The sequence below is a fragment of the Paenibacillus sp. HB172176 genome (assembly GCF_011947265.1).
Lineage (GTDB): Bacteria > Bacillota > Bacilli > Paenibacillales > Paenibacillaceae > Pristimantibacillus.
This window is the reverse complement of record NZ_JAATHD010000026.1, coordinates 1-86,171: the sequence shown is the minus strand read 5'-3', so window position 1 is coordinate 86,171 and position 86,171 is coordinate 1. Positions and strand designations below refer to the sequence as shown.

Below are 86,171 nucleotides of genomic sequence, written 5' to 3'. Positions count from 1 at the left end.
CCTTGCTGCGATTCAGAGTCTGTGCAATCTCCGTGACAAGCTTCCCTTTGAGATGTAAGTACACGGTTTGATAACGTTCATACATGCGGCGTTTTTTTTCTTGCTTCATGGCTTGTGTAACTTCTTCTAACGATTTGTTCTGTTCCATCTGTATCCCAACCTGTCCGAATAAGTTTCCTTACTTATTCGACAAGCAGGTCGCAATTTCCTTACCATAGTTTTCTAATACTTTAGTTCAACTTATATAGTTATGTGCCGATCTTTTTCATTACGACTTCGGTTATTGTTCTAATTGCTTTCATGGCCATTAGCGAAATGAATCGGGAAGCAGTCGTGAGGTCCAATGAAGTATCCGTGCAACAAGCAGCAGCTACCATCGATAACGCTCTTAGAGCAATTGATTTTTATATCATTAAGGAGATTCAGAGCTCCCCGGAAATTTCCAATTTTTTCGACAGAAGTCAGCGTGACAACACGTATAAATCAGTTTTCGAGCCTTCAGAATTCATTCGAGACCTGGGACAGAATGAATCATTAATTGATTCGATTTATTTCTATCGAGCAGATGACGGAATGATTTTAACGCTAAAAGGCATGTTTACGATTGACGATTTTGGCGATAAAGCATTTATTGAGGATATGCTTGCCAGGCCTGGCTAAGGAGCTTGAAGGAAAGTTAAAGGATTCGATTAAAAGTACAAATGTCGCCATCTTATAATATAGAGCCTGATCAACTCTATAAAAGCTTGTGTTGCTGATTATATCACATTATTTCCTCTTAATGATCGAGCCCCCATCCTTCTGGAAGGGGGCTTCTTTAATTTTTAGTAAGCTGGCTTTCACATTAAAAATAAAAATTGAAAAATCGTGTAAATAGGACAATGAGACCACTGAACAAATATTTTTCTCGTTCCGACATAGTTCGACATACCTATTTCGACATTTGTGCTAACATAGCAAATGACAATTTGAATAGGGGGAATGTTGAGATGCTAAGAAATTTAAGTGTGACTTTCTATGTTGCTTCTGCAGTACTAGTAGTAACAGGTTTTATTGTAATGTTTACTTATGGAGATTATGATCCAGATGATATTTTTAATGATGGGAGCACTTTTGGTCATGTAGTAGGTGGAGATGCCTATAATTATATTATTATTGGAGTGCGAGGATTAGGATTTATAATGACAGGAGTAATAAGTTCAATTATCGCATCTTCATTATTGATTTACTCTAAAATTAATGTAAATTTTAAAGTTGAGCAGGTGGAGTCATGAGCAAAAAATCATCTATTTTAATTTTGATACTTATTTTCTCTCTAATATTAAATGCTTGTGGTGAGAAAGATAAATTGGTTGAATTAAATTCTAAAATTGATCAATTAGGTGATAAGCAAGATGCGAAATATTTAAAGGAACTTGTCCAAAATATAAATTATTACGACAAGCTAATACTTCAAGGAATAGATAGCCGTAAAGTGGAACTTGATAGTGATGTCTCTGCACAGGCAAAAGTCGAATTGGCTTTACTTACATTTGGATTCCTGGTTCTGGATAGAGATATAGCAAAAGCTAAATTATCCTTATTAAAAAATGAAATTAATGAGAAAGAATTCAAAGGGAAAATGGAAACAATTAAAACAGAGTATAAAAAAGATAGGGTAAAATATATGACAATGATCGAAGACTATATTAGTAAATTAAATGAATGAGATTAATTTCAATTAACTTCACAACCGCCATCAACGGCGGTTTTTCTTTACCCAATTCAGCGGAGTGACTGCAGAATAGAATCGATTAGCTTGAACGAAAGATGAGGCAGCTACCTTCCTCGGATGGAAGACACTAAAGGTAAGCGTCTAACAAGAAAGTGTATTTCAAAGCAGTTTGACAGTGCTGCAAATATTGTTTTATCTGAATATTGGCAACTTCCTAAACGTTTAGAATTTCCTGTGAAACGCAAAACTGGTGGAGTTCAGCAATTGTTCGTGTATATCTATGAATAGTGTGTTTAGACAGATTGCCCAATTTTCGATGATCCATCAACATTTTAATGCTCCATTTCAACAACAAAAAGACCACTCCTCACATGAAGGTTAGTTCCATGTGTGTAAGGGTCTCGCTCAATGAAAAAGTTTCCAGCATAGACTCTAAAACTTTTTATCAGTTCAAAAGCGCCGTAAAACTAACTTTGATAAGAAAAATCGGAGTAACTGGATTCGAACCAGCGACCTCACCCACCCCAAGGGTGCGCGCTACCAGGCTGCGCCATACCCCGACATTCATCAAGCAAATGTTTCCTAGAAAGCGTTTCCTCATTTCTTAAAAAGAATTATACTATAGACGTGTGTATTCTCGCAATAGATGTCGGGAGCAAGTCAAAGAAAAGACAAGGGAGAGAAGGCTATTGAAGATTGCAAGCTTTGAGACCTTTATCGTGCCGCCTCGTTGGTTGTTCTTGAAAATTGTAACGGATGAAGGCATTGTCGGATGGGGTGAGCCCGTCGTGGAGGGAAAAGCCGAGACGGTGAGAACCGCTGTTTCGGAGTTGATGGATAACTTGATCGGCAAGGATCCGTTGCGCATCGAGGATCATTGGCAAGTCATGTACAGGGCCAGCTTCTATCGCGGAGGCCCCATCTTGATGAGCGCCATCTCGGGCATCGATCAAGCGTTGTGGGATATTAAAGGCAAATATTATAACGCGCCAATCTATCAATTACTTGGAGGAGCTTGCCGGGATTCGATGAAGATCTATTCCTGGGTAGGCGGCGATCGACCGAGCGATGTCGGCATGGATGCGCTTAGCAAGAAGGAAGCGGGATTTGCCGCTGTCAAGATGAACGCGACCGAGGAATTGCAATATATCGATTCCTACGAAAAAATCGACAGCGTGCTCGAGCGTGTCGCAGCGGTTCGCGAAGCTTGCGGCTCCCATTTCGGGATCGGCATCGACTTCCACGGACGGGTCCATAAGCCAATGGCGAAGGTACTGGCCAAGGAGCTTGAGCCCTACCGTCTGATGTTTATCGAGGAGCCGGTGCTGTCGGAGCATATTGAGGCGCTTAGGGATATTGCGGCGCATACCGCAACGCCGATCGCGATGGGTGAGCGGATGTTCTCGCGCTGGGATTTCAAGACGCTGCTGCAGGAGGGCTATGCGGATATTATCCAACCGGATCTCTCGCATGCGGGCGGCATCACGGAATGCAAGAAAATCGCTTCCATGGCGGAGGCCTACGACGTGGCGCTGGCTCCGCATTGCCCGCTAGGTCCGATCGCTCTGGCAGCCTGTCTGCAAGTGGACGCAACGTCGTATAATGCCGTTATACAAGAGCAAAGCCTCGGCATTCATTATAATCAAGGCAATGACTTGCTTGACTATATTGTGGATGCTTCCGTATTCGCTTATCGGGACGGCCATGTAACGATTCCGCAAGGTCCCGGTCTCGGCATTGAGATCAATGAGGAGTACGTCAGGAAGATGGCTGAGACAGGTCACCGCTGGAGAAATCCGATCTGGCGTCATTCGGACGGCTCCGTGGCGGAGTGGTAAGACAGAGACAAGTCATCCAACAAGCTTGAGCTAAGCGCAAGGAACGAATGAACAAGGCTCTCCGAAAGGTCATTGGCGGCCTCCCGGAGAGCCTTGTTCACATTTACTATCCTGTTCTCAAGCTCAGTTACTCTTCGAACACTCTGAATTCCAAGGCACTGGCCCAGCCTCCGGTATAATTGTATGCCCCCGTCACCGTCAGCCGTACATATCTCGCATTGACTGCTGCGAAGCTGTCCGACAATAACGACCCGCCGGTCGTATTCGAAGTGCGATCCACGATTGTCGTATAGCTTGAGCCATTCGTCGACACCTCGATTTTATATTGGTACGCGCGATCCATATAAGGCACCAGCTCCGTTTTGTCGATGGCATAGGTCTGGCCCAGATCGATTCGAACCCACTGCGGGTAATTCTGCGCGGACCACCTGGTTGAAGTTGATCCATCCACGATATGCGACGCCTCGTTGCCGGATTGCTGAGAGGAGTAGGTCACAGCTTTGTTCAAGGCGACATTCGTCTGGACGGTTTGATCGGTCGTTATCTGGAATTCCTGATTATACGACCAATCCGGCGAGCTCTGGACGACGATGGCGTCGCTGCTGGTGGAGGCACTTTCTATTTCCAGCATTTTGCGGCTGTTGCGATTCTCGATGGAGAAATAGCCGTTGCCGTTGTCAATCATATTCCATTCCTGATTCTGCCCTCCGGTCGACGTCCACTGAATGTCATGCGCTTCGTCGGCGGTTGATTCCCCGGATATATCCATATATTTGCCGCTGTCAGCATTGATGATGCTGTAATAGCCGTTGCCCTTGTTCACAAGGCTCCAGCGCTGATAGTCCTGACCGGAATCCGTCTCCTGCACGATGGAAGCGCCGCTTGCCGATTTATCCGTTCCTCCAACCGCCAGAGACTTGCCGCTGTTGCGATTGGTTAGTTCATAATCGGCGCCGGAGGCGAATGCATGATTGGAGCCGGTCACGACGCCTGTCGAGGTATCGATCGACACCTTGTCGTAATAGCTCATGGACAAGGAGGTGCTTGAAGGGAAGGAGAGCGGCAGCCAAATGTATCTCGAATCATTCACCGGTCCGCCCCATGCGCCAGCCCAGCGGTCTCCCATATACAAGTAGGAGGTCGTCGAGGAGCCCTCGATGGGGATGACATACGTGGATTGCGAGTCATAGGTCGTTCCATTGCCGAAATTGCTAAGACCGGACCAGGTGCCTTCAATATCGGTTGCCGTCGCATATTTGGCTTGATTCGGATCCCAGCCGGTCGCGCCGGAGGTGACCAGGAAGTAGACGCTGCCCCGCTTGAACATGGCGGGAGCTTCCCTGTAGGAGCCTGCCCATAACGTCGTTACAAGCGAATCGACACTGAGAAAGTCGGAGCTGAGCTTATAAATATTCATATCGGCGTTCACGCTTGTCGCCGAGATGAGATAGGCCGTGCCGTTGTCGTTGTACACCGTCATGTCGCGGGAATCATAGCCAAGCGGCCGGAAGCTTCCGTGATACGTATAGTTGCCATCGACGGTGCTTGAGGAGGCGACCATGACCTCGGCGTCTCCATAATCGACGCCATTCTCCTTATGCGCCCACAGCACATATTTCCCCGTTGAGCTGTTATAGATAATTTTCGGACGTTCGATATTGGACACATTCAGGTCCGAGTCTGAGCTGCTTGTCAGTACGTCGTTCACGAATTCCCAGTTTTTGAGATCGGTGGAGCGGTACATGGACACCGCCTTGAAGGTCCAATCGGGATTCCGATTCTCTCCATACATATAGTAGTAGCTTCCAACCTTGATCATACCCGCTCCATGTGCTTGAATCAGGTCATCCGAGCTGTCGAACAGCTGCACCCCGGTTGGAATGGTTACGCTTGCTGCATGGGCGATTCTTGGCGATGACAGGAGTGAGAAGAGGAGCGTGAACAACAGCAAAACGATGTAAGCTTGGCGATTGCGCCAAATTGATAACGCTTCCATGATTATTTTCCTCCTTCGTTTTTTTGGAGCTGCGTTTGACTTGGCTACTGCCTCCTTCTTGTATAAATTGTAATCGTACAACCTTATCTTAAAAGGGATGAAGCAGGAAATGTAGTGAACAATGCCCGCATTGCTGCACTAATCCCATCTCGCGAATTGTCTTATTCGCAACTTTGTGAAAGATCGGCGCATATTTGAAAAGAATTCAGAATGATTCTAATGCCGGCCTGGGAGAGAGTCGACGCGGGGAAGGAGGCAAGTTGTTGAATACGGCAATCCTGTGCGATAATAGAAGCTGATCAATGAACAGACGAGGAGGTATCCTATGCAGCCGATTCATATTAAGGAAACGCAAGATAGATTGGACAGCTTCAAGAATGAGGAGTTATACATTCATCTGGAAATGACGACGGGAGCGTACGCGGCCCATCACGACAGCACGAAGCATCCCGCGGCGACATTCATTACGAATGCGAGGATTCGCTATTCCGAAGGCTCGATCGCCGGGAACGGTCCATTCAGAGTTGGCCTCAAGATGGAGCAGGGCTGGGTCTATTGCGAAGGTCTGACTCATATGGAAGAGACGGAGCAGGAGAGAATCATAATGGCGGGACATGATCGGGACGGCAAGCTTGTGGTTGCTCTGCAGCTCAGCAAGCTGCCATTCTAAACGCCAGAACGAAGGGAATGAGCATGTAATGGATCAGAAAATATTAGTCATACTGCCTCATCCGGACGATGAAGCATTCGGCATTTCAGGCATATTGGCCAAGTCTATCGCGGAAGGCGCGCATGTTACTTATGCCTGCCTGACCTTGGGCGAGATGGGGCGCAACATGGGCGTGCCGCCTTTTGCTAACCGCATCACCCTTCCTGAAATTCGGAAGAAAGAGCTGGAGGAATCTTGCAGAATTATCGGCATACAAGATCTTCGGCTGCTCGGCTTTCATGATAAAACAATCGAATTCGAGGATCAGGAGCTGCTGGACGAGAAAATTAATTCTTTGATCGAGGAAATTGAGCCAAGCCTGATTATTACCTTCTATCCTGGCTACAGCGTGCATCCCGACCATGATGCGACAGGAGAGGCGGTCGTTCGCACAGTAGGCAGACTGCCGAGGTCGAAGAGGCCTCCCGTACATTGCATCGCTTTTGCGAAGGATCATGAAGCGGCGATTGGGAAGCCGACAATCCTCTATGATGTAGCGGATTATTTGGAGCAGAAGATTGGCTCGATTCGCGCGCATCGCTCCCAGTTTCAGGTGCCTGGGTTGTCTGAAGCAGGCATTTCCAAGGAACTGAAGGAGCGTTTTGGAGTGGAACGGTTCTGGGTCTATCCCTTCTCATAAGCTTAATGCCATCACGGGCGCTCGCAATCGATGCGAGCCCCTTTTTTGTACACTGCGTTCCAGATCCCTCCGAATCTGGAGGGAGGAAGTCAATTGCTGGTATACGCGCAAGAATGACAGTCGGCTTTCGGCTTCAAGGGGAAGGAGGCGGATTCCATGAGTGTATGGAAGTATGAGCGTATAATTTGACTTGATTTCTCCCGGAGCGCTTCGCCTCGTATAGAGCCGCATCGGCATGACGCAGCAAGCTCTCGAGCGTTTCCCCTTCGCTTGAGGCTGCCGCAACGCCGAAGCTGGCCGTTACAGTCAATGGGCCGTTCAGCGGAGACTGGAAAGGATTCGACGCCAAAGTACATCTTATGCGTTCGGCGAGCTTAGCCGCCTCTGACAAAGTCGCGGTCTCCAGCGCAATAATGAATTCTTCGCCGCCGTAACGGGCGAACAGCATAGATTCCTCCAGTATGGACTGACAGAGCTTGACCGCATGCAGCAGCACGGCGTCCCCGGTCTCATGTCCATAGGTATCGTTGAATTGCTTGAAATGATCGATGTCGAACAGCGCGGCCGCTATCGTGCTGTTTTTTGGGTTATATTTCGATTTCTCTAGCATCGCCTTGCATCGAATGATGAATTGAGCGCGATTCAAGATGCCGGTCAGGCCATCGTAATAGGCCATTCGGGTAAGCTGCTCCTGCAGCCTCTTCTGCTCGGTTACATCGATGAACATAAGCAAGTCGCCGGCGTGCTCGCCTCTTCTTCCGCGAACCTTCGAAAGTCTAAGCTGGTAGACGGATTTCTTCATGCCGTGTCCGTAATAGATCTCGACCGGACTGTCTTCCGTCAGCAGCAAATCGGGTATTGCGCTGCCGGTAAGCTCCTTCCATACCCCGCCGATTTCCCTTCCAAACAGCGTTTTTCTAAGCGTGGGAAGCATGGCTTTGGCCGCGCGGTTATAGTCAATCAGCTTCTGCGTCGAGTCCAGCACAATAACGCCTTCCCGCATGCTCTCGAAGATACTGTCCTTCGCGATTGGCGCGACAATAAGCATATGCGTGGAGCGAATGGCCCACAGATACAAGGCAGAGGTGATGCAAAGCAGGAATGGAACGGGATCCATCCCCTTCGGAGTGGCGCCCATCAAATAGACGAAAGCCCCAATCATCGGCAGGCATTGTCCGATAAACAGCGTGAAGAGCTGAACGCGATATTCCCTCCGAGTGCCATTCCACTGGGTGAGGAGCAGGATCGCGCTGGCCAGCAGACAGCCGAATGTATAGGCTCCGTGTACAATATACCATTGGCCGATCACGACATCGGCGAGCGGCGTATTGCTGTCATCTCTCAGATAGACAGATTTGTAGAAGAGATGATGATGATCATTCGTCGCGACAAGGACTACGGTGATGCAAGGAATAAGGAACATTGCTCGAGAAAGGAAGGATGAAACAGACCTTCCGATATAACGAAGCACGAGCTTCAGACCGAATACAGGAGCGAAGGCAATGCCGATGTATTCGACGACAGTCCATCTCTTGATCTCATCGAGCGAGCTGCTGGCAAGCTCTAGGGCAAAGGCGAATATATAGACCGATTGCACGGCGGTCAATAAGACAAGAATACGGGATTCCGGAAATTCCCGTCGGCGATAATAAGCATATAGACATAGAAAGATATTTACAACGCCGGAAGTGGCTAGCAACGAAAGGTAGGCAGTTAAATTGGTTTGCAAAATGCAGCACTCCCTGATCAATAGCAATTCCCGATGTCGGGTTTTGCATGATAATGTCGCAGAACTATCGTATCATAGTTAAAACGCGAAGAGCATGCATAAGTTGTGCCCTTCTTCAGCGTTCTTTATTGAGCTCGCGCTATGAGCCTGATTTCATATTCGTAGAAGTGGAAAAAGTTGAAAATACTATTGCGAAATTTCAGGAACAAGTGGCATCTCTTGCCTATTAAAGGGGCTTTTTCTGCAAAAAAGTCTGTTTTTCTTCCTTTTTCCGCAGATTAATGTTGAACGTTATAGCGTACTACAGTAGAATAGAAGGTGAATATAAGGTTTGAAAACTCGTCAGCTAGAACGACTACCTGTGAATAGTCTCTTTTGCTGGCTTTTTTTGATTTTATATGCGGATGAATTGCCAGAAATGAGGGGCATAATGAACAACGAAATGTGGATTCATGAATCGAAAGCCAGATGTGAAACAATGGGGATTGATCCGAGCGCAGTCCCGAGCTTTTCTACGGTGTTCTCCGAGGAAGAACTGAAGAAGAAACGATCTGAATACGAAGAGATTATTTCGGTCATCGATTTCTTCGTTCACCGCATGCTTGAATTGATGAAAGGGCTGCCGCTGCTCATTCTGATCTCGGATGAGAAGGGCTGCATACTCAAGATGGCGGGTGACGAAGCCATTAAGAATATCGTCAGTCAATCCGGCATTCAGGTTGGCCTGGTATTTATGGAAGAAGAAGCGGGAACGAACAGCATTAATCTGGCGCTTGAACATAGAGAGCCATTCCAGCTAATCGGCAAGGATCATTATTATCGATTTCTCGAGATGAGCGCTTGTTACTCTGTGCCATTCCAATATACAGACATCAACAATTTGCTGGGTACAATAACAATTATGACTACCATTGATCAGCATAATCCATTTCTGCTTGCGATGCTGTGCACCGTTGTCGATTCGATTGAGAGAGAGCTTCTGCTGAAGAAGCAGAATAGAAGATTGCATCTTCTGAATCAAGTCGTTATCGAAACAACGCGTAACGGCATCATTATTACGGACAAGGATGGAAAAATTACGGAATACAACCAATTTGCGGAATACATTACGGATTTGAAGAAGCAGGAAGTACTGCACAAATCGATAGCCGAGCTGAAGGTCAGCCATTATATCAACGAAGTGCTTCATCATGGCATTGTGTACGAGGATATGGAGCTAAGCATCAAGCAGCAAAACCAGGATGAGAAGCTCGTGTGTTTGTTCGACGCCTTCCCCATCTATGACGAGAATAAAGTCATTATGGGCGCGTTCGCGCAATTCAGGGACATTACGGAACGATCGAAGGCGGAGAAGCAAATTAATCACTTGGCCTATCATGACGATCTCACCGGTCTGCCGAATCGTCGATTCTTCACACAGCACTTGGCTAAATTGCTGGAGGTTCCGGGAACGGAGCAGAATCCATTCGCCATGATGTTTCTTGATCTCGACAGCTTCAAGAAAATCAATGATAACCTGGGCCATAATAACGGGGATACGCTCTTAAAGCTGGTAGCAAGCCGGCTCAAAAATTGCTGCCGTTCATCGAAGCAAATCGTATCCCGCATGGGAGGAGACGAATTCACGATCCTATTGAAGGAGATCGCTTCGCAAAGCGAGGTATTGCATGTAGCGGAGGAGGTTATTAAAGCGTTCGAAGTACCATTTGAGGTTGATGACTATGAATTCTACATCACCGCAAGCATAGGGATTGCGTTCTATCCTCATGACGGAACGGATGCAGAGACATTGATGAAGCATGCGGATATTGCCATGTATCTCGCCAAGGATTCCGGCAAGAACAATTACGCGATATACAAGGCAGCCAAATCCAGTATCGGCCTGGAGCAGCTGACACTGGAGAGCTCCATCCGCAAAGGCCTGCAAAACAACGAATTTGTTCTTCATTACCAGCCGCAGATTGATGTGGAGACTGGCAATATTATTGGAACAGAGGCGTTAATTCGTTGGAATCATCCTACTCTCGGCATCATCCCGCCCTCAAAGTTCATTCCCATCGCTGAAGAAACCGGCCTCATTGTGCCGATCGGGGAGTGGGTACTGCGAACCGCATGCAAGCAAAACCAGAAATGGATCGAAGAGGGGCATAAGCCTATGAAGATCTCCGTCAATCTCTCAACGAGACAGTTTCTTAAACGTGATTTGGCAGAAATTGTACATTCGATACTCATTGAAACCGGACATGATCCGCGCTTGCTTGAACTGGAGATTACAGAATCCATGACGATGGATGTTGATTTCGCGGTTGAAGTCCTGGGAGCATTGAAAAATCTGGGGATCAAAATTTGCATTGATGATTTCGGAACAGGCTACAGCAATCTCTACTACATGAAGCTCTTCTCAATTGATCGCTTGAAGATCGACCAATCCTTCATACGGGATATTATGACGGATGTCATCGACGCAGATATCGTTTCGACGATTATCGCGATGGCTTACAACCTGGGTATTGACGTCATTGCAGAGGGTGTTGAGACGGAAGATCAGCTCAATTATTTGAAGCGCCTGAAATGTCGCGAGGTGCAAGGTTATTTCTATCACAAGCCCATGCCTGCGGATCAGTTGGATCAATTACTTTTGGACCATTAGTTGAAATCAAAGATCATGATGAGGAGATATGATGAGAAAAAAAGTATATTCCATAATTGTAGAGCATTTACGAAATTGGGGCGTCACTCATGTATTCGGAATACCAGGCAAATCGATATCGCCATTGATGCTGGAGCTTGAAACGCAAGAGATTGAATATGTGCTGGGCAGACATGAGAACGGCTGCGGCTTCGAGGCAACCGGTTATGCGCTTGGCAGCAAGACGCTCGGAGTGGCGATCGGAACCTCGGGCCCGGGCGGCACCAACATGATTACGGCAGCAGGACAGGCAAGGGAGTTTCAATTGCCAGTGCTGTTCATCACCGGACAGCCTTCCATGGTGGACACGGGCAGAGCGTTGAGTCAGGATTCAAGTCAATTCGGGACGGATCTTGTGAAGATGTTCGAGCCGGTTACTCTGTTCAGCGCCAGGGTTGAGCGCGGGGAATTGCTTCCCTTATATTTGCGGCATGCGATTGAAAAAGCGTATACGGGGGAGAAGGGCCCGGTTCATCTCTGCCTGCCATTCGATGTGCTCATGGAAGAGATTGAAGAATTTCATATTCCATTGCCGACCTATGCAACCAAGCTTGTGAGCGAAGACGTCTCCCATGCGGTCAAGCTTCTGGATGAAGCGAAGCGTCCGGTATTCTTCCTGGGGAAAGGCGCGATCATGAATGAGACCTATGAGGAGCTGCGAGTGATTGCCGAGCATTGGCGAATTCCGATCGTCACGGCGCCCGGGGGCAAGGGAGCCTTCCCGACGAATCATCCGCTTAATCTGGGCGGTTACGGGCTTGGAAGCTCCAAGCATGCCATGGAGTACATACGATCGGGCGTTGATCTCATGATTGTTGTCGGAAGCAAGCTGTGCGATATGTCCTTGTCGGGCTTTACGGACGAGATGAAGCCGAAGGCGATGCTGCAATTCGAATATGATCTTACGTTTGCGGGGAAATCGGTGCAGGTGCCGACTTCCATTGTTCTGGGCGATATGAAAGCCAATTTGAAGCGCGTCATCGAAGCGGCCGGCGCAAAGCCAAGAGAGCAGGAGTATGAGCTGCTTCCCATCCCGGGATTCGAAGCGACTGCGGATTCGGAGCAACCGCTCAGTGCGGGCGATGCGTTCAAAGCGTTGCGCTCGGCATTGCCGGATAATGCGTGGTTCTTCGGAGATGCGGGAAGCCATTCCTTCCATGCCGTTCAGAATCTCGATATTGTGGAGGCGGAGAGCTTCTATTTCGACGAAGTGTTCATTGCGATGGGGGCTGCGATAGGTTGCTCGATTGGAGCGAAGATTGCCTGTCCGGATCGACCGATTGTATGCATTACGGGCGATGGCTGCATGCTGATGCATGGCACGGAGATCTCGACAGCCGTGAACCATGGCGCGCCGGTTATCTTCTTCGTACTGAATAATGGAAGATTGGATATGGTGGACAAAGGCATGTCCTATAATACGGGGCGTTCGGTTGGAGCCGTGTATGAATATCCGCTGAATGTCAGTCAATTCGCCGGCTCTATGGGAGCGGCAGCGCATCGATGCCATCATACCTTGGATATTATTAACGCCGTACAAACCGCACTTCAATCGAAGGTGGCGACTGTGATTGAGGTCATGGTCGATCCTGAAGAAATACCGCCGATTCTAACCCGATTATTAAGCATGGACTAATTGGATAGATAATAACTGATTCGCATCAAGGAGGTCATACATATGGATTCTAAGGCTTACGAGAAAGGCATAGAAACGCTTAACAAGATGGTGAGTCCGGATATTCTGGAGCAGACGGTTGAAGGCGTGAAGAAATTCAATCCGGATCTGGCCAAGCTTATTGTCGAATTCCCATTTGGTTCGATCTACTCACGTCCGGGATTGAATCTCAAGCAGCGTTCGCTCATGACCATTGCATCGTTGGTGACGCAGGGAGCGGAGGGGCAACTGGACTTCCACATTCATGCCGCTCTGAACGCGGGACTTACTCCGAACGAGGTTGTTGAAGCGATTATGCATTGCTTGCCGTACGCGGGCTTCCCCAAGGCGCTTGGCGCGCTTGGCGTCGTAAGGCGAGTATTCGAGGAACGCAGTATTTCGGTATAGTGTTTTCACAGGAAGGAGCCGTGGCGGCATGCTGCTTAGGCTCCTTCTTCTATATCGCATAAAGAACAAGTGAAGAGAACGGATTATTCTGGAGAAGCGATAACGATTTCTGGCAGATTGGCATAGAAGAGTTGACAGCAAATTTGCCAATATGGTATATAAAAAGAAGTATTAGCACTCAGACATAATGAGTGCTAAAATAAAGTGAGTGAAACATCGCATTTCAATTTGAGAGGAGATTTTTTATTCATGGCAAAAAAGCAATTTAAAGCGGAATCGAAACGTTTGCTGGAGATGATGATCAACTCCATCTATACGCAGAAGGAAATTTTCCTGAGAGAGCTGATCTCGAACGCTAGCGACGCGATCGACAAGATTTATTACAAGGCATTGTCGGATGATTCTCTCGTATTCAACAAAGAGGATTATTATATTAAAGTAACCGCGGATAAAGCGAATCGTGTCTTGACCATTGCCGACACCGGTATCGGCATGTCGCAGGAAGAGCTTGAGAACAATCTCGGCGTTATCGCGAAGAGCGGCTCACTCGCGTTCAAGAAGGACAATGAAGCGAAGGACGGCCATAATATTATCGGTCAATTCGGCGTCGGCTTCTATTCCGCGTTCATGGTGGCGGATGAAGTGACGGTAACGACGCGCGCGCTGGGCAGCGAAGAGGCTTATCGTTGGGTATCCGAAGGCGCGGACGGATATTCGATTACGACGGCGGAGAAGGAAACCGTCGGTACGGAAATCGTGCTCAAGATCAAGGAGAATACGGAAGACGAGCAATACGACGAGTTCCTGGAGGAATATCGTCTGAAGGCGCTCGTGAAGAAATATTCCGATTTCATCCGTTATCCGATCAAGATGGATATGAAGAGCCAGCGTCCGGTTGAAGGCAGCGAGGACGAGCTCGAGGATGTCGTGGAGGAACAAACGGTCAACTCGATGGTGCCGATCTGGCGCCGCAACAAGAACGAGCTGACGGAGGAGGATTATAACGCCTTCTATATGGACAAGCGTTACGGCTTCGACAAGCCGCTCAAGCATGTTCATATTAGCGCAGACGGCGCCGTCGTCTACAACGCGATTCTGTTCATTCCGGAGAATACGCCGTTCGATTATTATACGAAGGAATACGAGAAGGGGCTGGAGCTCTATTCCAACGGCGTGCTGATCATGGAAAAATGCGGCGACCTGCTGCCGGATTACTTCAGCTTCGTGAAAGGCATGGTCGATTCGGAGGATCTGTCTCTGAATATCTCCAGAGAGCTGTTGCAGCATGACCGGCAGCTCAAGCTGATTGCGAAGAATATCAAGAATAAGATCAAGAGCTTGCTGCAAGGCATGATGAAGGACGAGCGCGAGCAATATGAGAAGTTCTATGGGGCGTTCGGCCGCCAGCTGAAATTCGGCGTCTATAATGAATACGGCATGCACAAGGGAGATCTGCAGGACCTGTTGCTCTTCACCTCCTCCAAGGAGAAGAAGCAAGTCAGCCTGGACGAATATGTATCCCGTATGCCTGAGGATCAGAAGTTCATCTATTATGCAACAGGCAGCTCGGTGGAGCGCATTGAGCGGTTGCCGCAGATCGAGCTCGTATCCGATAAAGGCTACGAAATTCTGTATCTGACCGACGATATCGACGAGTTTGCTATCAAGATGATCGCGAATTACAAGGAGAAGGAATTTAAATCCGTTTCCAGCGGCGATCTTGGCATCGAAGAGGATGAGAAGGATAAGCCGACCGAAGCGGAAGAGAACGAGAACAAGGAGCTGCTCGAGGGCATGGGCGCGCTGCTTGAGGGCAAGGTGAAGGCGGTCAAGGCATCGAAGCGTCTGAAGAGCCACCCTGTATGTCTGTCCGCGGAAGGCGAGCTTTCCATCGAGATGGAGAAGATTCTCGCGATGATGCCGGACAATAACAACGTGAAGGCCGACAAGGTGCTGGAGATCAACGTTAACCACGATGTGTTCCAATCCTTGAAGGCGGCATTCGGCTCGGACAAGGAGAAGTTCAATCTCTATACGCAGCTGCTGTACAACCAAGCGTTGCTGATTGAAGGCCTGACGATCCAGGATCCGGTTGAATTCACGAATGATATTTGCAAGGTTATGGTGTAGGGAAGCAGCGAGAAACCGAGAAAGGGATAAGGCTCAGCGTCTGAGTTCTCGTTCGTTGCAATAAGCAGAAAGTCTGGCTGTCCGCTATCGCAGCATGTGTGCGAGGCGGACAGCTTTTTTGTTTGTTACAGGCTGCCTGCAACCTGTCAACGAACCAACGAACCAACGAACGAGCCACCAACGAGCCACCAACGAGCCAACCAACGAACCAACCAACGAAATAATCAACGAACCAAAACGAGCCAACCAACGAGCCAACCAACGAGCCAACCAACGAGCCAACCAACGAGCCAACCAACGAGCCAACCAACGAGCCAACCAACGAAACAACCTACTTGCCTAGCTGCCTTATTTCGTTTCGCTTATGCCGCTGCATCTATTGGAATTTCTCCATCATATTACGAAAGAAATGCCTTGATAGTGAGATATGATGGAAAAACTCCCGCTTATTTCATGTATGAGTGACCCTGGACGGGATTACGGCAGAATAAGCAGGAGGATTTCCAGTACATTATTGAATTTCGTCGTTTTTTGTGAAATGAACTGGAGTTTTTCCAGCATAAGCGCAGCAAGATGCAGTGCAAGTTGTGTAAAGTCGCGCAGAGTGCAAGAAGCCGTGCAAGTTGTGTTAGGTCGCGCGGGAATGCACTTGCGTGTCGTACTGCTGCGTTTACAGCTTCGTAATCACTTTATCTATTACGCCGTAAGCGAGCGCTTCCTCGGCCGACATATAATAGTCGCGATCCATGTCCTTCTCAACGCGCTCAAGCGGTTGTCCGGTGCGGTCGGCCGTAATTTGATTCAGTTTCGCTCTCGATTTGAGAATTTGCTGCGCGTTGATCGCGATGTCGCTTGCCTGCCCTCTTACGCCGCCATGGGGCTGATGAATCATAATTTCGCTGTTCGGCAACGCGTAGCGTTTGCCCTTCTCGCCGGCGAGCAATAATATGGCACCGAAGGAGGCGGCGAAGCCCGTGCAAATCGTCGTAATTTGCGGATTGACATATTGCATGGTGTCATAGATGGCGAGTCCCGCAGTGACAGATCCTCCAGGACTGTTAATATACATATGAATATCCTTCTCCGAATCGTCCGCAGTCAGAAACAAGAGCTGGGCGATAACGCTGTTCGCGACGACGTCATTGATCTCCGAGCCAATGAAGACGATGCGATCCTTCAATAATCGCGAATAAATGTCATACGATCTTTCGCCGCGATTGGTTTGCTCGACAACATAAGGAACTGGAATGTTCATTGGAAATCCCTCCATAAAGGTTTGATTTGTGTTACGCTAGGTAAACGAAGTCGATGCGTCTGAGGATACGCGAATAGAGCAATTGAAAAATAGTTTGAAGCGCGTATCTTTCTGGGGGAGCTATTCGTTTCCTTTATTAAGGGGGTGTTGCGAATTGAATGAATGGATGTTGAAGGAGAGCATGCTGGACTTGAGAAATCTGCAATTGTCATTGCTGCGCTATTGCCTGAGTTTAACGGGCTCTAATTGGGATGCGGAGGACTTGGCGCAAGAAGCTTGGGCCAAGGGGCTTCGTAAGCTTGGGGTGCAGGGGCATGCGAATCCGGAGGCCTTCTTGCTTCGCATCGCGAAGAATAGCTGGATCGACACTTGCCGAAAAAATGTTGCGCAAAGGCTAAGAAATCATAATCTGCCGATAGCCGATTCCACGACGGAGAGCAGCAGTCTGGAGCTTGACGCTGTATTCGAATTGCTGCTGAAGCATCTCACTCCGCCGCAATGCGCGGTATTCGTCCTTCGCGACGCCATGGGATATACGATTCTGGAAACGGCAGCGCTGCTTGCCGCGAGCGAGGGAGCGGTGAAAGCGGCTCACCACCGGGCGCGAAAAGCGATTCTCAAGGTGCGCGAGGAGTTGTCGTCGAATCAGGGGGCAGCGGAGGCTGCGGTAGACGGGGAGGCGCTTCGGGCAAGTGAAGCATCCACTACTGCATTCGAGAAGGAGCACCGCATGCTGCGAGAGCTCGCTCAGGCTTATGAGGATGGAGATGCGGAGCGATTTGTCGCATTAATGCAGCTTAATCAAGCTTCCGCTATGGCAGTCCGCGCAATTGGCGGCTTTGCAAACCGTACGGTATTCCGTGAAGGCACGGTATTCAACAGCATGACAGGAACGATGAGGATGTCGGCATAGCCTGTGAGAAGGAAGGTTCTTCGCGCATCATCATCGTCATCATCAAATCACTATACAGAACAGGATTTGTGCGAAATGAAACAAGCGATTTTTTTTGATATGGATGACACGTTGTACGATCATTTGCTTCCTTTCCGGAGGGCGATCCAAGCATGGACTGCCGGAATCGGCGATTTTCCCTACCAAGAAGCGTATCATCGCATGCGTTATTACAGCGATAAGCTCTCAGAGGAGCTTGGAGGAGCCGGCGCGATGGGGCAAGGAGCGGCGGCGGAAGCGATGAGATGGAGAAGATTTCAGCTCACGCTTGCGGATTTCGGAATCAAACTGAAAGAAGACGCTGCCAAAGCTGCGCAAGCGTCCTACCTGGCTTGCCAATTCGATATTGCGATGTTCGACGGCATGAAGGAATTGATTCTGAAGCTTCAGCATGAAGGGCATATCACAGGTTTGATCACAAATGGAGAGTCCTCGCATCAACGCATGAAAATCGCCGCGATGCAGCTCGAAGCGTTCATGGGGAAGGAGCTTCTGTTCATCTCAGGCGAAGCCGGCTGGGATAAGCCGGACCCCCGCTTCTTCAGAGCGGTTAACGAAGCAACGGGTACAAGCGCCGAAAATTGTCTCTATATCGGTGATTCATGGCGTAATGATGTAATTGGAGGCTTGAATGCAGGCTGGTCGGTCATATGGTTCAATCATCGGGAGGCGGCTCCTGGCACTGGACATGCGCCGCATTACGAGGCGACGAATGTCGCACAGCTGGCGAAGCATGTGGATCGGCATTTGGCTCGCGCAAGAACGAGCGCAGGTTCAGGGAAATGACGATTGCGGAACATGTATGGGAATAGCCGATCAGTCTGGAAGCGTGAGAGGCCGGTTGGCACAAAAAAGAGCTGCTGCAGGGATGATTATTGCTGCAGCAGCTTCATTTCCTGGGCAATGAGCAAGGCTTGCGTTCGGGAAGTGACTTGAAGCTTGTTATACAGCCTTGAGAGATAAACCTTGACGGTACCTTCCGATAAGGTGAGAGCCTGCGCAATTTGTCTGTTCGAGGCTCCCCGCCTAAGCTGCCGCAGCAGCTCCAGTTCGCTTTGGTTCAGCGGCTCGGGCAAAGCTTTCGGATTCTTGGCGGGAGCGTCCTGATGCAGGACGGGAAAGGCTGCAAGCAGCTTTTTCACATATTGGGATTTGTCGTTGTCAACGGAAGACCCAAGCTGATTCTCCCTTGTCAGATAGAGCGACAATAAATCATGCATAGCTTCTCCTTCGTCGACGAAGGAACGAATATATTGAAATGACTCTCCGACAGCGAGCGCCTCCTGCAAGCTGCGGAATGACAGCTCCGTATGGCCTTGCTGATGCTCCAGCAAGGCTTGCAGCATGGCGATTTCCATAATGCTTGACAGCATTCCCTCCCGCTGGGCGAGCGGCTTCATATGAGCCAGCAATTGAAGCGCGTCCTTCTGCTTCCGCTGCTTGCCGAGGAGACGAATATAGGAGAGAAAGACATATTCCCTATTAAATACCGGCTTGTCTTTGCTTCCGACTGGCAAAAGTTCCCCCTCCAGCTTCGCCTCGCTTATTCTGCCCTCACGAAGCAGCAATCGAAGCCTGAATGCGCGGATTTGATTCTGCCAGTTGGCATCAGCGAGCTCGCGAACGTGAACGAAAGCTTCTTCGGCATAGTGATGCGCGAGTGTGTAATCGCTGGTTGCCGCATGTCGGAGCGCTTTGCACAGCAGATGCGGGACAAGCAGGCCGGGAACCTTCCGTTCTGTGATGGCCGCCGCGGTTTCGTTCAGAATTTCGACGCTGTCGCTAAGCCTGTTCCATTCGTAATAGCCTTCCGCAAGCGATTGCTTGACGTAGAGATTGATTAGCGAATGCTCCCAGCCATGCGACTGAAGAACGCCGGTGAACAGCTTCGCAATCTGCTCCGTATGGGAGGACAGCACGCCTTTCATGCCCATGGAGGTGCGGCGCACGAACAGCTCGCTCTGATTGTAATTGAAATTATAGAAGAGCGCGTTCTTAGGCAAAATCCGATCAAGGAAGAAATCGCTGAAAGCCACCCATTTCTCGAACTCCCCGCTTTTGAAAACGAGATTGGAGCGCACGAACAGCAGTCCGCTCTGAATTTCCCGATTCCGCTCCTGGGGCTGTATGGAGGGCAACGCCGCCTCTACTTGCTGCACGATCGTCTCCGCTTTCACGGTCTGATCCTTCAGCAGAAGGATGAACACATGAATAATGGCGAGCTCGGGCGAGACCGTATAGGCTTCCGGAAAATAATCAAACCATCGAAGCAGCAGAGCCAGCTCGCCTTCCTGGAGAGAAATATACACCTGCTGCTCCAGCATTTGTTCCAACTGCGGAAAATTTCCCGCTGCCGCGGCATGCTCGATCGCCTCGGGCAGCTGTCCCCTCGCGCTTAGACAATTAACGGCCTTCTGATGTAGCTCCAGCCATCTGGGGAGATTCTCTCTCTTCAGCTCCGCCGACATATATTCGCCGAACAGCTTATGATATCGATACGAATGATTCTGTTCGTCGAGAGGCAGAAGGAACAGATTTAACTGCTTAATCGTGTTCAGCATTGCGGCGCTGTCTTCGCGTCCCAGCAATTCATTGCACAGAGTCGCATCCATCCGGCTCAGAATCGATGTCTGCATGAGAAAGCTGCGCGTATTCTCCTGCAGCTTCGTTAATACCTCATGGAACAAATAATCGGCGACATGCCGATGATCTCCCGTAAAGCTCGGCAGAAGCTGAGAGAAGCTATGGCCGGCTTGCAGACTGAGCATGGCGAGCTGAAGACCCGTAATCCAGCCTTCCGTTCGTACAAGCAACTGCTCGGTTTGCTCGATGGATGGAGGAGGGTCAATTGAATTCTCGAAGAAGCGAAGAGCCTCCTCCGTTGTGAACATGAGCTTCTCTGCCTCCAGCTCTATCGCTTCCGCCTTCAGCCTCCACTTCAATGTCGAGAAGGGCAGAGCGGAACGGCTGGCGATGATGAGATGCAGCTTTTCCGGCAAATAATCAATGAAATACATAAGCTGCTCATGCAGATTTTCGTTATAAATGAGATGGAAATCATCAAGAATGAGAATGGTTTCCTCTTCGATTTGATAAAGTTCGTTTAAGAGAGCATCGATAAAGGTAAAGATTGAAACCGAAGACATGCTTTGAATAAGAGCGTTCACGGCTTCGTGTGCCGGAGGGTTAAGCGCTCTGGCGCTGCAGTGCGCCATGTAGCGCCAAAACCGGGATTCGTCGTTGTCGATCGAATCCAGCGTCAGCGTACAGCACGGCTTGTCCGTGGCAGCAATCCATTCGGCTATAAGAGTTGTTTTGCCATATCCCGGAGGAGCGCATATCCCCGTCATTTTCCCTTGAACCGCATCGGTCAAGACATTCATTAATCTTGGCCGCGGCACATGCTGCGGCTTGTTGATCGGGTTCAACATTTTGGCCTTGGCAATGCTTGATTCTGTCATGAGCAAGTTCAAGCAGCTCCTTTCTTGCATGTCCTTCTCATTATACGAAAAAAATGTCGAAATGTGGAGTCAAAAGGAGCTCTTTACAAATCTCGCGTATTATATATATAATACATGGAATGAGGACGGTGAGTATGATTTGCTTAGCTTCCATGAGTTGATGTTGAATAACAAAGAGCCCGTATACATTCAGATCGTGCACTTCGTGAAGCGACAAATTGTACTGGGGATTGCGGCGTCTGGAGAACGACTGCCGTCCCGTAGAGATATTGCCGCGCAGCTCGGCGTGAACCCGAATACGGTGCAGAAGGCATTCAAGCTAATGGAGGACGAGGGTTTCGTGCATACGAGCGGCAATCAAGGGAGTGTAATCTTCTTCGACGAAGCCGCAGTCGCCCGAATAGAGAAGGAATTGACCCACGGACTCGTCGTCGACTTTATTGCTTCGGCAAAGGATATGCATATGTCATTCAAGAAGGTTATGGATCTGATCAGCGAGCATTGGGAAAGACGGGAATGACTCGCCTTGAATGCGCTGACGGACTTGAACGAGAGGACTGATGCGGATGCGCAGTCGGTTGTCCGGCGGATTGACTATGACTGTTATGTATTAATGCACTAGTACAAGGAGGGAAGCGGATGAGAGCCTTTTACAAATTAATGAATGATGAATTTAGAAGAATGTCAAGAGGAGCGCTTGCGGTAAGCCTTGCCGCGGCGCTGATGCCGCTTATCTTTATTTCGATAGAAACAGGCCGGGGAGCGGCTAGGTATGAACGCTTTGAGAATCTATATGCATCGTCAGGAAGCGTGATGCTTAGCTGTGTGTTCATGATAGCGATGATTGGCGTTTTCTTGCTTCATCACTATGCCGCCTATTGGAACAACAAAGGCGTATACACGCTGCTCACGCTTCCCGTTCGAAGAGAGAGCCTCTACTTCAGCAGGCTTGCGGCCTTCATGCTATGCTTCTTGCTTCTGTGGGCAGGCGAGGGGCTTAGCATGTGGCTCGGCTACGAGTTGGCGGCATCGAAGGCGGCTTCGTTAAGCGATGGAGTCGGGGTTATGCATGAGGGCTGGTTTCTGGCTGTTGTCCGTTCCCCCTTCTTCCAAATCATTATTCCACTGACCTGGAAGGGGCTGATGTCGTCGCTAAGCCTGTTCATCTTTATTACGACGGGAATCTATTATGGCGTGTTATGTGAGCGCAGCAGGAAATATTGGGGGCTTGCGGTTTTGGCCGTTGCAGCCTTCTACATGATGCGGGTCGTGAAAGAGCGGTTGACCATTCCCGGCTGGTACGATTCAGGCTTTGATTGGTATCGGAGCAGTTTTATACTGCTCGCGATTTCAGCTTATTTTATCTGGTACGGCGTTCGATTGATGAAACGCGGCTCGATTGCGTAAGGAAGGGGAGTTTCACCGATGTTCATTCGATTTGCGAGAAAGCATGCCATAATTCCATTTGCGATATTTGGTGCGACGATTATTGCGCTGTTATCCCACTCGATTCATGCCGCGAAGGACGACATTCGCATCTCCTTGCGCGATATGGAAGGCGACCGCTCTGCTTTGCAGGATGTGGTCTTGGAAGGCATCCTTGGCGACGGCTTTCATGAGACGGCTTTCGAGATTAGCGGGGGCAAGTTGTCGAGCCGGACGAAAATTTACGAGGATGCGAAGCCTGTACGGAGCTATTATTTGCCGGGGAAACTGATTAGCAGCGGTTTTCCTATCGACAGCATTCAGGCTAGAGATTTTATCTATTCCGTGATTGATGAGCCTTTTTCCTTTAACCGAATCTCCATTGGCAAGTATGACTTGCAGCAAAGAATGATCGGATCATCGAAGTTAAAGCTGAATATCAGCTCCACAGCCGGAAATACGTATAGCAATACGCCAAACTACGGCCTAGCCGTTATCGGCGGGAAAGCCTATTTTACGCCGCTCGTTACCTTGGATTACAGCGGGACTAGCGGCATTTATGAAACATTAGGTTTTTTCAACGGAGGGGATGAGGAGCGGCCGGACGAGGAATCGAGGCTGCTGGCAAGCCTGGATCTTGAGGGGAACAACAGCTACAAGGGAACGGGACTGGAAGTACTGGGGCTGGAGGCAGTCGGGAATAAGCTTGCGCTGATAGCGGCAAGGAACGGGGAAGTAATCGTGCAGGGCTATGACAGTGAGAGCGGCGAGCTTCTGGGCGAGGCGGCTGTTGGGGAATATGTGCGTGGAGGCTCAAAGGATTCGGAAGCGGGATCTGCAATCGCAAGAGGAGTCAATGAACAATATCACGCCGATGTCGATATGGATTCGCAGATGATCAACCTATCCTTCCGAACTAGCGAATCCACGCAAGAAGAGTGGGTGCAGGCTGTAGCAAGCGTCTCTCTTGCAGATGGTGTCGAGCTGTTGAATAAGCAGGATGTGCGTATTAAAGGCAGATTCTCGTCCGATAGAGACTTTACCATGTATAGCTATCGAAATGGGAAATTATATTTGGCCATGTCGAAAGTTATTGATGAGGAAGCGGGAGATTTGGGGCATCCAACCTCAGGCTTAGCCGCGAGATCTCTGACCATTCGAGTTTATGAAGGGGGCAAGCAAATGTATATAGGTGAGCTGGCCACGGATATGAACGAAGACTTTATTGAAGATTATTTTATGGGACAGAATCAAATGAACATGCACAAAGGTCTATCAATGTATCGCTTGTGGAAGGGATTACGTTTTCGGGATGCGACAGACGCAAGTTCGTTAGAGTAGATTTCGAGTAGACAAGAGTGCCAGAGCAATTACAAGAGCGTGCGTTTGGGCTAAGCGAGACAGGGTGGTCTGTTGATTAAAGTAAGTAGTATGAGCTTGTAAAAAGGCAGGACGCAGGTGGAGGAGGTTGAATCTCATGCTGGAGCTGAATGGCGTGCATAAGCTTTACGGAAGAAAGGTTGGACTCTCGATCGACCGCTTGACTATCGAGGAAGGCGAGGTCGTCGGGGTGCTCGGCGCGAACGGCAGCGGCAAGACGACGATGTTGAAGGCGATAGCGGGACTCGGAGAGCTTGCGGAAGGCGAAATTAAATTGGGCGGCAGACGAGTTGTGGATCAATACGAGAATATCGCATTCATCACGGAGGAAGGAAGCTCCTTTTCTTTCATGACCCCAAGCGAGTTCGCCACCTTTCTGGGCGAGTACTTTCCTCGCTTTGACCGGGCTCGCTTCGAACAGTTGCTTGACTTCTTTGAGCTTGATCCGTACACGCGCATTCGGCGCATGTCGAAGGGAGAGCGCTCGAAGGTGGAGATTTGCGCAGGCTTTTCGAAAGGAGCTACGCTCATTCTGATGGATGAGCCGTTTCTCGGCAAAGATATGTTCGCCAGAAAGGACTTTCTCAAGCTGATGATTGCAAGCTTGAAGGGCGGGGAGACGCTGCTCATCACGACACATCTCATTGATGAAATCGAGCAGCTCATCGATCGAGCCATTATTCTGAAGCGGGGAGCCGTCGTCGCCAACAGGCAGATGGATGAGCTCAGAGAAAGCGGCGAGGCTCTGCAAGCCCTGATGGCAGAGCTCGATGGTTATAAGCCGGAGCGATATAAGGCTTTCATTCCTTAAGCTTCAGCGATGAATGCAGATGCGTACAGATGAGTGAAGATGCTCATGGAGTTGGTGCATTGGCCAACAGGCAGGTTTGACGCGAGCGGATGGAACAGCGATGCTGGAGTAGGACGGGAAGCGTGGAGCGGCACAGAGAGGACTGAAAGTCGAAGAAATCGACTTGGGGAGTGCGAAAGCGGCCGAGGGGGCTCTGTAAGTCGGGAAAGTCGACTTGGGGAGCGCGAAAGCGGCCAAGTGGGCGCTGCAAGTCGAAAAAGTCGACTTGGGGAGCGCGAAAGCGGCCGAGTGAGGACTGCAAGTCGAAAAAGTCGACTTGGGGCGTGCGGAAGCGGCCGAGTGAGAGCTGCAAGTCGAAAAAGTCGACTTGGGGCGTGCGGAAGCGGCGGAGTGAGAGCCGCAAGTCGAAGAAATCGACTTGGAGAGTGCGAAAGCCGCCGTGGGGGTGCTGCAAGTCGAAAAAGTCGACTTGGAGAGCGCGAAAGTGGCCGTAGGGTCGCTGCAAGTCGAAGAAATCGACTTGGGGAGCGCAGAATCGGCCGAGCGAGAGCTGCAAGTCGAAGAAATCGACTTGGAGAGCGCAGAAGCGGCCGAGGGGTCGCAGCAAGTCGAAAAAGTCGACTTGGGGAGCGCAGAAACGGCCGAGTGAGCGCAGCAAGTCGAAAAAGTCGACTTGGAGACCGCAGAAGCTGACCGAGCGGCCCCCCAGTCTCCAGCCCCCGCCCGCAACCACTACAGCGACAGGATCTCGCGCAGCTCCTCCTCGGTAAGCGAAGCTGCGGCGCCGCCGCTGCCCGAATCCAGCATCTCGTCGATCAGATTCTTCTTGCGCTCCTGCAGCGCAACCATCTTCTCCTCGACCGTACCCTTCGCGACTAAGCGAATGATCTGCACGACCTTCCGCTGCCCGATTCGATGCGCGCGGTCGGCCGCTTGCTGCTCGACAGCGGGGTTCCACCACAGATCATAGAGCACGACGGTGTCGGCTCCCGTCAAATTCAATCCGGTTCCGCCGGCTTTCAGAGACAGCAGGAACAAATCGTGCTCCCCGTCATTGAACCGATCGCACATGCGAACGCGCTCCTGGGAAGGCGTGCTGCCGTCAAGGTAGAAATGCGATATACCCAGATAACCAAGCTCGCGGCGAATAAGGCCCAGCATCTCCGTGAACTGCGAGAAGATCAGCATACGCTTGCCCGAGCTGCGGCACTCTTCAATCAGTTCCATCAGCTGCTCGAATTTGCCCGAGCTGCCCTTGTAGCCTTCAACGAATAATCCTGGATGGCAACAAAGCTGGCGGAGCCGCGTAATGCCGGCCAAAATTTTAATCCGCGACCTTCCAAGCTCGTCCTTGTCCAGATGCTTCAGCGTATCTTGCTGCAGTTTGGCTAGATAAGCTGCATACAGCTTCTTCTGCTCATGCACAAGCTCGGAGCTGTGCACGGTCTCGATTTTCTCCGGCAGCTCCTTCACGACATCCGACTTCAAGCGGCGGAGCATGAACGGCCTGATGTGCTTCGCGATCGTCTCTTTCGTGAGCTCCGCGAACTCCCTGCGGTCTGGTAGCAAATTTGGGAATACAGCGCGGAAAATAGACCAGAGCTCCTCCAGCCGGTTCTCAATCGGAGTGCCGGTCAGAGCGAATCGCTGCTTTGCTCGAAGCGAACGAACCGCGCGGGCGGTTTGCGTCTCCGCATTTTTGAAATATTGCGCCTCGTCCAGAATCAGCGTGTGGAACTGCCGAGCCGCGTATTGCTCTCCATCTCTGCGAAGCAGCGGATACGAGGTGATGATCACATCGGGCAGTCTCTGCAAGAGCGAGCCGTCGCTTAATTCCTTCAGGGACCAATCGAGCAGTTCTTCGCGCTCTTCCTTGCTGCCATCGGCGATTACAACCTCTAGCTCGGGCGCAAAGCGGGCAAACTCCCCCTTCCAGTTGTACATCAGGGAGGCGGGGGCTACAATCAGCGCGGGCATGCCAAGCTCGCGAATCGCCGGTTGAACGGACAACAGGAAGGCGATGCTTTGCAGCGTTTTGCCCAGTCCCATCTCATCGGCCAGAATGCCGCCGAAGCCGTAATGCGCCATCGTCTTCAGCCACTGGTAGCCTAGTCGTTGATAATCCCGGAGTACGCCACGCAGCCTCGCGGGAATCGGGAAATCCATGCTCTCCGGATTGCGCACGGCATCGAGCAAATCCTTCAGCCCACGATCCAGCTTGATGATGCCCGGCTTCAGCGGCGTATCCAGCAAGCCAAGAGCCCGGCCGAGCGGGAGCTTGACCGTATCGCCGTGCAAGGCGAGTTGGTGCAGCCCCATCCCGTTCATCACGCGAAGCACAGCCTGGAACGCATCCGTCTCCAGCGGCATCAGCGCGCCTGTTGCCAGCTTGTAGTACGGCTTTTTCTCCTCAATAGCTGCAATGACTGCCTTGATCTCCTTCTCGGGAATGCCGTTCAGCTCGAATTTGAACTCCAGCCAGTCCGTCCGCTCGTCCCACTTAATCGACACCTTAGGCGGGATGATGTCGTTCGCGATGCGCAGCTTCACCGCCGATGTCGCGTAGACCGTCAGAACCTCCTCGAGCTGAGGAACGATTTCCCGAAGAAATTCATATTCGTCGTCGTCCCCTTCAATAATATAGCCGCCCTCCGTCTTGGCGTAGCTGTCCCTCTCCATCAGCGACAGAATATACCGTTCGCCCTCTCCGTCCCTCATCAGAATGCGCTCGGTTCCTCGAGGCTTGTCTGTGCCTTCCAGCGGATTGATCATAATATCGCCGTACTGAAATTCCAGGCCTGCAAGCAGCTTGCCGCGGATGCGGTCGAGATAGAGCCGCGCTTTCAGCGGCTGGTACATAATCCGCTTCGACACTTCCTCCGAGATGCGGACATCCCCCAGTCTCATTAAGCCGGGAACGACATTTTCCATAAAAGATTCAATCTGCTCGGGAGCGATGCCAAGACGGCCCGCATCGCCGGATTCGCGCTCGTGGGACAATAGCAGCTCCTTCAGCTTGGCGAGCCGATGCAGCTCCGGACTGTTCATGCGATAGAAGCGCCCCGCTCGGAACGCCATGCCGTAGTCAGCCAGCACGATAACCTCGTGCATGCCTCCCGCGGACAACTCGCAGCCTTCGCCGTCCTCAGCCGATGCGAGAGAGAAATGCAGCGGAAGCAGCTCGCCGCTTCCCGCGAGCTCCGGCTTGCCAAAAGAAACGGCGTCGGCGGCCTTCATGCGCAGGCTATGAAACGCGTCAACCTTGACGGTCCGAGCGGCAAGGAGCTCATGCAGCAGCTGTTCCCAAGCATGGGGGGGAATAATGAGCATGCGCTCGTTCCCAAGCCTGCCTGGGGTTGTCGGCTTCTTGCCCGAAGCCGGCTCCTTATACAGCAAATCCTCCGAGCGAATCGCGGCCAGCCGCTGAATGACGGCATAATCCTCTGCCGAGAAGCGCTGCCGATCAGGCTGATAGACATACGTCTTCGTGAACGGAAATTCCTGTCCAAGCTGAACGGCATCCAGAAAATCAGGAAGATGATGCGCGATGCATAGACGATCGAGCCCTGTCTTCAGCGAAACACCAATCAAATGTCGGCCGTTCCCGAAGGGAAAGAGCTGGCAGGTAAATTCCGCAGAGAGCATATCCCTGCGGTCTCGAACGACGCCCGTGCCGCCTGATCTTTTTGGCGCATGACGGAATAAACCAAGAAGATCGTCGACGACCTCACGGTCGGAGAGACTGCTAAGATATATTTTGCCTGGGGAAGAAGTTGTCGGAGTCTTGGCCTTATCTGCCTGCTCATCCGATTGCATCTTCGCCAGCAGCGCGGCAGCCGTATGCTTGCAGTAGAGCTCGTCCGCATAGAACGCCAGACAGGAGCATTCCGCCTCCGCGCGGCCGTTATGTCCCAAATGCACGCGCACCTCGTAGGTTTGATTCTCGGTATGAACCCTTGCCCTGAAGAGAAGGGGCTCTTCGCTAAGCGGCTCCAATACAACGCTGCCCTGGTGCAGATATGCGGCCCCTCGACGCGCGTTATCCGAACCGCAGATTCGCTGCACTTGCGTCATTGTGATAGGAAGCGTTAAAAAGTGGATCATGTTGGTCTCCTTTTGGGAAAACTATAGCTGCAGCTATAAGTTGAACGGAAAAATGCAGCGACGCTCAGTAACCATTCGTTCAACCTATGCAGCGTAGATTCGTGTGGATACGTGTATTCATTGATTATAGTATAACGGAAAAAGCTAAGGAGGGCTCCTTATGGGCAAATTATACGAGTTCTGGAAATTGAGAGAGGAGACGATCGCGTTTCTTGAAGCTTTGGGCGAAGATCAGCTAGACGCGGTTGCGCCGATTACGGGAGAGAGCCTGCGATGGCTCGTCGGAAATTTGCTCGTCCGTTGGGATCATTCGTTCTTCCCGAAGCTCGGCTTCTCCTGGCGGCTGCCTGATTATTATCACACCATGTTCCCGAACGGCACCATGCAGAATCAGTGGAACGCTTCGCCGCCATCAAAGGAGGAACTGCTGCGGCAGCTGCGGTCGCAGCGGGAGCAGATTAGCGAGGATGCGGAGGGGCATCTGGAGTATCCCGTTCTGGAGCCGTTCCATGACATGCACACGATTAATGAGGTATTCATTTACATGATAGAAGCCGAGCGTCAGCAACTTGAGGTCATGAAGCAGTCGATTTCTTTTGAAGGAACAGAGAGGAGCGATTGACTGCCAGTTATTGACGATCTGCAGGGTACGATCTACAATGACTATGGCAACGTTATCATGAAGGAATGATGGAGGAGACACAACATGATGAAAGCACTTGTCATCGAAGCGCCATTCCAGGCTGTAGTCAAGGAGGTTGCTTATCCTTCTCCAGGATTTGGCGAAGTAACTGTTGAAGTTTGCCAGGTCGGAATTTGCGGCACGGACATTCATATTTACAAAGGGGAATTCATATCCCCGTATCCGATCATACCCGGGCATGAATTCTCCGGCGTTATCCATACGATTGGCGAAGGCGTAGCAGGACTGAATCCAGGCGACAGGGTTACTGTCGATCCTACATTAATTTGCGGACAATGCTTGTATTGCAAAACAGGTAAAGGGAATCAATGCACGAATTGGGGGGCGCTGGGCAATACGGTCGATGGCAGCATGGCGGAATATGTGCGAGTTCCGGCTTCCAATATTACAGTCATACCGGACAGCATGTCATTTGCGGCTGCGGCATTCATCGAGCCGGTGGCATGTGTCGTTCACGCCATGAATCGATTGCAAGTGAGAGCGGGAGACAGGGCTGTTCTGTTCGGCGCAGGCGCCATGGGTCAGCAGATCATTCAAACCTTGATTCACTCCGGAGTATCCGAACTTGTCGTTGTGGATATATCGGAGGAAAAGCTCGAGATGTCGAAGGCAAGAGGCGCCTCGCGAGGCGTGAGAAGCACGGAAGCAGACCTGTCGGAGGAGCGCGCACGCAATCCGCACGGCTTCGATATTGTCGTCGATTCGACTGGAATTCCATCCGTTATTGAAACCGCATTCACGTTCATGGGAAGAGGCGCGAAATATTTGCAATTCGGAGTGACGCCGAAGGACGCCGTTGTTACGATAGATCCGTTCCAGCTCTACAATAAGGACTGGACGCTGATTGGCTCGATGGCGATCAATCATTCTTTTGTGCCGGCTTTTCAGTGGGTGCAGTCAGGGAGAATCGACGTCGAATCGCTGGTATCCAGAGTGCTGACGCTAGAGGACATGCCGGCTTATTTGGAAGGAAAGCGCAATGCCGCGGATTTGAAGGTTCAGGTTAAAATCAAGTAGTTGGTGAAATGGCTGCAATTGGGTACTAATCGAAGGATCATAATGCGGAGGCAAGGACAACCTCAAGAGAGGCGGTTGTTTTTGCCTCTTTTTTTGTGAAAAACCATGGCTTTCTTATAGTATAAGCGTCCTATGTCAACTCCTTTTACCAAAGTTGCAGCCGCCAGCGGAGCAGTTTTCGACTCTGCAGCGTTGTTGACCGGCGTTGTAGTTGCCAGCGGAGCAACTTTCGACTCTGCAGCGTTGGTGAACAACGTTGTAGCCGCCAGCGGAGCAGCGTTCCGCGCGTTTGCGCTGATTACCTTTGACCAGGACGCCGTCAGTTGTTTTCCTAGACAATCGGAGTGAAGTTTGAAATTCAACAGGGTTAAACTGTATAATATATAATTACAGTAAGCAATAATGAAATGAAGGTGATATTATGACGGATTACGTTCAAAAGATGGATCAACGAACTGACGTTACAGCCCTGCAAGAAAAAGAGGCGAAGCCGCAGACCCAAGAGAAGCTTCTCCCGCAGAAGCAGCCGAACAAGCTTCATTCGGCATTCGACATTCCATTCTCTGTACTTGATGTTGCGCCGATCGTGCAGGGCGGAACGGTGGCCGATTCGCTTCGCAACACGCTGGATCTCGCCCGGCATGCGGAGAAATGGAAGTATAACCGCTACTGGCTGGCGGAGCATCATAACGCGCCAAGCATTGCCAGCTCGGCGACCTCCATTGTTATCGGACATGTAGCAGGAGGAACCTCGACCATTCGGGTCGGCTCCGGCGGCGTTATGCTGCCGAATCATGCGCCGCTCGTCATTGCCGAGCAGTTCGGAACGCTGGAGGCGCTCTATCCGGGACGCATCGATCTGGGCTTGGGCAGAGCTCCCGGAACGGATCAGCTTACCGCCTCGGCGCTAAGAGGCGTTCGCGGAACCAATGGCGGCAATTTTCCCGAGCAATTGGAGCAATTGCGAGCCTATATCGATCCGTCGCATGCGGAGTCGGCAATGCCCGTTCGGGCTATACCGGGCGAAGGCGCGGAGCTTCCGATCTGGCTGCTCGGCTCCAGCGATTTCAGCGCGAGGCTCGCGGGCGAGCTCGGCTTGCCGTTCGGCTTCGCGGGCCACTTCTCGCCTGCGTTCACGGTACCGGCAATGCGGCTGTATCGCGAGAGCTTCAAGCCATCGCATGTGCTGGATAAGCCTTATGGGCTCGTTGCGGTCAATGTGGTCGCAGCCGATACCGATGAGGAAGCCGCTTATCTGTCTACCTCCATGCAGCAGCTGTTCCTGAGCTTCATCCGGAACCAGAGGGCTCCGCTGCCGCCGCCGGTGAGCGACATGGATCAAATCTGGACGCCGCAGGAGAAGGTTGCGATGCAGCAGCAGCTCGGCTCGTCCATCGCGGGGAGTCCGGCGACGGTGAAGAAGGCGCTCGAGCAATATATCAATGCGACGGACGCGGATGAAATTATGGTTGCGGCTCATATTTACGAGCATAAAGCGCGTCTTCGTTCCTATGAAATCATCGCAGGATTATAAGCTTGCACAGACGGAAAAAGCCGTGGAAACGAATCCGCGGCTTTTAGCGTTTTAGCAAGCGCAGCTCTAATTCCTTGAGAAGGCGAAAGAGCTGATCGACCGAACGCAGCTTTAATCCTTGAGCAGGCGATAGAGATGATCGACTGAGCGCATCGCGTTCTCCTTGGCGAGTATAGAGCCGTTCTTCAGCACGACGAGGCTTGGTACGCTCGAAATTTGCCAAAGCACCCGGAAGTGCGGGGCGAAGTTGATATTGACTTTGTATAACGGATAATCGACCCCTGCGGCGCCTGCAACCTCCAGCATTCGCTCGGCCACCTTGCAGGTGCCGCAAAGAGGCGTTGTGAATAATAGGGCAGCCTTGCCGATATCGGCCTCGGCCAGTTGGCGAATTTGCGCCTCGCCAAGCTCGGGAAGCGGCATAAGAGTAGCTCCAATCTCCTGTCTGAGGAATGTACTCCCATCATCATAACAAAGACATTTTTTCGAATAAAGCTTATAATGAAAAAAAGATTCGGACAGGAATCGGAATCCTATCAACTCGAAAGGACTGGGGGGCGTCAGGAATGACGATTCATATCGGGCTTGCGGGATGGGGCGATCATGATTCGTTGTATCCCCGGGGGACGAAGGCTGGCGACAAGCTCAAGGTATACGCGGAGCATTTCAGAACGGTGGAGGTGGACAGCACATTCTACGCCATTCAGTCGCAGGAGCGCTTCGCCGCTTGGGTGGGGAGCACGCCGGACACGCTTCACTTTGTCGTAAAAGCCTATCAAGGCATGACCGGACATCAGCGAGGCGACGCGCCTGGCGATCAGGAGCTGGACGCGATGACGGCGGCGTTCTGCCGGATGCTGGAGCCGGCCAGGGAAGCGGGACGATTAACCGCAGCTTTGTTCCAATATCCGCCCTGGTTCGACTGCACTAGCGGGAATGTGTTGCTGCTTCGCGAGATGAAGCGGAGAATGAGCGGCTTTCCTTGCGCGCTCGAGTTCCGGCATCAAAGCTGGTTCGAAGGCGGCATGCGGGAGAAAACACTCGCCTTCATGCAGAAGGAGGGCTGGATTCACAGCATATGCGATGAGCCGCAAGCCGGCGTCGGCTCGGTGCCGACGGTGCTTGCGCCTACGGATAAGGAAGCGACAATCGTGCGCATGCATGGCCGCAACGAGAGCGGCTGGAATTCCGGCGGCAAGCCGAATTGGCGCGAGGTTCGTTATCTCTACCGCTATTCGGAGGACGAGCTTCGCGAGTGGGCGGACAAGCTGACGCAATTGGAGCGGCTGAGCGGCACGGTCAGCGTCATCTTCAACAATAATTCGGGCGGAGACGCCGCGGACAATGCGAAGCAATTGATGCGGCTGCTTGGGCTGAAGCGTCCGGACGGCGAAGAGCCGAAGGTCGGCCGTGCTGACGATGAGCCGCCGGATGTTGAGCAGCTCGAGCTGTTCTAGGCTGATTAGAAAATCCATATTCGATTTTCCGCGCAATCGGTGATAAAATGCATAGGAGAGCAATTCCATTCTCCATTATCGGCGAATGGCATGTAGGAGGTAGGGAAATGGAGTACATCAGTACAAGAGGGAAAATCGGCAAAATCGGATTTATCGACGCGTTTATGATGGGCCTTGCGGATGACGGAGGCTTGCTTGTGCCGAGTGAGATTCCGGCGCTTTCCAAAGAGACGCTTGACAATTGGCGGAATCTGGGCTATCAGGAGCTGGTCCTGGAGATTTTCGCGTATTTCACCAATGGAGAAATTCCCGAAGCCGAGCTGAAGGATATGGTGGCGGCAAGCTACTCCTCCTTCCGAGATCCTGAGGTTACGCCGGTTCGCAAGATTACGAATGAATTATATTTGCTGGAGCTGTTCCACGGACCGACGTTCGCGTTCAAGGATATCGCGCTGCAATTCATGGGGCAATTTTATTCTTACGTGGCGAAGAAGCAGCATAAGAAGATTCATATACTTGGGGCTACCTCGGGAGATACGGGAGCTTCAGCCATTCAGGGCGTAAGAGGCAAGGAAGGCATCAAGATCTGCATTCTGCATCCGAACGGCAAGGTTAGCAAGGTGCAGGAGCTGCAGATGACGACGGTCGAGGACGATAATGTGCTTAATTTGTCCGTTGAAGGCAATTTCGACGACTGTCAGCGCATGATCAAAGAGCTGTTCGCCGATTTGGATTACAAATCAAGCAATCATCTGGCCGCGATCAACTCGATTAATTTCGTGCGCATTCTGGCGCAAACGGTCTATTATTTCTATTCCTACTTTCAAGCGGCGAAGCAGCATGAGGGCGAGCTTGGCGCCGTGAATTTCAGCGTGCCGACGGGCAACTTCGGCGATATCTTCGCCGGCTATCTCGCGAAGCGCATGGGCTTGCCGGTGAATAAGCTCATTCTGGCTACGAACGAGAATAATATATTGGAGAAATTCATACACGACGGCGTCTATATGCCCGGCGAATTCAAAGCGACATACAGCCCGTCCATGGACATTCAGGTTGCAAGCAATTTCGAGCGATATTTGTATTATGTGCTGGATGAGAATTCGGAGCTGGTCGCAAGCTTGATGGAGCAGTTCAAGACGGAGGGCGAGATTGTCATTCCGCACGAGAAGCTCGAGCAGGTTCAGGCGGATTTTGCTTCGCATGGCGTAGACGGCCAGGAATGTCTCGACACCATCTCGGAATATCAGGCGAAATTCAACTATCTGCTTGATCCGCATTCCGCATGCGGTGTTGCGGCAACGGAGAAATGCAGCGGGGAAGGGGAAGTGACGATCTCCCTGGCGACGGCGCATCCCGCGAAATTCGATGAAGCGATCAAGCTTTGCGGAATCGATCAATCCTTTCCGGAGGAAATCGCCGCTCTCTTCGATAAGCCTCAGAGACAGACGCTTATTGACGGCAAGCTGTCCGAGGTCGTCAGAGAGCTGGACAAATTCTATAACGCGCAATAAATAGATAAGGGTTTGCCGAATAGATAGGCAATTACGGCCGCGGTCTCCTCAAGCTTGAGGGGGCCGTTTTCTTATGCTTCTTGAAGGTGCGGCTGAAATAATAGATGTCGCTGAAGCCGGTGGCGGCTGCAATCTCCGTCACGGTCAGCGGCGAATGAAGCAGCATAGCTTCCGCTTTATCCAGGCGCGTCGACGTAATATATTCGGTCACCGTCCTCCCGGTCAAGTCCTTGAACAGCCTGCTGAAATGGAAGCGGGACAGTCCGGCGATGTCCGCCAGCTTATCGACGGTAAGCGCGCTGCCGAAATTCGTATCGATATAGTGAAGCACGGGCTCGAAACGTTCGATATTCTTCATTCGCTCGTGATGCTCGTCATTGGAGAGCACGGTCGCTACATGACCTCTTAGCAGAAGCGTGAGCAGTCGATACAGCTCCGACTTCACGGCCATTTCGAAGCCGAAGGAACGCTCGGAGAGCTCCTTCACAAGGGACAGCACGCAGCTGCTGATCACTTCATCGTCGCGTATCAAATTGCGGAACAGCAGACGATTCTGCGTAATCGGCGCGATAAATTTGGTCTCCGCTGCGTCGGCGAACTGACTGTGAAGCAACGATGTGTCCGTTATCATCACATAGTATTGCAGCTCGGACGAGCAGTTGACGCCGTAATGCAGCTCGTTGCTGTTAATGACCACGAGGTCGCCGGGGGCTGCGCGGTAAGGCGTTGATCCGCATTCAATAATGGCCTCTCCGGAGGCAATATAGAGAAATTCGAGATGGGAATGCCAGTGATGCGGGAACAGCAACGATCTCGAAGAATCGAAGCGGGAAAGATTCGCTTTGATCGGAAATGAGGGATCGGGCATGTTCATGGGCTCGCGAAGCGATTCGAAATGAGTAGTCATAGCTGACTCCGTTTCCGCTCACAGCACGATTGTACAAATAAACCGCACGTGTTTGCATGGTTTTTGGCTCTGAATTCATTATAATACGAAAGTGTATAGAGTTTAAAGAACACCATTCTTCCAAATCTATGCTTGAGACATTGTGAACAGGACAAGGAGAGATAGACGATGAAATCCGTACAAATCGGCGTTATTGGTACCGGCTCGATTTCTGCTTCCCACTTGAATGCGTATAAAAGCAATGAAAATGCCGTCATCTACGCGGTATGCGACTTGAACGAGGAGCGCGCGAAGACGGTCGCCGAGAAATACGGCGCGGAGAAGGTCTATACGGATTACAAGGAGCTGCTCGCGGATCCGGCGATTGACGCGGTGAGCATCTGCACCTGGAACAACACCCACGCGGAAATCAGTATCGCGGCTGTGCAGGCAGGCAAGCATGTGCTGGTCGAGAAGCCGCTGTGCCGCACGGTGGAGGAAGCGCTCGAAGTGCAGAAGGCGGTCGAGGCTTCGGGCAAAATTCTTCAGGTCGGCTTCGTGCGCCGGTATGATCCGAATGCGCAGTGGTTCCGTACGCTTATCGCCGATGGCGAGCTTGGCGATATTTATTATGCGAAAGCAACAACGATCAGACGGCTTGGCAATCCCGGCGGCTGGTTTTCCGATATCGAACGTTCAGGCGGCGGACCGCTGATTGATATCGGCGTTCATGTCATCGACCTCTGCTGGTATATGATGGGACGTCCGAAGCCGGTATCCGTCAGCGCCAATACGTATCGCAAGCTGGGCAACCGCTCCAATATCGAAAATTTGACGTTCTATCGGGCGGCGGATTATGACGCTTCCAAGAACACGGTGGAGGATATGGCGAACGCGATGATTCGCTTCGAGAACGGGGCATCCTTGCTGGTTGACGTCAGCTTCACGCTTCATGCGAAGAAGGAGGAGAACTTCGTTCGCTTGTACGGTGAGAAGGGCGGACTCGAGATCGATCCGGAGGCGGTGCTGGTTACGGAGAAGAACAATACGATTGTCAATTCCTTCCCTCAGACAAATCATGCAGGCTTCGACTTCGTCAGCGCGTTCCAGAATGAGATTGACCACTTTGTTGCGAATGTGCAAAATGGCACAAAACCGCTTAGTCCGGTTGAGGACGGCCTGGAGATTATGAAGATGCTCTGCGGCATTTACGAATCAGCGGCAAGCGGCAAGGAGGTGCTGCTATGAAGCTTGGCATCAGCACATACAGTCTGCATCAAGCCTTCAGCGCCGGCGAAATGACCGTGCCGGATGTGATCGATTTCATCGCAAGCATCGGAGCCGAGCATGCGGAGATTGTGCCGCTGGGCTTTAATTTTGACGACACTCCGTCACTTATTGAGGAGATCAAGGAACATGCCGCCTCGGGCGGCATTGCACTGTCCAACTACGCGATTGGCGCGAACTTCGCCGGTTTGGATGATACGGCAATGGCTCAGGAAATCAAGAGAGTGAAGCGCGAGGTGGATCATTGCGCGGCCCTCGGCATTAAGAGAATGCGCCATGATGTCGCGTCCTCCAAGGATCTGTCGATTACGAATTTCTTGAATGAGCTGCCGCGTCTTGTGGAAGCCTGCAGAAGCGTGGCGGATTACGCTGCGGAGAAGGGTATTATAACAAGCGTGGAGAATCACGGCTTCTTCCTGCAGCACAGCGATCGGGTTCAAGCGCTTGTCAAGGCAGTTGACCGCGAGAACTTCCGCACGACGCTCGATGTCGGCAATTTCCTGTGCGCGGACGAAAATCCGGTGTCGGCGGTGGTGAACAACATCCCCCTCGCGTCGATGGTGCATGTGAAGGACTTCTATGTCCGTCCGTCGTACCGCAATCCCGGCGAAGGCTGGTTCCGGTCAACCGGAGGGAACTTTCTGCGCGGTGCCATCGTCGGACAAGGCGATATCGATATGCCGCAGGTGTTGAAGCTTGTGAAGGAAAGCGGCTATGATGGGTATATCTCGATCGAATTCGAAGGTATGGAGGAATGCCGCAAGGGCACGACCTTCGGCTTCAACTACGTGAAGAAGCTTTGGGATGAACTGGGCTGATAAGGATGGCCAATGAATAATGCGAGGAGTGTTGAATTTGACCAAACCAATCGTGACGAACAAGATCGGCGTCATCGTGGACAGCTATAAGGTCGGCGTTCGCGAAGGCCTCAAGAAGGCGAAGCAAGCCGGCGCAGACGGCGTGCAGGTATACGCAGTGTCCGGCGAGATGGATCCGGCCAATCTGACAGCTGCGGCCAGACGGGAATGGAAGAAGGAGCTCGACGGGATTGGGCTTGAAATTTCCGCGCTTGTCGGCGATCTGGGCGGACATGGCTTTCAGGATCCCGCGCAGAATGCGGAGAAGATCGAGAAGTCGAAGCGGATTATGGAGCTCGGCATGGATTTGGGTACGAATATCGTCACGACCCATATCGGCATCGTGCCGGACGACAAGAACAGCAAGGTGTACGAGACGATGCACAAGGCTTGCGAGGAGCTTAGCCGTTACGCTTCCACGATGAACGCGTTTTTCGCCATCGAGACGGGCCCCGAGAGATCGGCTCACCTCAAGGAATTTCTGGACAGCCTGGGAACGAACGGCGTATCCGTCAACTTCGACCCGGCGAACATGGTGATGGTAACGGGCGACGATCCGGTGCAGGGCGTCTATACCTTGAAGGACTATATCGTTCATACCCATGCGAAGGACGGCATCAAGCTGGCCGACTTCGTAGATCCGCGCGACGTCTACGGCTTCTATGGCTACGAGAAGGGACTCGATCACGACAAGATCGCGGAGATGGCCGAAACCGGCGCTGCGTTCCGCGAGGTGCCGCTTGGCGAGGGCAAGGTGGATTGGAACAATTACCTGAAGGCGTTGAACGATATCGGGTACAAGGGCTATCTAACCATTGAGCGCGAGGTTGGCACGAACCCCGAGAAGGATATTCAATTGGCCGTTGATTTCTTGAAGAGCTTCAAGAAGTAAGGAAGGGATACAACGATAAGGTTAGGTTAAATCAATAAAAAACGAATACATCTTCGAGAAGGCCCGCAGGCTGCATCTGTTGCAGCTTGCGGGCTTTGCTTTACCACAATGATTGGCATCCAGTATAGTCTGTCCGTGAAGCGCGTCCAGCTCTGCAACGCTGATAATCAGCGCTGTATTTAATCCGCTTCTTGCTTGTATTCCTCAATCAGAAATTTCTTGAACGCTGCGGCAATCGGAGGATAATATTTGTCCTTGCGCCAAGCGAGTCCGATGACCCGATTGCACGAATAGTCGGAGATGGACAAGGTTGCGACCCCCTCCATATTCAACCCCGATATTCGCGGCAGCAGCGCTATGCCGAGATTCGCCGATACGAATCCAAGCAAGCTTACGACCTCGTCGCTCTCGAAGGCTATCTTAGGCGTCTCGCCTATGGAGCCAAGCATTTCGTCGAATATGGCGCGGCTGCCATAACCCGGTCTTAAAGCGATAAACTTCTGATCGATCAGCTCAGTGAGCGAGACCGAATCGCTGTCTCTCGTTGCCAAAGGATGCTCGGGATGCACAACAATGAACATCTCTTCGTTCCATAGCGGCATCCACTGAATTTCGGGCGGAGTGTTGGTCATTGAGGAGAGGCAGAAGTCAATTTCGCCGTCCTTCAATTGTTGAAGCATCATGGAAGTGGAGCTTTGGTAAAACTTGAAATCGACATGGGGATAACGATTCAAGAATCTCTCCGCCATATTTGGAACAAAGCGGATGCCAAGCGATTTGAGAAAGGAGAGAGAAATTTCGCCCCGCTGAGGATCCTTCATCGCTTCGATATCGCGCCTGGCCTCCTCCATTTCCTGCATAATTCGGGATGCATGACCATGAAAGCTGCGGCCGAACGCATTCAAGACAATCGATCTTCCTTGTCTGTCGAACAAAGGTACGCCAAGCTCTTCCTCCAACTTACCTATCGACCTGCTCAGCGCAGGCTGGGATATCGACAGCCGCTCAGCCGCTTTCGTCATATGCTGCAGCTCGGCTGCCGCTTGAAAATACTGAATTTGCTGCCATTCCATCGCGATGATTCCTCTCTTATTCATTGACTGTTTTATGATTACTATTTGTTATGAGTATTATATTTATAATGCATTATTAATCATAATAAATCTATGTTTTAATGAGAGATAGCATAAAGGATAAGGAGATTACGCATCATGATCGTAGAGATTGTGCTTCTGATGTTCGCGATCGGGCTGCTGCTCGGCTTCGTCGGAGCCGGCGGCTCGGGCTTTATTATCGCCATACTGACAACGGTGTTCGGTTACGGCATTCATGTTGTGCTCGGAACAGCTTTGCTTGCTATGTTGCTTTCCTCTATCTCCGGGGCTGTTAGTCACTACCGGGAAGGCAATGTGCAGCGGGGAGCGGGGCTGGCGGCGGGAATAGCCGGAGGGGCGGGGGCATGGACGGGCTCCTTGATCTCCGTTCATGTTCCCGAAGGAAATCTTAGCTGGTTGACGGCGACGATGCTGATTTTGTCCGGTTTAGCCCTATGGCTGCGCATGAGTATGGCCGCTCGCAGCAAATCGGGTTCGATTCGAGCTCCCTTTGCCGATGGAACCGGCTTCTGGGCTGCGGCTATTGGCATCGGACTCGTAACCGGCGTTATGTCCGGAATATTCGGCATCGGTTCGACGCCGTTCATCCAGATTGGACTGATGGCGCTGCTTGGATTGTCGATGACGCGGGCGGCGGGAACGACGATGATGATTATCGTGCCGATTGCGTTAGGCGGAGGAATGGGCTTTCTGGGGCTGGGATTGGTTGATCTGCCCTTGCTCGTGCAGGTGGCTGGAAGCATCATGCTTGGTTCTTATGTCGGGGCGAAGTTTACGAAACGCGCCCCGGTCCGTTTTCTGAAAGCCGCAATGGTTATTGTTCCGATAACGGGAGGAATTATTTTATTCGTATAGGGAGTGATGGATAATGATCGTTCAACAATGGAAGCAGCAAGCAGACAAATCGCGCCGGATCGTCGCCTTCGGCTCGAGCAATACGGAGCTGTCATTCTCGAATGCTGGCAGACATAATTGGGTGGACTGGCTGTATATCAATCTTCGGAAGCATGTCGGCAACCATGTGGTTGTCATCAATCAGGGCATCGGCGGGGAGACGGTGCTGAATCTTCTCGAACGGATCGATAGAGATGTGCGGCCGCTGGAGCCGTCGATGGTTATCGTTACGATTGGCGGCAATGACACCAACATTGGAATGCCGGTCAGCGAGTATAGAGAAAATCTGTGTCAGGTATGTGCCATCATCAGCAGCTATGGCGCGCAGCCCGTGCTTCAGACCTACTATTGTCCCTTATACCACCAGATGGACGCAGACTATCGCGAGCGCTTCGAAGCGAGAATGAACGTTATACGCGATCTTGCCGAGGAGCTCGATTTGCCCTTGGTAGACCAGTACGCGTTCTTCGAGCCGTTCTATAGCGAGCAGCCGGACGAGTATATCAAGCTGATGCGCGACCGGCTTCATGTCAATCATCTCGGCAATTTGGCGATGGGACAGTATATCTCCTATTGCTTCGGCTTGCCCGCCCTGCCGGTGCCCGAGGATATAGCCTCTGAATTCAATCCATTATACGATCGCTTGAAATCGCTTAGCGGACGCATGGCAGAATCGAGTTAATTATTCTTTTTTAATTCATATTAAAGTACTAGGAATAGATAGCATTTAACGTTATAATGGGTTTAGTGTATAATGACCAAAAGAGATTCAGGCAGGATCAGGTGTACATAATCCTCGCGAATCCAAACATGATTAAGGAGATATGGAAATGACAAAAACGCTTATTTTCGGGCATAAAAACCCGGACACGGACACGATTACTGCAGCGATTGCCTACGCGGAACTGAAGAGCAAGCTTGGATTCGACGTTGAGGCGGTTCGCCTTGGCGAAATTAACGGTGAGACGCAGTACGCATTGAATTATTTCGGCGTTGAAGCTCCGCGTCTCGTCGAGAATGTGGCGGACGAAGCCAAGGAAGTTATTCTGGTCGATCACAACGAGCGCCAGCAAAGCGCCAATGATATTGATAAAGTCCGCATTGCAGAGGTTATTGACCATCATCGCGTGGCGAACTTCGAGACAAGCGCTCCGCTTTACTTCCGCGCTGAACCGGTGGGCTGCACAGCGACGATTCTGAACAAGCTGTATAAGGAGAACGGTGTTGCCATTCGCAAGGAAATCGCAGGCTTGATGCTTTCCGCCATTATTTCGGATTCTCTTCTGTTCAAATCGCCAACCTGCACGGAGCAGGATGTTGCGGCTGCCCGCGAGCTTGCTGCTATCGCCGGGGTGGATGCGGATGCTTACGGTCTGGACATGCTGAAAGCAGGCGCGGATCTCAGCGACAAGACAATTGATCAGCTGATCTCGCTCGACGCGAAGGAATTCGCAATGGGCAGCTACAAGGTTGAAATCGCGCAAGTGAACGCAGTCGACACGAATGATGTATTAAGCCGCCAAGCCGAGTTGGAAAGCGCGCTTAACGGCATTATCGCTTCGAAAGGGCTCGATCTGTTCGTGCTGGTCGTAACGGATATTCTGAATAACGACTCTATCGCTCTTGCTCTTGGCGATAAAGCTGCCGCTGTCGAGAAGGCGTACAATGTGACGTTGAATGACAAGAAAGCGTTGCTGAAGGGCGTTGTTTCGCGCAAATCGCAAATCGTTCCTGTTCTTACGGAGACGCTCAGCGCCATGTAGACTCTGCAGGGATAGAATCGAGGTACGGCGGCGCCTCTGCTGGCACGCTGTGCCCAAGCAGGCAGTCCGAGGCTTTCTTATGGAAGCCGAGGGCTGTCTTTGCTTTTGTATGATACGGATGTATTTTAGAAGGAAGAGCGAGGGATAAGGATGTTCACGATAACGGAATATACGATGGAAGAAATGAAGGATCCGTACAAGATTCTGTCTGGCCAGCGATACGAATTCATTCTGGATCTGGATGTGGAGGAGGATGATGAATTGTACGACGAGCAGGGCGTCAGCTTGCGCGCGGTGTTCGTGAAGGAAAATGAAGGATCCCGGATGCTTAGCTATGAATTTCTGGCTCGCGCCTCCAATGCCTATATCGATATGGAAATGGAAGAAGAGGAGCTCGCGATGGTTGAAGCCTTCTGCAAGAAAGCGCTCGAAGAAGGAGAAACCGAACAATAATTGTTATTTGTCTCCTCTCTTCCGCATAAAGTTCAAGAAGAGCTGTTGTTGTGTGCAGTGCGAACGTTATGCCTATCGGCGAGGGGGAGTAGCTTGTGAGAGAACCATTCCGAAACGAGCCTTTTTCCGATTTCACAAAGACGGATGTCATTCATGAATTCATGGCGGCGCTCAGCAAGGTGGATGCCGCCTTGGGACAGGAATATATGCTGAAGATCGGGCCGGATCACATGGAGACAAAGCAGAAGCGGAAATCGATTAATCCTTCGCAAATTTCGCAGGTGGTTGGCGTCGTTTCTCAAGCTGATACCGAGCATGCTCATCGCGCGATTCTCGCCGCTTCGGCCGCGTTCGAGGAGTGGAAGCGGGTCGAGCCGCATGCGCGGGCAAGGCTGCTGTACAAGGCGGCCGCGAATTTGAGGAGGCGCCGTCACGAGTTCTCGGCATGGCTCGTCTATGAAGCGGGCAAGAGCTGGGCGGAGGCGGACGCGGATACGGCGGAAGCGATCGATTTCATGGAATTTTACGGCAGGGAGATGGAGCGGCTCTCGGAGACGCATCCTCTTGTGCCGTTCCCCGGCGAGCATAATGAGCTCGTCTATTTGCCGCTTGGCGTCGGAATCGTTATTCCACCTTGGAATTTCCCGCTGGCCATCATGGCGGGGATGACGATGGCGGCCGTTGTGGCGGGCAACACGGTCGTGCTCAAGCCGGCGAGCGCGACTGCCGTTGTTGCCGCCAAATTCGTCGAGCTGCTCGAGGATGCCGGTTTGCCTGACGGGGTGGTCAATTATTTGCCTGGAGCAGGCAGCGAAATCGGAGATTTCCTCGTCGACCATACTTTAACGAGGTTCGTGTGCTTCACAGGCTCAAGAGAGGTTGGACTTCGCATTAATGAGCGTGCGTCGGCGAGGCTGCCGGATCAGAAATGGATCAAACGCGTCATTGCGGAGATGGGCGGCAAGGATACGATTATCGTGGACGAGGACGGGGACCTTGCTCTCGCAGCGGAAGCCATCACGGCTTCAGCCTTCGGCTATGCGGGTCAGAAATGCTCGGCTTGCTCGAGAGCGGTGGTGCACGAGAACGTCTATGATGAAGTCATTGACAAGGTTGTCGCGCTGACGAAGGCGCTGAAGCTTGGTCATGCGGAGGATCCCTCTACGGTTGTCGGTCCGGTCATTGATGAACGGGCTTATTCCAACATTCTGAAATACGTCGAAATCGGCCGTAAAGAAGGCGTTCTGATGCTTGGAGGCGGCAAGGGGAGCCAGACGGGCTATTATATCGAGCCAACAATCTTCAAGGATGTCGCGCCTTATGCGCAAATTGCGCAGGAAGAAATATTCGGACCGGTTCTGGCGTTCATAAAAGCGGCTAATTTCGACGCCGCGCTGGATATTGCGAATAATACGGAATACGGGCTGACCGGTGCGGTAATCTCGCGCAATCGCGCTCATATCGAGCAGGCCCGCGAGGCGTTTCATGTGGGGAATCTCTATTTCAACCGCAAATGCACGGGCGCTATGGTCGGCGTCCATCCCTTCGGCGGCTTCAATATGTCGGGCACGGACTCGAAGGCGGGCGGACGCGATTATCTGCTGCTGTTCACGCAGCCGAAGGTGTTGTCGGAGCGGTTCTAGACGACGGAAGAAGGCTGTGCGGCAGAATTGCTAAGTCAAAAAGGCTAAGTAACAGATTAGAGCAGGGTGCAAAAGTAGTCAAAGTAATGGATGAAGGCTAGGCGTTGCTATATAAGGTTTGATAAAGTGACAGCTCTCACCCCTACAAATGCTCTTTGTTGACGGACTCGTTGCGCACCATTTGCTCCAGCTTCTCTACTAGCTGGTCATGGACCGAGTCCTTTTTGGCGTAACCAAAGAACAGAAATTTTCTCCTTTGTTTCTTCAGAAGCTTGAGCATATACAGCTTTTCTTTTAGTGTAAGCATGGCGGCGGTTGGCCTCCTTAATTTTTAAGTGTAAGTATTGCCAAAGCAGCGTCTATTCATTATAGAGCATTCCTGGGGAGGAGGGAACTTTTTCAAGTAAAATCAATTGCTCTTCTATTCGCCCCTCACGTGTCGCCTGCATCGTTTTCGACATCCAGATTCTGGACGGCGGGTGGTTCAGGAGCTCGTCCGCATGTTATAATAAGCTTTACTTAATAGTCTGGTGAGGTGCGAAAATGGAGAATACCGCTGCAACAGCCGCTGCTTGCGATGATACATGCGTGGGAACCCAGGCCGATGTCAATTTAGTAAGGAGCAAGCTAGTCGATGATGAAATGGCTGCAAAGCTTGCCGATTTGTTCAAGGCGCTGGGGGACCCGACGAGAGTTCGAATCATTCATGCGTTGCTGCAATCCGAGCTGTGCGTGCATGATCTAACGGAAGTGCTCGGCATGGGGCAATCCGCGATATCGCATCAGCTTCGGCTGCTTCGCAACATGCGCATCGTGAAGCGGCGCAAGTCGGGCAAGACCGTATATTATTCGCTCGACGACGATCATGTCGAGCAAGTATTCATGCTGACGCTTCAGCATTTGAAGCATGAATAAAGGCGGCATGTTCATTCGAGTTGGCGCTGCGTTGGCGTTTGATTCATGAATCTCTTCCTGTGTTCAAAATGAAACGCGCCTCGCCGCCAAAGGACGGCGTAGCCGTTTCACCTTGAGCCTTAAAGAATTTTTAACATTTCGAGGGAACACTTGCATACGCTCCGAACGGGCATTTCCCCAATACAGAATTACTTTCTACACCTGCACGAGCTCCGAGCGGGCTTTTGACGTAATCAGAATTAATTTTTTTGTCTTAGCGGGTTAATCTGGTTGTTTTTTGCTCGCTCGATCTCAAACCTCCATCGCCTTCCACACCATGAGCGCCGCCCCTGTCGCAACGGCGTCCTCCTTCAAGATGCCCTTTGAGAAAAAGGGGACATACTCGGGGAAATAATAGGTGCTGCGTTTCGCCGTCTCAGTCGCGGTTTGGAAGAATCGTTCATGCGAATTGACCAAGGTGCCGCCCAATATAATCGTCTGCGGATGGAACATATTAATGAGATTCGCGAGCCCGATTCCGAAATAGCGCGCCGATCGCTGAAACAGCTCATGCGCGTAGCCGCTGCCAAGAGAAAGCTCTCTCAGCACCATATCGTAGCTGATTTGATCCGGCGCGACGTTAAGCGCTGCAGTGAGAGCGTCATTCCCCATGCGCGCGTCGGATCTTGCTTGCTTCTCGATTGCCTGCACGGAGACGAACGCCTCAAGCGCCCCATAGTTGCCATGCTCCTGCAATCTCGGTCCATCCGCTTGAATAATCATCTGCGCGATCGAGCCTTCCATGTCGACGGTTCCGTAGACGATTTGACCGTAGGACATCATCGCGGAGCGCATGCTTACCCCCGCATGGACATAGATCATATGCTCAATTCGCTCCTCGCGCATCGCCCAGTGCTCGCCAATAAGCGCGGTATTCGCGCCGTTGTCCAGCATCGCGCGAAATCCTGTTGCTTCCTCGATCATGCGGCAGATCGGCACATTGTTCCAGCCCCTGGCCGGGAAGTACAGCGGATTCAGAATGATGCCTTCCTCCCGGTTCAGCGGACCGACCGCGCCGATGCCGATGCCGATAATTTGCTTCTCGTCGAGCTGATGATCGTTCAAGAGCTGCTTGATCTGCGCATCCACCCGCTTGACGAAATGCTCGGGCGTCAAATCCTCGTCCATTCGCCAGCGTATGGAGGATTTGGGATTCATGTTCATGTCGAATAAGCCGAGCGTGGAGTAGAAGCGAGAGATTTCGATGCCGAAAATATAGCCGAAGGAATCATTAATGCGATACAGAATCGGCTTCCTTCCGCCATTGGAAGGACCAAATCCGGATTCCTCGATCAGCTTGCTTCCGATCAATTCTTCCAGCAGTCGATTCATCGTGCTGGATGCGAGGGAATAGCTCGCGAGAAGATCCGCCTTCGACACATTGCCGCGCTGGGCGATATGCTGGTATACCGTTTTTTTGATCGTTTGCTTGGTGACATGTTGATCCATTCCATCATCCCTGCCTCGTTTATTCCTATCATCATAACCCAAATCCGCCATCGTAGCCATATCGGGGGCTCCATTTGCCTATTGAGCTCGGCCATGTGGAATCAAGCTCGCGAATAGGGTAAAGTTAAGACAGAGGGGTGACGATTTTCATGATGTTCTTCATTATTCTGCTTTCGATTCTTGCCGCGCTTGTTCTTGCAACTGTCCTTGTACTAATGCTATATCCAGCCTTCGGCGGCAAAATAACAGCTGAAAACCGCCAAGCGTACAACTCGCTGTCCTATTATGACGGAAAAAAATTCAAATACGAGCTTCCCACCTCTGTCATGGGAATGAATGCGAAGGAGATGCTGTCGCTGCTTCGGGAATTTCTTCGCGGAAATCCCGAGAGAAAGCCAGGCCGTCCGCTGCCGATGAAGCGATTGTCTCGCGAGAATTTGGCGCAGAGCAAGGAGGATCGGGTCATCTGGTTCGGTCATTCCGCCTTGCTGCTTCAATTGAGCGGCAAGACGCTGCTCATCGATCCGATGTTCGGCAAAGCGCCGTCGCCGTTTCCGTTGTTCGGCGGCAATCGATACAGCGGCAAGCTGCCTATGGAGCTGGATGATCTGCCTTGGGTCGATGTCATGCTGCTTTCGCATGATCATTACGATCATCTCGACTATGGAACGATTAGAAAGCTGCGTAGTCGGGTAGGAGAGTTTATCGTTCCGTTAGGCGTAGGACCGCATCTGATTCGCTGGGGCGTGGAGAAGCATCGTATCAAGGAAATGGGCTGGTGGGAGGAGCTCGAGCTGGAAGGGCTGTCCATCGTCTCGACGCCCGCCAGACATTTCTCCGGCAGGGGCCCATCCAATCGGGACAGCACGTTATGGTGCTCATGGGTCATTCAATCGCCGCGGCGGAACTTATTTTTCAGCGGCGACAGCGGGTATGGACCGCATTTCAAAAAGATAGGCGAGCGTTATGGCCCGTTTGACCTGAGCTTCGTGGAATGCGGGCAATATAACGAGAAATGGGCGGACATTCATATGCTGCCGGAAGAAACGGTTCAAGCGAGTCTTGATGTGCGCAGCAAACGGCTGATTCCGATTCACTGGGGCGCGTTCACGCTCGCGCTTCACGCTTGGCATGATCCGGCGGAGAGAGCGCTGCGAGAAGCCGGAAGACTTGGGGCGGACATTATCTTGCCGCAAATCGGCGAGAGCGTCTATCTGGACGCCGACGAGCAGCCTGGCGAAGCCTGGTGGAGAAACGAATCAAGATAACTTCCATTCGCAGATGGAGTTGATATGTGTTAAAATGTTATTAATTACATATGAGCATATATTCATATATATGAGATGGTAATGAATAAGCATGTGAACACCGAATTTCAATCTGCGCATACAGGAGGGCGAATATCTTGAAGATCTATAACAATAGCCATGAAGACGGCCATCATCACAATCATGATCAAGGCGGCCACGGCGGTGAAAATCATGACCGCGGCCACTATCATGCCCACGGCCGAGGTCACAGCCATGGGCATGATCATCTTGGCCATGCGCACACCCATGCTTCAAGCAACAAATCGGGTATGTTTATCGCGTTGTTGATCACGACAGTCATTATGCTGCTGGAGTTTGTCGGCGGCCTTGTTACCAACTCGCTTGCCCTGTTGTCCGATTCCGGCCATATGCTGAGCGATACGGCCGCACTCGCGTTAAGCTTGGCGGCGATGTGGTTCGCCGCCAGACCTCCTTCGCCGAACAAGACCTACGGCTATTATCGATTCGAAATTTTGGCGGCGTTATTGAACGGCATTGCCTTGTTCGTCATATCCGGCTTCATCGTGGCCGAAGCAATCGGCAGATTCAGCGAGCCTCCAACCGTGTCGAGCGGTTCAATGATGCTGATCGCTGCAATCGGCTTGTTGGCCAATCTGGCGAGCGCATGGTTTTTGATGCGGAAGGGGGATGTGGAGGGCAACCTCAACGTACGAAGCGCGTATCTGCATGTGCTGAGCGATGCTTTGGGATCAATCGGAGCAATTGTTGCTGGACTTCTGATGCTCCTCTTCTCCTGGTACATTGTCGATCCGATCATCAGCATTGTGGTTGCGCTGTTAATTCTGAGGAGCGCGTGGGGCATTATTACCGCTACGGTTCATATTCTGATGGAAGGAACGCCGGCGACTGTCGACGAGGCCGAGGTTCGACGCGTGCTGCTCAGCATAGATGGCGTTAGAGATATTCACGATCTGCATATCTGGACCATTACCTCCGGTCTGGATTCCTTGTCCTGCCATCTGCTTATCGACGATGCGGCAGACAGCCAGACCGTGCTGCAGGAAGCGGTCAAGCGCATCGAAGAGGTGTTCCGCATCGAGCATACGACGATTCAAGTGGAAAAATCCGATTTGCAGCATGCGGATATGAAGCTGTAGCAGGGATGAAGCAGACTTGCGGCGAACCATTTTTAGGAATAGAATTTTAGGAATAGAAATAGAAGCATCGTTTACGTTTGTGCAAGGGATAACGCATGGGAGGGATAATGGAATGAAAACGATTAGATGGGGAATCATCGGCTGCGGCGATGTGACCGAGGTGAAGAGCGGACCGGGGTTTCAGAAGGCGGAGCATTCCGAGCTGGTCGCCGTCATGCGGCGCAATGGAGAGCTCGCGGCGGATTATGCGCGGCGGCATAACGTGCCGAAATGGTATGACGACGCAGACAAACTGATTCATGATGAGGATGTGGACGCGATCTATATTGCGACGCCGCCTTCGACTCATATGCCGTATGCGCTTAAGTGCGCCGCGGCCGGCAAACCGGTCTATGTCGAGAAGCCGATGGCGATGAACAGCGAGGAGTGTCTCGCTATGATTGCTGCTTGCAAGGAAGCGGAGGTGCCGCTCTATGTCGCCTTCTACCGCAGAGCGCTGCCTTATTTCCTGAAGATCAAGGAGCTGATCGACAGCGGCGCGATTGGCGAGGTGCGGTTCGTGACGCTGAAGCAATACCAGAAAGCCCGCAAACCGGATCCAACAGGAAGCTTGCCTTGGCGTCTTGACGCGTCGGTGGCGGGGGGCGGCCTGTTTGTCGATCTGGCCAGCCACACTCTGGATATTATGGATTTCCTGCTCGGGCCGATCCGATCCGTAAGCGGGCACGCGGGCAATCAAGCGGCTTTGTACGAGGTGGAGGATATTGTGACGGGAAGCTTGGTATTCGAATCCGGCGTGCAAGGCACGGGCGTGTGGTGCTTCAGCGCGCATGAGAATGTCGACAGCAATGAAATTGTCGGCAGCAAGGGCGCGATTCGCTTCTCCACCTTCGGCAACGAAAGCTTCGAGCTGGTTAACGCCGAGGGCGTCACGCCTTTCCGGGTGGAGAAGCCGCAGCATATTCAGCAGCATCTGATCCAGACGATCGTGAATGATTTGAACGGCAAAGAGACCTGCCCGAGCAACGGGGAGAGCGCAGCTCGAACAAGTCTCGTGATGGACAAACTGCTGCAGAATTATAAGTCGCTTGAGTTGACGTAAGGGACTCTGACGATCAAACTCAGAGCGCTTCGGTCAAAATCACCACGCCAAAGCCTTCCATCTCGAACTCGCCTTGAAGCTGTCGATCTGTCAGAAGATTCCTCATAGGCTTCGAGATTCGCGCGACCGCCGCTTCTTCTCCGTAGTTGAGCAAGAAGTAGAGCGGTCCGTTTGCGTCTTCGCGGACAGCCAGCTCTACGCCTTGGGGCAGCGTCAGCCAATCCCGGACGGGCGACGCGATGCCCAGGCGGTCTATAATCTGTTCGGCAGCGGAGCGGTTGAATACGGCTCCGTAGTACCATACCTCGCCTTTGCCGATACGATTTCTCGTTACGGCAGGCTTGCCGGCATAATAATCGCTGTTATAGGCGGCAACCACCTCGACGGAATCGCTTTCCGGATGCAGGATATCATTGAAGTCATCCGCTCCCGTGACTGCCTCCGCCAATTCACCCGTTTCCTGCCAATGCATCGACACCGGCTCCCGCGAGCCCTTCACCATAGTGAATTCTTCGACAGAAATCCCGCACATGCCGGCGGCCGCTCCCGGAAACGGGCGCATATAGCAATGGCCCTTCTCGTCCTTGTAGCCGGTTCGGCAGCCGAAGATAAGAATGCCTCCTTCGCGCGCATATTGCTCCAGCAAAGCCGCCGTTTTGTCCGTCATAATGGTCGGATGCGGATAAACAAGCGTTTTGTAGGTTTGCAATTCCGCGAGAGTTGTTTGCTCATTGATATAACGGATATCGCAAGGAACATGCCGATATTGCAGGGCTTTGAACCAGGCCGTGCCGCTGGTCCAGGCGAAAGGGCCATGCCACACATCGTATTCGCCGTCCCATTCATTGTCATAGTCGCGAAGTATCGCGATATCGGCCGCATAAGTCGTGTTGGCCGCGCGCTCGCTGATGGCCGCAATCTCTTTGCCGATCCATCGCGCTTCGCGAACGCGGCGGTTCTCCCGGTTGTGATAGTCGTTAAGGCCGTGCCAGTACATCTCCTGGCCGAAGGTTGCCGTTCTCCAACGGAAATAGACGACCATATTAGCGCCATGTGCAATGGATTGATACGTCCACAGCCGCATCTGACCCGGCTTGGGCGAAGGCATATCCATGCGATTGACCCAGCCTCCGGGCCCGGCCTGCTGCTCCATGACACAGAACCGGGGCGAGATGGAACGCACGACGCTTAAGGTCTGACTCCAGCCGCGATCCGCAAGCCTGTCCTTCTCGTCGGGATTATGGTTCAGCGTGGAGAACTGCGGATACGAGTCGTAGCTGAAGAAATCCAGCAGCTCTCCGGTCATCCGATGGTTGTCGAGACCACCGAACAAGCCGTTCGTTGTGACCCAGTGTCTCGGAGCCGTCTCGCGAATAATGTCCGCTTGAATACGGGCGTACGAAATGACGTTGTCGGATATGAATCGTTTCTCGTCCAGCGCCAGATGGGGATTTGGCTGACGGCCTCCCGTCGTCATGCGAGGCAGATGCACCTGATCCCAGTCTGTATAGGTTTGACTCCAGAAGACGGTGCCCCATGCCTTGTTCAAGGCATGGAGCGTCCCGTATTTGGCCTTCAGCCAGCCTCTGAAGGCAATATGATCCGCCGGAGCATAGAACTCCTTGGTCTCGCAGTTGAACTCGTTGTCAATCTGCCAGCCCACAACAGCAGGATGATCCTTGTAATGCTCGGCCATCTTCCTTGTAATGCTCGCGCTGAGCTCGCGATACTTCGGAGAGCTGTAATTATAATGGCGTCTCAGTCCGTGCTGGATAGCAACGCCTTCGAAGGTAGCGTTCAGCACCTCGGGATAACGGGTGGTCAACCATGCGGGAGGCGTTGCTGTCGGCGTGCCCAGAATAACCTGAATGCCGTGCTTATGCGCAAGCTCCAGCGCATGATCGAACAGCTCGAAGCTGTATACGCCTTCCTCCGGCTCGAAGATCGACCAAGCAAACTCCGCAACTCGCACGTTCGTTATGCCTAGCTCGCGCATTCGTCGGAAATCATCCTCCCACAGCTCCACAGGCCACTGCTCCGGATAGTAGCAAACGCCGACGCTCATGTGATCCAATGCTTTTTTAACCTGCATAGGTTGACGTCCTCCTTATTGATTATGCGATTATATTGCTAAATTCGCGTTCTAATTGAAATTTTAGACCTTTCAGATTGAAGAGTAAATGACAACTTCCTGCTATGCATAGTACAATATTGCTATTAGATGGACGTGCCGAGACAGAATGGCCGGAAATGCGTTATGATCGGGGGGAGTGTTCATGAAGCAGCATTACATTGTACCGAGGCCCTCGTATCCTGGGTATATGTGCTATCCGGACATGTTCGGAAGATACGTATCGTTCCCGGAGCATGCCGAGCGAAGGGAAGAAGGCAGTTTGAAGGAATATAATTTGCATCTGATCTTCCGGGGCCGCGGCTATGTGATTGATCGTTCGGGCGAGCGGATCATGCTTCGCGCGGGAGAAGGCTTCTTGTTCGCGGGAAATGCGTACCAGCATTATGAATCGTGCGCGGAGCAGCCATGGGATGTGCGCTGGCTCCATTTCACGGCCTCCTTTCCATTGGAGCTGCTTCGGGAGGCGGGGCTCTATGGCGGGATTCTGTTCAGCTTCACAAACAGCGAGCGTTTTATCGAGCTGCTGGAGGGCATGCACGCGCTCTGCGCTCCCTTCGAATTAAACAGCGAGCCGAAGCTTTCCGCAGCCGTCTATGAGCTGCTCGCGCAGCTTGCGCTGCATACCGAAAGATTGGAGTCGCAGTCGCAGCTTCAGAAGCGAAATGCGATGCGTACGGCGGCGGATCGAATCCGCAAGGCGTGCAGCGAATCTTGGGATTTGGAGAAAATGGCTGCCTTAACGGGCTATAGTCCCTATCATTTTCTGCGAAGCTTCCGCGAAACGATCGGAATTACGCCTAACCAGTTTCTAACGCAGTGCCGCATCGTCGAAGCGAGACTACTGTTGGTTACGACCTCCTTGACGATTAAGGAAATCGGGACTCGCTGCGGCTTCTCCCAGACCAGTTATTTCATTCGCGTATTCCGGCAATCGGAGAGGCTGTCGCCATCGCAATACCGATTGCTTCACAGCAACAGAGAGAGGAAGTAGCAGAGTATGTGGTTAACCTATGCGTTATTGGCAGCGTTAAGCTTTGGCTTCAGAGGCATCTTGTATCACTGGACAAGCCAAAGGCTGCTTAATCGCAATTTATTGTTATGCGGCGTATTCGCAACCGGAGCCGTCGTCAATCTAATGATGGCCGTCGTCTTCGGCTCGCCTTGGTCGCTTTCCTGTCTGGTGGGCATTCAAATGGGACTGTTCTCCTTCGCGGCTAATGCGAGCATGTTCAAGGGCTTTGCCGTCGGCAAAGCTTCGCTTGTCGCCATCCTGACAGCGCTTCCGTCCGTGCTTGTCGTATTCGCGGCATTCTTATTCTGGAACGAGAGGCTGCACAGCACGCAAATAATAGCCTTCCTGATCATCGTAGGCGGCGTGCTGCTCGTGAGATATTCCAATGAGATAGCCTTGAACAATTTGCAGGGAGCGCAGTGGGGGCTGCTCGCGATGCTCTTCTTCGCCTGCAACGACCTGTCGGGCAAGTGGTCCACGGTGCTGGAGGCGGAGCTGTTCCCGACGATGTTCTTCATGTTCGCTGCGGGAACGATCTGTTTCGGCTTGTGGTGGCTGAGCGACATGAAACGCTCGAGAGCCCTTCGAGGCGCTTCTGCATTATCGGAGACAGCCGCAGCCTCTGAAGCAGAAGCAGCTATCCCCTCTGCAGCGCCTCCAGCGCCGATCCCCTGGAGCGTAAGAAGAACCTTCTTGATTGGCATGGCTGTCGGAACGACCAACGCGGTGGGCATGCTGCTCATCTTGACCGCATTCGACTTGGGGAAAGCGGGACTTGTCTCCGCTGTAGTCGCCCTTAACGTACCGATTGTTCTGCTATACACGAGATTTGTCGTGAAGGAGCGCTTCTCACGGACGGAATTAACGGGCATTCTATTATCCGTGGCCGGCATCCTTATGATGAGATTGTTTGGAACCTAGCATTGTAATTCCCTACTCCTCCTATTAGAATGATAGGAAAAGGGTTGGAAGGAACGAGCGACAACATGACGATTTTTCTTCATATTTTATTGAACAATGTATTGCCCATGAGTATTATGATTGCCCTTGGCATCGTGCTTCAGAAGGCGTTCTCCCTCGACATCAAGACGTTGTCGAAGCTTAACTTCTATTTATTCTCGCCCGCCATTATTTTCAATCTTCTCTACACGACGGAAATTTCCGTCAGCGTCATCGGGAAGGTAATGTTGTTCTTCGTTGTTTTTATGCTGGGCCAGTATATTTTGGTAGAAGCGGTTGTGAGATTGCGAGGGTATAAGCCAAGCATGAGAAGCGCGATGCGCAACAGCGTCCTGTTCTACAACAGCGCGAATTACGGTATCCCGCTTAATCAGCTCGCCTTCTCGGGCAACAAGGACACGCTTGCCATTCAAATTTTAATTATGATGGTGCAGTCCCTTATTCCGAACACGTACGGCATCTATAATGTGAACGCGCACAAAGCGGATCTGCGCATGATTCTGAAGACGATATTCTCTATGCCGATCATCTATGTTATTCCCGTTGCCTTCTTCCTGAGAGGCTTCGAGGTGCCGATTCCGGATTCCATCGAAACGCCGATCGGCTATCTCTCCCAAGCCTTTATCGGCACGGCGCTCATTACGCTCGGCGTTCAGCTCGGCAGCATGGAGTGGCGCATCAGCCGCAATCAGCTTACGGATGTCAGCTTGTCGGGAATGCTTCGCCTCGTTGCGGGGCCCGCGCTTGCATGGTTAATCGTTTCGTTGATGGGCCTGGACAAACTGACCGCCGCGGCGCTTATCGTATCGTCCTCGGTGCCCACCTCGCTCAGCAGCGTGCTGCTTGCGGTGGAATTCGACAACGAGAAGGAGTTTGCCTCGCAGTCTGTGTTCGTGTCGACGCTGATTAGTATATTGACTGTTACGGTTGTTATCTATCTTCTGCATATTCAACTGTAGAAGCCGGGTTAGAATGAAAGCTGCAATGCGGAATGGATAGCGTTGCAGCTTTTTTTCATGGAAAAGATCATAAATAAGCGAAATTGTATCATCCATTTCTGGTAAGAATGAGATAGACTAGAGGAAGTTGTACGGCTAACTATTTATGAATGAGGGGAGGATGCAGCCTTGCAAGCAGAAGCTCCGACGATCATTGTTGCAAGCGCTTTAAAAAGAAATTTCGGCCGAGGCACGGGAACGGTGCAGGTGCTGAAGGGCGTAGAACTTTCGATTCCCTCAGGAAAGCTTATTGCGCTGAAAGGGAGGTCGGGGTCCGGCAAGACAACGCTCATTAATCTGCTCAGCGCGCTTGATCACCCTACAGAAGGCGAGGTGTGGTTCGAGGGCCGTGCGTTGTCCGCTTTGCCAAACAAAGAACGCGATCATATTCGCCGGACGAGAATGGGGCTCGTGTTCCAATCCTTTGCGCTCCTGCCGCTCATGTCGGCCTATGAGAACGTCGAATTCGTGCTGCGAGTCGCGGAAACGCCTTCGAGGGAGCGCAAGCTCGCGGCGGAATCCGCGCTTGAGCAGGTGGGGCTCGCGTCTCGCATGCATCATCGCCCCTTCGAGATGTCGGGCGGCGAGCAGCAGCGCACGGCGATTGCAAGAGCCATCGCCCATAAGCCGAAGCTGCTTCTGGCGGATGAGCCGACCGCTGAGCTCGACAGTCGCACGGGGCTGCAAATTATGAAGGTGTTCCGGGGATTGGTGGAAGCAACGGGAATGACGATCATCATGACCACGCATGATCCCGCGATTATGGAAATTGTAGATCAAGTGTATGAATTGGAGGATGGTCGAATTGTTACGGTGTCCTAAATCTATCATTCGAATCCTGCTGGCTTCCTTGTTGCTCGGGGCAGTCGCGGGCTGTTCCTTGCTCCCCTCCGAGGAGGAGGCGCTGAAGCCGCCGCTCGTGAAGCCGCAGCAAGAAAGCTATCAGACCGTCGCGGTCAAACGCGGCGTCATTACGCAGGATGTGAAAGGCAATGGAGCGCTCGAATCCTACTATTCCGAGCGTCTGCAATTCAAGACCAGCGGCGGCAGAATTCAAGAGGTGCTTGTGAGAGGCGGCGACGAAGTGAAGAAAGGCGATACGCTCGTGCAGCTTAACGTCGATAATCTGGACATCGACTTGAAGCAGAGCGAGATCGCGATGCTTCGTTCGAAGCTGGCGCTGCGGCAATCGACGCAAGCGGGCGACTCCGAAACGCTGAAGATTGCCCAGTTGCAATACGAGATTGACAAGATCAAATATGATCGTATGCTTGCCGCCTATAACGATAAGAAGCTCGTTGCGGGCATGGACGGCCAGATTACCTACATTACCGATCGCGAGGAAGGCGATGTGGTCGAATCGTACGAGACGCTTGTCGTCATCTCCGATACCTCGAAGCTTCGCTTCGCCTTCTCGGCGGAGAACGCAATGAACAGCGGGAGCGTCGAGATCGGGCAAGCCGTCCAGTTAACCTTCGGAGATGAGGAAATTACCGGAAAGGTTGTCCAGACGCCGCGGTCGGCGCCATACTCCGACAATCCCGATGAGCAGAAGCGGGGTGGCAGCACCATTTTTATCGAGCCGGATCAGCTGCCCAAGGACGCTGCGATTGGGACGAGGGGAGACGTCCTGGTGCGTCTGCTGGAGCGCGATGATGTGCTCATTATTCCGAAGAGCGGGCTGCGCAGCTATCTCGGAAGAGAATTTGTGCGCATACAGGATGAGGACGGATCGATTCGCGAGGCGGATGTAGAGGTTGGCATCAAGGGCTCGACCGAGACCGAGATTACAAAGGGCGTCGAAGAGGGCGAATTGATCGTAATGCCTTAGACGATCTGCGCTTAGGAGGGTTGACAAGTGGCTTTATTCTTAATGATTATTCGCAAAATGGTGCAAAGCAAATGGCTCGTCGCCAGCTTGCTGCTTGGCATTCTGATCTCCGTCGCCATGGTCAGCTCCATGCCGATCTATACGGAGGCCGTTCTGTCTCGAATGCTGACGAAGGACCTGGAGCAATTGCAGCTGGACAGCAATCGATATCCAGGCGCCTATTACGCCCATATCACCTTTCCTCCGAATACGGAGGATCAAATTCCGGAAAAATACGAGCAGCTCGACGGCTTTATGCGCCATGACGCGATCGAGGGCTTTCAGCTTCCGGCCCAAGAGCTCGTCGGCGAGATGGCTTCGAAGTCGCTCAGTATGTATCTGGAGGATGATCCCGATAAGACCAAGTCGAATAAAAACATGAAGAAGGCGACGCTTCGCTCGTTCACGGAGCTGGATCGGCATATTAAGCTGAAGGACGGCCGCATGCCTGAAGAAGAGTCGGTAGACGGCGTTTACGAGACGCTGCTGACCGAGCGCGCCTTATCTTATTTCAACACGGTTCTGGATACGGTATTTCTCCTTCAGGATGACAAGCTGCCAGAGCCGATTAAAGTGCGGCCGGTCGGTATTATGGAGAAGCTTCAGAACGATGATCCCTATTTCCGAACAGGCGATCTAGGCGATTTGAACCGGAGCATGGTTGTTCCGAGCTCTGTGGCCGAAGATTTGATGCTGAAGAAGAAGGCTGTTCCTCTGAGCAATGTCAGCTGGTATTTTGTGATGGATTACCGGAAGATGGAGCTTCGCAGTGTAGAGGCTTACATGGATACGAATGACCGAATCAAGAATGTGCTGGATCGGGCGGTGTCGACTTACAACGTGACGATTGCCCCTACCGCCTTGAAAACCATTTCCGTGTACCTGGAGAGGACGGAGCAATTGCGTACGCTGATGTGGGCGCTTGATATTCCGATTCTCATCATGCTCGCCTTCTACATGTTCATGGTGTCTCATCTTATTGTCGGCAGACAGAAGAACGAAATCGCGATTCTGAGAAGCCGGGGAGCGGCGAGATGGCAGGTTGTCACCGCCTATGTCGTGGAAGGCATGCTGTTATGCGGAATATCGCTGGCGCTGGGGCCGATTCTAGGCGCGGGGCTAACCCAGGTTCTTGGCTCCTCGAACGGGTTTCTGGCGTTCGTGCAGCGGGTCAAGCTGCCGGTGCGAATAACGAGCGAATCGTATCTCTTCGGGAGCCTGGCGGCCGCGGCTTGCCTGATTATTATTCTTATTCCCGTTGTGCTGGCCGCACGGGTTTCGATTGTCAATCATAAGCAGCAGCAGGCGAGACTGACGCGGACGCCCTTGTGGCATAAGCTGTTCCTTGACGTGATTACACTCGCGGTAGCCATCTATGGTCTCTACTCCTTCCGGAAGCGGATGGATAATTTGAAGTCGCTTGGACTTGGGGCGACGGATTTGAGCATCGATCCGCTGCAGTTTGTCATTCCCGCTTTATTCATTCTTGGCGGGGGGTTGCTGCTGCTCAGGCTGTATCCGTGGATATTGAAATTGATTTATTTTGGGGGAAAGAGATGGTGGTCGCCATCCTTCTATGCCACGCTCATTCAGGTGGGGAGATCAAGCAGTCAATATCAGTTCCTGATGATATTCCTCATCATGACGATTGCGACGGGCGTATTCAGCGCTTCGGCCGCGAGGACGATTAATGCGAACACGTCAGATCGGATTCAGTACGCGAACGGCGCCGATATGGTTCTGACCGCGGAATGGGGGAACGACGCCCCGCCTCCGGATTCCGGAAGCGGTCCGCCCGCTGAGCCAATCCAGCCGATTCCTTCAGTTATCCATTATATGGAGCCGGCTTTCGAGCCTTTCCAGAAGCTTCCGGGCGTAGAGGTTGCCGCGAGGGTGTTCACAAAGTCGAATGCGGTGTTCTCGGCCGGCAATCAATCGGGCGTTGCCGAATTGATTGGGGTGGACACGGATCAGTTCGGCGAAGCCGTTTGGTTCCGGGACAGTCTGCTGGATTATCCGCTTAACAGCTACTTGAACTTGATCGCGTCGGATTCCAGCGCCGTGCTTATCTCGCGAAGCCTGGCCAGGCAGAAGGAATTGAAGTCCGGCGATACCATCTCGATCGGCTGGAAGGGGGTTCAGGAGCAGCCGTTCAAGATTTTCGGCATTATCGACTATTTCCCGACGTTTAATCCGAATCCCCCTCAAGGCACCGTGGACACCAGCGATAAGGAAGCCGACAACGCGCCGATGCTGATCGTCGGCAATCTTCCGCATATTCAAGTGAAGCTGGCGCTGGAGCCGTATGAGGTGTGGCTCAAGCTGAAGGACGGCGCGTCTTCGGGCGAGGTGTACGCCGGAATCGAGGCGGCCAACATGAAGCTTACGCATATCGTGAACACGAAGGAGGAGCTGGTGCGGGCGAAGAACGATCCCTTCCTGCTTGCGCTGAACGGATTGTTGACTCTTGGCTTCGTGCTGTCGATTCTGGTCAGCTTCTTCGGCTTCCTGCTGTATTGGATTCTGTCTCTTCGAGGCAGAAGATTGCAGAATGGCATTCTCAGGGCGATAGGCCTGTCGCTGAAGCATCTGATCGCGATGCTGACTGTTGAGCAATTGTTGACCTCGGGAGCGGCCGTGATGTTCGGGATGATCATCGGGAATGTCGCGAGTCTGCTCTATGTGCCGAACTTCCAGATCGCCTTCAACCCGAGCTCGCTCGTACCGCCCTTCATGGTCAGATTCGAGGCGCAGGACGCGATCCGTATCTATATCATCTCGGGCTTCATGCTCGTTGCCGGTCTTGGTATACTCGGCTTCATGCTGTCCAGACTCCGAATTCATCAAGCGCTGAAGCTGGGGGAGGATTAATGATGATCCATTGCGAGGGACTTGTGAAAATCTATAAGACGGCCGAGCTCGAGGTGTTCGCGCTGCAAGGTCTTGATCTGACTATTGAAAGCGGCGAGTTGATGGCGATTATCGGCAACAGCGGCAGCGGCAAGTCGACGCTGCTGAACATGCTTGGCGGCCTTGATCGTCCGACAGCCGGCAAGCTGATCGTCGACGGCAAGGATATGCTGAAATTCAAGGAGCGGGATCTTGTGCGGTACAAACGGAGCAGCGTCGGGTTCGTATGGCAAAACAACGCGCGGAACTTGATTCCTTATCTCACCGCGCTCGAGAATGTCGAACTGCCCATTCTGCTCACCGGCAGCAGAAAGCGTGCCAGAGCGATGGAGCTGCTGGAAGCGGTTGGGCTGAGCCATCGCCGCGGCAACAAGCTCTCCGAGCTCTCCGGCGGGGAGCAGCAGCGGGTGGCGATCGCGATCGCGCTGGCCAATCATCCGAAGCTGCTGCTGGCCGACGAGCCGACGGGATCGGTCGATTCCCGCATGGCGAATCAGATTCTGGATCTGTTCCGGGAGCTGAATCGTTCGATCGGCATTACAATCGTTATCGTCACGCATGATCCTGAGCTGGCGAAGAAGGTCGATCGCGTGGCGGCGATTCGCGACGGGAAGATTTCTTCGGAAATGCTGCGCAGAAGATCCTATTCCGAGGAGCTCGCGGAGCTGGATCAAGAGGAAGAGCAGGGAAGAAGCTCGCATGTGGAATACGCAATTCTGGACAAGGCAGGCCGCCTTCAGGTGCCAGCCGATTATCTCGATACGATTGGAGCCCGCAGCTCGAACAAGGTGCGGCTAGAGCTGGAGGATGGGCGCATCGTGCTGCTTCCGGCGGAGGAGAAGCCGCGTTGAGTCCAGCTTCAGCGCATAGTACCAATGGAATTTTTTCTTGGGGTGGAACAGCTGAAGTTGCAAATGTACAATATTAGCAGCAGTGGGTTTAAGCCTTTTGAAAGGATGAGCGACGATGTGCAGAAATATTAAAACCTTGTTCAACTTCGATCCGCCGGCAACGCAAGAGGAAATCGAAGCGGCGTCGATTCAGTTCGTGCGAAAGCTGACGGGCTTCAACCAGCCCTCCCAAGTGAATGAAGAAGCCTTTCGGCTCGCGATTCAGGAGATAACGGCAGCCTCGGAGAAGCTGCTGAGCTCCTTGATCACGAATGCGGAACCCCGTAATCGGGAGGTTGAAGCGCAGAAGGCGAGAGATCGGAACGAAAAGCGGTTCGGTCCTCGAGCCTGAGCGTCTTAAATAAGCTTCAACACATCCAATGCATGCTCGCCGCGGGCTTCACGGAATTCGGTAGGCGAGCAACCGGCATAGCGCCGGAACACCTTGCCGAAATAGCTTAAGCTGTCGAAGCCGGTCCGAGCCGAAATCTCTCCAATGGTCCAGGCCGTTTGACGCAGAAGCTTGGCCGCCTCCTCCACCCTTCTCTTGCGGATGTATTGCATGGGCGTATCCCGGTAGTAGCAGGCGAATTGCTTGCAGAAATGATGCTTGGACACGCCCATTCCCGATGCAAGCTCATCAAGCGTGACCGGATTCCGAAACGAATGATGGATAGATTGAATCAATTGTTGATACTCATCCGGAATGGCTTCGTAAGAAGGAAGTCCGCTGTCCATGGAATTTTGCAAAGCCAGCAGCCATTCGTAGATTCGCAACGATACTTGATAGGCATCCTCCAGACTGCCGCTGCTCGCATCCTCATATAACCTGGTGAGCAGCGAGAAAGCGCTGGAGTCCTTGGACATTGCGATTACAGGGCCGTTTCTTTCCAGCCATTCCGTCCAAAGCGTCAGCGCATGCAAGCCATGAAATCGAATCCAATAGAAGCTCCATGGCTCATTCGCATTCTCGCTGTAATAGTACCTGTTCTTGCCGGGAATGGTAGCCAGGAAAGCCGAACCCTTCCCGACCTCGTATGTCTCTCCTTCGTATTGCAGCATTCCGCTTCCTTCTGTTGTGACTTGCAGCAGTACGCTGTTCCCGGATCTGCTCTCGCCATCCCATTGATAGGCGGGGGAATTCACATTTTGACGGCCAATCGATTCAAGTATGAATAGATGAGAGGGATAGCTCTCATCGTATTTGAAGCCGTAGATTAGGCTCACGGGGAAGGATCTCCTTTCCTTGAACGACAGATGGAGCTTGTATTTCCAATCATTATACCTAACAGCGATTGAAACGATCAACGAAAGATTGAAGCGGTGCGAGGATTCGTCAAAAAAAAGCGAAAAAAACCACTTGCACAAAATTGGAAACGTATGATATAACAAAGATGTCGATATTTAAACGTTTAGATTTTAAAGAATGAGTGCCGTATACCTTATTTTTTCAATAATATGCATGGGATTCAATAGGGACTCACTCTGTTTTCTTTTTTTTGCGGATTTGACAGCGCTTTCTCAAAGGCGGGAAGGGGATGAATTCATGATTTAAACGTTGAGAGAAGATGGTTTGTCTCGAAATAAGATAAACGTTTAGAAGTCAATGGCGACAAGGTTATGCTGATGTTTAACGTTTGATTCCAAGCCGGCTTGTTCAAGGCTTTGAATGAAACGGTTACACATAAATAATTGTTCGAATGATGAAGGGAGAGCGGGGCAATGAAAGCAGGAAAGAGAATTGGGGCAGGTCTGCTGACGGCTGTATTGGCACTCGGACTATTCGGGTGCTCGAACAACGGAAACAATGAGCCGAGCAAGAGCAATGAGCCTTCGGGAGGCGCGTCTACGAAAGCGCCTGAGAAATCGCCTGAGAACGCCGAGAAGGTCAAGATTACGTATTCGATGTGGGGAAGCGCCGAGGAAGGGAACAAGACGCAGGAGGTAGCCGATAAATTCAATGCTTCCCAGGACAAAATCGAAGTCGAGGTGCAAGCGATTCCTTGGGAAAACTACATGACCAAGCTCAACACACTGGCGACGGCAAAGCAGCTTCCGGATACGGGAATGCTGAGGGAAGACGGCGTCATCCAGTGGTCCTCTCAAGGCATGCTGAACGACGTAAGCTCCATGTACGACGGAAGTGACAGCAAGCCGCTTGACAGCTTGGCTTACAAGTATGAAGGGAAAACAGTAGCGTATGCCGCCGCCAACGAAATCCTCCTGCTCTATTACAACAAAGACATGTTCGACAAAGCGAATGTGCCTTATCCTCCAGCCTCGCTGGATCAAGCATGGACATGGGATGAATTCGTGGAGACGGCCAAGAAGCTGACGATTGACAAGAATGGCAAGCATCCCGGCGAAGACGGCTTTGATGCGCAGAGCATCGTTCAATATGGCGCATCGGTTGAAAATTTGCCGTGGCAGCTGGAAACCTGGGCAATCGGCAATGGCGGAGGCTTCTATTCGAATGACGGCAAAGAGGTGACAATCGGGGAAGAGGCCAGCGCCGAGGCGATTCAGAAAGTAGCCGATCTCTACTTGAAGGATCATGTCGCACCGTTGTCCGTCGGCCAAACCGATGACGGCATTCAGCGTACCGTCATTGCCGGAACAGTCGCCATGGCCACCAACGGCGCGTGGAATGTGGGAACCAGCTTGAATACGGCCAAGGAAGAGGGGCTGAATTATGGCGTAGCCGTGTTGCCGTATATGAAAGAAAAGGTAACTCTCAATACGGGCGGAGCGAACGTCGTATTCTCTCAAACCAAGCATCCCGAGGAAGCAATGGCATGGCTCAAATGGTATACATCCGAAGAAAATAACTGGGGACTTATCTCCTCCGGCATTTGGATGCCAACGCTTGAGAAATGGTATACGGACGAAGCGCTTACCCGTAAATGGGTCGAAAATCCAAACTTCCCTGACTATGACGAATACAAGTCGGCAGTCGTCGATTATGCGCAATCCTCCGCGGCGAGACCGGCTTCCTGGTTCTATACGAATCATACGACGGATTTCAATACGTTGCTCGGCTCGGTTCTCGGGGATGTATGGACCGGGAAGACGACAGCCAAGGATGCTATCGCCAAAAATCTCGACGCTTTGAAAGCAGCCCATACAGGCGGCAACTAACGGATTGAAAGGATGACCGCCGCTGCTTGCAAGCTGCGGTCGTCCACTACAAGTGAGGAGCGAGATATGGAAACGATTGAAAAACCGTCGAAACGCCGTTCGCGCTTTCTTGCAAGCGAGGCGCGCGTTGCCTATATTTGCTTGATTCCGGCCTTTCTTGGTCTGATCTTCTTGACCTATGTCCCGCTTCTCGGGGTGCTGGGGATCAGCATGACGAATTGGACGGGACTAGCCAAACCGAAGTTTGTGGGCTTTGACAATTATGTCAAGCTGTTTACCGCCGACCCGTATCTTAAGGATTCAATTATCGCGACATTATACTACGCCGTGTTATCGGTAGCCGGCAGCATGATCTATTCGCTTTTTATCGCGATGCTTTTGAACCGCAAAATGCCGGCGAGAGGTTTTTTCAGAGCTGTATTTTATGTACCGTTCGTGTTGCCGGCAGCCGCTATTTTCGTAGGATGGTCGTGGCTTTACGAGGCGAATTTCGGTTTCTTCAACTATATTCTCTCTGAAATCGGGTTGAACAAAATTTTATTTATCGCGGATTCCAGCTATGTAGTTCCTTCTCTTTCGCTTATCGCGGTATGGCTGGCAGGCAACTTAATCGTTATTTTTTTGGCCGGACTTCAGAACGTTCCCAGCGTATACCATGAAGCGGCCGAGATGGATGGCGCGGGCGCCTGGGATCGCTTCAGGCATATAACCATTCCCTGCATGACGCCGATCATCTTCTACAATTTGCTGATGAGCCTGATCGCCAATCTTCAAGTCGTCACGCCTTCGCTGGCTCTGACGAACGGAGGGCCGGGCAATGCTTCGAGGTTTATGACGTATCTCATGTACGACCAAGCCTTCGTGAATTACAAGCTGGGCTACGCCTGCGCGACGACATTTATCATATTCGCCATACTGGCGGCATTCACAGCATTTTTGTTCAAAACATCGAGTCGGTGGATATTCTCGGAAGGGGGAGACGAGCGATGAGCGAAGCCGTATACGGCAGATTGAGAAGCAAGAAACGACGCGAGCGGGCGGCGAATATGATTCTGTTTGCTTTAGTCGTCGTCTTCGCCGTTATCGTCCTGTTTCCGATCTGGTGGATTTTCCGCACGTCTCTGATGACGAATGCCGAGATTTACAAATTTCCGCCATCCCTGCTGCCGGGAAATTGGCTGTTTTCCAATTATGAAAAAACGTTGCAGGTTTTTAAGTTTTGGAAGTATTTGTGGAACACGATGATCATTATCGTTCCGTCCTGTTTGGCGGGAACGTTTACGGCTACCCTATGCGGCTATGCTTTTGCAAGGCTGCGCTTTCGGGGGAAATCGTTCATCTGGGCCCTGTGTGTCGGTTCGATGCTCTTGCCCGCGATGGTAACGCTCATTCCGCTGTACATCGGGTGGACGAGGGGGCTGGGGCTGCATGACAGCTACTTGCCTTTGATTTTGCCTTATTTTTGCGGCGGCGGAGCTTTTAATATCTTCCTGATTCGTCAGTTCATTCTCTCCATACCGAGAGAGCTGGATCAAGCGGCGACGATTGACGGCGCCGGATATTTCCGCATCTTGTTCAACATTATTATACCGGCGATCAAGCCTGCGATGATTGTCGTCGCGTTGTTTATCTTCATCGGCCTATGGAATGATTTGCTGCAGCAGATGATTTACATTAATTCAAGCGACAAATATACCATTGCGCTCGGACTTACCAATTTCAAAGGTCAATTAAAGCAAGATTGGTCATTGACGATGGCGGCCACCTGCCTGTCCTTCGCTCCTGGCGTTATATTCTACTTGATCGGTCAAAAGTATTTTGTTGAGGGAATCACGCTGACCGGCTTGAAAAATTAATCTATTCGTTTATTTGGAGGAGAACCTATTGGCATACGATTCCACAAGCTCGATACCACTTGAAAAGGTGCGCATACAGGACGAATTCTGGTCTGATTATATCCGGCTTGTTCGAGACGTCGTCGTTCCCTATCAATGGGAAGCGCTGAACGATCGCGTGCCGGAAGCCGAACCGAGCCATGCGATCCGCAATTTCAAAATCGCGGCGGGAGAAGAGCAGGGGAGCTTCTACGGCATGGTGTTCCAGGACAGCGACGTGTCGAAATGGCTGGAAGCCACAGCTTACTTGCTCGAAACGGCGCCGGACCCCGAGCTGGAGCGAATTGCGGACGGCGTTATCGAGCTCATTGGCAAAGCGCAGCAGCCGGACGGATACTTGAACACGTATTTCACGCTGGAGGAGCCCGGGAACAGATGGACGAATCTGGCGGAATGCCACGAGCTTTATTGCGCGGGTCATCTGATCGAAGCGGCGGTCGCTTACTTCAAGGCAACGGGCAAGCGCCGGCTGCTGGATATCGCTTGCAAGCTCGCGGATCATATCGACAGCGTCTTTGGGAGCGAGCCGGGCAAATTGAGAGGCTACGACGGTCATCAGGAAATCGAGCTGGCGCTTATGAAGCTCTATCATGCGACAGGACGGGATGCTTACTTGCAACTCTGTCGGTTTTTCGTAGAGCAGCGCGGGATGCTGCCTCACTTCTACGAAGAGGAATGGGAGAAAAGGGGCGGAACGGTTCACTTCAAAGATCTCGCGATGTCGCATGATCTGACATACAGTCAAGCGCATCTTCCCGTCAGGAAGCAAGATGCTGCCGTCGGTCATGCGGTAAGAATGGTCTATATGTGCACGGGCATGGCGGACTTGGCGAAGGAGACGGGAGACGCCGGACTGCTCGAGGCATGCCGCAGACTGTGGACCAACATGACGAAGAAGCGCATGTATATAACCGGAGGTATCGGCTCGATGGCGCACGGAGAATCGTTCACGCTGGACTACGACTTGCCTAACGACACGGTATACGCGGAAACCTGCGCGTCAATCGGCTTGATCTTCTTTGCCCGGAGAATGCAAGAGATCGATCCGCGCGGGGAATACGCCGACGTGATGGAGCGAGCGCTCTACAATACCGTCGTCAGCGGCATGTCCAGGGATGGCAAGCGCTTCTTCTATGTTAATCCGCTGGAGGCGCAGCCGGAGGTCTGCGAGATCAACCCGGCATACGCTCATGTCAAGCTGCAACGGCAAGGCTGGTTCGGCTGCGCGTGCTGTCCGCCGAATATCGCCAGATTGCTGGCGTCGTTAGGTCAATATATTTATACGCTGAGGAACGATGCGTTATATGTGCATCTCTATATCGGAGGACGGATCGACTGGGAAGCTGACGGGCAGGCGATAGCCTTGGAGCAGATCTCCGATTATGCTTGGAACGGGAAATCGCGCTTTCGCGTCCATGCGAACCGAGCGGTGAATTTGACGCTGGCGCTGCGTATTCCCGGTTGGAGCAACGGCGAAGCCGTCGTTCATATCGAGGGCAGGCCGTATGTCTATTCCCGGGAACAGCTTGTGAACGGGTATTTGTACGTCACCAGGTCGTGGAAGGATGGAGAGACGCTGTCGATCGCCTTCCCTATGCGGGTTCAGCGCATGAAGGGACATCCAAGCATTCGACATACGATTGGCAAAGCGGCAATTCAGCGAGGCCCCTTCGTATACTGTATCGAAGAGGCGGACAATGGACCGGAGCTGCATGCCATTCAGCTCTCGGATGCGGATGCGTATACGACCTATTACGATTCGGGATTGCTCGGAGGGCTGCAGGTCATCGAGGCGGAGGCCAGGCGTATCAGCCCGGAAGGCTGGGGCGACAAGCTTTACCGAAGCGGTTCGGAATCGCTTGCGCAGGCAGCGAAATTGCGATTGATTCCCTATTTTGCATGGGCGAACAGAGGCGTCGGCGAGATGGCGGTGTGGATCAGAGACAGCCAGTAGCGGTGACCATGAAGGTAAAGTAGTCAAGCGGCAAGATCAACGAAATTCAAGTTGTGCAATAAAATGCCAAGATGATTAAAACTAAAGTCGTGCACTAAAACGGACAACAAGATAATTGCAGAGCGAAACACTCTTACACGGTAACGTACTTCATGATATACGTTGATCGGCGCTAAGGGTGTTTTTTTCGAAAATAAAGGAAGGTACATTTTTGTACCTTATTTTCCTGTATGTCTCGGAAGCGTTCGGCGCTTCGCCAAAACGCTCAATAAACAGAGCTCGACGCTGTAACGCTGGAAACCAGCACTAAAGCAAGGAAGGTCGAAGTTGGAGGCAGTTGCTTTCACAAATCTAAACGTTTAGATTTTCTTCGAAGTTTGTTTCGCCTTGAAAGGAGGTGATGTCGATAAGGCCATCAATCGGAACCGGGAACGCAGCTTCGTGGAATCACAAAAAAACGAATTAAGGGAGGAATGAATGTGAGTGAACGGATGGAAACGGAAGGACTGCGTATGGGGAGGCATGCGCTGCTTCTGCTCATCACGGCGGCGGTTATTCTAGGGCTCTTGCTGTTGCCGAAATCGGTGTTTGCCTATACCTTGTCGAACGGCACGTACAACGTCCAGACGGGATCGAACGGCGAAATCACGTCGATCCAGATCGTCGGGGACGACTTCCCGACGAACTACGTCATGAACGCGACGAACGCGCCGCAGCAGAACACGTCGGATCATGAGTGGCTGGGAGAGTTAATGTTCAAGTACCGTCTTGGATCGGGCTCATGGCAGACCGCCTTGACGCAGAGCTCCTCCGATGTCAGAACGCAGAGTCAGAGCGGAACGACCGCGACGGTCACGTATCAGAACTCGGCGAACGCGAACGGGGTTAAAAACTTCAAGCTCGTCGAGACGTATTCGCTTGTAGGCGACTACATTTCATGGCAAATACAGTTGACGAACACGAGCGCCCAGACGATCGAATTCGGCGACGTCGGATTGCCGCTCCCATTCAACGAATACTGGTCGGGCGGCAACAACGAGCAAATCTACGAGACTCGAGTTGTCACCCACTCCTTCGTCGGCAATAACGGCTCTTATCTGACGATCGGGCGGCCAAGCGGTATCGGACCGAAGCTCTTGATGATTCCCGATGCGACGACGGGAGCCGGCTTTGAATATCAGGATCGCTGGAGAGTCGAAGAGCATCCGGGCAGCAAGTGGGCGGGCGATCAAGGCGGATGGTCGGAAGGCCTAAACGTCTTCTATATTCACTCGAACGTCATTAAAAGCACAAATCGCGGCTACTTACCGAACACCAGCTTGACTCTGGCGCCGGGTGCCAGCAAGACGTACGCCTTCAAGCTTATCAAGGTCGCAAGCGACGCCGCTGTCAAAGACCGGTTGTACAGCGAAGGCATGATCGACGTTACGGTCGTGCCGGGCATGATCGTGCCGACGAATCAGACGGCGAAGTTCGATCTGCACACATCGAAGGCGATTACGTCGATTACGACGCAATATCCATCGGAGACGACCATTACGTCACTCGGCACGACAGGCACGAATCATAAATTGTATTCGCTTACAATGAGCCATCTTGGACCGAATCTGATTACAGTGAACTACGGCAGTGGGGAGAAGACGGTGCTGCAGTTCTACGCCATCGAGCCGATCGCGGACGCGCTGCAGCGACATGCGACGTTCATGGTGAACAGCACGCAATGGAATGTGCCGGGAGATATTCGCGACAAGGCGTTCGACGACTGGATGATGCAGAGCAATTCGAAGCGGAACGTCTTCAACGGCTATTGGGGCTGGGGCGACGACTGGGGCTATACGCACGGCCAGTTTCTGGCGGAGAAGAATGTGCAGACGCCAGTTGCTTCGGAGGTTACGGCTGTCGACGACTATCTGGAGACGACGATCTGGACGAATTTGATGGCGGGGCATCACAGCGATTATCTGATTTATGATTTCCTGATGCCGTCGCCGAACGACACGCCGACCTATCGCGGGTATGCGTATCCGCATATATACAATACCTTCTTCAGCATGTACAAGATCGCCAAGCTGTACCCCGATCTCATCACCTACAACAATTCGAGAACGACGTATCTATCGCGCGCCTATAATATCTTCAAAGCGCTGTACGATGGTCCTGTAGCTTACAACTGGAATACGGGACTCATGGGCGAACAGACAACGCCGGAGCTCATCAAGGCGTTGCAGGACGAAGGCATGACGGCGCAAGCGAACGATGTCATCGCGAAGATGGCCACGAAGTACAACAACTTCTCGGGCACGACCTACCCATACGGCTCTGAATACAATTACGACAATACCGGAGAAGAAGCGGTCTATACGCTCGCCAAGATGAACGGCAACAGCTCGATGATGAGCAAAATCAATACGAAAACGCGCGCAACTCGCGGCCAGATGCCGGTCTGGTATTATTACGCCGACCCGGTGACGATTACGGGGGAAAACTGGTGGAACTTCCAGTACACCGTCTCGCTCGCCGGCTACGCGATGGATGACTGGGTTCGCAACCATTCGGCTTCTCCAGAGGTCGATCAGCGGTTATCCTACGCGGCGAAGATTGGCAACATCAGCGCGATCAACTCCGGGCAGATTAGCTCGGATTCCGCCGATATCGGCGCGGTCGCCTGGACCTATCAGGCGGAGAAAGGAAACTATCCGGCGCTCGGCCTTGGCGGCGGCGCGCTGCAGAACGGTTGGCGCGGCATGTCGGGCGAGGCGGATCTTGGCCTGTTCGGGGCGATTCGGATTCTGAGCTGCGACGTTTCCGTCGATCCGATCTTCGGGCTGTACGGCTACGGTTGCGATGTAGCCGCGAGCGGCGGCAACTATCAGATTGTGCCGAAGGACGGCGTGAACCAGAAGCTGAATCTCATTACAGAGAAGCTGAACATGACGCTGGAGCGCGACAAGTATACGGCTGCGACAGTCGCCACGGCAAAGAACTATGTGAACTTCACGTTGAAGAGCGCGACGCCGGGCACCGCGCATACGACGAAGGCGACGTTCACGGGCCTCGCTGCAGGAACGTACCAGATTCTCGTCAATAACGCGGCCGTCGGCTCCGTGAACGCGACGGCAGGCGGCACGACGACGGTCAACCTGAGCATCGGCACAGGCACAACTTACGATATCAAGCTTCAGCAAGGCGCGGCGGTGAATAATCCGCCGATTGTCGACGCGGGTTCCAACATGACGGTGACGTTGCCTGCAACGATTGCCTTGTCCGGAACGGTGAGCGACGACGGCTTGCCGAGCGGCGGCTCGGTTACGACGACGTGGAGCCTGCAGAGCGGTCCGGGAACAGCGTCGATCGCGAGTGCGGGCGCGACGAGCACGACGGCGACCGTCACAGTGCCGGGCACGTACGTGTTCCTGCTGACGGCAAGCGACTCCGCGCTTTCGTCGTCAGATACGGTGACGGTTACTGTGAACGCGACGCTGCCGGATCTGATCGCGCATTACATGTTCAGCGAATCGAGCGGCACAACGGCAGCGGACTCATCGGGCAACGGCAAGACGGGCACTCTTAACGGCGGAGCTTCGTTCGCGACCGGGCAGTCCGGCAACGCCGTTACGTTAAACGGCTCGAACGGGTACGTGAGCATGCCGGGCAGCATCGTCAATGGTGCGACTGACATCACGATCGCCGCTTGGGTGAAGGCAAGCAGCCTGAGCAATTGGACGCGTATCTTCGATATCGGAAGCGGCACGTCGAATTACATGTTCTTGTCGCCGCAGCCAGGCGGCGCAGGCCTTCGCTTTTCAATTACAACCGGCGGCAACGGCTCGGAACAGCGCATCAACTCGACAACGGCATTCCCGACGAATGTTTGGAAGCATGTCGCCGTCACGATCTCCGGCGCTACCGGAAGATTGTACGTAGACGGCGTGCAGGTGGCGACGAATACGAGCATGACGCTGAATCCGTCGAGTCTCGGAGCTACGACGCAGAACTGGATAGGGCGCTCGCAATTTTCAGGCGATCCGTATTTCAACGGCCAGATCGACGACTTCCGAATCTACAGCAGAGCGCTCAGCGCATCGGAAATCGGATCGCTCTTCGGCGGAACGACAGTTTCCGATCTCGCGCCGCAGGCAACGGCTTCGACGTCTTACGTCTCCTCGTGGGAGAGCTTGGACGGGTTGAACGATGGCTATACCCCGACGAGCTCGGACGATCGCGGACATGATGTCTACGGCAACTGGAACAACCCCGGCACGACGCAATGGGTGCAATATACGTGGAGCTCGGCGAAGACGATCTCCTCCGTCGATGTCTACTGGTTCGACGACGATCAAGGCATCGATTTGCCAGCCTCTTATACGATTCAATATTGGAATGGCAGCGCATGGACGAACGTTGGCAATCCATCGGGCCTTGGCATGCTCGCCGATCAATATAATACGACAACGTTCACGCCGGTGACGACGACGCAACTGCGGCTTAACATTACGGCCAAGTCGACGACTTCGACGGGAATCGAGTCATGGAGGGTGTACGGGTCTTAATGCAGATTAGAGGGGCCGGGCGGCGCGAGAGCGTCGTCCGGTCTCTTTTTCAGCATGAAAGCCGCAGGAGCGAGGAAATAGCTTGCCAACGGGAATTGCCGCATGGTATAACCAAGATACAAGTTTTCTAAACGTTTAGATTCAAAGGGGCTGGGATTGGATGACGAAAATCGGAATAAAAGATATTGCAGCCAGAGCGAACGTATCCACGGCAACCGTATCCTATGTTCTTAACGGCACGCGCAATGTCAAGCAGAATACGAGAGAGCGGGTTCTGCGCGTAATCGAGGAGCTGAACTATAAGCCGAACGAAATCGCGAAGAGCCTGAAAAGTCAACGTACGAATACAATCGGCGTTATCGCGGAGGACGTAACCGTGTTCAACGTCCCCGAAATCATCGATGGCATCAACGATTATGCGGATCGTCACGACTTGCATATCTTACTGACAAATTTAAGACTGGACAAGCGAATCGGACGCAGATTCGACCAAGTTGACGCTTATCGCAGCCATATGTCTAACGCCGTATCCGATTTGCTGACGAAACAGGTGGAAGGCATCGTCTACATTGGCGTTCACCCGAGGGATCTTACAGGGCTTGTCGATACGTCCGGCAAACCGATTGTCTACACCTATTGCTATACCCAGCAAGATATTTCGATACAATATGATGACGAACAAGCGGCATACGAAGCGATGTCTTATCTCGTAGGCAAAGGGCATCGGCGGATTGCGATTATTAGCGGCATGATGGATTCGGTTCCTTCGCGCATGCGATTCAACGGCTTCTATAAGGCGGTAACCCAATTCGAGCTTCCGTTCGATCCGCAACTAATCAAAATGGGAGACTGGGAAGCGAAGTCGGGTTACCAACTGACGCAAGAACTGCTTGCGCTCCCGGAGCCTCCGACGGCCGTTCTGGCAATGAATGACGTCATGGCTGTCGGCGTTCTGCGAGCCGCTTCCGAATCGGGCGTGCCGATTCCCGAGCGATTGTCGGTCATTGGTTTTGATAACCGAGAATTCAGTGACTATTTGAACCCTCGAATCACAACCTTCGATTTGCCGCTGCATGAGATGGGCTACAGCGCCATGGATTCTCTCATGCGATCTATCAAGGGAGAAGAGGTAGAGCGGAAGCAAAGTCCCCCATGTCGGCTTCTCGAACGCGATTCGGTCGCCCCGCCATATCAGGAAGAACGTAAGCAGACGTGAGGAACGCATTGGGCGGTCCCACGACTGCTTTTTTGTTGCCCTTTCATCTGAGAGATACTTTGCTCTCAAGTTGGCTTAAGTTCTCCGTTGTAAGCATATCGGTTTTTCGTGATTGCAAGTTAACGATATATCGTTTAATATATTTTTAACTTAAGAATACGATATATCGAATTGGATGTGAATGAGATGGGCGAAGATAAGCGAGACAATCAGGCATGGTCTCCCGAGGAGCAACTGTTCACCAGTCATGATCGCGAAGGCGGAGGCGGCCATTCGGGCAGAAGATATTTTGGCAGAGGCGGGGTGAAGTTCGCGCTCCTGGAGCTGCTTAAGCGGGAAGCGATGCATGGCTACCAGATGATGAAGCAACTGGAGGAGCAGTCCAGCGGCACTTACAAGCCCAGCGCGGGTTCGATCTATCCAACGCTGCAGATGCTTCGGGACCAAGGCTTTGTCGAATCCTACAAGGAGGATGGGAAGAAGATATTCGCCATTACGGAAGAAGGTTTGGCTTACCTCAAGCAGGAGGAGTCAGGTCAGTCGGAGGGCGACGATGAGAATTGCAGAATCCAGAAGCTGCGTGCCGCGGCGTCAGATGTCCCTTCAAATGATACGGATGAGGCTCAAGAAGCGAACCCGGCAGCGGAACGCCCCTATGAGCGCAAACGGCGTCTTACGCCTGCAGGAAGGGAATTTATCCATCTCTTGCGATCGGCCGAGAAAGTGGCTCTATTGCATCCGAGCAAGGCGTCAGATCTTCGGTCGGCCATCGAGCAGCTCAAGCATGCCTTAAGGAAGCTGACGGAAGAAGGCGATAAAGGATGAGCGAAGGCGAAGGCGGCTTTCGGCCGCAGCAGCAATTGCGCGGAATGGGCATGGGGCGCTTCGGAACGAACGAGAAGGTGAAGACGGCAAGCATATGGGGCATGCTCGGCAGAGTGTTCCAGCATGCCAGACTGCAGTGGCGCGCGCTCTTTATTGCTCTGACCTGTATGATACTCATTTCTTTGCTTAATTTCGCGATTCCTCAACTCACGAAATATACGATCGACCATGTCATCGATAAGGGAATGTCCAATAAGCTGTTCCTGATTGGAGCGGGCGTCATTGGCGCGGCGCTTGCGCTCGGTGCGTTGTCCTTCTTAAGCACATCATTCATGGCGGCGATCGGGCAGAAGGTGCTCTATATGCTTCGCAATGATCTATATCGCCATATGCAGCGGCTCGATGTCGCGTACTATGACAAGACGCGGACGGGCGATCTTATGTCGCGCGTAACGAATGATGTAAGCATACTGCAGCAGCTTATCTCTTCCAGCATGATGCAGCTGTTCACCGATGTGTTCACCTTCACGGCGATTGCCGTCTATATGCTCTGGATTGATTGGAAGCTCACCTTGCTGCTTCTCGCGACCTTCCCCTTCATGATTCTGACCACGCGTGTATTCGGCAAGCGAATTCGCGCTTCCTTCAAGAAGGTGCAGGAATCTCTGGCCGATGTGAGCGATCACTTGCAAAATTCGTTGACAGGCATCCGGCTGATCAAGTCTTTCACCGCGGAGGATTATGAATCCGAGAAGTTCTCGAATCGCACCAAGAAGAATATGGATGCAAACGTGCAGGTGGTTCGTCTGCGCGCGGCTTATGAACCGATTATCGACCTTATTAATTACATCGGTCTGGCCATCGTGCTCGTGTTCGGAGCATGGGCGGCGATACACAGCAACATGACCGTGGGGACTCTGGTTGCATTCATCTCCTATCTGCGTTTATTGCAAAATCCCGTTCGGCATTTCAGCCGCATCCTCAACACCGTTCAGCAGGCGGCGGCCGCTTACGAACGAATTGTCGAGGTGCTGGACACGAAACCGGAGATTGTGGATAAGGAGAATGCTGTCACGCTTAGCCGCATTCAAGGTCATGTCTTGTTCGAGGGAGTCGGCTTCTCCTACAATGCCAAGAGCGGGGATGGGGACGCTGTGCTTCAGGACTTCGAGCTGGAGCTAAAGCCTGGAGAAGTGACAGCGCTCGTCGGCTCCTCCGGATCCGGGAAGTCTACTATCGCGCATCTCATCTCGCGCTTCTACGATGTGGACAGCGGGCGAATTACGATAGACGGACATGATCTTCGCGATGTGACGATTGATTCCTTGCGTGAGAGCATCGGGTTCGTATCGCAGGAGATTGTGCTGTTCAACGGCACGATAGAGGAGAATATTCGGTACGGCAATCAACACGCGACAGAGGAACAAATTCGCGAAGCAGCGCACGCGGCCAATGCGGAGGCCTTCATAACCGGCTTCAAGCATGGTTATGAGACGCAGATTGGCGAGAGAGGAGTGAAGCTGTCTGGCGGTCAGAAGCAGCGGTTATCCATCGCCCGGGCGATTCTCAAGAACCCGCGCATTATTATTCTGGACGAAGCTACGGCTTCGCTTGACACTGAATCCGAGCAGCTCATTCAAAACGCTCTCTCCAGGCTGCTGAAGGGCCGGACTTGTCTGGTCATCGCGCACCGCTTATCGACGATTCAGCAGGCAGATCAGATTTATGTGCTTGAAGACGGGCGAATCGTCGAGCATGGCACCCATCAGACTTTGCTCGAGCAGAAGGGAAGATACAACGAGCTCTATGAGCTTCAGTTCCCGGTAAGCGTCGATTCCGGGATTGAGGTGCGAAGCTCTTGAAGCTTGAAAGCAATGAAAGCAATGAAAGCAATGAAAGCATAGTCTACAGGCTTCCGCATATTTTGTGCGGAGGTCTGTTTTTGGTGCGCTTTTTGGTATAGGCAAGCTGCAGAGTCCTGCAAGCTCCGATCCACCGCTGCAAGTCGAATATCTCGACTAGCAGAGCCCGTCGAGCGCGAACTCGCTGCTGCAAGTCGAATATCTCGACTTGCAGAGCCCGCCGAGCGCGAACTCGCTGCTGCAAGTCGAATATCTCGACTAGCAGAGCCCGCCGAGCGCGAATTCGCTGCTGCAAGTCGAATATCTCGACTAGCAGAGTCCGCCGAGCGCGAATTCGCTGCTGCAAGTCGAGTATCTCGACTAGCAGAGCCCAGCGAGCGCGAACTCGCTGCTGCAAGTCGAATATCTCGACTAGCAGAGCCCAGTGAGCGCGAACTCGCTGCTGCAAGTCGAATATCTCGACTAGCAGAGTCCGCCGAGCGCGAATTCGCTGCTGCAAGTCGAGTATCTCGACTAGCAGAGCCCGCCGAGCGCGAATTCGCTGCTGCAAGTCGAGTATCTCGACTAGCATAGCCCGCCGAGCGCGAACTCGCTGCTCCAAGTCGAATATCTCGACTAGCATAGCCCGCCGAGCGCGAATTCGCTGCTCCAAGTCGAATATCTCGACTAGCATAGCCCGCCGAGCGCGAACTCGCTGCTCTAAGTCGAATATCTCGACTAGCAGAGCCCGCCGAGCGCGAACTCGCTGCTCTAAGTCGAATATCTCGACTAGCAGAGCCCAGCGAGCGCGAACTCGCTGCTCCAAGTCGAATATCTCGACTAGCAGAGCCCGCCGAGCGCGAACTCGCTGCTGCAAGCAAAGCTATGGCGCTGCAAATATACGACTGGAACATTTAACCACGGCATTCGTCTATATAGATAAGGCTGGAGTGAGTATAGATAAGGAGGTCGCTTATATGCGTGTTCTATCCCTTGTCAGTTCTTTGCTGCTTTTGCTTGGGCTTGCAGCTTGCGGACAATATTCTGATGACAAAATGGTCGGTACCATTAATGGATTGCATCTCGAAGAAAACACGGTCGAAGTGGATATTTCTAATTGGTACAAGCGAGATATGCATGGCGCTGTTGATGATTATGGCGTATCGATCATTATTGACTATCTGGACAAGGTTGTCATCAAGAATGAAGCAGGAACACTGCTTGACAGGAATCAATTGAAGGAAGGTCAGAAGGTAAGAGTTGATCCGCCCCAGGGGAAGAAAGAGAAGAATTATAAAGCGGAGTTGATTACGTTATTGGAAATGAGCGATAAGGAAAAGTACGGACAACTGCTTTCCAGACATAAGAATCTGTATAACTCAGCCATTTTCACTGGAGAAAAAGGAGAAGAAGGAGAGAATTTAACTCAAGAATCGGAGCAGCGAATTATGGATAGCATTTTGTCCCAAAGCACAGCAAGCTTCGGGAAATATGATCCAGATTATGTGGTTGATTATAAAAAAGAATTCAACATCGAGCAATTCCCGGTCATGCTGGTCTTTGACCAGAAAGGCCTCGTATTCAAAACCTACGATGCGGATGAGTTAATTGCATTCTTCGCAACCAAGTAGATGCAGTCTGCCCGGTAATGCTTAAGCCAAGTGTACCTGCCGGTCAATGGTTACAGAATTAGAAAACTGACCCGCTTGTCGCGGAGACAATAACGGATCAGTCCGGTTAATAATTGTCGTTATTTGCGCAAATATAGACGGCTTGTCTCTTCCCAGATGCCGCCCGGCTCAAGCGATACGAGCCCGATCTGCTCAGCAGGAAGTGCGACATTCGGCGCGTTGACAAGATTAAGCTGCGGCTCGGGACAGAAGAAGCCCGGTGTGGCGCCGTTATTCCAGATCATCCATTGCTTGTAGGCTGTTCCGACATCATAGACCAGAGTTACGCCTTCTTTGGAATCCGTCAGCTCCATCATATTGCGGCCATTCTTCGTCGCGCTTGTGTAATGATTGTCCATCGATTCCCAGAAAGGAGACACGCCCGTCGATTTCATCTCCAATTCTCCCTGCTTCATTGGCTGGTAAGCTCCCGTTGGCAGCATTCTCTCATTCAATTCCCAGCGATCGCCTGTTGTCATCGTGAAGCGGCAGTCGTCTGCCGTGCTGCCTGGCGCGAATGGCGCGTTGATTGTCGTATGGAATGCAAGCAAGCATGGCATAGGCTCTGTATCCAGATTTTGCACCATAATATGCTGCTGAAGACCACTGTCGCTTAAGGAATAACGCAGACGAAGGGTGAAATGATGCGGCAAATACGTATAGATAGGATGGGTTTCCTCAATGGTGATGCTTAATTGCGCATAGCTCTCGGAAGCGCTGACGCCGTAATTGTCAATCGTCCAAGCCGCTGTATGGAAGAAGCCGTGCAAGTGATTGCCTGTTTTCTCTTCATTAACCGGGAACGTATACTTACGTCCATTCCAAGTGAAGGTGCCATCTTCATATCGGTTAGGCGGGAAGAGAACAGGTATGCCGTGAATGACAGGTTTCTCGCGAAAAGCATCCATCTCTTCGGGGGAAGGTTCGCGAAGCAGCATGTATCCATTCTCATTATCGCGGAACGCGATCAGATTGGCTCCAATATTCGGCAACACGGCTGCCTCATAGCTCTTCCATTGCAGCCATACCGCCGGTTCATCATGAAATAACTGCTCAAATGCTCTTCCTTCTTCAGTCATGGTTCAATCATTCCTCCTCTAATCGATCCTATAGGTATGTACATGTTCTCTAGATAGAATAGCAGGGCGGGCAAAAACAAACAACCGCCAAGTTCTCCGACCAGGGAGTACTTAGCGGTTGTTCGCGGCTCCCAATCAAGAGAGCTGGTTCCGTGCTTCCTTGCTCTTGTCGCGCTGAGAGAAGAGCTGTTCGATCACGTATTGCTTGCGCCGATTAATCGGCAGCTGCTTGGCGTCCGAATGCTCGGAGCCGAAATAAACCGTCCCGTCGGCTACAGATTTAATTTTCGCAAGATTGACGTAGCAATTCGATTTGATTTGAAAATAGTTGGATTGTTGCGTTAGCTTTTGCATTTCCTCGGTGGACATTCTCTTCTTCCTATTATAGTTTTTCCCGTGGAAGCTAACCAAACCTTGCATACCGACCTTGAAGTAGAGCACATCCGACTCTGTGTCAAAGTTCTCGTACACGTTGCGATCCTCAAGTGCTACATTCATCGTCCCTAATTCCCCCTTTAGAAATATGAATCCTGAATTGTTAGCGCTTACATTATAACATAGATGAAAAGGGTTGTGAAGAGATTTTTCGAAATTGTCATTGTTACTCGGACAAGCATGTGCTATGTTCAAGTTATCAAAGCATAATTATCGAACTGGAGTTGAGCGAAATGAAGATAACGGGGTGGAATGAGGGAATACTATATATTGGTTCCTATGGAAAACCTGATGAAGAGACGATTCATGTATGCCAAATGGATAAGAAAAGCGGCGAATTGCATGTTTTGCAGGCGATGAAAGGCGTCGAGAATGCATCGTTCCTCGCCCTTCACCCGAAGCTGAACCGCTTGTACGCTGTCCGGGAAGTAGGCGATTCGGAAGGTAAAGCCGGAGGCTCGGTTGTTTCAATTGAAATAGAGCCAGACGGCTTGCTGAAGAATGTCCGGAGTCATGCTGCTTCAGAAGGCGCTTCTCCTTGTTATATCAGCGTTGACACATCTGGCAAAGCGGTATTCGCGGCGAATTATTCAAGTGGAAATGTAGCCATGATTCCTCTGTCAGATAACGGTGACCTGCTGCAAGAAGGAACGGTTGGGATTCGGCAAGCCGGAGCTCCCGGCCCGATAGCGTCCAGACAGGAGGGGCCTCATGCGCATTGCATTGCAGCTATACCGGGCACATCCTTTGTCGTTGCCGCGGATCTGGGCATAGATACGCTCATTACCTATCATTATCAAGCGGAAGAAGGGGGCTTCCGGAAGGTGCAGGAGTGCAGACTGACAGGCGGGAAGGGGCCGCGCCATCTTGTGTTTCATCCTGAGCTGTCCATTGCGTACGTCACGAATGAACTCGCTTCGAGCGTAACCTTGCTCGATCTGGACAAGTCGAGCGGCGCTCTCGTCGAACGGAAGACATACTCGACAATCTCCGAAGACTATCGGGACTATAACGATTCGGCCGATATTCATCTCTCGCCGGACGGCAGATTTCTCTATGCCTCCAATCGCGGGCATAATAGCATAGCTTGCTTCTCGATTGATCAAGCTTCCGGCGATTTGGAGCCTGTTCAATTCTGTGGAAGCGGGGGAGAATTGCCGCGTAATTTCGGCATTGTTCCTGAAGGCGACTTCTTGCTGGCCGCGAACCACAAGAGCGGAAACGTCGTCGTATTCCGAAGAAATCCGGAAGATGGAACAATCGCGCCGACCGGCTTTGAGCTCCAGCTTCAGGCTCCTGTATGTATTTGTTTTGCTAACGAATAGACCTTAATGACAATAACAGCATAGGTAATTGAAATTGCATAATGCCCTGCTAGTTGAAAAAGGAGATAGTGAAATTGTCCTCGCATGCTTCGGAAGATCAGACGAAAAGCAATACCCTTCGCACCGCAACCGTGTACAGCATGTTGGTTGCAATCAGCTCGGTTCATCTGCTTAATGATTCCATGCAATCCGTAGTCGCGGCATTGTTCCCTATATTCGAGGAGTCTTTGAAATTATCCTACGCGCAAGTAGGCTGGATCGCTTTCACGCTGAATATGACCTCTTCCGTCATGCAACCGGTGGTAGGATTATGGTCGGATAAGCGGCCTACCCCCTGGATGCTTCCCGTCGGCATGCTATGCAGCATGGCAGGCATGCTTGGATTAGCCATCGCCCCGAGCTTTTTCCTGTTGCTCCTGTCCGTAGTGTTCGTCGGAATCGGATCCGCCGTCTTCCATCCGGAAGGCTCGCGGGTTGTCTACCTTGCAGCCGGCAATCGCAGAGCCTTCGCTCAGTCGATCTATCAAGTCGGCGGCAATTTCGGGCAAGCTTTGGCTCCGTTAATGACATTATTCATCTTCGTGCCGCTTGGTCAACGCGGAGCGGCATGGGGCATGCTGCTGGCTGCTCTTGCCATCGCCGTGCTGTTCAAGGTCGTGCCTTGGTATTCGGCTAAGCTGACAGAAAGCAGGGAGATGCTGGCGAAGCGCAAGAGTGCCGTGAAGAAAGTGGAAAGCAGCATTGCGGCAAGCGGCAAAATTGTAGCGTTCGCCCTCAGTATTCTTCTGGTCGTTGTATTCGCGAGGTCGTGGTATGCGGCTGCTATATCGAGCTTCTATCAATTCTATGCCATGGATAAATTTAATCTGTCGATCGGCTCCGCTCAAATCCCGATATTCTTATTTATGGCGGCAGGGGTTGCGGGAACGTTCCTCGGCGGCATTCTTGCCGATCGAATCGGCAGGAAGAAGATGATGCTTATTTCCATTATAGGAGCAACTCCGTTTGCAATATTATTGCCGCTTCTTTCCTATGCCTGGGTATTCCCTAACATTGCTGTCATGGGATTTATTCTGCAGTCTGGCTTCTCCGTGAGCGTGGTGTACGCGCAAGAGCTGCTGCCGGGCAAGGTAGGCATGGCATCCGGTTTAATAACGGGTCTCGCGTTCGGGATGGGCGCTCTGGGCTCAGTTGTGCTTGGCAATCTTGCGGATGCACACGGCATGGAATATGTGATGAAGCTGGCAAGCGTTCTGCCAGCAATCGGCATTCTTGCTGTTTTTCTTCCGAAGGATCGAAGAGCTTGATTGGAATGAAAAAGATCACACCCTGAATTATTTAACAGGAAATTGTTGACATTAATTCTGTCGCCAAGTAAAATGATTGTTAGAAAAAGTCGAATCCTGCCATTTCGGATTCGAATCGAGAGACAATGAATTGAGTATAGCGAAGCACGCTTACTCCTCGTAGCGCGGGGAGTAGTGTGCTTTTTTTTGTTGTTATTCTAATAAAATTGTCAAGGAGTGACAAAACATGGTACAACAGAAACGTAAAGTCGGCGCAAGAATGCTGTCGGTTCTGGTAGGGGTTTATACAGGGCTGCAGATTGTAAGGCAATGCGTATCCATCGAGAAAGTAACGGTAGTGCTGCATCATGAACTCAAAGAAAATAGAGGATATGCCGAATTTACTATAGTAGGACAGAATGGAGATTTTCGAGCAGAGCTGATATTGCCGGATGGAGAGACTGCTCAGCCTGATTTCTGCTTCCGGGATGATCATAAAACTCCGGAAGCGCGTTGGTTTAACCGATTTGTGATTGAGAATGCCGAGAGCGGGCTGTACACCTTCGAAATCAAGGTGAGAAGATTGACTGGCTATAAGCTTGAGACCAGATTTTGGGATAAGCAAAAGCAGGGAAACAGAATAAACGAAGTGAGGTATTTTAGATGATGAACAGAATGATGATGAAGAAATGGATAGTAGTCTCGCTATTGCTGACGTTAAGCTTTCCGATGATCGCGAATCGCAGCGTTGAAGCGGGAGAAGAGGTTAGCTTCAAGGACACAGCAAAGCATTGGGCGAAAGAGCAGATCGAGACGGCAGTCCAGAAGGGATATGTGAATGGGTTTCCGAACGGCACTTTCAAACCGGATCAGCCGGTTACAGCCGCCGAGTTTATTAAGATGATCGTAACAGCGCTGGGCCTGCCCCATGAGACGGAGAGCGGGGCATGGTATTCGACGTATGTGAAGGCTGCTGCTGCTGCGGAGATTTATCAGGGGAATGATGATTTTGCAGAAGGTGCGATGAATGATAAATTGCCTCGCCGTTACATGGCTTGGTTGGCTGTGCGAGCCGCCGATGATAGTCTTTTGACAGTTGAATCGTCGGGGATTAAAAGGGATGCTGTTATTGATCGTTGGCCAATGACCGCAGAAGATAATAAGATTACGCGATCGGATGAGGATATGCGTAATTACTATGAGGGGTTTCTCGTTAGCGAGGCGTTCAAACGCGGCATTCTGACTGGCTTTGGTGGAAATGATATCGGTCTTGATTGGACGACCACACGGGCTCAAGCCGTCACAGTTATCGAGCGCATCTTGACCTTACGAGACGGGGGCCAATTGCCATCCGCAGACAAGTATGCGATTGGCGAGTCAGAGCTAGCGTGGCTAAAGACAAATGCGTTTATCGTGGCTCCGCAGATTTTCGATGATCCGAACGGTGTTAGCATGAAGGGGAAGTATAAGCTGGAGAACCTGAGCTTCCAAAACAGCATGGTTCATACAGAAATTAGCCGTATTCTGCTCATTGACCTGGATGATCCGAAAGATCCGTACCGCAACTTGCTTCCGGCAACGGAGAAGCTGGGGTTTCGGGATGGAAACATAGGCAGACTTCCGACTGATGCGTACGCGATGTACATTGAGTATGAAACGCTGTCGAATAGCAATCCTCGTATGTACTGGGGGGATCTCTCATATCAGACACTAAGCTATGTTCAACCTGACCCGTTCCCCTTCAATAAGCTGGTTCAGCCTAGTTATTTGTATACTGAAGAAAAAAGTTTTGAGAATACAAACTCAAATTGGTTTCCCGAGAATGGCCTTGGTAAAAATGTAACGGTCATTGCGATTCCGAATTCGGGGTATACCTTGCAACCTCGAATAGGTGAAGATGTTGGGAAAGAAGATAGAGGGCTATACATTAGTATTTACATCGATCCAGCTTTTGGTGATGACGATATTAGAAATCGAATTTTCAACGGGACAACAACACATTACGATCACTAGTTGGACAGGCCGGGAGGACAGAAATATGTATAAATGGCTTTATTCGTTTATTGTTGCGCTGACTGTCATCGTTTCCATCCAGCCATCACACGCCTATGCGTCTACTGAAACGGTCAATGTGACCTACGAAGGAACAGACTATGAAGCGTCAGACGGTTTCCGCTACAGCGACCAATCTTCCAGGGAAGCAACCTTTAACATTCCTGAGAAGACTGGATTCGTCATTAAAAGTGTACGGTGGGAAGCACTGGATGGATCATTTTTTGGGGATGCAGCAGGAGATTGGACAGGGAAGAAAAGTTTTATCGGAACAGATACGATAAATGGTACGCCGGTTCTGGTCAAAACCACAGATACTGAATCGTACGGTGGCATTTTTTACTGGAGTCGTTCAGGTGGAACAAGTCTTTGGAAAGCCGTCATGTCCAACGGCGATAACGTTACCAGTTCCGGTTGTCCATCAGCGCCAAGCGATAGCTGGGGTTATAAAATGTATCCCAACTGCAATACATTAACATTCAGGGATGACGCGCTGTCTCTTGTCCTAAAAAAGAAGGGCGGATATTACATTGGAGGACTGAGTACGAGCCCGATTATTATTGATGATGCGGTTGATTTGAATACCATTGCCCCAGCGGGAGTTTCTCCTGATTTCGATACTGATGTTAAGAATGAGATATATGGTGGCAAAGGTAAAGCCGATCCTTCCACGCATTACCTCAACAAATATGATGTCATCTCGAAAACAAGCATTCGCGCTTATTTCAATCAAGAGCATGATTGTAGTATTAACGGCATACCAAATTCGGATGAACCGGTATGCAAATACAAAGACTTTGCGAATCCAGGAGCTAAGCAAATGTGGTGGTACTCTGCTTTGAAATTCCAACTCCAAGCCACCACTTATCGCTATCTCGACAAACGTCTCGTTGTCGAGTGGATGCCGGAAGAAAACGAAATCACTGAAATCAAAGTGCGCCATATGGTGCGCTTGGGCCCAACCGGAACGTATGCGCAAGCCGCACAGACAACAACGACCTTAGCTGATCCGCTGCCGTTATCGCGTACAATATCAGCAGACTCCAGCTACGGAACAGTTAAAGGGCGCAATGTCAGTTACGCAAGCTTCAACAATTCCATATTGAACGGCACCCAAGTCACGGTGAATCTGAGCAGCACTCAGAAAACAGCCTATGTGACTTTTTTTTATGAGAAGCCAGCGCCGCAGTTTACAGGAGATTTCGATATCGTGCCAAGCGTCATCGAATACCGCGACTCCTTCAGTTTTGTGCCGAAAGACTTCGTCATGAATGGCTGCGCCTACCAGTCG

The 86,171-nt window shown here is 51.8% G+C and carries 72 protein-coding genes and 1 tRNA gene; 56 read left to right on the top strand and 17 right to left on the bottom strand.

What is annotated here, in order from left to right; translation table 11 throughout:
- Window positions 1-333 precede the first annotated feature (333 nt).
- The 3 genes from HFP08_RS24415 (at window position 334) to HFP08_RS24405 (ending at window position 1,708) form a co-directional block, all read left to right on the top strand.
- Complete coding sequence (locus tag HFP08_RS24415) at window positions 334-660, top strand: hypothetical protein (RefSeq protein ID WP_168123240.1); 327 nt, start codon at window positions 334-336, stop codon at window positions 658-660.
- A gap of 329 nt (window positions 661-989) precedes the next feature.
- On the top strand, window positions 990-1,274 hold the full coding sequence (locus HFP08_RS24410) for a hypothetical protein (RefSeq protein WP_168123239.1): 285 nt from the start codon (window positions 990-992) through the stop codon (window positions 1,272-1,274).
- Window positions 1,271-1,708 (top strand): hypothetical protein, encoded by a 438-nt coding sequence (locus tag HFP08_RS24405; protein ID WP_168123238.1) that lies wholly within the window; start codon window positions 1,271-1,273, stop codon window positions 1,706-1,708. Before HFP08_RS24410 ends, HFP08_RS24405 begins: the two co-directional genes overlap by 4 nt.
- Before the next feature lie 492 nt (window positions 1,709-2,200).
- On the opposite strand, the gene HFP08_RS24400 is transcribed toward HFP08_RS24405, so the two are convergent.
- A tRNA-Pro gene (locus tag HFP08_RS24400) sits at window positions 2,201-2,274 on the bottom strand.
- A gap of 129 nt (window positions 2,275-2,403) precedes the next feature.
- Between HFP08_RS24400 and dgoD the strand changes: the two genes are divergently transcribed.
- A complete protein-coding gene (dgoD, locus tag HFP08_RS24395) occupies window positions 2,404-3,552 on the top strand; it encodes a galactonate dehydratase (protein WP_168123237.1) in 1,149 nt (382 codons plus the stop codon).
- A gap of 127 nt (window positions 3,553-3,679) precedes the next feature.
- On the opposite strand, the gene HFP08_RS24390 is transcribed toward dgoD, so the two are convergent.
- Window positions 3,680-5,548, bottom strand: a complete 1,869-nt coding sequence (locus HFP08_RS24390; protein ID WP_168123236.1) for an RICIN domain-containing protein — start codon at window positions 5,546-5,548, stop codon at window positions 3,680-3,682.
- Window positions 5,549-5,873: 325 nt separating this feature from the next.
- Here HFP08_RS24390 and HFP08_RS24385 point away from each other — a divergent pair, with 325 nt between their 5' ends.
- On the top strand, window positions 5,874-6,218 hold the full coding sequence (locus HFP08_RS24385) for a YojF family protein (RefSeq protein ID WP_168123235.1): 345 nt from the start codon (window positions 5,874-5,876) through the stop codon (window positions 6,216-6,218).
- A gap of 28 nt (window positions 6,219-6,246) precedes the next feature.
- Window positions 6,247-6,897, top strand: a complete 651-nt coding sequence (bshB2, locus tag HFP08_RS24380; protein WP_168123234.1) for a bacillithiol biosynthesis deacetylase BshB2 — start codon at window positions 6,247-6,249, stop codon at window positions 6,895-6,897.
- Window positions 6,898-7,030: 133 nt separating this feature from the next.
- On the opposite strand, the gene HFP08_RS24375 is transcribed toward bshB2, so the two are convergent.
- Entirely contained in the window at window positions 7,031-8,626 is a 1,596-nt protein-coding gene (locus tag HFP08_RS24375; protein WP_168123233.1) for a histidine kinase N-terminal 7TM domain-containing diguanylate cyclase, read from the bottom strand.
- Window positions 8,627-9,056: 430 nt separating this feature from the next.
- Here HFP08_RS24375 and HFP08_RS24370 point away from each other — a divergent pair, with 430 nt between their 5' ends.
- The 4 genes from HFP08_RS24370 (at window position 9,057) to htpG (ending at window position 15,507) form a co-directional block, all read left to right on the top strand.
- The gene (locus HFP08_RS24370; RefSeq protein ID WP_240941829.1) at window positions 9,057-11,276 is read left to right on the top strand and encodes an EAL domain-containing protein; all 2,220 of its coding nucleotides are present in this window, start codon (window positions 9,057-9,059) and stop codon (window positions 11,274-11,276) included.
- Window positions 11,277-11,307: 31 nt separating this feature from the next.
- Window positions 11,308-12,951, top strand: a complete 1,644-nt coding sequence (locus HFP08_RS24365) for a thiamine pyrophosphate-binding protein (protein ID WP_168123231.1) — start codon at window positions 11,308-11,310, stop codon at window positions 12,949-12,951.
- Between the two features lie 42 nt (window positions 12,952-12,993).
- A complete protein-coding gene (locus tag HFP08_RS24360; RefSeq protein WP_168123230.1) occupies window positions 12,994-13,377 on the top strand; it encodes a carboxymuconolactone decarboxylase family protein in 384 nt (127 codons plus the stop codon).
- Window positions 13,378-13,626: 249 nt separating this feature from the next.
- Window positions 13,627-15,507 carry a molecular chaperone HtpG gene (gene htpG, locus HFP08_RS24355; protein WP_168123229.1) on the top strand — a complete coding sequence of 627 codons (1,881 nt, stop codon included), beginning with the start codon at window positions 13,627-13,629 and terminating at the stop codon, window positions 15,505-15,507.
- Here the strand turns inward: htpG and HFP08_RS29785 are convergent.
- Both HFP08_RS29785 and clpP read right to left on the bottom strand, forming a co-directional pair.
- Window positions 15,497-15,817, bottom strand: a complete 321-nt coding sequence (locus tag HFP08_RS29785) for a hypothetical protein (protein ID WP_481856606.1) — start codon at window positions 15,815-15,817, stop codon at window positions 15,497-15,499. The two genes, htpG and HFP08_RS29785, sit on opposite strands and share 11 nt — an antisense overlap.
- Before the next feature lie 360 nt (window positions 15,818-16,177).
- Window positions 16,178-16,762, bottom strand: a complete 585-nt coding sequence (clpP, locus tag HFP08_RS24345; protein WP_168123228.1) for an ATP-dependent Clp endopeptidase proteolytic subunit ClpP — start codon at window positions 16,760-16,762, stop codon at window positions 16,178-16,180.
- A gap of 154 nt (window positions 16,763-16,916) precedes the next feature.
- Here clpP and HFP08_RS24340 point away from each other — a divergent pair, with 154 nt between their 5' ends.
- Together HFP08_RS24340 and HFP08_RS24335 are read left to right on the top strand one after the other, a co-directional pair.
- Window positions 16,917-17,675 carry an RNA polymerase sigma factor gene (locus HFP08_RS24340; protein WP_168123227.1) on the top strand — a complete coding sequence of 253 codons (759 nt, stop codon included), beginning with the start codon at window positions 16,917-16,919 and terminating at the stop codon, window positions 17,673-17,675.
- A 75-nt stretch (window positions 17,676-17,750) separates the two neighbouring features.
- The gene (locus HFP08_RS24335) at window positions 17,751-18,500 is read left to right on the top strand and encodes an HAD family hydrolase (RefSeq protein WP_168123226.1); all 750 of its coding nucleotides are present in this window, start codon (window positions 17,751-17,753) and stop codon (window positions 18,498-18,500) included.
- An 86-nt stretch (window positions 18,501-18,586) separates the two neighbouring features.
- Here HFP08_RS24335 and HFP08_RS24330 read toward each other — a convergent pair whose 3' ends face one another.
- On the bottom strand, window positions 18,587-21,175 hold the full coding sequence (locus HFP08_RS24330; RefSeq protein ID WP_240941831.1) for a winged helix-turn-helix domain-containing protein: 2,589 nt from the start codon (window positions 21,173-21,175) through the stop codon (window positions 18,587-18,589).
- Between the two features lie 160 nt (window positions 21,176-21,335).
- Between HFP08_RS24330 and HFP08_RS24325 the strand changes: the two genes are divergently transcribed.
- From HFP08_RS24325 to HFP08_RS24305, 5 genes are all read left to right on the top strand, one after another.
- On the top strand, window positions 21,336-21,695 hold the full coding sequence (locus tag HFP08_RS24325; protein ID WP_240941826.1) for a GntR family transcriptional regulator: 360 nt from the start codon (window positions 21,336-21,338) through the stop codon (window positions 21,693-21,695).
- A 119-nt stretch (window positions 21,696-21,814) separates the two neighbouring features.
- Window positions 21,815-22,582, top strand: coding sequence for an ABC transporter permease (locus tag HFP08_RS24320; protein WP_168123224.1), 768 nt, complete (start codon window positions 21,815-21,817; stop codon window positions 22,580-22,582).
- An 18-nt stretch (window positions 22,583-22,600) separates the two neighbouring features.
- Window positions 22,601-23,941: a hypothetical protein gene (locus tag HFP08_RS24315; protein WP_168123223.1), complete on the top strand. Its 1,341-nt coding sequence runs from the start codon at window positions 22,601-22,603 to the stop codon at window positions 23,939-23,941.
- 136 nt (window positions 23,942-24,077) lie between these two features.
- The gene (locus HFP08_RS24310) at window positions 24,078-24,791 is read left to right on the top strand and encodes an ATP-binding cassette domain-containing protein (protein WP_168123222.1); all 714 of its coding nucleotides are present in this window, start codon (window positions 24,078-24,080) and stop codon (window positions 24,789-24,791) included.
- 418 nt (window positions 24,792-25,209) lie between these two features.
- Complete coding sequence (locus HFP08_RS24305; protein ID WP_168123221.1) at window positions 25,210-25,440, top strand: hypothetical protein; 231 nt, start codon at window positions 25,210-25,212, stop codon at window positions 25,438-25,440.
- Between the two features lie 83 nt (window positions 25,441-25,523).
- Here the strand turns inward: HFP08_RS24305 and HFP08_RS24300 are convergent, their stop codons facing one another.
- Window positions 25,524-28,895 carry a DEAD/DEAH box helicase gene (locus tag HFP08_RS24300; protein ID WP_168123220.1) on the bottom strand — a complete coding sequence of 1,124 codons (3,372 nt, stop codon included), beginning with the start codon at window positions 28,893-28,895 and terminating at the stop codon, window positions 25,524-25,526.
- Window positions 28,896-29,055: 160 nt separating this feature from the next.
- Here HFP08_RS24300 and HFP08_RS24295 point away from each other — a divergent pair, with 160 nt between their 5' ends.
- The 3 genes from HFP08_RS24295 (at window position 29,056) to HFP08_RS24285 (ending at window position 32,149) form a co-directional block, all read left to right on the top strand.
- Entirely contained in the window at window positions 29,056-29,517 is a 462-nt protein-coding gene (locus HFP08_RS24295; protein WP_168123219.1) for a DinB family protein, read from the top strand.
- An 84-nt stretch (window positions 29,518-29,601) separates the two neighbouring features.
- A complete protein-coding gene (locus tag HFP08_RS24290) occupies window positions 29,602-30,615 on the top strand; it encodes a zinc-dependent alcohol dehydrogenase family protein (protein ID WP_346768764.1) in 1,014 nt (337 codons plus the stop codon).
- Between the two features lie 421 nt (window positions 30,616-31,036).
- Complete coding sequence (locus tag HFP08_RS24285; RefSeq protein ID WP_240941821.1) at window positions 31,037-32,149, top strand: LLM class flavin-dependent oxidoreductase; 1,113 nt, start codon at window positions 31,037-31,039, stop codon at window positions 32,147-32,149.
- Between the two features lie 111 nt (window positions 32,150-32,260).
- On the opposite strand, the gene HFP08_RS24280 is transcribed toward HFP08_RS24285, so the two are convergent.
- Window positions 32,261-32,572, bottom strand: coding sequence for a thioredoxin family protein (locus tag HFP08_RS24280; RefSeq protein WP_168123218.1), 312 nt, complete (start codon window positions 32,570-32,572; stop codon window positions 32,261-32,263).
- A 143-nt stretch (window positions 32,573-32,715) separates the two neighbouring features.
- Here HFP08_RS24280 and HFP08_RS24275 point away from each other — a divergent pair, with 143 nt between their 5' ends.
- Together HFP08_RS24275 and thrC are read left to right on the top strand one after the other, a co-directional pair.
- Window positions 32,716-33,606, top strand: coding sequence for a DUF72 domain-containing protein (locus tag HFP08_RS24275; protein ID WP_168123217.1), 891 nt, complete (start codon window positions 32,716-32,718; stop codon window positions 33,604-33,606).
- 107 nt (window positions 33,607-33,713) lie between these two features.
- The gene (thrC, locus tag HFP08_RS24270; RefSeq protein ID WP_168123216.1) at window positions 33,714-35,117 is read left to right on the top strand and encodes a threonine synthase; all 1,404 of its coding nucleotides are present in this window, start codon (window positions 33,714-33,716) and stop codon (window positions 35,115-35,117) included.
- 31 nt (window positions 35,118-35,148) lie between these two features.
- On the opposite strand, the gene HFP08_RS24265 is transcribed toward thrC, so the two are convergent.
- On the bottom strand, window positions 35,149-36,024 hold the full coding sequence (locus HFP08_RS24265; RefSeq protein ID WP_168123215.1) for an AraC family transcriptional regulator: 876 nt from the start codon (window positions 36,022-36,024) through the stop codon (window positions 35,149-35,151).
- Between the two features lie 168 nt (window positions 36,025-36,192).
- Here HFP08_RS24265 and HFP08_RS24260 point away from each other — a divergent pair, with 168 nt between their 5' ends.
- From HFP08_RS24260 to HFP08_RS24250, 3 genes are read left to right on the top strand one after another with little or no spacing between them, the layout of a single operon-like run.
- Window positions 36,193-37,251, top strand: a complete 1,059-nt coding sequence (locus HFP08_RS24260) for a Gfo/Idh/MocA family protein (RefSeq protein WP_168123214.1) — start codon at window positions 36,193-36,195, stop codon at window positions 37,249-37,251.
- Entirely contained in the window at window positions 37,248-38,108 is an 861-nt protein-coding gene (locus HFP08_RS24255) for a sugar phosphate isomerase/epimerase family protein (protein WP_168123213.1), read from the top strand. Before HFP08_RS24260 ends, HFP08_RS24255 begins: the two co-directional genes overlap by 4 nt.
- A gap of 37 nt (window positions 38,109-38,145) precedes the next feature.
- On the top strand, window positions 38,146-39,039 hold the full coding sequence (locus HFP08_RS24250; RefSeq protein WP_168123212.1) for a sugar phosphate isomerase/epimerase family protein: 894 nt from the start codon (window positions 38,146-38,148) through the stop codon (window positions 39,037-39,039).
- Between the two features lie 179 nt (window positions 39,040-39,218).
- On the opposite strand, the gene HFP08_RS24245 is transcribed toward HFP08_RS24250, so the two are convergent.
- Window positions 39,219-40,112, bottom strand: coding sequence for a LysR family transcriptional regulator (locus HFP08_RS24245; RefSeq protein WP_168123211.1), 894 nt, complete (start codon window positions 40,110-40,112; stop codon window positions 39,219-39,221).
- 138 nt (window positions 40,113-40,250) lie between these two features.
- Here HFP08_RS24245 and HFP08_RS24240 point away from each other — a divergent pair, with 138 nt between their 5' ends.
- From HFP08_RS24240 to pruA, 5 genes are all read left to right on the top strand, one after another.
- On the top strand, window positions 40,251-41,009 hold the full coding sequence (locus tag HFP08_RS24240; protein WP_168123210.1) for a sulfite exporter TauE/SafE family protein: 759 nt from the start codon (window positions 40,251-40,253) through the stop codon (window positions 41,007-41,009).
- A 13-nt stretch (window positions 41,010-41,022) separates the two neighbouring features.
- Window positions 41,023-41,730 carry an SGNH/GDSL hydrolase family protein gene (locus HFP08_RS24235; RefSeq protein WP_168123209.1) on the top strand — a complete coding sequence of 236 codons (708 nt, stop codon included), beginning with the start codon at window positions 41,023-41,025 and terminating at the stop codon, window positions 41,728-41,730.
- A 148-nt stretch (window positions 41,731-41,878) separates the two neighbouring features.
- Window positions 41,879-42,811: a manganese-dependent inorganic pyrophosphatase gene (locus HFP08_RS24230; RefSeq protein WP_168123208.1), complete on the top strand. Its 933-nt coding sequence runs from the start codon at window positions 41,879-41,881 to the stop codon at window positions 42,809-42,811.
- 150 nt (window positions 42,812-42,961) lie between these two features.
- Window positions 42,962-43,264, top strand: coding sequence for a DUF6509 family protein (locus HFP08_RS24225; protein ID WP_168123207.1), 303 nt, complete (start codon window positions 42,962-42,964; stop codon window positions 43,262-43,264).
- Window positions 43,265-43,359: 95 nt separating this feature from the next.
- Entirely contained in the window at window positions 43,360-44,907 is a 1,548-nt protein-coding gene (pruA, locus tag HFP08_RS24220) for an L-glutamate gamma-semialdehyde dehydrogenase (protein WP_168123206.1), read from the top strand.
- A 142-nt stretch (window positions 44,908-45,049) separates the two neighbouring features.
- Here the strand turns inward: pruA and HFP08_RS24215 are convergent, their stop codons facing one another.
- Window positions 45,050-45,214, bottom strand: coding sequence for a hypothetical protein (locus HFP08_RS24215; protein ID WP_168123205.1), 165 nt, complete (start codon window positions 45,212-45,214; stop codon window positions 45,050-45,052).
- A gap of 236 nt (window positions 45,215-45,450) precedes the next feature.
- Between HFP08_RS24215 and HFP08_RS24210 the strand changes: the two genes are divergently transcribed.
- A complete protein-coding gene (locus HFP08_RS24210) occupies window positions 45,451-45,822 on the top strand; it encodes an ArsR/SmtB family transcription factor (RefSeq protein WP_168123204.1) in 372 nt (123 codons plus the stop codon).
- A 291-nt stretch (window positions 45,823-46,113) separates the two neighbouring features.
- Here HFP08_RS24210 and HFP08_RS24205 read toward each other — a convergent pair whose 3' ends face one another.
- On the bottom strand, window positions 46,114-47,370 hold the full coding sequence (locus HFP08_RS24205) for an ROK family protein (RefSeq protein WP_240941819.1): 1,257 nt from the start codon (window positions 47,368-47,370) through the stop codon (window positions 46,114-46,116).
- Between the two features lie 89 nt (window positions 47,371-47,459).
- On the opposite strand from HFP08_RS24205, the gene HFP08_RS24200 reads away from it, so the two are divergent.
- The 3 genes from HFP08_RS24200 to HFP08_RS24190 all read left to right on the top strand — a co-directional run bounded on the left by HFP08_RS24200 (window position 47,460) and on the right by HFP08_RS24190 (window position 50,840).
- Window positions 47,460-48,578: an MBL fold metallo-hydrolase gene (locus tag HFP08_RS24200; protein ID WP_346768763.1), complete on the top strand. Its 1,119-nt coding sequence runs from the start codon at window positions 47,460-47,462 to the stop codon at window positions 48,576-48,578.
- 143 nt (window positions 48,579-48,721) lie between these two features.
- Entirely contained in the window at window positions 48,722-49,738 is a 1,017-nt protein-coding gene (locus HFP08_RS24195; protein ID WP_481856605.1) for a cation diffusion facilitator family transporter, read from the top strand.
- 112 nt (window positions 49,739-49,850) lie between these two features.
- The gene (locus HFP08_RS24190; RefSeq protein ID WP_168123203.1) at window positions 49,851-50,840 is read left to right on the top strand and encodes a Gfo/Idh/MocA family protein; all 990 of its coding nucleotides are present in this window, start codon (window positions 49,851-49,853) and stop codon (window positions 50,838-50,840) included.
- Between the two features lie 19 nt (window positions 50,841-50,859).
- Here HFP08_RS24190 and HFP08_RS24185 read toward each other — a convergent pair whose 3' ends face one another.
- Window positions 50,860-52,932: a beta-galactosidase gene (locus HFP08_RS24185; protein WP_168123202.1), complete on the bottom strand. Its 2,073-nt coding sequence runs from the start codon at window positions 52,930-52,932 to the stop codon at window positions 50,860-50,862.
- A 184-nt stretch (window positions 52,933-53,116) separates the two neighbouring features.
- Here HFP08_RS24185 and HFP08_RS24180 point away from each other — a divergent pair, with 184 nt between their 5' ends.
- The 8 genes from HFP08_RS24180 (at window position 53,117) to HFP08_RS24145 (ending at window position 61,966) form a co-directional block, all read left to right on the top strand.
- Window positions 53,117-53,965, top strand: coding sequence for a helix-turn-helix transcriptional regulator (locus tag HFP08_RS24180; protein WP_168123201.1), 849 nt, complete (start codon window positions 53,117-53,119; stop codon window positions 53,963-53,965).
- 6 nt (window positions 53,966-53,971) lie between these two features.
- Complete coding sequence (locus tag HFP08_RS24175; RefSeq protein WP_168123200.1) at window positions 53,972-54,907, top strand: EamA family transporter; 936 nt, start codon at window positions 53,972-53,974, stop codon at window positions 54,905-54,907.
- 65 nt (window positions 54,908-54,972) lie between these two features.
- The gene (locus HFP08_RS24170; protein WP_168123199.1) at window positions 54,973-55,905 is read left to right on the top strand and encodes an AEC family transporter; all 933 of its coding nucleotides are present in this window, start codon (window positions 54,973-54,975) and stop codon (window positions 55,903-55,905) included.
- A gap of 168 nt (window positions 55,906-56,073) precedes the next feature.
- Window positions 56,074-56,766 (top strand): ABC transporter ATP-binding protein, encoded by a 693-nt coding sequence (locus HFP08_RS24165; RefSeq protein WP_168123198.1) that lies wholly within the window; start codon window positions 56,074-56,076, stop codon window positions 56,764-56,766.
- Entirely contained in the window at window positions 56,750-57,775 is a 1,026-nt protein-coding gene (locus tag HFP08_RS24160) for an efflux RND transporter periplasmic adaptor subunit (protein WP_168123197.1), read from the top strand. The genes HFP08_RS24165 and HFP08_RS24160 overlap by 17 nt, the downstream gene beginning before the upstream one ends.
- 27 nt (window positions 57,776-57,802) lie before the next feature.
- Entirely contained in the window at window positions 57,803-60,685 is a 2,883-nt protein-coding gene (locus HFP08_RS24155) for an ABC transporter permease (protein WP_168123196.1), read from the top strand.
- 2 nt (window positions 60,686-60,687) lie between these two features.
- Window positions 60,688-61,575 carry an ABC transporter ATP-binding protein gene (locus HFP08_RS24150; RefSeq protein WP_168123244.1) on the top strand — a complete coding sequence of 296 codons (888 nt, stop codon included), beginning with the start codon at window positions 60,688-60,690 and terminating at the stop codon, window positions 61,573-61,575.
- Between the two features lie 115 nt (window positions 61,576-61,690).
- Window positions 61,691-61,966, top strand: coding sequence for a DUF2277 domain-containing protein (locus HFP08_RS24145; protein ID WP_168123195.1), 276 nt, complete (start codon window positions 61,691-61,693; stop codon window positions 61,964-61,966).
- Window positions 61,967-61,971: 5 nt separating this feature from the next.
- Here the strand turns inward: HFP08_RS24145 and HFP08_RS24140 are convergent, their stop codons facing one another.
- Window positions 61,972-62,841: an AraC family transcriptional regulator gene (locus HFP08_RS24140; protein ID WP_168123194.1), complete on the bottom strand. Its 870-nt coding sequence runs from the start codon at window positions 62,839-62,841 to the stop codon at window positions 61,972-61,974.
- A 495-nt stretch (window positions 62,842-63,336) separates the two neighbouring features.
- Between HFP08_RS24140 and HFP08_RS24135 the strand changes: the two genes are divergently transcribed.
- The 8 genes from HFP08_RS24135 to HFP08_RS24100 all read left to right on the top strand — a co-directional run bounded on the left by HFP08_RS24135 (window position 63,337) and on the right by HFP08_RS24100 (window position 77,054).
- Window positions 63,337-64,752 carry an ABC transporter substrate-binding protein gene (locus HFP08_RS24135; protein ID WP_168123193.1) on the top strand — a complete coding sequence of 472 codons (1,416 nt, stop codon included), beginning with the start codon at window positions 63,337-63,339 and terminating at the stop codon, window positions 64,750-64,752.
- A 66-nt stretch (window positions 64,753-64,818) separates the two neighbouring features.
- Complete coding sequence (locus tag HFP08_RS24130) at window positions 64,819-65,742, top strand: carbohydrate ABC transporter permease (RefSeq protein WP_168123192.1); 924 nt, start codon at window positions 64,819-64,821, stop codon at window positions 65,740-65,742.
- Window positions 65,739-66,608, top strand: a complete 870-nt coding sequence (locus tag HFP08_RS24125; protein WP_168123191.1) for a carbohydrate ABC transporter permease — start codon at window positions 65,739-65,741, stop codon at window positions 66,606-66,608. The genes HFP08_RS24130 and HFP08_RS24125 overlap by 4 nt, the downstream gene beginning before the upstream one ends.
- 28 nt (window positions 66,609-66,636) lie before the next feature.
- Window positions 66,637-68,601 carry a glycoside hydrolase family 127 protein gene (locus HFP08_RS24120; protein WP_206109312.1) on the top strand — a complete coding sequence of 655 codons (1,965 nt, stop codon included), beginning with the start codon at window positions 66,637-66,639 and terminating at the stop codon, window positions 68,599-68,601.
- 512 nt (window positions 68,602-69,113) lie between these two features.
- Window positions 69,114-73,151: a DUF5695 domain-containing protein gene (locus tag HFP08_RS24115; RefSeq protein WP_481856604.1), complete on the top strand. Its 4,038-nt coding sequence runs from the start codon at window positions 69,114-69,116 to the stop codon at window positions 73,149-73,151.
- A gap of 160 nt (window positions 73,152-73,311) precedes the next feature.
- Window positions 73,312-74,367 (top strand): LacI family DNA-binding transcriptional regulator, encoded by a 1,056-nt coding sequence (locus HFP08_RS24110; protein WP_168123189.1) that lies wholly within the window; start codon window positions 73,312-73,314, stop codon window positions 74,365-74,367.
- Between the two features lie 186 nt (window positions 74,368-74,553).
- Window positions 74,554-75,192 carry a PadR family transcriptional regulator gene (locus HFP08_RS24105; protein WP_168123188.1) on the top strand — a complete coding sequence of 213 codons (639 nt, stop codon included), beginning with the start codon at window positions 74,554-74,556 and terminating at the stop codon, window positions 75,190-75,192.
- Window positions 75,189-77,054, top strand: a complete 1,866-nt coding sequence (locus HFP08_RS24100; RefSeq protein ID WP_240941809.1) for an ABC transporter ATP-binding protein — start codon at window positions 75,189-75,191, stop codon at window positions 77,052-77,054. The genes HFP08_RS24105 and HFP08_RS24100 overlap by 4 nt, the downstream gene beginning before the upstream one ends.
- Window positions 77,055-77,097: 43 nt before the next feature.
- Here the strand turns inward: HFP08_RS24100 and HFP08_RS24095 are convergent, their stop codons facing one another.
- On the bottom strand, window positions 77,098-77,727 hold the full coding sequence (locus HFP08_RS24095; protein ID WP_168123187.1) for a hypothetical protein: 630 nt from the start codon (window positions 77,725-77,727) through the stop codon (window positions 77,098-77,100).
- Between the two features lie 283 nt (window positions 77,728-78,010).
- On the opposite strand from HFP08_RS24095, the gene HFP08_RS24090 reads away from it, so the two are divergent.
- On the top strand, window positions 78,011-78,664 hold the full coding sequence (locus HFP08_RS24090) for a hypothetical protein (protein WP_168123186.1): 654 nt from the start codon (window positions 78,011-78,013) through the stop codon (window positions 78,662-78,664).
- A 119-nt stretch (window positions 78,665-78,783) separates the two neighbouring features.
- Here the strand turns inward: HFP08_RS24090 and HFP08_RS24085 are convergent, their stop codons facing one another.
- Together HFP08_RS24085 and HFP08_RS24080 are read right to left on the bottom strand one after the other, a co-directional pair.
- Window positions 78,784-79,782: an aldose 1-epimerase gene (locus HFP08_RS24085; protein ID WP_168123185.1), complete on the bottom strand. Its 999-nt coding sequence runs from the start codon at window positions 79,780-79,782 to the stop codon at window positions 78,784-78,786.
- 135 nt (window positions 79,783-79,917) lie between these two features.
- The gene (locus HFP08_RS24080) at window positions 79,918-80,280 is read right to left on the bottom strand and encodes a LytTR family transcriptional regulator DNA-binding domain-containing protein (protein WP_168123184.1); all 363 of its coding nucleotides are present in this window, start codon (window positions 80,278-80,280) and stop codon (window positions 79,918-79,920) included.
- A gap of 170 nt (window positions 80,281-80,450) precedes the next feature.
- Here HFP08_RS24080 and HFP08_RS24075 point away from each other — a divergent pair, with 170 nt between their 5' ends.
- The 5 genes from HFP08_RS24075 to HFP08_RS24055 form a co-directional block, all read left to right on the top strand.
- Complete coding sequence (locus HFP08_RS24075) at window positions 80,451-81,542, top strand: lactonase family protein (protein WP_168123183.1); 1,092 nt, start codon at window positions 80,451-80,453, stop codon at window positions 81,540-81,542.
- Between the two features lie 140 nt (window positions 81,543-81,682).
- Complete coding sequence (locus HFP08_RS24070; protein WP_168123241.1) at window positions 81,683-82,849, top strand: MFS transporter; 1,167 nt, start codon at window positions 81,683-81,685, stop codon at window positions 82,847-82,849.
- 226 nt (window positions 82,850-83,075) lie between these two features.
- On the top strand, window positions 83,076-83,495 hold the full coding sequence (locus tag HFP08_RS24065) for a hypothetical protein (protein WP_168123182.1): 420 nt from the start codon (window positions 83,076-83,078) through the stop codon (window positions 83,493-83,495).
- Complete coding sequence (locus tag HFP08_RS24060) at window positions 83,492-84,841, top strand: S-layer homology domain-containing protein (RefSeq protein WP_168123181.1); 1,350 nt, start codon at window positions 83,492-83,494, stop codon at window positions 84,839-84,841. Before HFP08_RS24065 ends, HFP08_RS24060 begins: the two co-directional genes overlap by 4 nt.
- Window positions 84,842-84,866: 25 nt before the next feature.
- Window positions 84,867-86,171 (top strand): hypothetical protein (locus tag HFP08_RS24055; RefSeq protein WP_168123180.1); only part of this gene is annotated, 1,305 nt, incomplete at its 3' end.

Excerpts from the sequence above, each read along its gene's own strand:
- HFP08_RS24145 (WP_168123195.1), top strand. The coding sequence starts at position 61,691 with ATGTGCAGAAATATTAAAACCTTGTTCAACTTCGATCCGCCGGCAACG.
- HFP08_RS24075 (WP_168123183.1), top strand. The coding sequence starts at position 80,451 with ATGAAGATAACGGGGTGGAATGAGGGAATACTATATATTGGTTCCTAT.
- HFP08_RS24385 (WP_168123235.1), top strand. The coding sequence starts at position 5,874 with ATGCAGCCGATTCATATTAAGGAAACGCAAGATAGATTGGACAGCTTC.
- HFP08_RS24390 (WP_168123236.1), bottom strand. The coding sequence starts at position 5,548 with ATGGAAGCGTTATCAATTTGGCGCAATCGCCAAGCTTACATCGTTTTG.
- HFP08_RS24245 (WP_168123211.1), bottom strand. The coding sequence starts at position 40,112 with ATGGAATGGCAGCAAATTCAGTATTTTCAAGCGGCAGCCGAGCTGCAG.
- HFP08_RS24410 (WP_168123239.1), top strand. The coding sequence starts at position 990 with ATGCTAAGAAATTTAAGTGTGACTTTCTATGTTGCTTCTGCAGTACTA.
- HFP08_RS24105 (WP_168123188.1), top strand. The coding sequence starts at position 74,554 with ATGGGCGAAGATAAGCGAGACAATCAGGCATGGTCTCCCGAGGAGCAA.
- thrC (WP_168123216.1), top strand. The coding sequence starts at position 33,714 with ATGGAGTACATCAGTACAAGAGGGAAAATCGGCAAAATCGGATTTATC.
- HFP08_RS24315 (WP_168123223.1), top strand. The coding sequence starts at position 22,601 with ATGTTCATTCGATTTGCGAGAAAGCATGCCATAATTCCATTTGCGATA.
- HFP08_RS24185 (WP_168123202.1), bottom strand. The coding sequence starts at position 52,932 with ATGCAGGTTAAAAAAGCATTGGATCACATGAGCGTCGGCGTTTGCTAC.
- HFP08_RS24095 (WP_168123187.1), bottom strand. The coding sequence starts at position 77,727 with ATGCTAGTCGAGATATTCGACTTGGAGCAGCGAATTCGCGCTCGGCGG.
- HFP08_RS24175 (WP_168123200.1), top strand. The coding sequence starts at position 53,972 with ATGTGGTTAACCTATGCGTTATTGGCAGCGTTAAGCTTTGGCTTCAGA.
- HFP08_RS24255 (WP_168123213.1), top strand. The coding sequence starts at position 37,248 with ATGAAGCTTGGCATCAGCACATACAGTCTGCATCAAGCCTTCAGCGCC.
- HFP08_RS24300 (WP_168123220.1), bottom strand. The coding sequence starts at position 28,895 with ATGATCCACTTTTTAACGCTTCCTATCACAATGACGCAAGTGCAGCGA.
- HFP08_RS24060 (WP_168123181.1), top strand. The coding sequence starts at position 83,492 with ATGATGAACAGAATGATGATGAAGAAATGGATAGTAGTCTCGCTATTG.
- HFP08_RS24085 (WP_168123185.1), bottom strand. The coding sequence starts at position 79,782 with ATGACTGAAGAAGGAAGAGCATTTGAGCAGTTATTTCATGATGAACCG.
- HFP08_RS24110 (WP_168123189.1), top strand. The coding sequence starts at position 73,312 with ATGACGAAAATCGGAATAAAAGATATTGCAGCCAGAGCGAACGTATCC.
- HFP08_RS24135 (WP_168123193.1), top strand. The coding sequence starts at position 63,337 with ATGAAAGCAGGAAAGAGAATTGGGGCAGGTCTGCTGACGGCTGTATTG.
- HFP08_RS24210 (WP_168123204.1), top strand. The coding sequence starts at position 45,451 with ATGGAGAATACCGCTGCAACAGCCGCTGCTTGCGATGATACATGCGTG.
- HFP08_RS24090 (WP_168123186.1), top strand. The coding sequence starts at position 78,011 with ATGCGTGTTCTATCCCTTGTCAGTTCTTTGCTGCTTTTGCTTGGGCTT.
- htpG (WP_168123229.1), top strand. The coding sequence starts at position 13,627 with ATGGCAAAAAAGCAATTTAAAGCGGAATCGAAACGTTTGCTGGAGATG.
- HFP08_RS24070 (WP_168123241.1), top strand. The coding sequence starts at position 81,683 with ATGTTGGTTGCAATCAGCTCGGTTCATCTGCTTAATGATTCCATGCAA.
- HFP08_RS24080 (WP_168123184.1), bottom strand. The coding sequence starts at position 80,280 with ATGAATGTAGCACTTGAGGATCGCAACGTGTACGAGAACTTTGACACA.
- HFP08_RS24335 (WP_168123226.1), top strand. The coding sequence starts at position 17,751 with ATGAAACAAGCGATTTTTTTTGATATGGATGACACGTTGTACGATCAT.
- HFP08_RS24365 (WP_168123231.1), top strand. The coding sequence starts at position 11,308 with ATGAGAAAAAAAGTATATTCCATAATTGTAGAGCATTTACGAAATTGG.
- HFP08_RS24275 (WP_168123217.1), top strand. The coding sequence starts at position 32,716 with ATGACGATTCATATCGGGCTTGCGGGATGGGGCGATCATGATTCGTTG.
- bshB2 (WP_168123234.1), top strand. The coding sequence starts at position 6,247 with ATGGATCAGAAAATATTAGTCATACTGCCTCATCCGGACGATGAAGCA.
- HFP08_RS24370 (WP_240941829.1), top strand. The coding sequence starts at position 9,057 with ATGAACAACGAAATGTGGATTCATGAATCGAAAGCCAGATGTGAAACA.
- HFP08_RS24280 (WP_168123218.1), bottom strand. The coding sequence starts at position 32,572 with ATGCCGCTTCCCGAGCTTGGCGAGGCGCAAATTCGCCAACTGGCCGAG.
- HFP08_RS24260 (WP_168123214.1), top strand. The coding sequence starts at position 36,193 with ATGAAATCCGTACAAATCGGCGTTATTGGTACCGGCTCGATTTCTGCT.
- HFP08_RS24310 (WP_168123222.1), top strand. The coding sequence starts at position 24,078 with ATGCTGGAGCTGAATGGCGTGCATAAGCTTTACGGAAGAAAGGTTGGA.
- HFP08_RS24180 (WP_168123201.1), top strand. The coding sequence starts at position 53,117 with ATGAAGCAGCATTACATTGTACCGAGGCCCTCGTATCCTGGGTATATG.
- HFP08_RS24360 (WP_168123230.1), top strand. The coding sequence starts at position 12,994 with ATGGATTCTAAGGCTTACGAGAAAGGCATAGAAACGCTTAACAAGATG.
- HFP08_RS24100 (WP_240941809.1), top strand. The coding sequence starts at position 75,189 with ATGAGCGAAGGCGAAGGCGGCTTTCGGCCGCAGCAGCAATTGCGCGGA.
- HFP08_RS24295 (WP_168123219.1), top strand. The coding sequence starts at position 29,056 with ATGGGCAAATTATACGAGTTCTGGAAATTGAGAGAGGAGACGATCGCG.
- HFP08_RS24285 (WP_240941821.1), top strand. The coding sequence starts at position 31,037 with ATGACGGATTACGTTCAAAAGATGGATCAACGAACTGACGTTACAGCC.
- HFP08_RS24200 (WP_346768763.1), top strand. The coding sequence starts at position 47,460 with ATGATGTTCTTCATTATTCTGCTTTCGATTCTTGCCGCGCTTGTTCTT.
- HFP08_RS24320 (WP_168123224.1), top strand. The coding sequence starts at position 21,815 with ATGAGAGCCTTTTACAAATTAATGAATGATGAATTTAGAAGAATGTCA.
- HFP08_RS24205 (WP_240941819.1), bottom strand. The coding sequence starts at position 47,370 with ATGGCTACGATGGCGGATTTGGGTTATGATGATAGGAATAAACGAGGC.
- HFP08_RS24225 (WP_168123207.1), top strand. The coding sequence starts at position 42,962 with ATGTTCACGATAACGGAATATACGATGGAAGAAATGAAGGATCCGTAC.
- HFP08_RS24230 (WP_168123208.1), top strand. The coding sequence starts at position 41,879 with ATGACAAAAACGCTTATTTTCGGGCATAAAAACCCGGACACGGACACG.
- HFP08_RS24190 (WP_168123203.1), top strand. The coding sequence starts at position 49,851 with ATGAAAACGATTAGATGGGGAATCATCGGCTGCGGCGATGTGACCGAG.
- HFP08_RS24150 (WP_168123244.1), top strand. The coding sequence starts at position 60,688 with ATGATCCATTGCGAGGGACTTGTGAAAATCTATAAGACGGCCGAGCTC.
- HFP08_RS24235 (WP_168123209.1), top strand. The coding sequence starts at position 41,023 with ATGATCGTTCAACAATGGAAGCAGCAAGCAGACAAATCGCGCCGGATC.
- HFP08_RS24115 (WP_481856604.1), top strand. The coding sequence starts at position 69,114 with ATGGGGAGGCATGCGCTGCTTCTGCTCATCACGGCGGCGGTTATTCTA.
- HFP08_RS24170 (WP_168123199.1), top strand. The coding sequence starts at position 54,973 with ATGACGATTTTTCTTCATATTTTATTGAACAATGTATTGCCCATGAGT.
- HFP08_RS24215 (WP_168123205.1), bottom strand. The coding sequence starts at position 45,214 with ATGCTTACACTAAAAGAAAAGCTGTATATGCTCAAGCTTCTGAAGAAA.
- HFP08_RS24405 (WP_168123238.1), top strand. The coding sequence starts at position 1,271 with ATGAGCAAAAAATCATCTATTTTAATTTTGATACTTATTTTCTCTCTA.
- HFP08_RS24330 (WP_240941831.1), bottom strand. The coding sequence starts at position 21,175 with ATGACAGAATCAAGCATTGCCAAGGCCAAAATGTTGAACCCGATCAAC.
- HFP08_RS24130 (WP_168123192.1), top strand. The coding sequence starts at position 64,819 with ATGGAAACGATTGAAAAACCGTCGAAACGCCGTTCGCGCTTTCTTGCA.
- HFP08_RS24240 (WP_168123210.1), top strand. The coding sequence starts at position 40,251 with ATGATCGTAGAGATTGTGCTTCTGATGTTCGCGATCGGGCTGCTGCTC.
- HFP08_RS24065 (WP_168123182.1), top strand. The coding sequence starts at position 83,076 with ATGGTACAACAGAAACGTAAAGTCGGCGCAAGAATGCTGTCGGTTCTG.
- HFP08_RS24125 (WP_168123191.1), top strand. The coding sequence starts at position 65,739 with ATGAGCGAAGCCGTATACGGCAGATTGAGAAGCAAGAAACGACGCGAG.
- HFP08_RS24265 (WP_168123215.1), bottom strand. The coding sequence starts at position 36,024 with ATGACTACTCATTTCGAATCGCTTCGCGAGCCCATGAACATGCCCGAT.
- HFP08_RS24325 (WP_240941826.1), top strand. The coding sequence starts at position 21,336 with ATGTTGAATAACAAAGAGCCCGTATACATTCAGATCGTGCACTTCGTG.
- clpP (WP_168123228.1), bottom strand. The coding sequence starts at position 16,762 with ATGAACATTCCAGTTCCTTATGTTGTCGAGCAAACCAATCGCGGCGAA.
- HFP08_RS24290 (WP_346768764.1), top strand. The coding sequence starts at position 29,602 with ATGATGAAAGCACTTGTCATCGAAGCGCCATTCCAGGCTGTAGTCAAG.